Source organism: Streptomyces himalayensis subsp. himalayensis, from assembly GCF_013778455.1.
In the GTDB taxonomy this organism is placed as follows: domain Bacteria; phylum Actinomycetota; class Actinomycetes; order Streptomycetales; family Streptomycetaceae; genus Streptomyces; species Streptomyces himalayensis.
Map to the genome: position 1 here is coordinate 111525 of NZ_JACEHE010000007.1, position 111822 is coordinate 223346.

General features: G+C 70.7%; 104 protein-coding genes, 3 pseudogenes and 1 riboswitch (1 of these 108 cut by a window edge). Of the genes and pseudogenes, 45 read left to right on the plus strand and 62 right to left on the minus strand.

What is annotated here, in order from left to right:
• The 4 genes from H1D24_RS13945 to H1D24_RS13960 form a co-directional block, all read right to left on the minus strand.
• Nucleotides 1–268, minus strand: partial view of a Gfo/Idh/MocA family protein gene (locus H1D24_RS13945; protein WP_181657842.1) — the 5' portion only. 929 nt of this gene lie to the left of the window's left edge; the window shows 268 of its 1197 coding nt (coding positions 1–268); it begins with the start codon at nt 266–268; its stop codon lies beyond the left edge, outside the window.
• Between the two features lie 199 nt (nt 269–467).
• Complete coding sequence (locus tag H1D24_RS13950; protein ID WP_181657843.1) at nt 468–1325, minus strand: sugar phosphate isomerase/epimerase family protein; 858 nt, start codon at nt 1323–1325, stop codon at nt 468–470.
• Between the two features lie 83 nt (nt 1326–1408).
• Entirely contained in the window at nt 1409–1678 is a 270-nt protein-coding gene (locus tag H1D24_RS42345; protein ID WP_258564084.1) for a hypothetical protein, read from the minus strand.
• A 5-nt stretch (nt 1679–1683) separates the two neighbouring features.
• Nucleotides 1684–2703: a sugar ABC transporter substrate-binding protein gene (locus H1D24_RS13960; RefSeq protein WP_181657844.1), complete on the minus strand. Its 1020-nt coding sequence runs from the start codon at nt 2701–2703 to the stop codon at nt 1684–1686.
• A gap of 471 nt (nt 2704–3174) precedes the next feature.
• Between H1D24_RS13960 and H1D24_RS13965 the strand changes: the two genes are divergently transcribed.
• Nucleotides 3175–4206 (plus strand): LacI family DNA-binding transcriptional regulator, encoded by a 1032-nt coding sequence (locus tag H1D24_RS13965; protein WP_181658030.1) that lies wholly within the window; start codon nt 3175–3177, stop codon nt 4204–4206.
• Nucleotides 4207–4223: 17 nt separating this feature from the next.
• Nucleotides 4224–4313, plus strand: a pseudogene (locus tag H1D24_RS13970) (transposase); the annotation flags it as partial.
• A gap of 67 nt (nt 4314–4380) precedes the next feature.
• Here the strand turns inward: H1D24_RS13970 and H1D24_RS13975 are convergent.
• The 7 genes from H1D24_RS13975 to H1D24_RS14005 all read right to left on the minus strand — a co-directional run bounded on the left by H1D24_RS13975 (nt 4381) and on the right by H1D24_RS14005 (nt 11365).
• On the minus strand, nt 4381–5118 hold the full coding sequence (locus H1D24_RS13975) for an HAD family hydrolase (protein ID WP_181657845.1): 738 nt from the start codon (nt 5116–5118) through the stop codon (nt 4381–4383).
• The gene (locus H1D24_RS13980; RefSeq protein ID WP_309484305.1) at nt 5115–5921 is read right to left on the minus strand and encodes a DeoR/GlpR family DNA-binding transcription regulator; all 807 of its coding nucleotides are present in this window, start codon (nt 5919–5921) and stop codon (nt 5115–5117) included. The genes H1D24_RS13975 and H1D24_RS13980 overlap by 4 nt, the downstream gene beginning before the upstream one ends.
• 203 nt (nt 5922–6124) lie before the next feature.
• A complete protein-coding gene (locus H1D24_RS13985; RefSeq protein WP_181657846.1) occupies nt 6125–7159 on the minus strand; it encodes a zinc-dependent alcohol dehydrogenase in 1035 nt (344 codons plus the stop codon).
• Nucleotides 7160–7239: 80 nt separating this feature from the next.
• Nucleotides 7240–8058 (minus strand): zinc-binding dehydrogenase, encoded by an 819-nt coding sequence (locus H1D24_RS13990; protein WP_181657847.1) that lies wholly within the window; start codon nt 8056–8058, stop codon nt 7240–7242.
• Nucleotides 8055–8942, minus strand: coding sequence for a carbohydrate ABC transporter permease (locus H1D24_RS13995; RefSeq protein ID WP_181657848.1), 888 nt, complete (start codon nt 8940–8942; stop codon nt 8055–8057). Before H1D24_RS13995 ends, H1D24_RS13990 begins: the two co-directional genes overlap by 4 nt.
• Nucleotides 8939–9898 (minus strand): carbohydrate ABC transporter permease, encoded by a 960-nt coding sequence (locus tag H1D24_RS14000; protein WP_181657849.1) that lies wholly within the window; start codon nt 9896–9898, stop codon nt 8939–8941. Before H1D24_RS14000 ends, H1D24_RS13995 begins: the two co-directional genes overlap by 4 nt.
• Nucleotides 9899–10015: 117 nt before the next feature.
• Entirely contained in the window at nt 10016–11365 is a 1350-nt protein-coding gene (locus tag H1D24_RS14005; protein WP_181657850.1) for an ABC transporter substrate-binding protein, read from the minus strand.
• A 316-nt stretch (nt 11366–11681) separates the two neighbouring features.
• Between H1D24_RS14005 and H1D24_RS14010 the strand changes: the two genes are divergently transcribed.
• From H1D24_RS14010 to H1D24_RS14020, 3 genes are all read left to right on the plus strand, one after another.
• A complete protein-coding gene (locus tag H1D24_RS14010) occupies nt 11682–12677 on the plus strand; it encodes a carbohydrate kinase family protein (protein WP_181657851.1) in 996 nt (331 codons plus the stop codon).
• 420 nt (nt 12678–13097) lie between these two features.
• Nucleotides 13098–14315 carry an exonuclease SbcCD subunit D gene (locus H1D24_RS14015; RefSeq protein ID WP_181657852.1) on the plus strand — a complete coding sequence of 406 codons (1218 nt, stop codon included), beginning with the start codon at nt 13098–13100 and terminating at the stop codon, nt 14313–14315.
• Nucleotides 14312–17326 carry an AAA family ATPase gene (locus H1D24_RS14020; protein ID WP_181657853.1) on the plus strand — a complete coding sequence of 1005 codons (3015 nt, stop codon included), beginning with the start codon at nt 14312–14314 and terminating at the stop codon, nt 17324–17326. Before H1D24_RS14015 ends, H1D24_RS14020 begins: the two co-directional genes overlap by 4 nt.
• Nucleotides 17327–17432: 106 nt before the next feature.
• On the opposite strand, the gene H1D24_RS14025 is transcribed toward H1D24_RS14020, so the two are convergent.
• Nucleotides 17433–17879 carry an Lrp/AsnC family transcriptional regulator gene (locus H1D24_RS14025; protein WP_181657854.1) on the minus strand — a complete coding sequence of 149 codons (447 nt, stop codon included), beginning with the start codon at nt 17877–17879 and terminating at the stop codon, nt 17433–17435.
• Nucleotides 17880–18066: 187 nt separating this feature from the next.
• Here H1D24_RS14025 and H1D24_RS14030 point away from each other — a divergent pair.
• Both H1D24_RS14030 and H1D24_RS14035 read left to right on the plus strand, forming a co-directional pair.
• A pseudogene (locus tag H1D24_RS14030) lies at nt 18067–18515 on the plus strand (rhodanese-like domain-containing protein).
• Between the two features lie 296 nt (nt 18516–18811).
• Nucleotides 18812–19657, plus strand: coding sequence for an SDR family oxidoreductase (locus tag H1D24_RS14035; protein ID WP_181657855.1), 846 nt, complete (start codon nt 18812–18814; stop codon nt 19655–19657).
• 328 nt (nt 19658–19985) lie between these two features.
• On the opposite strand, the gene H1D24_RS14040 is transcribed toward H1D24_RS14035, so the two are convergent.
• Nucleotides 19986–21704, minus strand: a complete 1719-nt coding sequence (locus H1D24_RS14040; RefSeq protein ID WP_181657856.1) for a DUF885 domain-containing protein — start codon at nt 21702–21704, stop codon at nt 19986–19988.
• An 81-nt stretch (nt 21705–21785) separates the two neighbouring features.
• Nucleotides 21786–22265 (minus strand): Lrp/AsnC family transcriptional regulator, encoded by a 480-nt coding sequence (locus H1D24_RS14045; RefSeq protein ID WP_181657857.1) that lies wholly within the window; start codon nt 22263–22265, stop codon nt 21786–21788.
• A gap of 60 nt (nt 22266–22325) precedes the next feature.
• On the opposite strand from H1D24_RS14045, the gene H1D24_RS14050 reads away from it, so the two are divergent.
• Nucleotides 22326–23513 carry a trans-sulfuration enzyme family protein gene (locus H1D24_RS14050; protein ID WP_220136711.1) on the plus strand — a complete coding sequence of 396 codons (1188 nt, stop codon included), beginning with the start codon at nt 22326–22328 and terminating at the stop codon, nt 23511–23513.
• 73 nt (nt 23514–23586) lie between these two features.
• Here H1D24_RS14050 and H1D24_RS14055 read toward each other — a convergent pair whose 3' ends face one another.
• The 3 genes from H1D24_RS14055 to H1D24_RS14065 all read right to left on the minus strand — a co-directional run bounded on the left by H1D24_RS14055 (nt 23587) and on the right by H1D24_RS14065 (nt 27840).
• The gene (locus tag H1D24_RS14055; protein WP_258564058.1) at nt 23587–25053 is read right to left on the minus strand and encodes a GNAT family N-acetyltransferase; all 1467 of its coding nucleotides are present in this window, start codon (nt 25051–25053) and stop codon (nt 23587–23589) included.
• Between the two features lie 43 nt (nt 25054–25096).
• Nucleotides 25097–26791, minus strand: a complete 1695-nt coding sequence (locus H1D24_RS14060) for an alkaline phosphatase D family protein (RefSeq protein WP_181657859.1) — start codon at nt 26789–26791, stop codon at nt 25097–25099.
• Nucleotides 26792–27009: 218 nt separating this feature from the next.
• Nucleotides 27010–27840, minus strand: coding sequence for an alpha/beta fold hydrolase (locus H1D24_RS14065; protein ID WP_181657860.1), 831 nt, complete (start codon nt 27838–27840; stop codon nt 27010–27012).
• Between the two features lie 209 nt (nt 27841–28049).
• On the opposite strand from H1D24_RS14065, the gene sigJ reads away from it, so the two are divergent.
• A complete protein-coding gene (sigJ, locus tag H1D24_RS14070) occupies nt 28050–28934 on the plus strand; it encodes an RNA polymerase sigma factor SigJ (RefSeq protein WP_181657861.1) in 885 nt (294 codons plus the stop codon).
• 305 nt (nt 28935–29239) lie between these two features.
• The gene (locus H1D24_RS14075) at nt 29240–30001 is read left to right on the plus strand and encodes a GntR family transcriptional regulator (protein ID WP_181657862.1); all 762 of its coding nucleotides are present in this window, start codon (nt 29240–29242) and stop codon (nt 29999–30001) included.
• Between the two features lie 281 nt (nt 30002–30282).
• Here the strand turns inward: H1D24_RS14075 and H1D24_RS14080 are convergent, their stop codons facing one another.
• The 4 genes from H1D24_RS14080 to H1D24_RS14095 all read right to left on the minus strand — a co-directional run bounded on the left by H1D24_RS14080 (nt 30283) and on the right by H1D24_RS14095 (nt 34088).
• Nucleotides 30283–31440 carry an ROK family transcriptional regulator gene (locus tag H1D24_RS14080; protein WP_181657863.1) on the minus strand — a complete coding sequence of 386 codons (1158 nt, stop codon included), beginning with the start codon at nt 31438–31440 and terminating at the stop codon, nt 30283–30285.
• A gap of 161 nt (nt 31441–31601) precedes the next feature.
• Nucleotides 31602–32057 carry an excalibur calcium-binding domain-containing protein gene (locus tag H1D24_RS14085; protein WP_181657864.1) on the minus strand — a complete coding sequence of 152 codons (456 nt, stop codon included), beginning with the start codon at nt 32055–32057 and terminating at the stop codon, nt 31602–31604.
• 133 nt (nt 32058–32190) lie between these two features.
• Nucleotides 32191–32853 (minus strand): response regulator transcription factor, encoded by a 663-nt coding sequence (locus H1D24_RS14090; RefSeq protein WP_181657865.1) that lies wholly within the window; start codon nt 32851–32853, stop codon nt 32191–32193.
• Between the two features lie 14 nt (nt 32854–32867).
• Complete coding sequence (locus H1D24_RS14095; RefSeq protein ID WP_181658033.1) at nt 32868–34088, minus strand: sensor histidine kinase; 1221 nt, start codon at nt 34086–34088, stop codon at nt 32868–32870.
• A gap of 116 nt (nt 34089–34204) precedes the next feature.
• Here H1D24_RS14095 and H1D24_RS14100 point away from each other — a divergent pair, with 116 nt between their 5' ends.
• The 4 genes from H1D24_RS14100 to H1D24_RS14115 all read left to right on the plus strand — a co-directional run bounded on the left by H1D24_RS14100 (nt 34205) and on the right by H1D24_RS14115 (nt 37356).
• Nucleotides 34205–35137 carry an ABC transporter ATP-binding protein gene (locus H1D24_RS14100; RefSeq protein ID WP_181657867.1) on the plus strand — a complete coding sequence of 311 codons (933 nt, stop codon included), beginning with the start codon at nt 34205–34207 and terminating at the stop codon, nt 35135–35137.
• Between the two features lie 4 nt (nt 35138–35141).
• Nucleotides 35142–35879 carry an ABC-2 transporter permease family protein gene (locus H1D24_RS14105; protein WP_181657868.1) on the plus strand — a complete coding sequence of 246 codons (738 nt, stop codon included), beginning with the start codon at nt 35142–35144 and terminating at the stop codon, nt 35877–35879.
• A gap of 75 nt (nt 35880–35954) precedes the next feature.
• Nucleotides 35955–36395, plus strand: coding sequence for a hypothetical protein (locus H1D24_RS14110; RefSeq protein ID WP_181657870.1), 441 nt, complete (start codon nt 35955–35957; stop codon nt 36393–36395).
• A gap of 151 nt (nt 36396–36546) precedes the next feature.
• The gene (locus H1D24_RS14115; RefSeq protein WP_309484306.1) at nt 36547–37356 is read left to right on the plus strand and encodes an SAM-dependent methyltransferase; all 810 of its coding nucleotides are present in this window, start codon (nt 36547–36549) and stop codon (nt 37354–37356) included.
• A gap of 48 nt (nt 37357–37404) precedes the next feature.
• On the opposite strand, the gene mug is transcribed toward H1D24_RS14115, so the two are convergent.
• The 6 genes from mug to H1D24_RS14145 all read right to left on the minus strand — a co-directional run bounded on the left by mug (nt 37405) and on the right by H1D24_RS14145 (nt 43588).
• Nucleotides 37405–37923 (minus strand): G/U mismatch-specific DNA glycosylase, encoded by a 519-nt coding sequence (gene mug / locus H1D24_RS14120; RefSeq protein ID WP_374064234.1) that lies wholly within the window; start codon nt 37921–37923, stop codon nt 37405–37407.
• A 65-nt stretch (nt 37924–37988) separates the two neighbouring features.
• A complete protein-coding gene (gene purB / locus H1D24_RS14125; protein ID WP_181657872.1) occupies nt 37989–39428 on the minus strand; it encodes an adenylosuccinate lyase in 1440 nt (479 codons plus the stop codon).
• 143 nt (nt 39429–39571) lie between these two features.
• Nucleotides 39572–40351, minus strand: a complete 780-nt coding sequence (locus H1D24_RS14130; protein WP_181657873.1) for an SGNH/GDSL hydrolase family protein — start codon at nt 40349–40351, stop codon at nt 39572–39574.
• A 166-nt stretch (nt 40352–40517) separates the two neighbouring features.
• Nucleotides 40518–41549, minus strand: a complete 1032-nt coding sequence (locus tag H1D24_RS14135; RefSeq protein WP_181657875.1) for a hemolysin family protein — start codon at nt 41547–41549, stop codon at nt 40518–40520.
• A complete protein-coding gene (locus tag H1D24_RS14140; RefSeq protein ID WP_181657876.1) occupies nt 41546–42877 on the minus strand; it encodes a hemolysin family protein in 1332 nt (443 codons plus the stop codon). Before H1D24_RS14140 ends, H1D24_RS14135 begins: the two co-directional genes overlap by 4 nt.
• 288 nt (nt 42878–43165) lie before the next feature.
• Entirely contained in the window at nt 43166–43588 is a 423-nt protein-coding gene (locus H1D24_RS14145) for a GNAT family N-acetyltransferase (RefSeq protein WP_181657877.1), read from the minus strand.
• A 987-nt stretch (nt 43589–44575) separates the two neighbouring features.
• On the opposite strand from H1D24_RS14145, the pseudogene H1D24_RS42350 reads away from it, so the two are divergent.
• A pseudogene (locus H1D24_RS42350) lies at nt 44576–44857 on the plus strand (pectate lyase family protein); the annotation flags it as partial.
• Between the two features lie 32 nt (nt 44858–44889).
• The gene (locus H1D24_RS14155; protein ID WP_181657878.1) at nt 44890–45672 is read left to right on the plus strand and encodes a pectate lyase; all 783 of its coding nucleotides are present in this window, start codon (nt 44890–44892) and stop codon (nt 45670–45672) included.
• 65 nt (nt 45673–45737) lie between these two features.
• Here H1D24_RS14155 and H1D24_RS14160 read toward each other — a convergent pair whose 3' ends face one another.
• Entirely contained in the window at nt 45738–48305 is a 2568-nt protein-coding gene (locus tag H1D24_RS14160; RefSeq protein ID WP_181657879.1) for an ABC transporter permease, read from the minus strand.
• Nucleotides 48306–48316: 11 nt separating this feature from the next.
• Complete coding sequence (locus H1D24_RS14165; RefSeq protein ID WP_246460344.1) at nt 48317–49186, minus strand: ABC transporter ATP-binding protein; 870 nt, start codon at nt 49184–49186, stop codon at nt 48317–48319.
• 162 nt (nt 49187–49348) lie between these two features.
• Here H1D24_RS14165 and H1D24_RS14170 point away from each other — a divergent pair, with 162 nt between their 5' ends.
• Together H1D24_RS14170 and H1D24_RS14175 are read left to right on the plus strand one after the other, a co-directional pair.
• A complete protein-coding gene (locus H1D24_RS14170) occupies nt 49349–49576 on the plus strand; it encodes an antitoxin (RefSeq protein WP_181657880.1) in 228 nt (75 codons plus the stop codon).
• 37 nt (nt 49577–49613) lie between these two features.
• Entirely contained in the window at nt 49614–49952 is a 339-nt protein-coding gene (locus tag H1D24_RS14175; RefSeq protein WP_181658035.1) for a fic family toxin-antitoxin system, toxin component, read from the plus strand.
• Nucleotides 49953–50317: 365 nt separating this feature from the next.
• On the opposite strand, the gene H1D24_RS14180 is transcribed toward H1D24_RS14175, so the two are convergent.
• From H1D24_RS14180 to bioB, 4 genes are all read right to left on the minus strand, one after another.
• Nucleotides 50318–50995: a class I SAM-dependent methyltransferase gene (locus H1D24_RS14180; RefSeq protein WP_181657881.1), complete on the minus strand. Its 678-nt coding sequence runs from the start codon at nt 50993–50995 to the stop codon at nt 50318–50320.
• 357 nt (nt 50996–51352) lie between these two features.
• Nucleotides 51353–52102: a dethiobiotin synthase gene (gene bioD, locus H1D24_RS14185; RefSeq protein ID WP_181657882.1), complete on the minus strand. Its 750-nt coding sequence runs from the start codon at nt 52100–52102 to the stop codon at nt 51353–51355.
• Between the two features lie 168 nt (nt 52103–52270).
• Nucleotides 52271–53551 (minus strand): adenosylmethionine--8-amino-7-oxononanoate transaminase, encoded by a 1281-nt coding sequence (locus H1D24_RS14190; RefSeq protein ID WP_181657883.1) that lies wholly within the window; start codon nt 53549–53551, stop codon nt 52271–52273.
• A gap of 28 nt (nt 53552–53579) precedes the next feature.
• Nucleotides 53580–54764, minus strand: coding sequence for a biotin synthase BioB (bioB, locus tag H1D24_RS14195; RefSeq protein WP_181657885.1), 1185 nt, complete (start codon nt 54762–54764; stop codon nt 53580–53582).
• A 154-nt stretch (nt 54765–54918) separates the two neighbouring features.
• Here bioB and H1D24_RS14200 point away from each other — a divergent pair, with 154 nt between their 5' ends.
• Nucleotides 54919–56070: an 8-amino-7-oxononanoate synthase gene (locus tag H1D24_RS14200; RefSeq protein WP_181657887.1), complete on the plus strand. Its 1152-nt coding sequence runs from the start codon at nt 54919–54921 to the stop codon at nt 56068–56070.
• 76 nt (nt 56071–56146) lie between these two features.
• On the opposite strand, the gene H1D24_RS14205 is transcribed toward H1D24_RS14200, so the two are convergent.
• Nucleotides 56147–56383 carry a DUF397 domain-containing protein gene (locus tag H1D24_RS14205; RefSeq protein WP_181657888.1) on the minus strand — a complete coding sequence of 79 codons (237 nt, stop codon included), beginning with the start codon at nt 56381–56383 and terminating at the stop codon, nt 56147–56149.
• A gap of 9 nt (nt 56384–56392) precedes the next feature.
• Nucleotides 56393–57253 carry a helix-turn-helix domain-containing protein gene (locus tag H1D24_RS14210; protein WP_181657889.1) on the minus strand — a complete coding sequence of 287 codons (861 nt, stop codon included), beginning with the start codon at nt 57251–57253 and terminating at the stop codon, nt 56393–56395.
• Between the two features lie 253 nt (nt 57254–57506).
• Between H1D24_RS14210 and H1D24_RS14215 the strand changes: the two genes are divergently transcribed.
• Entirely contained in the window at nt 57507–57938 is a 432-nt protein-coding gene (locus tag H1D24_RS14215) for an ATP-binding protein (RefSeq protein WP_181657891.1), read from the plus strand.
• A gap of 195 nt (nt 57939–58133) precedes the next feature.
• Here the strand turns inward: H1D24_RS14215 and H1D24_RS14220 are convergent, their stop codons facing one another.
• On the minus strand, nt 58134–59045 hold the full coding sequence (locus H1D24_RS14220; RefSeq protein WP_181657893.1) for a LysR family transcriptional regulator: 912 nt from the start codon (nt 59043–59045) through the stop codon (nt 58134–58136).
• A 149-nt stretch (nt 59046–59194) separates the two neighbouring features.
• On the opposite strand from H1D24_RS14220, the gene H1D24_RS14225 reads away from it, so the two are divergent.
• Nucleotides 59195–59818, plus strand: a complete 624-nt coding sequence (locus H1D24_RS14225; protein WP_181657895.1) for a LysE family translocator — start codon at nt 59195–59197, stop codon at nt 59816–59818.
• Here the strand turns inward: H1D24_RS14225 and H1D24_RS14230 are convergent.
• From H1D24_RS14230 to H1D24_RS14245, 4 genes are all read right to left on the minus strand, one after another.
• Nucleotides 59787–60473, minus strand: a complete 687-nt coding sequence (locus tag H1D24_RS14230; RefSeq protein ID WP_258564059.1) for a DUF6328 family protein — start codon at nt 60471–60473, stop codon at nt 59787–59789. The genes H1D24_RS14225 and H1D24_RS14230 overlap by 32 nt on opposite strands.
• Nucleotides 60474–60582: 109 nt before the next feature.
• On the minus strand, nt 60583–61056 hold the full coding sequence (locus H1D24_RS14235; protein WP_181657896.1) for a C40 family peptidase: 474 nt from the start codon (nt 61054–61056) through the stop codon (nt 60583–60585).
• Between the two features lie 3 nt (nt 61057–61059).
• Nucleotides 61060–61220: riboswitch (cyclic di-AMP (ydaO/yuaA leader) on the minus strand.
• Nucleotides 61221–61804: 584 nt separating this feature from the next.
• The gene (locus H1D24_RS14240; RefSeq protein ID WP_181657897.1) at nt 61805–62113 is read right to left on the minus strand and encodes a hypothetical protein; all 309 of its coding nucleotides are present in this window, start codon (nt 62111–62113) and stop codon (nt 61805–61807) included.
• A gap of 7 nt (nt 62114–62120) precedes the next feature.
• Complete coding sequence (locus H1D24_RS14245; RefSeq protein WP_181657898.1) at nt 62121–62771, minus strand: ATP-dependent Clp protease proteolytic subunit; 651 nt, start codon at nt 62769–62771, stop codon at nt 62121–62123.
• A 157-nt stretch (nt 62772–62928) separates the two neighbouring features.
• On the opposite strand from H1D24_RS14245, the gene H1D24_RS14250 reads away from it, so the two are divergent.
• Entirely contained in the window at nt 62929–63207 is a 279-nt protein-coding gene (locus H1D24_RS14250; RefSeq protein ID WP_181657899.1) for a type II toxin-antitoxin system Phd/YefM family antitoxin, read from the plus strand.
• 165 nt (nt 63208–63372) lie between these two features.
• Here H1D24_RS14250 and H1D24_RS14255 read toward each other — a convergent pair whose 3' ends face one another.
• The gene (locus tag H1D24_RS14255; RefSeq protein WP_181658036.1) at nt 63373–64380 is read right to left on the minus strand and encodes an ABC transporter permease; all 1008 of its coding nucleotides are present in this window, start codon (nt 64378–64380) and stop codon (nt 63373–63375) included.
• A 195-nt stretch (nt 64381–64575) separates the two neighbouring features.
• On the opposite strand from H1D24_RS14255, the gene H1D24_RS14260 reads away from it, so the two are divergent.
• From H1D24_RS14260 to H1D24_RS14290, 7 genes are all read left to right on the plus strand, one after another.
• Nucleotides 64576–65199 carry a TetR/AcrR family transcriptional regulator gene (locus tag H1D24_RS14260; RefSeq protein WP_181657900.1) on the plus strand — a complete coding sequence of 208 codons (624 nt, stop codon included), beginning with the start codon at nt 64576–64578 and terminating at the stop codon, nt 65197–65199.
• A gap of 247 nt (nt 65200–65446) precedes the next feature.
• Nucleotides 65447–65749, plus strand: a complete 303-nt coding sequence (locus H1D24_RS14265) for an urease subunit gamma (protein ID WP_010988499.1) — start codon at nt 65447–65449, stop codon at nt 65747–65749.
• A gap of 10 nt (nt 65750–65759) precedes the next feature.
• A complete protein-coding gene (locus tag H1D24_RS14270) occupies nt 65760–66071 on the plus strand; it encodes an urease subunit beta (protein WP_181657901.1) in 312 nt (103 codons plus the stop codon).
• Nucleotides 66064–67785: an urease subunit alpha gene (locus tag H1D24_RS14275; RefSeq protein WP_181657902.1), complete on the plus strand. Its 1722-nt coding sequence runs from the start codon at nt 66064–66066 to the stop codon at nt 67783–67785. The genes H1D24_RS14270 and H1D24_RS14275 overlap by 8 nt, the downstream gene beginning before the upstream one ends.
• Nucleotides 67786–67793: 8 nt before the next feature.
• Nucleotides 67794–68468 carry an urease accessory protein UreF gene (locus tag H1D24_RS14280; protein WP_181657903.1) on the plus strand — a complete coding sequence of 225 codons (675 nt, stop codon included), beginning with the start codon at nt 67794–67796 and terminating at the stop codon, nt 68466–68468.
• A 154-nt stretch (nt 68469–68622) separates the two neighbouring features.
• Nucleotides 68623–69321, plus strand: coding sequence for an urease accessory protein UreG (gene ureG, locus H1D24_RS14285; RefSeq protein ID WP_181657904.1), 699 nt, complete (start codon nt 68623–68625; stop codon nt 69319–69321).
• On the plus strand, nt 69321–70079 hold the full coding sequence (locus H1D24_RS14290; RefSeq protein WP_181658037.1) for an urease accessory protein UreD: 759 nt from the start codon (nt 69321–69323) through the stop codon (nt 70077–70079). Before ureG ends, H1D24_RS14290 begins: the two co-directional genes overlap by 1 nt.
• A gap of 41 nt (nt 70080–70120) precedes the next feature.
• Here H1D24_RS14290 and H1D24_RS14295 read toward each other — a convergent pair whose 3' ends face one another.
• Nucleotides 70121–70879 carry a lysophospholipid acyltransferase family protein gene (locus tag H1D24_RS14295; RefSeq protein ID WP_181657905.1) on the minus strand — a complete coding sequence of 253 codons (759 nt, stop codon included), beginning with the start codon at nt 70877–70879 and terminating at the stop codon, nt 70121–70123.
• A 388-nt stretch (nt 70880–71267) separates the two neighbouring features.
• Between H1D24_RS14295 and H1D24_RS14300 the strand changes: the two genes are divergently transcribed.
• Nucleotides 71268–71675 (plus strand): SSI family serine proteinase inhibitor, encoded by a 408-nt coding sequence (locus H1D24_RS14300; RefSeq protein WP_181657906.1) that lies wholly within the window; start codon nt 71268–71270, stop codon nt 71673–71675.
• Nucleotides 71676–71802: 127 nt separating this feature from the next.
• Here the strand turns inward: H1D24_RS14300 and H1D24_RS14305 are convergent, their stop codons facing one another.
• The 5 genes from H1D24_RS14305 to H1D24_RS14325 all read right to left on the minus strand — a co-directional run bounded on the left by H1D24_RS14305 (nt 71803) and on the right by H1D24_RS14325 (nt 76476).
• The gene (locus H1D24_RS14305) at nt 71803–71961 is read right to left on the minus strand and encodes a hypothetical protein (RefSeq protein ID WP_181657907.1); all 159 of its coding nucleotides are present in this window, start codon (nt 71959–71961) and stop codon (nt 71803–71805) included.
• A 179-nt stretch (nt 71962–72140) separates the two neighbouring features.
• The gene (locus tag H1D24_RS14310) at nt 72141–73091 is read right to left on the minus strand and encodes a cytochrome c oxidase assembly protein (RefSeq protein WP_181657908.1); all 951 of its coding nucleotides are present in this window, start codon (nt 73089–73091) and stop codon (nt 72141–72143) included.
• A gap of 166 nt (nt 73092–73257) precedes the next feature.
• On the minus strand, nt 73258–74283 hold the full coding sequence (locus H1D24_RS14315; protein WP_181657909.1) for a 6-phosphofructokinase: 1026 nt from the start codon (nt 74281–74283) through the stop codon (nt 73258–73260).
• A gap of 202 nt (nt 74284–74485) precedes the next feature.
• Nucleotides 74486–75214 (minus strand): type 1 glutamine amidotransferase, encoded by a 729-nt coding sequence (locus tag H1D24_RS14320; RefSeq protein ID WP_181657910.1) that lies wholly within the window; start codon nt 75212–75214, stop codon nt 74486–74488.
• Between the two features lie 23 nt (nt 75215–75237).
• A complete protein-coding gene (locus H1D24_RS14325) occupies nt 75238–76476 on the minus strand; it encodes a Mur ligase family protein (protein WP_181657911.1) in 1239 nt (412 codons plus the stop codon).
• A 233-nt stretch (nt 76477–76709) separates the two neighbouring features.
• Between H1D24_RS14325 and def the strand changes: the two genes are divergently transcribed.
• Nucleotides 76710–77249 carry a peptide deformylase gene (gene def / locus H1D24_RS14330; RefSeq protein WP_181657912.1) on the plus strand — a complete coding sequence of 180 codons (540 nt, stop codon included), beginning with the start codon at nt 76710–76712 and terminating at the stop codon, nt 77247–77249.
• A 267-nt stretch (nt 77250–77516) separates the two neighbouring features.
• On the opposite strand, the gene H1D24_RS14335 is transcribed toward def, so the two are convergent.
• Entirely contained in the window at nt 77517–78158 is a 642-nt protein-coding gene (locus H1D24_RS14335; RefSeq protein ID WP_181657913.1) for a TetR/AcrR family transcriptional regulator, read from the minus strand.
• 161 nt (nt 78159–78319) lie between these two features.
• On the opposite strand from H1D24_RS14335, the gene H1D24_RS14340 reads away from it, so the two are divergent.
• Complete coding sequence (locus H1D24_RS14340; protein WP_181657914.1) at nt 78320–79546, plus strand: acyl-CoA dehydrogenase family protein; 1227 nt, start codon at nt 78320–78322, stop codon at nt 79544–79546.
• Nucleotides 79547–79626: 80 nt separating this feature from the next.
• Here H1D24_RS14340 and H1D24_RS14345 read toward each other — a convergent pair whose 3' ends face one another.
• The 5 genes from H1D24_RS14345 to H1D24_RS14365 all read right to left on the minus strand — a co-directional run bounded on the left by H1D24_RS14345 (nt 79627) and on the right by H1D24_RS14365 (nt 84368).
• Entirely contained in the window at nt 79627–80229 is a 603-nt protein-coding gene (locus tag H1D24_RS14345; RefSeq protein ID WP_181657915.1) for a cupin domain-containing protein, read from the minus strand.
• Between the two features lie 87 nt (nt 80230–80316).
• Nucleotides 80317–81411, minus strand: coding sequence for a type III polyketide synthase (locus tag H1D24_RS14350; RefSeq protein ID WP_181657916.1), 1095 nt, complete (start codon nt 81409–81411; stop codon nt 80317–80319).
• A gap of 234 nt (nt 81412–81645) precedes the next feature.
• Nucleotides 81646–81909 (minus strand): DUF6213 family protein, encoded by a 264-nt coding sequence (locus tag H1D24_RS14355; RefSeq protein WP_181657917.1) that lies wholly within the window; start codon nt 81907–81909, stop codon nt 81646–81648.
• A gap of 177 nt (nt 81910–82086) precedes the next feature.
• On the minus strand, nt 82087–83481 hold the full coding sequence (locus H1D24_RS14360; RefSeq protein ID WP_181657918.1) for an NADP-dependent succinic semialdehyde dehydrogenase: 1395 nt from the start codon (nt 83479–83481) through the stop codon (nt 82087–82089).
• A gap of 410 nt (nt 83482–83891) precedes the next feature.
• Nucleotides 83892–84368 (minus strand): NUDIX hydrolase, encoded by a 477-nt coding sequence (locus tag H1D24_RS14365; protein WP_181657919.1) that lies wholly within the window; start codon nt 84366–84368, stop codon nt 83892–83894.
• 247 nt (nt 84369–84615) lie between these two features.
• Here H1D24_RS14365 and H1D24_RS14370 point away from each other — a divergent pair, with 247 nt between their 5' ends.
• Both H1D24_RS14370 and H1D24_RS14375 read left to right on the plus strand, forming a co-directional pair.
• Entirely contained in the window at nt 84616–84771 is a 156-nt protein-coding gene (locus H1D24_RS14370) for a hypothetical protein (RefSeq protein ID WP_181657920.1), read from the plus strand.
• A gap of 33 nt (nt 84772–84804) precedes the next feature.
• Nucleotides 84805–86181: a glycosyltransferase gene (locus H1D24_RS14375; protein ID WP_181657921.1), complete on the plus strand. Its 1377-nt coding sequence runs from the start codon at nt 84805–84807 to the stop codon at nt 86179–86181.
• Between the two features lie 32 nt (nt 86182–86213).
• Here the strand turns inward: H1D24_RS14375 and H1D24_RS14380 are convergent, their stop codons facing one another.
• On the minus strand, nt 86214–87752 hold the full coding sequence (locus H1D24_RS14380; RefSeq protein ID WP_181657922.1) for an ATP-dependent DNA ligase: 1539 nt from the start codon (nt 87750–87752) through the stop codon (nt 86214–86216).
• A 298-nt stretch (nt 87753–88050) separates the two neighbouring features.
• Between H1D24_RS14380 and H1D24_RS41730 the strand changes: the two genes are divergently transcribed.
• Nucleotides 88051–90087: a serine/threonine-protein kinase gene (locus tag H1D24_RS41730; RefSeq protein ID WP_220136713.1), complete on the plus strand. Its 2037-nt coding sequence runs from the start codon at nt 88051–88053 to the stop codon at nt 90085–90087.
• A gap of 126 nt (nt 90088–90213) precedes the next feature.
• Here the strand turns inward: H1D24_RS41730 and H1D24_RS14390 are convergent, their stop codons facing one another.
• Nucleotides 90214–91263: a LacI family DNA-binding transcriptional regulator gene (locus H1D24_RS14390; RefSeq protein ID WP_181657923.1), complete on the minus strand. Its 1050-nt coding sequence runs from the start codon at nt 91261–91263 to the stop codon at nt 90214–90216.
• A gap of 397 nt (nt 91264–91660) precedes the next feature.
• Nucleotides 91661–91954, minus strand: a complete 294-nt coding sequence (locus H1D24_RS14395; RefSeq protein ID WP_181657924.1) for a hypothetical protein — start codon at nt 91952–91954, stop codon at nt 91661–91663.
• Nucleotides 91955–92120: 166 nt separating this feature from the next.
• Here H1D24_RS14395 and H1D24_RS14400 point away from each other — a divergent pair, with 166 nt between their 5' ends.
• Entirely contained in the window at nt 92121–94142 is a 2022-nt protein-coding gene (locus tag H1D24_RS14400; protein ID WP_181657925.1) for an NADPH-dependent 2,4-dienoyl-CoA reductase, read from the plus strand.
• Between the two features lie 44 nt (nt 94143–94186).
• On the plus strand, nt 94187–94771 hold the full coding sequence (locus H1D24_RS14405) for a PadR family transcriptional regulator (protein ID WP_181657926.1): 585 nt from the start codon (nt 94187–94189) through the stop codon (nt 94769–94771).
• 160 nt (nt 94772–94931) lie between these two features.
• Here the strand turns inward: H1D24_RS14405 and H1D24_RS14410 are convergent, their stop codons facing one another.
• The 5 genes from H1D24_RS14410 to dhaK all read right to left on the minus strand — a co-directional run bounded on the left by H1D24_RS14410 (nt 94932) and on the right by dhaK (nt 98946).
• On the minus strand, nt 94932–95450 hold the full coding sequence (locus tag H1D24_RS14410; RefSeq protein WP_181657927.1) for a hypothetical protein: 519 nt from the start codon (nt 95448–95450) through the stop codon (nt 94932–94934).
• A 241-nt stretch (nt 95451–95691) separates the two neighbouring features.
• The gene (locus tag H1D24_RS14415; RefSeq protein ID WP_374064235.1) at nt 95692–96690 is read right to left on the minus strand and encodes a fibronectin type III domain-containing protein; all 999 of its coding nucleotides are present in this window, start codon (nt 96688–96690) and stop codon (nt 95692–95694) included.
• Between the two features lie 127 nt (nt 96691–96817).
• The gene (locus H1D24_RS14420) at nt 96818–97270 is read right to left on the minus strand and encodes a PTS-dependent dihydroxyacetone kinase phosphotransferase subunit DhaM (protein ID WP_181658038.1); all 453 of its coding nucleotides are present in this window, start codon (nt 97268–97270) and stop codon (nt 96818–96820) included.
• 25 nt (nt 97271–97295) lie between these two features.
• Complete coding sequence (gene dhaL, locus H1D24_RS14425) at nt 97296–97895, minus strand: dihydroxyacetone kinase subunit DhaL (protein WP_181657929.1); 600 nt, start codon at nt 97893–97895, stop codon at nt 97296–97298.
• A gap of 58 nt (nt 97896–97953) precedes the next feature.
• Nucleotides 97954–98946, minus strand: a complete 993-nt coding sequence (gene dhaK / locus H1D24_RS14430; protein ID WP_181657930.1) for a dihydroxyacetone kinase subunit DhaK — start codon at nt 98944–98946, stop codon at nt 97954–97956.
• A gap of 625 nt (nt 98947–99571) precedes the next feature.
• Between dhaK and H1D24_RS44030 the strand changes: the two genes are divergently transcribed.
• Nucleotides 99572–100549, plus strand: coding sequence for a hypothetical protein (locus H1D24_RS44030; protein ID WP_374064236.1), 978 nt, complete (start codon nt 99572–99574; stop codon nt 100547–100549).
• A 36-nt stretch (nt 100550–100585) separates the two neighbouring features.
• Here H1D24_RS44030 and H1D24_RS14440 read toward each other — a convergent pair whose 3' ends face one another.
• The gene (locus tag H1D24_RS14440) at nt 100586–101614 is read right to left on the minus strand and encodes an LLM class F420-dependent oxidoreductase (protein ID WP_181657931.1); all 1029 of its coding nucleotides are present in this window, start codon (nt 101612–101614) and stop codon (nt 100586–100588) included.
• Nucleotides 101615–102322: 708 nt separating this feature from the next.
• Between H1D24_RS14440 and H1D24_RS14445 the strand changes: the two genes are divergently transcribed.
• The 7 genes from H1D24_RS14445 (at nt 102323) to H1D24_RS14475 (ending at nt 111801) form a co-directional block, all read left to right on the plus strand.
• The gene (locus tag H1D24_RS14445) at nt 102323–102961 is read left to right on the plus strand and encodes a (2Fe-2S)-binding protein (RefSeq protein ID WP_181657932.1); all 639 of its coding nucleotides are present in this window, start codon (nt 102323–102325) and stop codon (nt 102959–102961) included.
• Nucleotides 102962–102973: 12 nt separating this feature from the next.
• Complete coding sequence (locus tag H1D24_RS14450) at nt 102974–103954, plus strand: FAD binding domain-containing protein (RefSeq protein WP_181657933.1); 981 nt, start codon at nt 102974–102976, stop codon at nt 103952–103954.
• A complete protein-coding gene (locus H1D24_RS14455; RefSeq protein WP_181657934.1) occupies nt 103951–106146 on the plus strand; it encodes a xanthine dehydrogenase family protein molybdopterin-binding subunit in 2196 nt (731 codons plus the stop codon). Before H1D24_RS14450 ends, H1D24_RS14455 begins: the two co-directional genes overlap by 4 nt.
• 148 nt (nt 106147–106294) lie before the next feature.
• Nucleotides 106295–107461 (plus strand): XdhC family protein, encoded by a 1167-nt coding sequence (locus H1D24_RS14460; protein ID WP_181657935.1) that lies wholly within the window; start codon nt 106295–106297, stop codon nt 107459–107461.
• Nucleotides 107455–108444 (plus strand): GTP 3',8-cyclase MoaA, encoded by a 990-nt coding sequence (gene moaA / locus H1D24_RS14465; RefSeq protein WP_181657936.1) that lies wholly within the window; start codon nt 107455–107457, stop codon nt 108442–108444. Before H1D24_RS14460 ends, moaA begins: the two co-directional genes overlap by 7 nt.
• 535 nt (nt 108445–108979) lie before the next feature.
• On the plus strand, nt 108980–109798 hold the full coding sequence (locus tag H1D24_RS14470) for a hypothetical protein (protein ID WP_181657937.1): 819 nt from the start codon (nt 108980–108982) through the stop codon (nt 109796–109798).
• Between the two features lie 758 nt (nt 109799–110556).
• A complete protein-coding gene (locus H1D24_RS14475; protein ID WP_181657938.1) occupies nt 110557–111801 on the plus strand; it encodes an MFS transporter in 1245 nt (414 codons plus the stop codon).
• The last annotated feature ends 21 nt before the right edge of the window (nt 111802–111822 follow it).

The window sequence follows — 111822 nt, forward strand, 5'->3', positions numbered from 1 at the left end:
GCAACGCGTTGCCTACGACGATGCTGACGGCGTCGATCGTCGGGTCCTCGACGACGGCCTCCCAGCTCGGGAGTGCCTTCTCGTAGCCGTAGCGGCGGGCGGCGTCCTCGCCGAGTTCGACGTTGGCGTCGGCTATCGCGGCCAGGCGGACCGGCGGCAGGCCGGCACCGAAGACCGTGTTCACGTTGCGGTAGCCGGCGGCGTGGCTGCGGCCGGCCATACCGGCTCCGATCACCGCGACGGAGATGGGCTGGCTTGAGGTGGTCATGGGTGTGCCCTTCGGGGAGCGGACGGCAATGTCAGCTGGGGTGGGGAAGTTGAAGCGGGCGGTCGTCTGGTGGGGTGGGCTGGGCAAGCGTGTGGTGACGACCTTGGGGCGGGTGTTGCCAATGGGTTGTCAGTACTGGATGTCGCGGGCCGGTGAACGGCCACGCCGGCGAGGTACGTGCAGGGGTGGCCGCGCCCCGTCAAGACCAGCTGGCCAGGCACTCGTTGATCTTCTCGCGCATGAACACCGAGGACTCCTTGGCCAGTTCCTCCCACGCGAAGACGCAGGCGGTCAGCGTGCCGTCGAAGCCGTTCGCGCGCAGTTCGCGGAAGAGCTCGTCGAAGTCGACCTCGCCCTGGCCGATGTCGAGGTGCTGGTGGATGCGGGCCTGGGTACCGGGCGGGTTGAGGATGTAACGGTTGCCGGAGGACGCTGTGTGGTCGAACGCGTCGGCCAGGTGGACGTGGGTCAGCAGGTCGCCCGCGTACTTGATGATGCCGGGGGCGTCGTTGCCGATGTGGAAGGTGTGCGGGGCGCAGTACAGGAAGCTGACGTTGGGGTGGTTGATGCCCCGGATGAGGTTGACCGCGTCGTAGCCGTTCTCGATGAAGTCGTCCGGGTGCGGTTCCAGGGCGAGGCGGATGCCCTCGCGCTCGAACAGCGGCAGCAGTTCGTCCAGGGACTTCCAGAACTGGGCCTCGCTGCGGTCGGGCTCCTCCGGCCGGCCGTTGAACTCGGAGATCATGCTGTCCACCCCGAGGTCGGCAGCTATCTGGATGGCGCGCTTCCAGTACCGTACGGCGGCCTGCCGGGCGTCCTCGTCGGGGCCGGACCAGCGGAACAGAGGCAGGAGTGAGGAGATGCCGACGCCCGCCGCTTCCAGGGCCTTGCGGAACTTCCGTACGGTGGCGTCGTCGACGCGCGGGTGCCGGAAGAACGGGATGAAGTCCTCCCGGGGTGACAGTTCGATCCACTCGTAGCCCAACTCCGAGACCACCGCGGGCAGTTCGAGCAACGGAACATTGCGGATCATGTACGGGTCGAGGGCGATCTTCACGAGGGGGTGCCTTCCGGTGTGTCCAGGGGATGCGGGTGGCTGATGTGTTCGCCGGTGTCAGGAGGCGCCTTCCGAGGGCGCCGCTACGGGGCCGTGGGGTCTTCCTCCTCGGGGAGCCCCTCGACGTCGACGCCGCGGACCTGTGCCAGCTCGTGTTTGAGGGCGGCGGTGGGCTCGTCGAGGATGAGGACGCAGGCGCCGAAGTAGACGGAGCGGGCGATGGCGACGCACTGGCGCCGGCCGCGGGCCGGCAGCCTGCGCCCCAGGGACCGCTGGGCGGTGCGGCTGTCCTTGGGGGCGGCCGGCGAGGCCGGCGACGAGGGACTCGTCGCCGGTGCCGTTGCTTGGGTCATCGTCATCACCGGGTGCCCTTCGCGGCGAACTCGGCGACGGTGTCGACGTTGCTCTTGTCGACGAACGCCGGACCGGTGAAGACGGGGGCCTCGCCGCCGCCCACGTAGTTGCCGTTGTTCTTGTAGAGCCACAGCGAGTCGACCGCCAGGTAGCCCTGCAGATAGGGCTGCTGGTCCACGGCGAACTCGATGTCGCCGTCCTTGATGGCGCTCACCAGGTCCTTGTTGAGGTCGAAGGTGGAGACCTTCGCCTTGCTGCTGGCGTCCGACACCGACTCGACGGCCGTCAGTGCGAAGGGCGCGCCCAGCGTGACCACCTGGTCGATGGAGGAGTCCTGCTTGAGCTTGGCGGTGATGGTGGACTTGGTGGCCGGCATGTCGTTGCCGTTGACGTAGAGGTTCTCCACCTTGCCCTTGAAGGTCTTCTTCACACCGGCGCAGCGCGCCTCCAGGCCGACGTGCCCCTGGACCTGGACGACACAGATCGCGTTCTTCGCCCCGGTCTCGTTGAGCTTCTCGCCGAAGGCCTCGCCGGCGACGGACTCGTCCTGCCCGAAGAACTCCAGCAGCCCCTGGTCCTTCCACTGGTCCATACCGGAGTTGAAGCCCACGACGGGGATGCCCGCCTTGTGCGCCTTGGCGATGGCGTCCTTCAGGGCGTCCGGCTTGGCGAGGGTGACCGCGATGCCGTCGACCTTCTGGTCGATGGCGTTCTGGATCAGGTTGGCCTGGCCGCCCGCGCTCTCGTCGTTGGAGTAGATCAGCTTGACGTTGTCCTTGGCCGCGGCGGCCTGGGCGCCCTTGCGGATGATGTCCCAGAAGGTGTCGCCGGAGGGCGCGTGCGTGACCATCGCGATCGTCATGCGCGGGGTGTCGGCCTTGCCGGCGGAGACGTTGTCCGCGGCCTCCTCGGCCTTCTTGCCGCCGGAGTCGCTGGAGCAGCCCGCGAGGGTCAGGGCGGCCGCCGCGGTCACGGCCACGACGGGGGCGATTCTGCGGGAACGGGGACTGGGTGTGTGCTTCATGGCTTTGTGCACCTCACTGTGCGACTGGGAGGGGGAAGTGGATCGGCACTGTGCGACTGGGAGGGGGAAGTGGGTCGGCGGCCGCTGGGTCGGGGACGGAGCGGTCGCGACGGCTGCGGTCAGGGTCGCGGCACGTTCCTGAGCAGGCTGAATGCGGTTCTGCCAGTCTCAGAAGCGGATGGCGGCGCAGGTAGGCAGGGTGGCTCGGCAGCCGCTCGGGCGTGCGCGGCCGGACATGCCGACGCCGATGACGCCGACCCCGATCGACTGCGTCCCCACTGAGGCTCCTCTCCGGCGCACAAGGCGCTCTGGCAGGGGAGTCGGAGAGCGCGAGCCGTAAGGTGTCGCACTCCCCGAGCTGGCTTCGTTGGAACAACAGGACAATTTAAAGCGCTTTAAGTTCTGGTACTATCGGCTCGTTTCGTGAGCGTGTCAAGGGTGTTGCGCGAGGAGATCTGCCGGGAGGTGTACGTGGACGACGACGGTTCCGAGCGTCGCCGGAACGGCACCAACAAACGCCCGCGGCTCGAGGACGTGGCCGCCCGCGTGGGCGTGTCCACCGCGTCCGTCTCCCTGGTGCTGCGCGGTGTTCCCGGTCCCAGCGAGCGCACCCGGCAGAGTGTCCTGAAAGCCGCCGCCGAGCTCGGCTACCGGGTCGACCGTACCGCCAGCATGCTGGCCAGCAGGCGCACCCGGCTGCTCGGCGTCATGGTGGACATCCACAGCCCCTTCCACGCCGAACTCGTCGAGCATCTGCACACGGCCGCCGAGCAGGTCGGCTACGACCTCGTACTCAGCACCCAGACCCGCACCCGCGACGAGCACAGCGCCGTCGAGACACTGCTGGCCTTCCGTAGCGAGGCGCTGATCCTGCTGGGCCCGACCGCCCCCGCCGACACGCTCGCCGCCCTGGACCGCAAGGCCCCCGTGATCACCGTCGGCCGCCGGATCGCCGACACCGGCCTGGACGTCGTCCGCACCGCGGACGATGACGGCGTGGGCCAGATCGTCGACCACCTGGTCGGCCTCGGTCACCGCGAGATCGTCTACGTCGACGGAGGCAAGGGCGTCATCGCCACCGACCGGCGTCGCGGCTACCGCACGGCCATGCGCCGCCACGGCCTGGACGAGTACATCCGGGTCCTGCATGGCGACAACACGGAAGCGGCCGGCGAACGCGCCGCCCGCCACCTCCTCGATGGCCAGGGCCTGCCCACCGCCGTCGTCGCGTTCAACGACCAGTGCGCTATCGGGGTCCTGGCCGCCCTTTCCCGTGCCGACATCGCCGTCCCAGGCCGGGTGTCCGTGGTCGGCTACGACGACGACACCCTCTCCCGGCTCAGCTGCTTCAACCTGACCACCGTCAGCCAGGGCGCCCGGGAGCAGGCCCGACATGCGGTGGCCGCCGCCGTCGAACGCCTCGACCAAGGCCGCAGCGAACCCCGCGAGGTCGTCCTCACCCCGCACCTTGTCGTACGCGGCACCACAGCCGAGCCCGCCTGAGCCCATGACATCTACCGCGGGAGATCGTGAATGCGATCCTGTACGTCAGCACCGGGATCCCGTGGGAGTACCTGCCGCACGACTTTCCGCCGTACGAGACCGTCTGGCGAGGCGACCACCCTCTAGCTCGCCCCGGCGTTGCGCCCTCGCCTTCGGCCGTGGCCGGGTGGTGTGTCAGGTCACGAGCCGGAGGACTTCGGCCAGGCCCCGCTCACCGGTGCGCTGTTCGGCCGGGAGGATATAGGCGCGCAGGCCGCAGGCGGTGGCGCCGCCGTCCCGTACCGGGTTGTCCCCGACCATGAGCGTGGCACGGGGATCGGTGCCGAGGTCCGCGCACGCCTTGAGGAACAGTTGGGGGTCGGGCTTCTCCCGGCCCACCTCACAGGAGATCACGCACGCGTCGACCAGGTCCTCCAGCCGGGAGTGGGCCAGGTGGACCCGCAGGTCCCAGGCGAAGTCGCTCACGATCCCGATGCGCAGGCCGCGGGCGCGCAATGCGCGCAGCGTGGGTTCGGTATCGGGGTAGGGCAGCCAGGCGTCGGGTGCGGTGAGTTCCCGGTAGGCCATCTCCTCGACGCCTCGCAGGAAGTCCACGTGCCCCCACCATCCCCGCATGGCGAGGCGATGCCGTTCGGGAGACAGGTCGCGGCCCTCCTGCAGCGCGGCGACGGCGGGCAGCCGGAAGGCGTCTAGCAACTGCCGCGAGATCTCGGCCACGGCGCCGGCCTCCTCCAACATGGCCCCACGGTCGCAGGCGCCGCCGACCCGCCGCAGCCACGTCTCCAGGTCGATCATTTGGAAGATCGTGTTGCTGAAGTCGAACAGTACGGCTTCGACCCGCGGTACCGGAGCGGCCATCTCCGCGGCGGTGGGGCGGTAGGCGCTGGGGGTTTCGAACAGGGCATGTATCACGGGGAGTGGTCTCCGGGGTCGACTGCTTCCACGGGTATACCGAAACCGCGGATGGCCGCGATCTCCGCGTCGGGGGTGCTGGTGTCGGTGATGACCGCGTCGTAGTCGGCCACGGTGCCGTACGCGTGGGTGGCGGTCTTGCCGAATTTCGAGTGGTCCACGAGGAGCAGGGCCTGGTCGGCGGAGGCAAGCATGGCCAGCTTGACCTCGACGTACTCGCTCAAGGGATGGAAGAGCTGGCCCGAAAGGACAGCCGTGGCGGACATGAGCGCGAGATCGGCGCGGATGCGGGAGAGGGTGCGGGTGACCTGGGGGCCCGTGCAGGAGTTGAAGTCGCCGTGGTAACGCCCGCCGAGCAGGGTGACGTCCACGCCCTGGGCCGACCCCAGACGCTGCGCCAGGCCGACCGAGTTGGTGATGACGGTGATCTGGTCGAGCTGTGCGAGGGCGGGGGCCAGGGGGAAGAGGGTGGTGGAGTCGTCCATGAGTACCGTGCTGCCGGGCCTGATGCGGCCGATCGCCGCGTGACACACAGCGGCCTTCGCAGAGATGGCGGTGCTCTCACGGAAGCGGGTCGCTGTTTCCATGGTGACCGCGGGGAAGGCGACTGCCCGGCCGCGTTCCTTGCGGAGCAGGGAACGCTGGGCGAGGTCGTCGAGGTCGCGGTGCATCGTCATGAGGCTGACGCCGAAGAGGTCGGCGAGATCGTCGATGCGGGTCTCGCCGTGTTCGACGACATGTCGCATGACGGCCTGACGCCGTTCCTCCACAGCGGCCTGCGACGACCGTGTCCTGGCGGGCACTGCGGCTCTCCCTTGTCTCCGTGTCCTCTGTGTCGCGCGGCTGGGGGCGGGCCGTGCTGTGACAACCTCTCGGTCCGGGGTTGACGGCCGAGGCTTCGACCTCGAAGTCTCGCATACGGGCCGGGAGGCGTCGGGAGTCGTCCGTCCATGGCGACCGGCCTTCGCCCGGCCCGGCAGACTACGCCACTCCCCGTCGGGGGGCGCTATGGCGCTTCCACCGTGACCAGGACCTTGACGTGGTCCGGGGCGATCGATGCGGCGAAGGCCTTGGCCGCCTCCTCCAGGGGGAAGGTGGCGGTGACGATCTCGTCGGTGTCGACGGCGCCGGAGGCGAGCAGGGCGATGGCGGTGCGGTAGTCGTCGGCCGTGTACATCAGCGTGCCCTCGATACGGATCTCGCGGTCCTGGACGAGGTCGAGGCGGATCGGGGTGGTTCCGGCGGCGCCCACGCCGACGACGATGATCGTGCCGCCCTTGGTGACCAACTCGGTGGCCTGCGCCATCGACTGCTCGCGTGCCACGCAGTCGAAGACCACGTCGGCCGGTCCGCCGAGCGCCTCCCGGGCACGGTCGGCGAGGTCGGGGGCGTCGGCGGGCAGGGCGGCGTCGGCGCCGAGGCGCAGGGCGCGGTCCCGCTTGCCCGGCAGCAGGTCTGTGAGGGCGATCTTCGCGGCGCCCGCATGTCTGGCGGCGGCGAGGACGAGCAGGCCGATGGGTCCGGCGCCGAGGACGACCACCCTGCGCCCGGTGAGGTCGCCGGCCTTGGCCACGGCGTGCACCGGGGTGGCCAGCGGCTCGACGAGAGCGGCCTCGATGTCGGTCATGCCCTCGGGGATGCGGTGGACGCGGTCGGCGGAAATGCTGAACAGGTCCGTCATGGCGCCGGGGGTCTGGCAGCCGAACACCTTCAGCTCCTGGCAGATGTTGTAGCGGCCGGAGCGGCACTGGGGGCACTGCCCGCAGTAGAGGTTCGGCTCGATGATCACCCTGTCGCCCGGGGCGAACCCATCGGCGTTCGGGCCCGCGGCGGCGACGACGCCTACCGCCTCGTGCCCGGGACGGTAGGGCAGGGGCATGAAGGGATGGTGGCCGAGGGCGGCGTGCGTGTCGGAGCCGCAGACACCCACCACGGTGGTGCGGACGAGGAGTTCGCCGTCGCCGGCCACTGGCGCGGGTATCTGCTCGACGGTGATGTCGTCGATGGACCGGACGAGTACGCGCCGGATCTGCTGGGACATGGGGTGGTGCTCCGTTCGGGTGTGGTCGGGCGAGGCGGGGCGGGGCCGGAAGCCGCGTACGGGGAGGCGTACCGCGGTGCCTATGAGTCCAGAAGGCCGGGCTGGATCTGGAGCTTGCGTCCGACACCTGCCTGGAAGCGGGTGATCGCGTCGGGGAACGACGCCAGCGGGAGGCGGTCACTGATGAAGACGTCCGGGTCGATGAGGCCGGTGGCGAAGAGATCGGCGGCGCGCTCGAAGCTGTGCAGGACGGCCATGGAGCCGGTGATCGTGATCTCCTGGTTGTAGATCCTGTACGGCTCGACGGTGGCCTGGGTGGCGTAGTCGGCCACGCCGAACTGCAGGTACATGCTGCCCTTGCCGACCCGGCCGAGGGCGTCTTGGATGGCCTTGGCGTTCCCGGTTGAGTCGATGACCAGATCCCATCCGTACGTCGGCCGGTCGAGCTCGTCGGCGGACGCTGCACTGGAGGAACAGCCCAACTGTCGTGCCGTCGCCAGGCGTTCGGCGTTGATATCGACGACGTCGACGCTTGCGGCGCCGGTGGCCTTGGCGAGCTGGAGCATCATCAGACCCATGGTCCCGGCGCCGTAGATGAGGACGCGGGAGGCGAGGCGGGTCCGCAGGATGTCGTAGCCGTGTACGGCGCAGGACAGCGGTTCGATCAGGGCCGCGTCCTCAGTCCGTACACCATCGGGCAGGACCGTGCAGTTGGCGACCGGGGTGGCCACGAACTTGATGGGCAGCTTCGGCGTGAACTCCCCTTCAAGAATGTGCAGATCGGTGCCGCACAGTCCGCAGGCCGCGACCGCGACGACGACCTCCCGCGGGCCGGGGGCCGGATCGTCGATGGTGGTGATCTCGATGGCGCCGGGCTGGGTGATGACGGCCGCTTTCACTTCACGGCTCCCAGGGAGAGGCCGCGGACCAGCTTGTCCTGGGCGGCGAAACCGGCGATGAGGACGGGCAGGGACACCAGCGTGGCCGCCGCGCACAGCCGGGCCAGGAACAGGCCTTCGTTGGTGATGAAGCCGACGAGGAACACGGGCGCGGTGGACGCCTGCGTCGCGGTGAGGTTGACGGCGAACATGAACTCGTTCCAGCTGAAGATGAAGCAGATCAGTGAGGTGGCGGCGAGTCCGGGCATGGCGACCGGTGCGACGACCCGCCACAGTACGGTGAGCAGATTGGCGCCGTCGACCTCGGCCGCCTCCAGGATCTCCTTGGGGACCTCGGCGAGGAACGAGCGCATCATCCACACCGCGATCGGGAGGTTCATGGCGGTGTAGAGGACGACCAGCGTCCACACGTTGTCCAGCATCCCGACCTGCTTGACGATCATGTACACCGGCAGCAGAGCCGCGATGGCCGGGAGGAACTTGGTGGACAGGAAGAAGAACATCACGTCGGTCCACTTCTCGACCGGCTTGATGGACAGCGCGTAGGCCGTCGGTACCGCCAGGGCGAGCACCAGCAGCGTCGAAAGGACGCTGGCCATGGCCGAGTTGAGGAGGAAGGGGGTGATGTCCCGGCTGAACAGTGTTTCGTACTGCTCGAAGGTGAACGGGGCGAAGGGGGTCGGCGGGTTGGTCGCCGCGTCCGCCTCCTGGTGGAAGGAGGTGAGCACCATCCATGCCACCGGCGCGAAGAAAGCCAGAGTGGCAAGCCAGGCGACAAAGGTCCACAGCGGTGACAGTCGTGGCGCACCGCCTTGGTCGTCCTGACGGCGCAGGAGCTTCTTGAGCCTTCCCCCGGGGGCGTCGACTGCTGCGTGAGCGGTCATCGGGATACCTCCTCGCGGAACAGTGACGCGATGGTGCGCAGCGCGAAGGTCGCGATCACGATCGAGCCGAGCACGACGACGACACCGGCGGCGGCCGCCTCGCCGTACTCGTACTTGCGGAACATGGTCAGGTAGATCTCGTAGGGCAGGTTGGTCGTTTCCGAGCCGGGGCCGCCCTGGGTGATGGTGTAGACCGCGTCGAAGGTCTGCACGACGTAGATCGTGCCGAGCAGGATGCCCAGCTCGAGGTACTGCCGCAGGTGCGGCAGGGTGATGAAGCGGAAGGTCGCCAGTGGCGATGCCCCGTCGACCTTTGCCGCCTCCAGAACGTCACCGGGCTGCGCCTGCAGGCCGGCCAGGAGGATCAGCATCATGAACGGGGTCCACTGCCAGACCAGCGAGATCACTACGGCCGGCATGGGGTAGGAGGACACCCAGTCGACGGTGGGGCCGTGGGCGGCTCCGAAGAACTGGTAGACGGCGTTGAGTGTGCCGTTGAGCAGTCCGTAGTCGGGGTTGTAGATGGCGTGCTTCCACAACAGCGCCGATGCGACCGGCATGACGAGGAACGGGGCTATGAGCAGGGTGCGCGCCAGCCCTCGGCCGGCGAACCGGCGGTCGAGCAGCATTGCCAGACCGAGTCCGAGAACCACGCTGATGAGCACCACCGACGCGGTGAGCACGACGGTGTTGAGCACCGCAGTGCGCAGCCGCTCGTCGGTGAAGACGAACGAGTAGTTGGACAGACCGGTGAAGTGCCGGTCTCCCGGCTCGAGGATGTTCCACTGGAAGGTGGAGATGACGAGCGTGGCCACGAACGGCAGCTGCGTGACGACGACGGTGAAGATCAGCGCCGGCAGCAGCGGTATGCGCCGCTTCCACTTGGCTGTGCCGGTGCGCGTCCGCGGGCGGACGGGCGGCGGTGCCGTCTTGGGTTCAACGGTGAGCGTGGTCATGAACTTTCCTCTGCCGGATGGGGGTACCTCCCAGGCCCGCCCTTAAGGCACTGGGGGAGGCCGGGGGTCGGTGGAGCGGTGCCCGGTCGGCTGCCGAGGCCGGCCGGGCATGGAAGGTCACTTGTGCTTCTTGGCGACTTCCTCGGCGAGCTTCTGGCCGTCGTTGAGCGCCTTGTCCACGCTGGTCTTGCCGGCGATGGCCGCGGATATCTCCTGGGTCACCTTGGTTCCCAGGTCCTGGAATTCGGGGATGGCCACGAACTGGATGCCGACGGTCGGCCTGGGCTGGACGCCCGGGTTGGTCGGGTCGGCCTGCTCGATGGACTTCAGGGTGATGTCACCGAATGCCGAGGCGGCCTTTTTGTACTCGGGGATCTCGTAGGTGCTGGCCCGCTTGCCGGCGGGAACGCGCGCCCAGCCGAGCTCCTCGCCGACCAACTTCTCGTACTTCTTGCTGGAGGCCCAGAGCATGAACTTCGAGGCGGCGTCGGCCTTCTTCGTGGTCTTCGGCATCGCCCACGCCCAGGCCCACAGCCAGCCGCTGCTCTTCGTCTCCGCCACAGGCGCGTACGCGTAACCGACCTTGCCGGCCACCTTGCTGGACTTGGCGTCCTCCAATGACCCGGCCGCACTGGTCGCGTCGTACCACATCGCGACCTTGCCCTGGCTCATGGCGTTCAGGCACTCGGTGAACCCGGCCTGGGGGGCACCCGCCTCACCATGCTTCTTGACCAGGTCGACATAGAAGTTCGTCGCCTTCTTGAACTCAGGGCTGTTGACCTGAGCCTTCCAGTCCTTGGTGAACCAGGTGCCGCCGAAGGTGTTGACCACGGACGTCAGCGGTGCGCCGAGCTCACCCCAACCGGGCAGGCCGCGCAGGCAGATGCCCTTCATCCCGGGGCGGGCGCCGTCGACCTTGGCGGCGATGTCGGCGACCTGCTGCCACGTCGGCCTTTCGGGCACCGTGATGCCCTTCTCCTTCATGACGTCCTTGTTGTACATGAGGAAGGAGGACTCACCGTAGAACGGCAGCGCGTAGAGCTTGCCGTCTTCGCCGGACAGGGACTGCACCATCGGCTTGAGCAGGTCGTTCTTGTCGAAGCTGGAGTCCTTGTCGGCGTAGGACCCCAGCTCGTGCAGCCAGCCGTTCTTGTTCCAGATGGGCACTTCGTAGGCACCGATGGTGGCGACGTCGTACTGGCCGGCCTGGGTGGCGATGTCCTGGGTGACTTTGTCGCGCAGCTCGTTCTCGGGAAGGATCGTGAAGTTCACCTTGATGCCGGTGTCCTTGGTGAACGTGTCCTTCGTCAGCTTCGCGATGTCCTCCATCTGCGGATTGCCGACCATCAGCACGTTGATGCTCTCGCCCGTGCCGCTGCCACCTCCGCCCCCTGCCCCGGCGCAACCGGTGGCCAGGACGCCGACAACTGCTATGCCCGCGATGAGGGTCTGTCTGGTCGATGGCATGGCGAGGTCCTCTTTCTCTGAGCGGTACCGATGGGTACGGGGAGACGAGCGGTACGGAGCGGTGGGGCGAGATAGTCCGAGATAGTCACAGGACGCATGCCGCACGCCGCGTGCACGGCGGCCGTACGGACATGCGGCGCCAGTCCTCGGGAGAGGCAGGCGCGAAGCCGACGGGGAGAATTGTTAGCAGAAGCAGTCCGCTCTGTTAACACTTCTTGCGAGATATTTCTCGGGAACCTATGGTGAGCCGACCCCACGGAGGGCGCCGAACCGCAGTCGGCCCCGCCCGTGTCTGCACCCCTGCCACGGAGAACAGATGATCACTGTTGTCGGAGAGAGCCTCGTCGATCTGGTACGCCCCGCCGGGGCCACCCGGGACCCCAGCGCACACCCAGGCGGCTCCCCGGCCAATGTCTCCGTCGGCCTCGCCCGGCTGGGCACACCGGTCACCCTGGTCACCCACTTCGGTGAGGACGACCACGGCCAACTACTCCACGAGCATCTGACCGACTCCGGAGTGTCGGTGCGACGGGTGCCCGGCAGCCCCCGCACCAGCACGGCGACCGCTGCCCTCGACGAGCATGGCGCTGCACACTACGCCTTCCGGCTCACCTGGGACCTGCCGGAGCCACCCGAACCGGCGGCCGGGACCAGATGTCTGCATACAGGGTCGCTCGCCACCTCACTGGACCCGGGCGCCGGAGTCGTCGAGAAACTGCTGGCCCGGCAGCGGTCCGAGGGAGCCGTCACTATCAGTCTCGATCCCAATGTCCGCCCTGTACTGCTGCCCTCGCGGGAACAGGCACGCTCCCGCACCGAGTTCCAGGTCGGCCTCGCCGACATCGTCAAGGTCAGCGAAGAGGATCTCGCGTGGCTGTACCCCGGGCGCGCACCGGAGGAGATCGCCACATCCTGGCAGCGCACCGGTCCCGCCCTGGTCGTGGTGACCCTCGGTGCCGCCGGCAGCCTGGCCGTCACCCGTGACGGCATCATCCGCCGCCCCGCCCCCGCCGTCAGCGTCGCGGACACCGTCGGGGCGGGCGACTCCTTCACCGCCGCCATGTTGCACCGGCTGTACGACGCCGGGCTCCTCGGCGGCGATCGCCGCGCCGCTCTGCACGGCATCGGCCGCGAGGACGTAACCCGGCTCCTCGACCTGGCGGCGACCGCGGCCGCCATCACGTGCACGCGCTTCGGCGCTGAGCCGCCGACGCTGCCGGAGCTGCGCGCCGCGACCGACGGCGATGACGCGGCCTGCCCGACGCCATCGCCATCCCAGGCGTCTGCCGCCCCGCCCGGGACGCCCTCTTGATGGACAGCAGGATGCCGCGGTGCATTGCCCGCGCGCACAACGGCACCCTCTGCGTCCACGTAAGCCACCGGGACCGCTGACTTCACCGGCATCTGGGCCCTGCCGCCCGGCGGCACGCCGCACCGTATCGCCGTCTCCCCGCTGACGGCCTGCCCAACGGACTCACCCGGGCCGGCTCGCCGGTGGCGCGTCCCTGTGGAGGTCTCCCGCCGGCTGGGGCACTCGACGATCCATATCACCGCTGACCTCTACGGCCACTTGAACGGTCATCCGACTCCCCACGCGGGTGGCAAACTAAGGTCCGTGGTGGACGCGGTGTCCGCCGGCACCGGCGTGGTGGGTGTCGACAAGGGTGCCCCCTGCTGGTTCGTGCCGATTACGGGGCTGAGGAGCGGTGAACATGCAGGTCGGAGCGGTGCTGTGAGAATCCTGCACACCTCCGACTGGCACCTCGGCCGGGCGTTCCACCGCGTGAGCATGCTCGGTGCCCAGGCCGAGTTCATAGGCCACCTCGTCGCCACTGTCCGTGAGCGCGACGTGGACGCGGTGGTCGTGTCGGGAGATGTGTACGACCGGGCGGTGCCGCCGCTTGCCGCCGTCGAGCTGTTCGACGACGCACTGCACCGGCTCGCGGAGCTGGGCGTGCCCACCGTGATGATCTCCGGCAACCACGACTCCGCGCGCCGCCTCGGTGTCGGTGCCGGGCTCATAGGCCGTGCCGGTATCCATCTGCGCACCGAGCCCGCCGCCGTCGGGACTCCCGTGGTCCTCGGCGACGACCACGGGGACGTGGCGTTCTACGGACTGCCGTATCTTGAACCTGCCCTGGTCAAGGACGAGTTCGGGGTGGAGAAGCCCGGTCATGAAGCGGTGCTGGCGGCCGCCATGGACCGGGTGCGCGCCGATTTCGCCAGCCGCGCGCACGGCACGCGGTCCGTCGTCCTCGCACACGCCTTCGTCACCGGCGGCGCGGCCAGCGACAGCGAGCGCGACATCACCGTCGGGGGTGTAGCCGCCGTGCCGTCCGGGGTCTTCGACGGCGTCGACTATGTGGCGCTCGGGCATCTGCACGGAAGCCAGACCATCACCGAGCGCGTGCGCTACTCGGGATCCCCCCTTCCGTACTCCTTCTCGGAGGCCGACCACCGCAAGAGCATGTGGCTCGTCGACCTCGGGCCGGACGGCGAGCTGGACGCCGAGCGCATCGACTGCCCGGTGCCGCGGGCGCTCGCCCGCATCCGGGGGCCGCTGGAGGAGTTGCTCGAGGACCCGCGGCTCGCCCGCTACGAGGGGGCGTGGGTCGAGGCCACCCTCACCGACGCCGTGCGCCCGGCCGAGCCCATGGCCCGGCTCACCGAACGCTTCCCCCACACCCTCAGCCTGGTCTTCGAGCCCGACCGGGCCCCCGAGGACCGGGACGTGTCGTACGGGCAGCGCCTCAAGGGGCGCGGCGACCAGCAGATCGCGGAGGACTTCGTGGCCCATGTGCGCGGCGCGGGACCGGACGAGCGGGAACGCGAGGTGCTGCAGGACGCGTTCGACGCCGTGCGCGCCGAGGACGCGAGCCTGCAGGAGGGCGTGCGCGGGCGCCAGGACGACCACGGCAGGGGCAAGAACCTGCGTGAGGTCGCCCGGTGAGGCTGCATCGGCTGCGAATGACGGCCTTCGGGCCCTTCGGTACCACTCAGCAGGTCGACTTCGACGACCTGTCGACCGCCGGGCTGTTCCTGCTGCACGGACCGACCGGCGCGGGGAAGACGTCCGTTCTGGACGCCGTGTGCTATGGGCTGTACGGCTCGGTACCGGGCGCCCGGCAGAGCGCCGGCCAGGGGACGAACCTGCGCAGCGACCATGCGGCGCCCGCCACCCGCACCGAGGTGTGCCTCGAACTCACCGTCGCCGGGCGCCGGCTGGAGATCACCCGGCAGCCCCCGTGGGAGCGCCCGAAGAAGCGCGGCACCGGCACCACCACCGAGAAGGCCCAGAGCTGGCTGCGCGAGTACGACGCCGTGGCGGGGTCCTGGAAGGACCTGAGTCGCTCCCACCAGGAGATCGGCGAGGAGATCAGCCAGCTCCTCGGTATGAGCAAGGAGCAGTTCTGCCAGGTCGTGCTGTTGCCGCAGGGTGACTTCGCGCGCTTTCTGAGGGCCGACGCGGAGGCGCGCGGCAAGCTGCTCGGGCGGCTCTTCGACACCGGCAGGTTCGCCGCGGTCGAGCAGCGCCTGGCCGAGCGGCGGCGTGGTGCTGAGGCCGAAGTACGCGAGGGTGACACGCAGTTGCTGGCCGACGCCCATCGTATGCAGCAGGCCGCGGGAGACACCGTGGAGCTGCCGCTGCCCGACCTCACGCCCGGAGATCCGGGTCTTGCCGAGGCCGTACTGGCCTGGGCCGCCGTCGCTCGCGCCGACGCCCGTGAGCGGCTCACCATCGCGCATACCGCCCTGTCGGCCTCCGAGTCGGCGGGGGCCGTGGCGCAGCGGCAGCTCGCCGACGCCCGGGAAGTGGCCCGGCTGCAGCGTCGGCTCGCCGAGGCGCGCGAACGCTCCGAGCGACTCGACGCGCGTGCCGACGAGTACCGCATGCACCGGGCCCGGATGGAGCGTGCCCGCAAGGCCGAGTCCGTGGCTCCCGCCCTGGACCTGCGCGAGGCCGCCGAGCGCGAGCACCGTCGGGCCGCTGCGGAAGAGGCACGCGCGCGTGGCGCACTGCCCGAGATGTTCGCGGACGCCAGTGCGTCGGGGCTCGCGGCCGCCGCCCGCAAGGCCGCGGAGGAGCTGGGCGGCCTCGAATCGGCACGTCGAGCCGAGCGCCGACTCGCCGAACTGGCCAGCGAGCGCGCCGAACTGGACCGCCAGGAGCGCGCCGACGAGGACTTCCTCCAGGACGCGGCAGGCTGGCTCGCCGCATGGGAGGAGACACGCGCCGCCCTCCAGGCGCGTATCGACTCCGCCCAGGAGGCGGCAACGCGCGCCGAGCACTTCGCCGGGCGGCTCGAGCCGGCTCGGGACAGGCTGGCCGCCGCCCGGCGCCGCGACCAGCTCTCCGCCGAGGCCACCGAGGCATACGAGCAGTCGATGACCGCACGCGAGCGTGCCACGGCCGCCCATGAGAACTGGCTGACGCTCAAGGAACAGCGCCTCCAGAACATCGCAGCCGAGCTCGCCGCGAACCTCACCGAGGGTGCGCCGTGCGCCGTCTGCGGCGCCACCGAACACCCGGCGCCCGCCCCGAAGGCCGCCGGCCACGTCGACCAGCAGGCCGAGGACGCCGCGCTGGCCGCCCACCGCGACGCCGACGATGCCCGCGCCGAAGCCGAGCAGCGGCTGAGTGTCGTACGGGCACAGCTCGCCGCCGCCACGGAGGCCGCCGGCGAGGCGCCCACAGCCCAACTCGCCGAGGTCTACGGGGACTTGCAGCGGCAACAGGCCGAGGCGCGTGATGTCGCGTCCGGGCTGCACGCGGCCCGCGAGGCACTCGACCAGGCCGAGCGCGAGCACGAGCGCAGGCTCGGGGCCGGCCAGGAGGCCGGGCAGCGTGCCGCGTCGCGTGCCTCCCGGCGTGAGCTCCTCGATCGTGAAAGGGCCTCGCTGGAGGACGAGTTGGCGCAGGCGCGGGGTGCCGCGGTCAGCGTCGCGGCCCGGGCCGCCCAGCTGGAACGGCAGGCGGCGATGCTGACCCAGGCCGCCGAAGCCGCCAGGATCGCCGAGGACACCGCCCAGCGACGCAAGGACGCCGACGCGCGACTCGCCGACGCTGCCTTCCGGGCCGGGTTCGACACGCCGGAAGCCGCGGCGGCCGCCCTGCTCGACGACGCGGGGCACCGCGAGCTCCAGCACCGGATCGACGCCTGGCAGCAGGAGGATGCGGCGGTACGTGCGGTCCTCGCGGAGCGCGACACGGCCGCGGCCGCGCAGCTGCCGCCTGCGGACGTCCGGGCCGCCGAACAGGCCGCCGACCTCGCCGACCGGCGGGTGCGCGACGCCGCGTCCGCGCGGGACGCGGCCGCGCGGCGGTGCGCCGAACTCGACCGGTTGTCGGCGAGATGCGCGGGCTCGGTCCGCCGATTGGCCCCGCTGCGCGAGGAGTACGACCGCGTGGCCCGCCTGGCCGGGCTCGCGGCGGGCACCTCCGCGGACAACGAGCGCAAGATGCGCCTGGAGTCCTATGTGCTCGCCGCACGCCTCGAACAGGTCGCGGCCGCCGCGACCGTGCGGCTGCAGCGCATGTCGTCCGGCCGGTACACGCTGGTGCACTCCGACGACCGTACGGGGCGCGGCCGTTCGGGTCTCGGCCTGCACGTCGTCGACGCATGGACGGGGCGCGAGCGCGACACCACGACGCTCTCCGGCGGCGAGACGTTCTTCGCGTCGCTCGCGCTCGCGCTGGGCCTCGCCGACGTCGTGACCGACGAGGCGGGCGGGGTCCGGCTCGACACGCTCTTCATCGACGAGGGCTTCGGCAGCCTCGACGACCAGACGCTCGACGAGGTCCTGGACGTCCTCGACTCCCTCCGGGAGCGCGACCGCAGCGTCGGCATCGTCAGCCATGTCGCGGACCTGCGCCGCCGTGTCCATGCGCAGCTGGAGGTCGTCAAGGGCAGGTCCGGGTCGGTGGTGCGGCAGCGCGGGACGAGCCGGGGCGGCGAGTAGGGGGGCGGCTCGGGGCTACCCGGGTCGGCGAGTCAGGGGACGACCGAGTCAGCGATCAGGGGGCGACCGGGTCGGCGAATCAGGGGGCGGCGCGGGACGATCCTGGTCAGCGAGTAAGCGGGCGGCGCGGCAACGGCGAGGAGTAGACGACGCTCGTGGTGACCGACCCCAGGGTGCCGATCTTGCCCGAGATCTCCTCGAGATGGCGCATCGAGCGTGCGGCGACCTTGATCACGAAGCAGTCGTCGCCCGTGACGTGGTGGGCCTCGAGGATCTCGGGTGTCGTGTCGACCAGGTCGTGGAACGGCTTGTAGTTGCCGTTCGGGTAGCGCAGCCGGACGAACGCGAGGATGGGCAGCCCGAGCCGATCCGGGTCGACCACGGCCGCGTAGCCCTGGATGACGCCCGCCTCCTCGAGCCGGCGCACCCGTTCGGTGACGGCGCTCGCGGACATGGAGACGGCCCGCGCCAGCTCCGCGTAACTGGCGCGCCCGTCGCGCTGCAGGGCCTCGAGGATGCGCCAGTCGGTGGCGTCCGTGGAATAACCGGTCATGGCCGAGAGATACCAGGGGAATCCCCGGCTGATCAAGGTGGATGCCGGGGATCGTGCCTTCAGCGCGACGATCATGGGCCGTAGATTTTCTGACACCAACCCCAGCGTCCGACCTTGCGAGGACCGAGACCATGACCGTGACCAGCCGCCCTGACCCCGGCATCAGCCCGGCCGTCGCCAACCCGTCCTGCGGGTCCCTCCGGCATCGCCCGCCGCTGCCGCCGCGTACTTCGGCGCGAGCCTCGCCTTCCACGCCGACGTGTCCGACGTGGCCGCCGCGCTCGCCGGCGACGGCGATCCCGGCTTCGTCGTCGTCGACTCCCGGTCCACCGAGGCCTGGGACCAGGGTCATGTGCCAGGCGCCGTCCACCTGCCGACCGCCCTCATACCGCAGCAGGCAGAGCAACTGCTCGACAGGTCCGTGCCGGTCGTCACCTACTGCTGGGGCCCCGGCTGCAACGGCGCGACGCGCGCCGCCCTGGCCCTCGCCGAACTCGGCTTCCAGGTCAAGGAGATGCTCGGCGGCTTCGAGTACTGGGTGCGCGAGGGCTTCGCGTACGAGACCTGGGAGGGCCCGACCAGCGCCCGGCCGACCCGCTGACGGCCCCGGTGGACGGGGACGACTGCGGGTGCTGAGGGCGGGGCCCGCATTGGTCCTGCCGTCCTGCCGCCCTGCCGCTCGGCCGATCCGTCGGCCCGCCGGCGCGGCCGATGCCGCGGCCTGCCCTGGCCCGCCGCACGGCTGATCCGGCCGCGACCGCTCGGCCGATCGGCGGACGGTCCCTGCCCGGCCACCGACTGCGACCCCGGCGCGCGTGCCCCAGCGGCGTGCGTGCCCCCAGCGGCGCGCGTGCCCACGTCGGCCGTCGCAGAGCGGTGGCAGGCGAAAATCGCGTGCCCGACGGCGGTACCGGAGCGCATCATGATCTGTCATGCCCCGACTTCCGCACCCCACCGCCGCACAGCTGCGCCGTGACCCGCTTCCGTTGCGCGGGCGTACCGCGCTCGTCACCGGTGCCAGCCGCCGCGGCGGCATCGGTTACGCCGTGGCCCGCCGCCTCGTCGCGTACGGAGCGAGCGTGTATCTGCACCACCACGTGCCGCACGACGCCGCCCATCCCTGGGGCGCCGACCGGCCGGAGGACGTCGTCGCCGGGGTGCGGGAGGCTCGCGCCGACCCCGGCGCACGGGTTCTCGACGGGCCTGGCGATCTGTCCGACCCCGCGGCCCCGGCGGAGCTCGTCCGTACCGCCGCGGAGGCGCTGGGCGGCCGGCTCGACATCCTCGTCGCCAACCACGCGCTCAGCGGTGACGACGGCACCCTCGACACCATCGACGCCCGGATGCTGGACGCACACTGGGCGATCGACACGCGCTCCGTGATCCTGCTCGTCCAGGCCTTCGCCCGGCTGCGCGCCGAGCTACCGCCCCGTACGCCCGGCGGGCGGGTGGTGATGATGACCTCGGGACAGGACATCGCCGGCGGTATGCCGGGCGAGATCGCGTACGGGCTGCAGAAGGGCGCCCTGGCGTCCGTTACACGTTCCCTCGCGACGACGCTCGCCGAGCACGCGATCACCGTGAACACCGTCAACCCCGGCCCGGTGGACACGGATTACCTGTCAGGCGAGGCTTACGAGAGCATCGCCGCCATGTTCCCTGCGGGCCGGTGGGGCATGCCCGACGACCCGGCCCGCCTCATCGCCTGGCTGGCGACGGACGAGGCCGAGTGGATCACGGGACAGGTCATCAACTCGGAGGGCGGCTTCCGCCGTTGAGTCCGGTGCCGGTGCCGGTGCCGGTGCCGGTGCCGGTGTTGGTTCCTGGCCGAGCCACACCGCGCTTCCCGCGCGGGCCTGTACCGCGCATCCCGCGGAGCCTGTACCGCGCATCCCGCGGGGCACGCACCGCGCCTCCTGCGCGGCATGCACCGTGCCTCCCGCGCACGACCTGCACCGCGCCTCGCGCGCGCGGAACTGCACCGCGGCTCCCGCGCGTTCGCCCCCCGAGCGCGGCGCGTGGCGCCCCTGCACCCGGCGGCGGCGGCCGCCGCGTCCGCGTCCGCGTCCGCGGACCGCGCCCGGCCGCCGCCGAAGAGCAACCGGCTCAGAGCTTCGACAGCTCGTCCACCAGGTCGTCGAGCCCCAGCGACCCCTGCGAGAGCGCCGCCATGTGCCAGGCCTTCGCGTCGAAGGCGTCACCGTGCCGCTTCTGCGCGTTCTCGCGGCCGAGCAGCCAGGCGCGCTCGCCGAGTTTGTAGCCGATGGCCTGGCCCGGGATGGACAGATAGCGGGTCAGCTCGCTCTCGACGAAGTCCGGGGGCCGGCTGCTGTGCGCCGCGAAGAACTCCTGTGCCAGCTCCGGGGTCCAGCGCTCACCGGGATGGAACGGCGAGTCCGCCGGAATCTCCAGCTCCAGGTGCATGCCGATGTCGACGATGACGCGCGCGGCACGCATCATCTGCGCGTCGAGGTAGCCGAGCCGCCGCTCCGCGTCCGTGAGGAACCCGAGTTCGTCCATGAGCCGCTCCGCGTACAGCGCCCAGCCCTCGAGGTTGGCGCTCACACCGCCGATGCTCGCCTGGTAGCGGGACAGGTCTTCCCGGACGTGCGTCCACTGCGCCAGCTGGAGGTGGTGGCCGGGAACGCCCTCGTGGTACCAGGTCGACACCAGGTCGTAGACCGGGAAGCGCGTCTGCCCCATGGTCGGCAGCCACGTGCAGCCGGGGCGCGAGAAGTCCTCCGACGGGGGCGTGTAGTACGGAGCCGCGGCACTCCCGGGCGGCGCGATACGGGACTCGACCCTCCGCACCCGCTCGGCGAGGTCGAAGTGCGTGCCGTCCAGCGCCTCGATCGCCTCGTCCATGAGGCCCTGGAGCCAGCGCTGCACCTCGTCGACGCCCTCGATGTGCGTGCCGTGCTCGTCGAGATGGGCCAGCGCCACCCACGGCGTGGCCGCACCGGGCAGGATCTTCTCGGCCTCGGCCTTCATCTCGCCCAGGAGGCGGTGGTACTCGGACCAGCCGTACGCGTACGCCTCGTCCAGATCGAGGTCCGTGCCGTTGTAGTAGCGGGACCAGCGGGCGTACCGCTCGCGGCCCACCGTGTTCGGCGTTCCTTCGATCGTCGGCGCGTACACGTCGCGCATCCAGTCGCGCAGGGCGGCGACGGCTGCGGTGGCCTGGCCCGCGGCCTCGTCCAACTCGGTCCGCAGGGCGTCCGGGCCGGCGGATGCGAAGTCCTCGAACCAGCCCTGACCGTTGCCGGTGTCCGCCCACTCGGACAACTGCTCGGCGAAGGTCGCGGTGGGGCGCGGACCCGCGTACAACTTCCGTTCCAGACCCAGCGCGAGCGACTCGCGATAGCCCTCCAGCGCGGCCGGTACGGCACGCAGCCGCTCCGCGATGGCGGCCCAGTCCTCCTCCGTCGCCGCGGGCGTCACGGTGAACACCGTACGGACCGAGTGTGCGGGCGAGCTGAGATTGCTGACGGCGCGCAGGCCCTCGTCGGCGTCGTGCACGGCCAGCTCGGCGGTGAGCCGCTCGCGCAGCAGCTTCCCGCAGCGGCGCTCGATGCCGCTGTCCGCGCCAGGACGGCGCTCCGCTTCGTCGAGCCGGGCGAGGGTGCGCCGGGCGAGCTCCGCGAGCGCCTCTTGGCCCGCGGGGGAGAAGTCGGGCAGCTTGCCGGCACTCTCCTTCACACCGAGATACGTACCGGTCACGGGGTCGAGGGCGATGAGCTCGTCGACGTAGGCGTCGGCGACTTCGCGGGGCAGCGGGCTCTGGCTCTGGCTCTGGCTCTGGCTCTGGCTCGTGGTCTCTGACATACGGCCATCCTGGTACGGGGAAGCGGGCCGCGTCACGGGGATTCAGGGCTCACGGCGTCCGGGGGTGACGATGGTTCGTGGTCACGCGGCTTCCGGAGGCAGCAGCGGGCCGCACTCCCACTGCTGGAAGATCAACCGCGTCTCGACCCGCGCGACTTCGCGGCGCGCCGTGAACTCGTCCAGCACCAGCCGCTGCAGGTCGGCCGCGTCGGCCACGGCGACATGGACGAGGTAGTCGTCCGGGCCCGTGAGATGGAAGACGGTGCGCGCCTCCGGCAGCGACCGGATCCGCTCCACGAACGGCCCGACGAGCTCCCGCCGGTGCGGGCGCACCTGCACCGAGAGCAGTGCCTCAAGCCCGCGCCCCAGTTTCGCCGGGTCCAGACGGAGGCGGTGGCCCAGGATCACCCCGGAGCGGCGCAGCCGCGCCACCCGGTCCAGGCATGTCGAGGGCGCGACGCCGACCTGCGCGGCGAGGTCGCGGTACGTGGTGCGTGCGTCGTTCTGCAGAAGCCGCAGAATGTGCAGGTCAACCGGATCAAGTACGACAGATTCGGGCATCTGCCGAACGTAGCACGGACTGCGGCGTCATCACTCCGGCCTTTGTTCACGCTGTCGCCCATGGACACCGACATCGACGACGACACCGTACGAAGGGCCCCGGCGACCGGGCCCAGGGCCTACCGAGCGCTGGCCACCGAAGCCGTCCACGCCGGCCGCGACGACCTCGCCGGGCTCGGCCTGCACGCGCCCCCGATCGATCTGTCCACCACCTACCCGTCGTACGACAGCCGTGGCGAGGCCGCCCGCATCGACGCGTTCGCCGCCGACGGCACCGAGCCGTCCGGTACGCCGGTCTACGGGCGTCTCGGCAATCCGACCGTCGCCCGCTTCGAGACGGCACTCGCACGGCTGGAGGGCACCGAGAGCGCGGTCGCCTTCGCCAGCGGCATGGCCGCCCTCACCGCGGTGCTGCTCGTACGCAACTCCGTCGGCCTTCGCCATGTGGTCGCCGTGCGCCCGCTGTACGGCTGCAGCGACCACCTGCTGTCGGCCGGGCTGCTGGGCTCGGAGGTCACCTGGACCGACCCGGCCGGAATCGCGGACGCCCTGCGGCCGGACACCGGGCTCGTACTCGTCGAGTCACCCGCGAACCCGACGCTGGCCGAGATCGACCTGCGTGCCGTCGCGCACGACTGCGGCTCCGTGCCGCTGCTCGCCGACAACACGTTCGCCACACCGGTGCTGCAACGGCCCGCCGAGTCCGGGGCCCGGCTGGTGCTGCACAGCGCCACCAAGTATCTGGGCGGGCACGGGGACGTGCTCGGCGGAGTGGTGGCCTGCGACGAGGAGTTCGGGCGCCGCCTGCGGCAGGTGCGGTTCGCCACGGGCGGCGTACTGCATCCGCTGGCCGGCTATCTGCTGCTGCGGGGGCTCGCGACGCTGCCGGTACGCGTGCGTGCGGCATCGGCGACGGCGGCAGAACTGGCATGCAGGCTCGCCGCCGACCCGCGCGTCGCGCGTGTCCACTACCCGCGCCTTGGCGGTGCCATGGTCGCCTTCGAGGTACGGGACGACCCGCATGAGGTGATCGCCGGGGTACGGCTGATCACCCCTGCCGTCAGCCTGGGCAGCGTCGACACGCTCATCCAGCACCCCGCGTCCATCAGCCATCGGATCGTGGCTGCCGAAGACCGCCGGTCGTGCGGAGTCAGCGACCGGCTGCTGCGCCTGTCGGTCGGCCTCGAGGACGTCGACGACCTGTGGCACGACCTGGATCATGCGCTGGATGGGGCCCGGGGCGCGTGAACGGCTGGGCGGGGCGGCCTCGTCCGGCCGCCCCGCCCAGGTCCAGCGGTCGCTCCTGGTCGCGCCGGTCCCGTCAGTCCTGCCGGTCCCGTGCGAACTGGCGGTCCTGGCCGACACCGCTCCGGTGGTCGTACGGCAGACGCGAACGCACCGGCGTCGCGTCGAGGCGGGCCGTGATCACCAGCGTGCCCTCCTCGATCTGGTAGTCGAGGGGCAGACCGAGGCCGCGCATGGCGGCGACCATCCCCGTGTTGGAGGCCTGCGTCACCGCGTACACGCTCTCGGCACCCGCCTCGACGGCCATCGTGATCAGACGGCCGAGGAGTTCGCTGCCGATGCCGTGGCGCTGCCACTCGTCCTCGACGAGCAGTGCGACCTCGGTCTCGTCGCCGTCCCACAGGAGATGGCCGAGGGCGACGATGCGGCCGGTGTCGGACTGGACGGCGAGGGTGCGGCCGAAGCGGGGGCTGAGCAGGTGGCCCAGGTAGCGGTCGGCGTCGGGGACAGGGCCGTGGTACCGCATGCTCAGGGTGCGCTTGGAGCACCGCTCGTGCATGTCCTTGGCGGCCTCCAGATCGGCGGTGTCGGCCCTGCGTACCGTTATGGCGCTGCCCTGCGGCAGCGTCAGCACGTCCTTGCTGCGCGGCATGCGCGGGCCCAGCCGGGTGTCCAGCTCGACGAGCGCACGGGCGCGCGCGAACTCGGCCGGCGTGAAGGGCAGATACGGCCGCTCAACCGTGATCACACCGCCTTCGGGCGCCCGCAGCCGCATCACCGTGTCCTCGAGAGCGCCCTCGACAGGAGCGCTGTTCTCGCCGCCGCGGTCGTCCGGGGCCGCGGGCAGTGAGCGGATCGTGCACCGGCCGAGCAACTGGCGGAGTGCCAGCGGCAGTTCGGCGCCGTCCAGTGCGGTGCGCGTGGCCAGGCTCAGGACGCGTGTCGGCGCGTCCACCAGGTCGTGGGCGTCCGCCCGTTCGATCCAGATGCCGGTGCCGCCCGCGTGGGAGATGGCGCGGGTAACCTCGCCGGCGGGCAGCTCGGCGGGGGCGCGCAGCAGGAACTCGTCGACGGTGCCCTCGGCCAGCGGATGCGTCTGCAGGCTCAGGATGTCGACCTGGTGGTGGGCGAGCGCGGTGCACAGCGCGGCCAGCGAACCGGGCTCGTCACGGACGGTGGTCCGCATCCGCCACAGCGTCGTCGCGTCGGCGGACGGTGCCGCGGCGGTGGACAGCCCCGTGGCGGCCGCCGCTCCGGTTGCTGACGGCCCGGCCTGCTCGGCGGCGACGAGCGGCGGGGCGCCGGTATCGGTCCTGGGCGGAGCGTGACCGTGGCGTCGTGACCACCATGTGTGGAACGCGGCCGTGGCGATCAGCGCCACGGCCGAGACCGCGAGCAGGGCGGGGCCGTCGGGCCCGTGCCCGACCAGGTTCGCCACGGCGTCGGCCACCGCGACGGCCGTGAACAGTGCCGCCAGTTCGACCACGTCCCGCCGCCAGTGGTGTACGGGACGACCGTGCTTGGCACGGGTTACGTCAGACATCTCTCGCTTCATGCATCCACTGTGAAGGAAGGGTGTTGCGTGATCACGAACGAACTGTGACCGACGGGTAAAGCGAGAACTGTCCTTTTTGCAGTGATTTCACATTCAATGGTTGTCTGCAGCGAAGCCCCAGGTCAGGACAGTGTGCGGCGGTGCGGGCGTCGAGGACGGGCCCCGGCTGCAGCACCTTGGTGAACAGCACCGAACCACCCGTGGCCCTCAGCCGGACCGTCAACTCGCCGCTCTCACCGTCGATGTCGACCTCGCCGAAGTACTGCGGCGACTCCATCGGCGACACGTTCGCCTTTGTGGGCGCCTGCACGAAGACCCGGTCGGGCCCGAAGGTGTTGTCCAGCGCGTTCGCGGGGAAGCCGCCCGCCGCCAGCGGACCGGAGACGAACTCCCAGAACGGCTCGAAGTCCTGGAAGGCCGCACGCGACGGGTCGTAGTGCTGCGCGGACGTGTAGTGCACGTCCGCGGTCAGCCACACCGTGCCGGTGATCCGGCGGTACTTGATGAACCGCAGCAGTTCGGCGATCTGCAGCTCACGGCCGAGCGGCGCGCCCGGGTCGCCCTGTGCGACGGCCTCGATGTCCGTCGCACCGTCGGGCACGACCAGGCCGAGCGGCATGTCGGCGGCGATCACCTTCCACACCGCGCGGGAACGCGACAGCTCCTGCTTCAGCCAGGCCAGCTGCTCCGCGCCCAGGATGCCGGTGGTGTCGTCGGTCTGGCGGCCGGGCGAGTTGGCGTTGCGGTAGGTACGCATGTCCAGTACGAAGACGTCCAGCAGCGGACCGTGGTGGACGACCCGGTGGACCCGGCCGTCCTCGCCCGTCGAGGGCAGCGTGGAGATCGGGAAGTACTCGCTGAAGGCCTGGCGGGCGCGGGTGGCCAGCGTGTCGACGTCCTTCACCGTGTAGCGGCTGTCGGTCAGGATCTCGCCCGGGTACCAGTTGTTGACGACCTCGTGGTCGTCCCACTGGGCGATCGTCGGCACCTGCGCATTGAACCGGCGCACGTTCTCGTCGAGAAGCGGGTAGCGGAAGTTGCCCCGGTACTCGGCGAGCGTCTCCGCGACCTTGGACTTCTCCTCGGTGGTGACGTTCCGCCAGGTGCGGCCGTCGGGCAGCGTCACCGTCGACGACAGCGGCCCGTCCGCGTAGATGGAGTCACCGCTGCACAGGAAGAAGTCCGGGTTCAGCCGGCGCATCTCCTCGTACGCGTAGAGGCCGCCGATGTCCGGGTTGATGCCCCAGCCCTGCCCCACGATGTCGCCGGACCACAGGAACCGCACTCCCTCGCGCCGCTTGGCGGGCGCGGTGCGGAAGGTGCCGAGGACCGGCTCACCGGTGCGGCGGTAGTCCTCGGGGTCGGCCAGCGTCACGCGGTAGTGGATCTGCTCGCCGGGCGGCAGGCCGCGCAGCGGGACCGTGCCCGTGAAGTCCGTGTCCGGGCCGAGGAGAGGGCCCTGCCATCTGCGCGGATTGCGGAAGGACTCCGTGGCGGCGGTCTCCACGATCATCCGCGCGGGCCGGTCGGAACGCACCCACACCAGGCCCGAGGAGGTGGTCACATCGCCCGCCTGCACGCCCCATGCGGCACGCGGTCGGCCCGACAGCGCCTGGGCGGGGACCGCGGCCGCCAGGGCGCCCGCGGTGGGCAGGGCCAGCGCGGCGGACGCCGCGAGGGAGCCGCGCAGTACGGAGCGCCGGCCGGGGGACGGGTTGTGGGACATGGATGGCCTCCAGTGACGGGTCGGACCAAGATGCGATGCCACAACTACTCGTGCGCCGCAGCGCACACACAAACCCCAAGTGAACAACTGGCCGTAGGCACAGGGGAACCGGACACGCGGAGATCGACGCGCGCCGGTCAAACACCGGACGGGCTGGAAAATCCAGCCCGTTCGGTGGGATTTCGCAGTTTTGCGGGGGCGAGACGAGCCGGAAGGGCTCAGCGGCTCGTGTCGAGGACGATCCGGGCCACGAGCGCGGGGTCGTCGTTCATCGGGACGTGTCCGCATCCGGGCAGCCGCACCAGCCGCGCGCCGGGGATGACGCGCTTGGCGCGGACTCCCTGGCGGTGCAGCAGCAGGCGGTCCCGGGTACCCCAGGCGACGGTGACCGGGACTCCTGGAACGTCGTCCTTGAAGAGCACCTGCCGCCCCGCCGTGAGCGTCGGGGCGAACCCGGTCGCATTGCGCAGCGCCAGGGTCTCGGCGACCACGGCCTCGGCCGAACGGCGGCCCGGGCGCGCGTAGATGGTGCTGGTCAGGGCGGCACGCCCGGCCGCCGTGCGCGAGAGCCGTTCGATCAGCGGCACCGGCAGCAGCCGTGCCCCCTGCCGCATGGCGAGCAGCGTGCTGAAGGCGTACCGGCGCTCGGCCTCCGTCCAGAACCCCGCGGGCGCCAGCGCCGTGACGGACCGTACGAGCTTCTCGCGGCCCAACTCGAGGGCCAGCAGCCCGCCCAGCGAATTGCCTGCGACATGCGGGCGCTCGATCTCCAGCGCCTCGCAGAGCGAGCCGAGTGCGGGCACCACCGTCGACAGGTCGTAGGCCAGCCCGTCGGGCAGCGCGGGGGACTCGCCGAAGCCGGGCAGGTCGACCGCTATGACGTCGCGCTCGGTCGCCAGGATGTCGATCACCGGGTCCCACGCCTGGCGGTGGTGGCCGATGCCGTGCAGGAGGAGGAGCGGCTCACCCGCGCCCACGCGTGTGTAGGCGAGGGACACCGTTTGGGGGCCGTGGGGGGATTCGACCGGGAAGGAGACCGTTTCGGCCATATTGCTGACTCCTCGTCTGGGGACGCACCGGGATCTCGTGTGCCCAGGCGTCATCGGCCCGTTGGGGACCGCGTGAAGCGCCGACGCGTAGACAGCTTGTCAGCAAAGGCTACTGGCGGGTAGTCCTCGTTCGAGGTTTTGTGGCGGGATGCCGCTGTGGGGAGGACGCGTTCCTGGACAGGACCGGACCGGTCCGCTGGGATGGGGGCGTGGCAACCGACACCGCGACCGATGCCTTCGTAGAACACAGGCCCGTGCTGATGGGAGTCGCCTACCGCATGCTCGGCCGCGTGGCCGACGCGGAGGACGTCGTCCAGGAGGCATGGCTGCGCTGGTCCTCCGACGATCGGGCGGACGTGCGCGAGCCACGCAGTTATCTGGTGCGGATCACCACGCGCCTGGCCCTCGACCGGCTGCGCCATGTCCGGTCCCGGCGCGAGACGTACGTGGGGCCTTGGCTGCCCGAGCCCCTGGTGACGGACTTCGGCCCGACCGTCGCGGACACCGCGGAACGGGCCGTGCTCGCCGACTCCGTGTCGTTCGCCGTCCTCGTCGTCCTGGAGTCCCTGTCACCTCTGGAGCGCGCGGTGTTCGTCCTGCGGGAGGCCTTCGGATTCCCGTTCGCCGAGATCGCCGCCACGCTCGACCGCAGCGAGTCCGCGGTGCGGCAGCTGGCGGCCCGGGCGCGCAGGCACGTCGACGAGCGCAGGCCGCGCTACGACGTGGACCCCGCCGAGCGGCGCGACCTCACCGAGCGGTTCCTGGCCGCGGCGGCGGGCGGCGACCTGGAGGGGCTGATGTCCCTGCTGGCACCCGGCGTACAGCTGGTGGGCGACAGCGGCGGCAAGTCCAAGGCGCCCCTGCGCGTCATCGAGTCGGCCGACAAGGTGGGCCGCTTCCTCGCCGCGGTGGGCCGCGAGGGGATCCCGGATCTGGAGATCCGCTTCCTGGAGATCAACGGCGGCCCGGCGGCGCTTGTCCTGTCGGGCGGCAAGCCCGACACGGTCTTCCAGCTCGAGGTGGCCGACGGGCGGATCCAGCGTGTCTACGTGGTGCGCAACCCGGACAAGCTCGTCTCCCTCGCCTCGCAATGATCGTCCGCCTCGCCTCGCGCTGATCGTCTGCCTGCCTCGACTCGCGCCTGATCAGTGCCCCGTGGCGTGTCCATGTCCTCTTGGCGTCGCCGTTCCGTGCTCCCGCAACCCCGCTCCACGCGCGCGTGCCGATCACGAACAGTCCGTGAACTCTCCCGTCGATCGGTCGTGCATGCCTGATGCGGATCGAGGATTGGTCTTGACCAAGGGTGGGGCCCGGCTTATCGTCGCAGGCATAGTGCAAGGACCTTTAATAAACAAGGCGCTGAAACGCCGCCGGGGACACGGCGATTGCGGAGGACAGGGTGGGGACCACTCAGCTGGAAACAGTGCCGGAGCCGAAGTACTGGCACCTCAAGACCGTGCTCAGTGAGGCACTCGACGCCGAGTTCTCGGTGGGGGAGATCCTTCCGAACGAGCGCGATCTTGCCGCCCGGTTCGGGGTCGCCCGCGCCACGCTCCGGCAGGCACTCGAGCAGCTCGAGCTGGAGGGACGCCTGCAGCGCCGTCGCGGAGTCGGTACCACCGTCGCGCCGCCGCGCATGGGTGTGGCCGTGGGGGCCGCCGAGCACGTGTGGCCGGGCGCCGTCGGTGACGTCTGGCAGCCGGCGGACTGCACCCGGTCGGTTCCGCCCGCGGCCGTGGCCCGCATCCTGGAGACCGGGGCTGACGAGACGGTGCACACGGTGCGCCGTATGCGCGTGACGCACGGCCAGCCGGTCGCCGTCGAGCTGCTCTACATCCCCGCCTCGTCGGTGCCCGACCTCTCCGCGATCGCGGCGCCCTCCGGTCCGGCACGTGCGCGTGCCGTGCTGCGCGAGCTGCAGCGGCTCGCGCTCGAAAGCCAGGACAGTGCCGTCGAACTGGGCTCGGCCCGCGCGGACGACGCCAAGGTGCTCGACCGGCTGCCCGGCGCCCCGGTGCTCGTCGTCACGACCCGTTTCCTTGCCGAGGGCCGTACCGCCGCGGTGTCCGTGGCCACGTACCGCGCCGACACGTGCCGTCTCACCTTCGGTGACTCCGGCGGCGTCGAGATCCACCACGATCCGGAGCGCCGCGCCTCCTGACGGGGACCCCGGACGCGACGGGCACGTGGCGCCTCGCTGCCGTGCCCCTTGCATTCCCGCGAGCCCCGCACCCTTGCTCCGCGGGCCGGGCTCGTAGGAGAGTCCCGCAGGCCGTGCTCCTTGGAGTCCCGCAAGGAGTACGGCACTTGTGGCCCCACAGGCCGACGGAGTCTCGCGTGGCAGGCCGCCCTGCACCGTCGGCAACGGCCTCTCGCGTTGCCGGCGGACCGCCACCGCCGCGCCGTGACCGGAGGCAGCGCCGTGCCATGACCGGAGGTCCCTCAGCGCCGCGCCGTGACCGTCCCCTCCACCGCGAAGAGCTGTTCCTCGACATGGTCGAGGGCAAGCCGTAGTGCGCCCGTCGCCACGGCCGCCTCGCCGAGCATCGACAGAGCGACCCGCGGTGGCCGCAGGCAGTAACGCGACAGCTCGCGGCGCAGTGGCTCCAGCACGCCGTCCAGACCGGCCGCCCAGCCGCCGACCACGACAAGCTCGGGATCGAGCGCCAGCACCAGCGCCGCGACGTCGTGCACGAGTCGCTGGATGAAGCGGTCGACGGCTGCCAGGGCCCGTTCGTCGCCTCCGCGGGCCTGCGCGAAGACCTCCGCGACCGCCTGCTCGTCCAGCGGATGCAGCGGCTCGTCCGTCGTCGACAGGAGCGCCTCGGGGGTGGCCTCACGGCCCAGCAGGTGCAGTGCGCCGATCTCCCCGGCCGCCCCGCCGTACCCCCGGTGCAGCCGTCCGCCGATCAGTGAACCGGCGCCGGGACTCAGCCCCGCCATCACGAACACCATGTCGTCGGACTCGGTCGCCGCGCCCTTCCAGTGCTCGGCGACGGCGGCTGTGTTGGCGTCGTTCTCCACGAGCACCGGGCATCTGAAGGAGCGCCGGAGCCGCTCGCCCAGCTGCAGTCCCGTCCATTCGGGCAGGGCCGTGCCCAGGCGTATGGTGCCGTCGGCCTCCACGATGCCCGGGGTGCCCACGCCGACGGCCCGCAGGGAGCTGCGTGCGACGCCGGCCTTGCGCAGCAGGTCGGCGACCGCGGTACGCAACCGCTCCAGCCGCTCGTCGGCCGGCGCGGTCTCGTCGACGTCCTTCGACGCCGTGCCGAGCATCCGGCCTTCCAGATCGCCCAGGACGGCGGCCACGCGGTGCGGCCCGATCTCCAGGCCGAGCAGATGACCGGCCTCCGCCCGGAACCGGAACCGCCGGGCGGGCCGCCCCTGCTTCCTGGTCGCACCCTCGTCGACGGCCGTCTCGACCACGAGGCCGGCCTCGACGAGCCCCTCGACGACGCCCTCGACGGTAGGCCGGGACAGCCCGGTCACCCTGGTGATCTCGGTGAGCGTGGCAGGATCCGCTGCGCGCAGCGCATGCAGCACCACGGCGGAATTGATACGCCGCAGCAGAGAGGGATCCCCGCCGGTCAGCAGCCCCAACGTCCGTCCTTCCAGCTTGTGCGCGTGTGGGGCGGATGGTACCCGCCGCTGTGGAACAGCTGCGGGTCAGGGCGGCCTGGTCGGCGGCGGGGCCGCACCGGTGGGGCTGAAGGAACCCGTGGGACTCGCTGTCGCTCCCTCGCCCCTGGTCGACCCGGCTTTCAGATGTCGCAGCCGACACCGTCCCCGTCACGGTCGAGGTGGCTGCCGTAGCCGGGCTCGCCGCGGTGCACCGGGGCGGCCCCGGCGGCGCGGGCTTCGCTGCAGTTGCCGTAGTACACCGACTCGTCGCCCGCACTGCTGCCGCCCGAGCCGCCGTCGGCGGGCTGTGCGGTGACCGTCGCCTTCACGGTCCTGGTGGCACGGACGGTCACCGTGGCGGCCGGCTCCGGCTCGGCGGTCTCCGTGGCGGTCGCGGTGGTCGTGACGGTGGCGGTGGCGGTGGGTTGCGGCTGGTCGGCTGCCGACTGCGCGTCGCCGCCGGTGTCGCCGCCTCCTGCGGCGCCGAGGCCGATGAAGAACGCGACTGCGAGGGCCGGAAGCACAAAGCGCTTACGGGCCCACTTCGGCGCGACGCGCGGTGGAATGCCGGATTGTGGCGTGTACGGGTTGGTCATGCCGTCCCCCCTGGGATGGTGCGAGTGGGGATGACGGTAGGGCTGCGACCACAAGTGTGAAGAAGAAATGGAGAATTAGTGACTGACACGTGATCCGGTGGTGGGTGGGGGGCGAGTGGCTCCGCCCGGTCGTTCACCCTGGTGAGACGAACCCCGACTCGTACGCCGCGATGACGGCCTGCGTGCGGTCCCGTGCCCCCAGCTTCGCCAGTACGGCGCTGACGTGGGACTTGACCGTTTCCGTGCCGATCAGGAGGCCCTCGGCGATCTCCGCGTTGTTCAGGCCGCGGGCCATCAGGCGGAGAACGTCGGCCTCGCGGTCGGTCAGCGCGGCGCGCTCCATCGCCGCGCGGGCTGCCGCGTTGCCGTTGTCCTTGCCGTACTCGGCCGCCAACTGCCGTACCGCCGCCGGGAACAGCAGGGAGTCGCCCTCGGCGACCAGTCGCACGGCGTGCACGATCTCGGCGGGCCGCGCGCGCTTCAGCAGAAATCCGTCCGCGCCTGCGCGCAGCGCCCCGTACACGTACTCGTCGTTCTCGAACGTCGTGACCACAAGGATCTTCGGCGGCTCCGGAACGGAGCGCAGCACCGCGCGTGTGGCCTCGATCCCGTCCATCAGCGGCATCCGTACGTCCATGGCGACGACGTCCGGCCGCAGCCGGCGCACCAGGGGGATCACGGCCGCTCCGTCCGCGGCCTCACCGACCACCTCGATGTCCGGCTGCGCCTCGAGGACGGCGCGCAGACCCGCGCGTACGAGGGGTTCGTCGTCGACCAGCAGCACGGTGAGCGGCACGTGGTCAGCCTAGATCAGTTCAGCGGCAGTTCGACGTGCACCTGCCACTCACCGTCGGTCTGGCCCGCCCGTGCCTGGCCTCCGAGCAGCGCGGCGCGCTCGCGCATCCCACGCAGACCGCTCCCGCTGCCACCGCCCGTGACAGGCCCGGCCGTGGTGGGCAGGGGATTGCGTATGTCCATCCGCAGGCATGCCTGATCCACGGTGATGCGGACGTGGACCGGCACCGCTCCCGCATGCCGCAGCACATTGGTGAGGCCCTCCTGAAGCATCCGGTACCCCTCCCGGGACACCGGCCCCGGCACCCGGTCCAGGGGGCCGGTCACCTCGGCGTCGACCTTCGCACCGGAGGCGCGCGCCGAGTCGAACAGGCGGTCCGCCTCGCTGAGTCCGGGCCGGCTGCTCGCGGGCCGCTCCGCCTCACGCAGCACGAGCAGGACACGCTCCAGGTCCTCCAGGGCCGTCCGTCCCGTCTCCTCGATGGCGTCCAGCGCCCGGTCGGTGAACTCGGGGTCGGCTGCGGCGCGTGCGGCTCCCGCCTGGACGACGGCGACGGTCAGCGCATGGCCGATCGAGTCGTGCAACTCCCGGGCGATCCGGTTGCGTTCAAGGAGCTGCTCGGTGCGCTCCTCCAGCGCGGCCAGCCGCTCCTTCGGAGACGGCCCGAGCAGGCGGCGGGCGGCCGCGGCCACTACGGGCCCGACCGCGGCCACCACCAGCACCAGGACCAGAGGTGGAAGGGGGACGAGTAGCGCGTACGCCCAGTGCTGCCCGGTGACCGGAATCAGGGTGTTCGCGTCGTCGCTGATGCCCGCGGCCGCGCCGACCAGTGAGAGGGACAGGGCCATGAACTGGCCTGACAGAAACGCGATGGCACAGCCGACCTCCAGTCGCAGCACCATCCACACCGCGGTCCTGCCCCTGTCGCTCCACGAGGTGGACGGCGCCGCGGAGATACCGGGATCCTCGCTGCCGTCCTTCACGCGCGCGTGCGGCCCGGGAAACAGCATCAGCTGTGCCTGCAGCCCCTCGGCCCGCCGCATCGCGGGCACCATGGCCGCCGCCACGAGCAGAGGGACGGGAATGAGGGGAACCAGCGCCCACTCCGCCAACGACAGATCGACGAACCCCGGATAGACCAGGCCGCAGACGAACGCGATGAACGCGCCCACGAGCATGTGCAGCCAGCGGGTGTACGTGACGGCACGGGTCAGCGGTCGCAGGAGACGGGGCAGCCGGGGCATGCCGTCATCGTGCCAGGGGGCGTCACGCGACGGCTCCCCCGCCAGGGGGAGACGGAAGCCACCCACGGGGGAGGCCCGGCCCCCGCCCCGGCCGCGACGCTGATTCCATGACCAGCATCGACGTCAAAGACCTGACCAAGGAGTACGGAACCACCCGGGCCGTGGACCGGCTGACCTTCACCGTCGAACCGGGCCGGGTCACGGGATTCCTCGGCCCCAACGGCGCCGGCAAGTCCACCACCATGCGCCTCGTCCTCGCCCTCGACAGGCCCACATCCGGCACCGCCACCATCGGCGGACGGCCCTACGCCACGATCGACGAACCACTGCGCCACGTCGGGGCACTCCTCGACGCCCAGGCAGCGCACGGCTCCCGCACCGCCCGGAACCATCTGCGCGCCCTCGCCGTCAGCAATCGCATCCCGGCACGTCGCGTCGACGCGGTGCTGGAAGAAGCCGGACTCGCCTCCGTGGCCGGCCGCCGCATCAAGACCTTCTCGCTCGGCATGCGCCAGCGCCTCGGCATCGCGGCAGCCCTCCTCGGCGATCCGCAGGTCGTCCTGCTGGACGAGCCGTCCAACGGCCTCGACCCCGAAGGCATCATCTGGATCCGCGAGTTGCTGCGCCGCCTCGCCCGCGAAGGCCGCACGGTGCTCGTCTCGAGCCATCTGATGAGCGAGACCGCGAGCTTCGCCGACCACCTCGTCGTCCTCGGACGGGGCAGGCTGCTCGCGGACACCTCGATGCAGGACTTCCTCGACGCACACAGCCACGCGCGCGTGCGGGTGCGTACGACTGATCCGGCACGGCTGCGCGCAACGCTCGTACGCAAGGGGTACGAGGTCGCGCAGAGCGACGACGGCCGGTGGCTCGTCGACGGCGCCAAGGCCGAGGAGATCGGCGCGCTGGCCGCCGGCGAAGGCATCCCCATTCTCGAACTTGCCGATGAGCAGGCCTCGTTGGAGCAGGCCTACCTCGCCCTCACCGCTGACGACACGGAGTTCACAGCCGTGTCCCCGACGACCCCTCAGGAGGTCTGAAACCATGGCGACGACGGCAGTTCTCCACTCCGAATGGATCAAGATCAGGTCGGTGCGGGCCAGTTTCGGGTCGCTCATCGCGATCTTCGCGGTCACTCTCGCCATCACCTTGATGGTCTTCCCCACCGTCGGCCAGGCCGAGGCCGACAACCCGGGCGCCGAGCCGCTCTTCAACGCGTTCTACGCGCTGAACTTCGCCCAGATCGCGGCCATCAGCTTCGGAGCGACCGCCGTTTCGTCCGAGTACCTGAACGGTGCGCTGCGCATCTCCCTCGCCGCCGTGCCGCACCGAGGCCTGTTCTACGCCGCTAAGACGGCGATCGTGGGCGCCGCCGCACTCATCGCCGGCCTCGTCACCAGCCATGCAACGTTCCTCGTGGGCCAGGCGTTCATGGGCGAGTACACCATCGGACTGAGCCATCCAGGGGCCCTGCGCGCCTGCATCGGGGGTGGGATCTATCTCGCCCTCATGGCACTCTTCGCCGCCGGGCTGACCGTCCTGCTGCGCAGCGCCGTCGCCGTGCTGAGCATTCTCATCCCCTTCATCCTGATCGTCTCGTTCGTGGTCGGTGACGTGGCGAACGGTGCCGCCGAGTATCTGCCGGACCGGGCCGGTCAACAGGTGCTCCACCAGGACCCGGTGGGCAGCCTCGGCCCCTGGGGCGGCCTCGCCGTCACGGCGGTCTGGGCGGGGGCGGCGCTGCTGGCGGGTTGGTGGGCCGTACGCCGGAGGGACGCCTGACGTCAGGCCGGTTGGGGTGGAAGAGATCCACTGCTCCTCGACCAATTGTCGGTGCGTGCCGGTTTACTGGACACCATGAGCACCGCACAGCACCTGGACACCGTCCTCCTGCTGTGCTCCCGGGAGTTCCCGGCCGAGCACGGCAGGTGGCACGGTGGCTTCTGCGGTCCCGGGTATCACATAGCCGAATTAGTCGTTGTGGACGGATTCCGGGGCGGCGGCTGCTCTCAGCTGCTCGAGGCACGGGAGCAGTACGAGGCCGAGTGCGTGGCGCTGTCCGAGCGGTTGTCACATCGCTGGGGGCCGCCCGTTCCGGTCAGCCTCTACAGCGTGCTGCATCGTGCCATGGCCGACGGGGAGGACATACCGGAGCCGTGGCACATGCTCAGCACACGCGTGCAGGACGTGCAGGTGTGGCGGAGCGACGAGCGCTGGGTTGTGCTCGGTGGCTCCCCATGGGGTGAGGAGTCGCCCTTTCATCTTCTTGCCGCCGTGACCGAGGTCGACCCTCCGTGACCTGGGCGGCCCGTGGTTCAACTCCCATGCCACCATGGGTCCTTGGACGAGTCGAGCAGCCAGTACGGCGGCGGGCCGACAGGCCAGTACGCAACGACCGTCAAGCCGGTACGGAAGCGGCCTTCAGGGCCCGTACGGAGGAGCAGCGAACGTGAGCGACAGCACCGGACAGGCCCCGGAGGAGCGCATCACCAGCCACATCGCGCACAACGCCCGTGTGTGGAACTACTGGCTGGGCGGCAAGGACCACTATCCGGTGGACGAACAGGTCGGCGACCAGGTGACGTCGATGTACCCCAGCATCGGCGAGGTGGCGCGTGCCGACCGGGCCTTCCTGGGGAGGGTGGTGAGCCTCCTGGCAGGGGAGGCTGAGATCCGCCAGTTCCTCGACATCGGTACCGGACTGCCCACCGTGGAGAACACGCACGAGGTGGCCCAGCGCATCGCCCCCGACGCCCGCATCGTCTACGTCGACAACGACCCCATCGTGCTGACGCACGCCCGCGCGCTGCTCACCAGCTCGCCCGAGGGAGCCACCAGCTACGTCGACGCGGACGCCCACGACCCCGACGCGATCCTGCGGGCCGCGGCCGCGACCGTCGATTTCGGCCGTCCCGTCGCGGTCATGATGCTGGGCATCCTGAACTTCATCCTGGACACCGAGGAGGCCCGCGCCATCGTCCGGCGCCTCATGGACGCCGTGCCCTCCGGCAGCTATCTCGTGATCACCCACCCCACACTGGAGCTGGGCGGCGAGGGCAATGCCGAGGCGATGAAGTTCTGGAACGAGAACGCCACGCCGCCGATCACCGCCCGCAGCAAGGCCGAGGTCGAGAGCTTCCTCGAAGGCCTGGAGCTCCTGGAACCGGGCATCGTCTCGTGCGCCCGCTGGCGCCCGGACGCCGCGGCTGAGGAGGCGCCGGTGGTCGCTCAGTTCGGGGTGGTCGCGCGGAAGCCCTGAGTGTTGGCGGGAGCCTGGGTGTCTGCGGAAGCGCGGAAGCCCTGATCGTCAGCTGAGGCCCTGAGGGGTGTCCGTCTGGGAGGCGGCGCGCAGGCGGCCGAACTCCTCCGCCATCGTCGTCGCCGTCCAGTGCGCGTTGAGCCCGCTCGGGTTGGGCAGCACCCATATCCGGCTGCCGCCGATCGTCCGTTCCTGCGGTCCGATCCCGGCCCGGCGCTCACCGAACGCCGCACGATAGGCGGTCACGCCCACCACGGCGAGCCACCGCGGCCGCAGCCGCTCCACCTTGCCGGCAAGGATGCGGCCGCCCTCGTGGTACTCCTCCGCGGTCAGTTCGTCGGCGCGGGCAGTGGCACGGGCCACCACGTTCGTGATGCCGAGGCCGTAGGTGAGGAGTTCCTCCTGCTCGGCCGGCTTCAGCAGCCGGGGCGTGAACCCCGACAGATGCAGCACGGGCCAGAAGCGGTTGCCAGGGCGGGCGAAGTGATGGCCGGTCGCGGCCGTCATCAGGCCGGGGTTGATGCCGCAGAAGAGAACGCGCAGGCCGCCCGTGACCACATCGGGCACGATGCGGTCACGGGCGGCCTCGAGATCCGCGGCAGTCAGCCGCGTCTGCCCATTACTCCTCCGCGTCAGAGGATCGCCCCCGGCGTGTAACCCGCCGCCTCCGGGCGCGCCTTCACGATCTCCTCGACACGCGCGGCCACAGCCGCCACCTGGTCGCCCGCGGCGCCGGTGAAGGACAGCTTGTCGGCCATCAGTGCGTCGAGCTGGGCCCGGTCCAGCGGGATGCGCGCGTCCGCGGCGAGCTTGTCCAGCAGTTCGTTGCGCTCGGCGCCCTGCTCACGCATCGCGAGCGCCGAAGCCACCGCGTTCTCCTTGATCGCCTCGTGTGCGAGCTCCCGGCCGACGCCCGCACGCACCGCGCCCATCAGCACCTTCGTCGTCGCGAGGAAGGGCAGGTAACGGTCCAGCTCACGCGCGACGACCGCGGGGAACGCACCGAACTCGTCGAGCACCGTCAGGAACGTCTCCAGCAGACCGTCGAGCGCGAAGAACGCGTCGGGCAGCGCGACCCGGCGTACCACCGAGCAGGAGACATCGCCCTCGTTCCACTGGTCGCCGGCGAGCTCGCCCGTCATCGAGGCGTAGCCGCGCAGGATGACCATGAGGCCGTTGACGCGCTCGCACGAGCGGGTGTTCATCTTGTGCGGCATCGCCGACGAGCCGACCTGGCCCGGCTTGAAGCCCTCGGTCACCAGCTCGTGCCCGGCCATCAGCCGGATCGTCTTGGCGAGCGACGACGGGGCCGCGGCCAGCTGGACCAGCGCCGTCACGACCTCGTAGTCGAGGGAGCGCGGGTAGACCTGGCCGACCGAGGTGAAGGCGTGCGAGAAGCCGAGGTGGTGCGCGATGCGCTGCTCCAGCTCGGCGAGCTTCCCGGCGTCGCCGCCCAGCAGGTCGAGCATGTCCTGTGCGGTGCCGACGGGGCCCTTGATACCGCGCAGCGGGTAGCGGGTCAGCAGCTCCTCGACCCGGCCGTACGCCACCAGCAGCTCGTCGGCGGCCGTCGCGAAGCGCTTGCCGAGGGTGGTCGCCTGCGCGGCGACGTTGTGCGAGCGGCCCGCCATGACCAGCTCGCCGTACTCGCCGGCGAGCTTGCCGAGACGCGCAAGCACGGCGACCGTACGGTCGCGCATGAGCTCCAGGGAGAGCCGGACCTGCAGCTGCTCGACGTTCTCCGTCAGGTCGCGCGAGGTCATGCCCTTGTGCACGTGCTCGTGGCCGGCGAGGGCGTTGAACTCCTCGATCCGCGCCTTCACGTCATGCCGCGTGACCTTCTCGCGCTCCGCGATCGAGCCCAGGTCGACCTGGTCGAGCACCAGCTCGTAGTCGGCGATGATGCCGTCCGGCACCTCGATCCCGAGGTCCTTCTGGGCACGCAGCACGGCGAGCCAGAGCTGGCGCTCCAGCTTCACCTTCTGCTCGGGGGACCACAGAGTGGCGAGCTCGGCCGAGGCATAGCGGCCAGCCAGGACGTTCGGGATGCGGGGCTTCGCAGACGCAGTCACGTGGACGAATTCTACTGGCGATTCCTGCAGGCCAGTGCCGGGGCCCGATTCGTCGGAAGCTACGAGAGGGGTGCGGGGCGTCCGCTGCGCCGACTGAAGAGGCATCGCCTCCGGGGCGCCCGTCCGTACGAGCGCCCCTGGGCCTACGCGATCGGACCCTCGTACGGCAGCAGCTCCGGCCGCTTCGGGGGGCGTCCGTCGCCGGAGGAGCGGCCCGTGAGGCGGCGGCCGATCCACGGCAGGAGGTGCTGACGGGCGAACCGGGCGTCGGCGATCCGCTGCGTCGCCCAGTTCGGCGGCACGGGGGCCGGCAGCGGCGCCCGCCAGTCGTCCTCGGGCTCGTACCCGAGCGCCTGCCAGACCGCCTCGGCCACCCTGCGGTGTCCTTCGGGCGTCAGATGAAGGCGGTCCACGTCCCACATCCGCTGATCGGAGAGGGCGGCCACGCCGAACAGATCGACCACGACCGCGCCGTGTCGCGCCGCGAGCGTGTCGACGCAGTCGAACAGCTCTTCCATGCGGGGGCGGAACCGCTCCAGCACCGGGCCCGTCCGGCCCGGGCTGCGCATCAGCACCAGCTGCTTGCAGTTCGGGGCGAGGCGCTCCACCGCCTCCTCCAGCAGCCCGCGCACCATGCCCATGTCGCACTTGGGGCGCAGCGTGTCGTTGAGCCCGCCCACCAGGGTGACGACGTCCGCCTGCATCGCGGCGGCCGCGTCCACCTGCTCGTCGACGATCTGGCCGATGAGCTTGCCGCGCACCGCGAGATTGGCGTACCGGAAGCCTGGCGTCCGCGCCGCCATCCTTCCCGCTAGGAGATCGGCCCAGCCGCGGTACGAGCCGTCGGGCAGGAGGTCCGACATGCCCTCGGTGAAGCTGTCGCCTATCGCGACGAGACTGGTGTAGTTTGCATTGATCTCCATGGCGGAGCGATGTTATCGCGCTGCGGGCGGGTGCCCGGCGCCCAGGTGCGCCCCTCCCGGACCTGTGCACAGGCTGTACGCGAGTGCACAGGCTGTACGCGAGGCGACGTACGTCCTCCCACGCCACCGGCAGGCGGCGAAGCCACCCGCCGGCAGAGGGAGCGCGTCAGACCGGCTGGCCGAACAGCTCCCGCAGGACGTCCTCCATGGTCACCAGGCCCGCGAGGCGGCCGTCCGAGCCGATGACCGCCGCGAGGTGCGTGCGGCTGCCGCGCAAGGCGGTCAGTACGTCGTCCAGCGGCGTCGTCTCGCGTACCCGGGCGATGGCACGCATGTCGCTGATCTGGAAGGGCAGATCGCGCGGCGTCACATCGAGGGCGTCCTTGACGTGCAGATAGCCGACGATCCGGCGGCCGGCGTCGACCACGGGGAACCGGGAGAACCCCGACTCCGCCGCGAGCCGCTCCAGCTGCTCGGGGGTGACGCCCACGTGCACATAGACCAGCCGCTCGAGCGGCAGGACGACGTCGCGTACGGGACGTCGGCCCAGCTCCAGCGCGTCGTGCAGCCGCTCCCGGGCACGCTCGTCGATCAGCCCCGCCTCACCGGAGTCCCGGACCAGGCGGGCGAGCTCGTCGTCCGAGAACGTCGCCGCCACCTCGTCCTTCGTCTCCACACGCAGCAGCTTCAGCAGGGCGTTCGCGAAGGCGTTGACCGTGAAGATCACCGGGCGCAGCGCGCGGGCCAGCGTCACCAGGGGCGGGCCGAGCAGCAGCGCGGTGCGCACCGGCTCGGCCAGCGCGACGTTCTTCGGGATCATCTCGCCGAGCAGCATGTGCAGATACGTGGCGACGACCAGCGCGATCACGAACGAGATCGGGTGGACCAGGCCGTGCGGCACGCCGACCGCGTCGAACACCGGCTCCAGCAGATGCGCGATCGCGGGCTCCGCGACCACACCCAGCACCAGCGTGCACAGCGTGATGCCGAGCTGCGCGGCCGCCATCAGCGCCGACACATGCTCCAGTCCCCACAGCACGCTGCGCGCGCGCAGACTGTGCTGCTCGCGCCGTGCGCCCCGCTCCGCGTACTCCTCGATCTGGCTGCGGCGGACCGAGATCAGCGCGAACTCGGCGCCCACGAAGAAGGCGTTGACGACCAGTGTCGCCAGGGCGATCAGCAGCTGGATGGCGGTCATCGCCGCTCCTCCGTGTCATCGATGGTCGTCGGTGCGTGCAGCAGGACGCGGGCGGCCCGTCGGCCCGAGGCGTCGACCACGTCGAGGCGCCAGCCGTCGACGTCGACGCGGTCCCCGACCTGCGGGATACGGCCGAGTTCGGTGGCGACCAGCCCGGCGAGTGTCTCGTACGGCCCCTCGGGCGCGTGCAGCCCGACGCGTACGAGCTGGTCGGTACGGGCGGCTCCGTCGGCCGAGTACAGCGGCCTGCCGTCTTCGTCCGTCCCGGCCGAGGCCAGGTCGGGCGTCTCGTGCGGGTCGTGCTCGTCGCGCACCTCGCCGACGACCTCCTCGACGATGTCCTCCAGCGTGGCGACGCCTGCCGTGCCGCCGTACTCGTCGATGACCACGGCCATCGTGCGCTTGCCCGACAACCGGTCCATCAACCGGTCCACGGTCAGCGACTCGGGGACGAACAGGGGCTCGCGCATCACTTCGGTGACGCGAGTACGTGCGCGGCGCTCGGCCGGCACGGACAGCACGTCCTTGATGTGGACGATCCCGATGACGGAGTCGAGGCTGCCGCGGTAGACCGGGAAGCGGGACAGGCCGGTCGCGCGGGTCGCATTGGCGACGTCCTCGCAGGTCGCCTGCGCCTCGAGCGCGATGACCTGCACACGCGGCGTCATCACGTTCTCCGCGGTCAGATCGGCGAGGTTGAGCGTGCGTACGAAGAGCTCCGCGGTGTCGGCCTCCAGCGCGCCCTCCTTGGCGGAGTGCCGGGCGAGGGCCACCAGCTCCTGGGGGCCACGGGCGGAGGCGAGTTCCTCGGCGGGCTCGATGCCGAGGCGGCGCACCGCATGGTTCGCGGTGTTGTTCAGATGCGCGATGAACGGGCGGAACGCGGCGCTGAACCAGCGCTGCGGATTGGCCACGACCTTGGCGACCGCGAGCGGCTTGGAGATCGCCCAGTTCTTGGGCACCAGCTCGCCGACGACCATCAGGAAGACAGTCGACAGGGCAGTGCCGATGACCAGGGCCGTCGACGAGGCGACGCTCCGGGAGATGCCGAGGGACTGCAGCGGGCCGGAGATCAGCTTGGCGATGGACGGCTCGGCGAGCATGCCGACGATCAGGTTGGTGACGGTGATGCCGAGCTGTGCGCCGGACAGCTGGAAGGTGAGGTTCCGTGCGGCCTTCAGGGCACCGGCGGCGCCGCGCTCGCCTCGCTCCACGGCGCGCTCGAGTTCGCCGCGCTCCACGGTGGTGAGCGAGAACTCCGCTGCGACGAACGCACCGCAGGCCAGCGAGAGCAGGACGGCCACGGCGAGCAGGAGCAGTTCGGTCATCGGGTCACCTCCGTCCCATGGTCAGGCCGGGCCGGGGGCAGTGCACGATGTCTGGTACTGGGAGGCTCGCCCATGGGCGGACGCTCACACCTTTCCTGAGGTTCGAATGTTGCACCCATGGTAAAGGATCAGCAAAGTGATGCGCGTGTCCCCTTGGAGGGGCTTACCGGAATGGTCCGGCCGGTGCTCGCGAGAACCGGCGGTGCGGCGGCCCGGAGTGTGACCGGCACGGCGGCCCGGGGTGCGGCCGGCACGGCGGCCCGGGGTTGCGGCTGGTGCCGGGCCGGCTCAGGCGAGCGGCTTGACCCAGCGCCGCCAGTGGTCCTCGCGGTGGTAGCCAGCCGCAGCCCACGTGTGGTGTGCGCGTTCGTTGGCTTCCAGGACCATGGCGTCGACCCGTCGACCGCCCAGGGCGATGAATCGTTGTTCTGCCGCTTCCAGCAGGGCGGTGGCGATGCCTTGCCGGCGGCAGTCCGGGTGTACGGCCAGTCGGTAGGCGGAGCATCGCCATCCGTCGAAGCCGGCTATCACGGTCCCTGTGAGGACGCCGTCGCGCTCTGCGAGGAGCAGGGCTTCGGGGTCTCTTGTGATGAGTCGGGCCACTCCGTCGTAGTCGTCACTGATGCTCGTTCCTTCCGCGGCTTCGCGCCAGAACTGCAACACGGTGTCGATGTCGGAGAGGGTGGCGCAGCGGATGTGAAGATCGCTCATGGGTCGAGCCAAGCAGAGCGCCGGCCTGTCTGGCGAACGGTTTCCGGTGCCGACGAATCGAGGCAGCAGATCAACTGAACGCCACGTCCTCGTACGTCGTGGCCGTCTTCAGGCTGTCGATCCGGTTGACGATGTTCGGTGGAACCGTGGTCGCGGTCGTAGACGCCCCACTTGGGTTCGTTGGCGCTGTCCCAGGTGCGGCCGGGCGTACCGGGTCGTGTCACCCGTGAGGGTTTGCCGGTGGCCGTTGAAGTAGAGCTCCACCCAGCCGGCGGATGCCGTGCTCGAGGGGGTGGAGTCGCTGGAGAAGGGGGCTGTTCACCGCCGCATGACTCACCGCCACATGAACCAGTCCGACATCGGCCACGCCGAGGCCGAGCGTTCCGGCGTTCCCGCTCCCTGCGCGGCCCAGAGTCCAGACCACGGATGGACGGCCGTCTCGATCGTCACAGCCATGAGACGAAGCCGGCTGCGTCCTCGGGGAAATATGGGGTTCCACCACGGCGGCCGTCCGCGACAGCGCGCTGTCATCAGGCGTCCTTGAAGGCCGGCCGAATGCGGCCGAATGTCGTCTGCGCAAAGCGTTGACTAGAAAGCGCTTGCCTTCTACGGTCCGTTCAGCAGTGTGAACCAACCGGCCATGGCGCACAGGGCATGGCGGCACCGGAGCCTTCGCTATCTGGGGAAATGTGCGGAAACGCACGTCCTGGGCGTACACAGGCCTCCGACTCGGGTCATGCTGCCCGCGCACAACGATCAGCAAGGCGTACGTCATTCACATAGATGGCCCATCAGTGCTGCTGAAGGGACACACCCGCATGCGTACCGACCCCCCACGTACACAAGCGCAAAGACCAGCCCTGGCCCGCACCGGCCGCCCTCGCGGCAGCCGCCGCCTCGCCGTGCCGCGGTCGGCCGGGGCAGCCGACACCACGCCGGTCGGATTCGGCGCCGGGACGACCGGCGGCGGATACGCCACGGCGCCGCAACGACTACGTGGACGGCGCCGACACCGCCGGCCACGCGCGCGTGGCTGCCCAGACGCTCGTCGAGAACAACGTCTTCCGCTCGACGAATACCGAGGTCACCACGGACCGCAGCGGTGACCTCGACGGACACGCCAACCCGCGCGGAAACGATCTCGGTGGAGCCGCCACCGGGATCTCGCGGGTCGGCACCGTCATCAATCCGCCCGCAGCAGTACGGCGGGAGCCGGCCTCGTCCGTCGTCGCCTCGGTGACGTCCGGCGCGGGCGCCGGAAAGCTCTGACACCCCCACACCACGACAGAAGGAATCGGGACATGACTTCTGCAACGCCACAGCGCGCCCGCAGGCGCGCACTGACCGGCGCGGTGGCCGCCCTTGGGCTTGGCATGATCATGACTACACATGCCTCCTCGGCGAGCGCTGCCACCTGGCCGACCCCCAACGGCAGCGAGGCCGTCTCCTCCACCATCCCGGTCTCCGGCACCAAGGACTACGGGATGAAGCGGCTCTACGGCACCGGGGACCTGGCCGGTGACGGCCAGGAGGAGGGCCAGGACCCGATCCTCCGGCTCTCGGACGGCGCGGTGCTCAGGAACGTCATCCTCGGCGCCCCGGCTGCCGACGGCATCCACTGCATGGGCAGCTGCACCCTGCAGAACGTCTGGTGGGAGGACGTCGGCGAGGACGCCGCCACCTTCCGGGGCGGCACCGGTGCCACGTACCACGTGATCGGCGGAGGTGCGAAGAAGGCCGCGGACAAGGTCTTCCAGCACAACGGCGGCGGGACGGTCAACATCTCGAACTTCGCGGTGCAGGAGTTCAAGACGCTCTACCGCTCCTGCGGTGACTGCTCCACGCAGTACACGCGCAAGGTCAACCTCAACACCATCGAGGTGACTGGGACGGGCACCACCGCGCGGATCGTCGGCATCAACGTCAACCGCAACGACGTGGCGACGCTCCGCAACATCACGATCCTCAACGACGCGAGCCGCAAGGTCATCCCCTGCCAGAAGTACAACAACAACACCGCAGTCGGGACGGGCCCCGACAGCACGAACTGCCTCTACTCCGGCTCGGACATCGTCTACCGCTGAGTCCGCTCCCGGCGGCCGGACGGGGCTCCCGCACGGGGCTTCGTCCGGCCGCTGGTGGTGTCCCCTCACTCGTGTGCGATGGCCGCCAGCACATTCATGCGCGAGGCACGCAGCGCCGGCAGGAGGGCCGCCACGATGCCGACCACCGCCGAACCCACCACGACCGCGACGATCGTGCCCCAGGGGATCGCGAACGCCGTCATGCCTTCGAGGGCCAGCACCTGCTGAATGGCGACACCCCACACCAGCCCGAGCCCAAGCCCCAGCACAGCGCCGAACACCGCGATCACCACCGACTCCAGCCGGATCATCCGGCGCAGCTGGCGGCGGCCAAGGCCGATGGCGCGCAGCAGTCCGATCTCGCGGGTGCGCTCGACGACCGACAGCGCAAGGGTGTTGACCACCCCGAGCACCGCGATGATGATCGCCAGACCGAGCAGCGCGTACACGAGGTAGAGCATCACCGCGATCTGGTCGCGGACCAGGTCCTTGTAGTCGGCCTGGTCGCGGACCTGCACCTGCGGATACGGGTCGAGGGTCTGGTCGAGCCGGTCGCGCAGGGTGCCGGGGTCCGTGCCCGGAGCGGCGTTCACGTAGAGCGCGGATTCCTGGCCGCCGGGGACGTACTCCTCGAGCGTGCCGAGGCCGAAGAAGAGCCCGCCCTGCATACCGAGGCTGTCCGAGCCGCCCTGGTCGGTGAGCGCGGCCACCTTCAGATCGGCCGTACGCCCGGCTGGGAACTCCACGGGCAGCGTGGCCCCGACGCGCACTCCGTGCTCCTCGGCGAAGCCCCGGTCCATGGCGATGCTCCCGGGCGCGAGCGCGGCGGCCGTGTCCCCTTCGGCGTACGTGACGTGCGCGACGTCGTCGAGCTGCGGATCGTAGCCCGCGGCCGTGGACTCGACGCGCTTGCCGTCCGGGAGACGTACCGCGAGGGGTGTGAAGCGCTGGCGGACGACCAGGCCCGCACCATCCGTGGCCCGGACCTTGTCGGTGATCTCCTGCGGGAACGGCGTGAAGTTGCTGTTCTGCACGATGAAGTCGGCGCCCAGTGTCCTGTCGATCTGCTGGTCGAAGGACTTGGTCATGGAGGCGCTCGCCACGGACATGCCGCCCACCAGGGCGAGCCCCACCATCAGCGCAGCCGCCGTGGCCCCCGTGCGGCGCGGGTTGCGCAGCGCGTTGCGCTGGCTCATGCGGCCGACCGGCCCGAAGAGCGCCGGAAACGCGCCACCGAGCACACGGATCAGCGGACGCACGAGCAGCGGGCCGGCGATCACGGTGGCGATGAGCGTGAGCACGACGCCGAGCCCGAGCAGCGGCGCGGCCTGCCCGGTCTCCTCGGCCAGCGCACACCCCACGAGTGCGGCGGCGCCGGCCGCGGCGAACACCGAACCGAGCACGGCACGCATCCTGAGGGGCCGCCCCAGATCGGCGATTTTTTCGGCGTCGGCCAGTGCCGCCATCGGCGACACCCGCGCGGCCCGGCGCGCCGGAAGGTACGCCGCGACGAAGGTGACGCCGACCCCGACGACGTATGCGGCAACAGGGGTGCCCCAGCCGATGACCATCTCGGTGGACTTCAGGTTCATGCCGAGCGCGCCCATCAGCTGGATCAGGGCAAGCGAGAGCCCGATCCCGGCAGCCAGGCCCAGCGTCGAACTGACCAGCCCCAGCAGCAGCGCCTCGGTGAGTACGGACCGCCGCACCTGCCGCCGGTCGGCGCCCAGCGCACGCAGCAGCCCCAGCTCACGAGTGCGCTGGGCGATCAGCATCGAGAAGGTGTTGACGATCAGGAACACACCTACGAGCACGGCGATCCCGGCGAATCCGAGCATCACCCATTTGATGACATCGAGGAAGCCGCCCAGCTGGGCCGCGGAGGACTCGGCCTCCTCGTCCGAGGTCTTCAGCTCGTACGCCGAGCCCAGTTCCGCGGCGATGCGCGCCTTGAGCTGCCCGTCGCTCACGCCGGGGGCCGCGTCCACGGAGATGCTCGTGGCCGCGTCCTCGCTGCCCAGGAGCTTCTTCTGCGCGGTCGGGGTGTCGAGGAAGACCAGGGCGGCGCCCGGGTTGGTGGTGGTGAACGTGGCGATGCCGACGACCTCGACCCTGAACGAGCCGGGCCCGGCCAGCACCGCCAGGGTGTCCCCGATCCGCACGTCCTTCTTGTCGGCGGTGTCCGCGTCGAGCAGCGCTTCACCCGGGCCCCGCGGCGCATGACCCGAGGTCAGCTCGACAGGACTGCGCTCGGTCACGTACCAGTTGGTGGCGATGGTGGGGGCGCCCGTGGTCGGGCCGACGGGTTCGTTCTTGTCGTCGACGACCGTGATGTTCTCGACGGCCGCGTCGACATGGGCGGCGGCTACACCGTCGATCTTGGCCACCCGCCCCACGAGATCCGCCGGCACCGTCGGGATGTTCCCCGAGGGCACGGCCTCGTCCAGGGCCTCCTTCGGGCCTACCTTCACATCCGCCGCGGTGGAGGCGAAGAGCCGGTCGAACGTGCGGGTCACCGTGTCCGAGAAGATCAGGCTGCCCGCGACGAACGCCACCGACAGCACGATGGCCAGCGCCGACAGCACCAGCCGCCCCTTGTGCGCGAGGAAACTCCTGAGCGTCGCCTTCAGCACGGCTGTCCGCCTCAGTCCTTGCGCAGCGGATCGAGTACGTCGCTCGAGCCGCCCTCACGCGGGGCAGCGGCCCGGATCGCGTCCGCGTCCGACCCCGACGGCTGAGGGCTCCCCCCGGAAAAGAGGCGCATGCGCTCCAGCACGGCCTCCGCAGTGGGCTCGGGCATCTCGTCGACGATCCTGCCGTCGCCGAGGAACAGCACCAGATCGGAGTGGGCGGCCGCGCCGGGATCGTGGGTCACCATCACCACTGTCTGCCCGAGTTCGTCGACCGCCTTGCGCAGAAAGCCCAGCACCTCCTGGCTCGCCCGTGAGTCGAGGTTGCCCGTCGGCTCGTCCGCGAAGATCAACTCGGGACGTGAGGCGAGCGCCCGCGCGCACGCCACACGCTGCTGCTGTCCGCCGGACAGCTGTGCGGGCCGGTGCTTGAGGCGGTCGCGCAGGCCCAGCGTGTCGATGACCTGGTCGAGCCACGCGCCGTCGGGGGTGCGGCCCGCGATGTCCATCGGCAGCGTGATGTTCTCGGCTGCGCTGAGCGTGGGGATGAGGTTGAACGACTGGAAGACGAAGCCGATCCGGTCACGACGCAGCCGCGTCAGCTCGCGCTCCCTGAGGCCGGTGATCTCAGTGTCGCCGAGCCATACCTGGCCGGCCGAGACCGTGTCGAGCCCCGCCAGGCAGTGCATCAGCGTCGACTTTCCCGAGCCGGAGGGACCCATGACCGCCGTGTAGCGCCCGCGCGCGATGTCGACGTCGACCGAGTCGAGGGCGAGCACCGTCGTCTCGCCGGAGCCGTATGCCTTGGTCAGGCCGCGGGCGCGGGCCGCGACTCCGTTGGCCTCCGCGCGGTCCGGGGCCGTGTCTGCAACCGGTGTGGACAAGGCCGCCTCCTGTCGTGACCGTCCGTTTCCGTATGTCCGCCGAGCGTAGTGGGATGCGGTGAACGCCCGGTATCCATCCGAGGTCGGTGTCCCCGAGGCGCATGTAAGGGGCACCTTTATGCGTCCTTGCGGGTGCTAGCGCACACGCGCTAGCTTCGGGGTATGGCCAAGACGCAGTTGAACGTACGCGTGGACGAGGGCACCGCACGGGCCGCGCGCGAACGCGCACTGGCGCGCGGGATGAGCGTGAACCGCTACATCGAAGAACTGGTGAAACAGGACACCGGCGAGGTCGGGCACACCTTCGTCGAAGCCGCGGCCGACTTCATGAAGCAGTACGAGTCCGTCTTCGCGGAGGAGTTCGGCTCGGAGCGTGAAGGTCGTCGCTGAGCCGTTGAACGTGAAGATCGACCTTGCCTGGCTGCTCATGATCGCCGAACAGAAGACCCCCGGAGACCCCCAGGTCACCGACTGGGGCGCCCTCGTCGCCGCCGTAAGCCGGCACGAGGCGGAGATCTTCGGCATTCCCGTCTACGACGACCCGCACTCCCGGGCCGCCTCGCTGCTCCAGCTCCTGCTGCACGTCCCGGCGCTCGAACGCTCCAACGCGATGTTCGCGTCGGCCGTCGCGTACGCCTATCTCGTCGCCAGCGGCCTCAAGGTCGTCACCTCGCCCGAGCAGGTCCGCGAACTGGCCCAGCTGGTGAAGAACGGTGACGCGACCGTGCACGACATCGCGGCCGAACTGCGGCAGTGGAGCCTCTAGGGCCTGTGTCGGAAGTGGCGCCTGCCGGGCGACGCCTGGCACGCTCCCCCACTGCCTCAAGGGCGTGGGAGGTACCCCCACTCGCCGCACCGGGCGAAAGCCCAAGTACGTCCAGTACGAGGGCTTCCACCCGGCACGCCGAGAGCACGCACCAGACGCCGCCCAGCCCGCCCTCCGGGCGGACGGCGCCACTTCCGACACAGGCCCTAGCGCTCCGCTGGAAGCACGGTGATCAACCCGCGGGCCGGTGGGGGCTGGTCGCGCAGTTCCCCGCGCCCCTCACGGGGCGCGGTACCGCACCGGACATCACCAAGGCCGCTTGGCGCCGGTGCTCGGGCGCATTCGCCGCCGACGGAAGGCGCCGCCTAATCCTCGTCGTCGAGGACCGGGCGGCGTGCGCTCCCCAGGACGCAGTACGAGCTGGGCAGCCGCGGGCCCTTGGCCGGCACCAGAACCCGGCGGTACGGCCCGAGTTCGAAGCCCGCCGCCCGCAGTGAGCCGATCGGGTCCCGGCCGACATGGCAGCCGCCGAACAGCGCCGGCCACACGGCGCGGTCCAGGGTGCGCTGGGTGGCCGCCATCACCCTGCCGCCGCCCCGCCCGTGCTCGAAGAACCTCAGTTCACCGCCGGGCCGCAGCACCCTGCGGATCTCGGCGAGCGCCCGCGGCACGTCCCGCACGCTGCACAGCACGAGCGAGACGACGGCCGCGTCGTACGCCTCGCTCTTGACGGGCAGAGCCTCCGCCGCGCCGGGCACCACGTCCACCGGTACGTCGGCGCGCCGGGCCGCGGTCATCGCCAACTGCCGCAGAACACGCTCCGGTTCGATGGCCACGACCTCGGACACGGTGTGCGGATACCGCGCGAAATTGAGGCCGTTGCCCGCGCCGATCTCGATGACCCGGCCGCTCAGCCCGGCGAGCAGCTCGTCCCGGTGTGGCCCGACCGAGGCCTCGGCCGCCACGCTGATCTTGGCGTAGAAACGGGCGAAGAGGGGATGGTGCACGGCATCCTTCGACGCCCTGGCGGAACGCTGCGGCATGGAGACCTCCTCGCGCGGACGGGCCGTTACGCCGATTGTGCCCCTTGGTTGAGCGCTTGGCGCCGTGCTGTGGCGGTCTCTGGCGGACGGATTGGTCGCCGGAGGTCGCACCCTGGGTGGGCGTGCTGCACGGCCTGATGGGATTCCGGCTCGCGCCGCGGTCCGGCGGTGCTGGTTGGCGGTGCCGATGCACGGCATCCCGGTGGGCTGTTCGGCGGTGCCAGTGCGCGGCAGTCCGGCGGTGGAGGCCGACCGCTCGATCGTCGCGTTCTCCCTGCCCGCTTGGCGGCCGGTCCTGGCGGGGCCGCGGCCCGGCGGCCGGCCCGTGTTGCCAGGCGGTGGCGCGGGTAGGGTCGGCTATCGCGTCGATGCGCCCGACAGCGTGGGCCGCCCCGGTGCTTCCTGCGCCGTGAAGGCCCGCGCATCCCATGTGCCGCCCAGCCGTGGCGCCAGCCACGTCCGCGCCGCCGCGCGGAACTCGGCGGGCGGACGGGCCGCTGCCCCGGTCGGTACCGCACCCAGCAGCGGGGACTCCGCCACGGCGGGGAGATCCGCGAGGTTGCACCGCGCGGCGAGGTCAGGGCGGCGCGGCCAGGAGCCGACGACCACCCCAGCACACGTCAGGTCCCGCGCGCGCAGCGCCTCGGCCGTCAGCGCTGTCGTGTTGAGCGTGCCGAGTCCCGCGGCCGCGACCACCAGCACCGGCGCGTCCAGCAGCCGTGCCGCATCCGCCAGCGTCGAGCCCGAGTCGTCAAGGCGTACGAGCAGCCCGCCCGCCCCCTCGACCAGCACCAGGTCGTGTTCGGCCGCCAGCTTCTCCGCGGCCTCGGCGATGTCGGCAACCCGTACCGGCGGCAGCCGGGACCGCCGTGCCGCGGTGTCCGGGGCCAACGGCTCGGGATACCGGGCGAGTTCGGCCGCCGTGACGTCGCCCGCCAGGCGCACCACCTCGTCGACATCGCCCGGCTCACCCGGCGCCACGCCCGTCTGCGCGGGCTTGAGCACGGCGACGGACCGCCCGGCGGCCAGCGCGGCAGCCGCCAGCGCGGCCGTCGTCACGGTCTTGCCGACCTCGGTGCCCGTCCCGGTCACCACCAGAACCGCCATGTCGTTCCTACGCACCTTTCTTCGCTCGTACGAGCCCTGCCCCCGCTCGCCCGCCACTGCCCTCGGGTATGCACCCGCAGGCGGCCCTCAGCGCCGCCTTGTCGTGCCGACCCGCGTCGGCGGGCGGGGATGACGGGCCCAAGGGGCCAAGGCGGGGCCGAAGGACCCTCACCCCGCCCCCGCGGCCGCGCACACCCCCCGCCCGATCCGCGCGAGATCATCGTCGCCCGTGATGTACGGCGGCATCGTGTAGACGAGATCCCGGAACGGCCGCAGCCACACGCCCTCCGCCACGGCCGCACGGGTCGCGGCTGCCATGTCCACCTCGTGGTCGAGCTGTACGACGCCGATCGCGCCCAGGACACGTACGTCCCGTACGCCCGGCAGGTCCGCGGCCGCCGACAGGCCTTCACGCAGGCCCGTCTCGATGCGTTTCACCTTGGTCGCCCAGTCCTGCCCGAGGAGCAGGTCGATCGAGGCGCAGGCCACCGCGGACGCGAGCGGGTTGCCCATGAACGTCGGACCGTGGGCGAGCACCGGCACCTCACCGCGTGAAATGCCGTCCGCCACACGGGAGGTGCAGAGCGTGGCCGCCATTGTCATGTAGCCGCCGGTCAGCGCCTTGCCCACGCACATCACGTCCGGGGTGACCCCGGCCTGGTCCGCAGCGAACAGCGTGCCCGTCCGCCCGAAGCCGGTCGCGATCTCGTCGAACACCAGCAGCACACCGTGGGCGTCGCACGCCTCGCGCAGCACGGGCAGATACGCGGGGGAGTGGAACCGCATCCCGCCCGCGCCCTGCACCACCGGCTCCACGATCACCGCGGCGAGCTCGTCGGCGTGCCGCTCGATCAGTTCGCGGAGGTGATCGGCGTACGACTCCTCGTACGCGACCGGCGGCGCGTCAGCGAAGACCTGGCGCGGCAGTACGCCCGACCACAGCTCGTGCATCCCGCCCTCGGGGTCGCACACCGACATCGGCTGCCACGTGTCGCCGTGGTACCCGCCGCGCCACGTCAGCAGCCGCCGCTTGGCAGGCCGACCCAGCGAACGCCAGTACTGCAGGCACATCTTGACGGCGACCTCGACCGACACGGAGCCGGAGTCGGCGAGGAAGACATGCTCGAGGCCGTCCGGTGACATGTCGACAAGTCGCTTGGCCAAGCGCACGGCGGGCTCGTGGGTCAGGCCGCCGAACATGACATGGCTCATCCGCTCCAGCTGATCGCGCACGGCCTCGTTCAGTACGGGGTGGTTGTAGCCGTGGATAGCGGACCACCAGGACGACATGCCGTCCACCAGCTCACCCGAACCGTCCGCCATCCTGAGCCGTACCCCGCTCGCCGACTCCACGACGAGCGGTTCCGCGCGGCCCGGCATTGGCCCGTACGGGTGCCAGACGTGCCGCCGGTCGAGTTCCAGCAGATCGCGCACAGGCAGCTCAGGCATGGGGCGACGCTCAGGCATGGGGCGACGCTCAGGCATTGGGTGCGAGATCCGTTCCGGCGCCCCGGCGGCGTACCGCCACCAAATCCGTACGCGCCTCGGGAACCGACGCCTCGGGAGCCGACGCCTCGGGAGCCGACGCCTCCTCGGGAGTCGGCCCGCCGGGCGCCGCGCACCCGCCGCCCTCGTGGGAGCCGCAGCCGGCGGCCGCGGCCCGGTGCTCCGGCAGCGTCACCGTGTCCGTGCCCTCGACCTCGAAACCGGCGTCCTCGATCATCTCCAGGTCCGCCCTGCCGGCCTGGCCCTCGCTCGTCAGATAGTCGCCGAGGAAGATGGAGTTGGCCAGGTGCAGCGCGAGCGGCTGCATCGTGCGCAGATGGACCTCACGGCCGCCCGCGATGCGCACCTCCACATCCGGGCAGACGAACCGGACCATGGCGAGGATGCGCAGACAGCGCTGGGGCGTGAGATTCCACTCCTTCGCGAGCGGCGTGCCCTCGAAGGGGATCAGGAAGTTCACGGGGACCGAGTCGGCGTCGAGCTGGCGGAGCGAGAAGACCACGTCCACCAGGTCCTCGTCCGACTCGCCCATGCCCGCGATCAGCCCCGAGCAGGCCGAGAGCCCGGCCGCCCGGGCCTGCTGCACCGTGTCCACCCGGTCGGCGTAGGTGTGCGTCGTGGTGATCTCGCCGTACGTCCCCTCGGACGTGTTCAGGTTGTGGTTGTAGGCGTCGGCTCCCGCCGCGCGCAGCCGCTCCGCCTGCCCCTGGGAGAGCAGCCCGAGGCAGGCGCACACCTCGACGGCCTCGTTCTGTTCCTTGATCGTCTCGATGGTCTTCGACACGCGGTCGACGTCCCGGTCCGTCGGCCCCCGGCCGCTCGCCACCAGACACACGCGCTTGGCGCCGCCCGCGACTCCGGCGGCCGCCGCCTGTGACGCCTCGTCGGGCTTCAGCCAGGTGTACTTGAGGATGTCCGCCTTGGAGCCGAGCCGCTGCGAGCAGTACGAGCAGTCCTCAGGGCAGAGGCCCGACTTGAGGTTGACCAGATAGTTGAGTTTCACCCGCCGCCCGAACCAGTGCCGGCGCACCTTGCCGGCCGCGGCCACTACGTCGAGGAGTTCGTCGTCGGAGGTGGCCAGCACGGCCAGCGCCTCGTCGCGGGTCGGCAGCTCGCGCCGAAGCCCCTTGTCCACCAGCGTGTTCAGCAGGTCCATGGCGCTGATCCTGACGTAAGCCGCCGCTCCGGCCAAGGAGGTTCCGTACAACAGAGACCGTTCGAGGTGTGGGTATTGCCACACCCTGACCTCGTGGTCGCACCGCTAGTGTCTGTCCACTGCCTACAAAACGACATGGTGCCGGAGGCCCTCCATGGCGAGAACGCCGTTCGACTGGCTGGACGAGCAAGCCGATGTCCGCCGGCGGGCCGGACTCGTACGCACCCTGCGTCCACGCCCGGCCGACTCGCCGCTCCTCGACCTGGCGAGCAACGACTATCTGGGCCTTGCCCGGCACCCTGAGATCACCGGGGCAGCGGCCGCCGCCGCCCGCCGCTGGGGCGGGGGCGCCACCGGCTCCCGGCTGGTCACCGGCTCCACCGAGCTGCATGCCGAACTCGAGCGGGAGCTCGCCGACTTCTGCGGGTTCGAGTCCGCGCTCGTGCTGTCGTCCGGATACGCCGCCAACCTCGCCGCGGTCACCGCGCTCGCCCCGCATGGCTCGCTGATCGTGTCGGACGCGGGCAACCACGCCTCACTGATCGACGGCTGCCGGCTCGCTCGCGGGACGGTACAGGTTGTGCCGCACGGGGACACCGAGGCCGTACGCAAGGCGCTGGACGCCCACCAGGGTCCCGCGGTCGCCGTGTCCGACTCGGTGTTCTCCGTGGACGGCGACGCGGCGCCGCTGGCCCAACTCGCCGAAGCATGCCGGGAGTTCGGGTCCGGGCTGATCGTCGACGACGCGCACGGAATGGGCGTACTGGGCGACGGCGGACGGGGTGCGCCGCATGCGGCCGGCCTCGCGGGCGCGGCGGACGTCGTCGTGACCGTCACCCTCTCCAAGTCCCTCGGCAGCCAGGGCGGCGCCGTCCTCGGCCCCGCCAAGGTCATCGACCACCTCGTCAACGCCGCCCGTACCTTCATCTTCGACACCGGCCTGGCCCCCGCCGCTGCCGGAGCCGCGCTCGCCGCGCTGCGTCTCCTGCGCCGGGAACCGGAGCGCGGCGCGCGCGCCCACGCGGTCGCGACCACCCTGCACGACCGGCTCACCGTCGAAGGCCTGCAGGCGGTACGCCCGGACGCGGCCGTCGTCTCCGTATGTGCCCCGTCGCCGGAACTGGCCGTGCAGTGGGCCGCGGACTGCCGCGGCGCAGGTCTCGCGGTGGGGTGCTTCCGGCCCCCGTCCGTGCCGGACGGCATCTCGCGTCTGAGGCTGACCGCCCGCGCGGACCTGACCGAGGAGCAGATCGTCGAAGCGGTACGGGTGATCAGCCGCACCGCACCCCCGGCCGCGGGGGAGTGACGCAGAGGCCGCGTGCCCCTGGCGCATTGGGCGGGTGTTCGGCACCGCGGTCAGGTGGGTGACCGCTCCGCTCAGGTCAGGTGTCGGTGGGCTGAAGCGTGTCCAGGAAGTTGCTCCAGGCGGCTGCGGAGAACAGCAGAGCGGGTCCGGCCGACCGCTTGGAGTCGCGCACGGCGAGCAGCCCGGCCAGCGGGCCGGCGCCGATCTCGGCGGTCTCCACGCAGTTGTTCATTCCCGTGCTGAAGCTGCTGCGCCGCCATGGGCCGCTGTGCAGCGAGGTGCTGGAAGGTATGTACCGAGGCAGAGCAGACATGGTGCCCTCCTAGGCGCCGTCACATGTCCCGGCGATGAATTCCAATGAGTCCTCGGGCGAAAGGGCCACTCTCTGAAGCGAGTTGAAGGCGCTGGCGTACGCCTTCAGGTCCTCTGTCCCTTCGAGGTAGAGGCTACTCGTCAAGTGGTCGAGAACTACAACATCGAGATCAGAAATGTTCGAAAATGACAAGATAACGAAAGGGCCGGTGACCCCTATGTGCTCACCGGCGGCGAACGGCAGCACTTGAACGCGCACATGGGGCAGCCGGGCAGCCTCCAGTAACCGGTAGAGCTGCCGCTCCATCACGCCCGGCCCGCCCACGGCCCGCCGCAGCACCGCCTCGTCCAGTACGGCGCTCACCTGCAGCGGCGGATCCCTGCGCAGGACCTCCTGCCGGGCCAGCCGCACCTCGACGAGCGCGTCCACCTGGGCATCCGGCAGGCCGACCAGCGCCGCCCGTGTCACGGCCCGCGCGTAATCCGGCGTTTGGAACAGCCCCGGCACCACGGTGGTCTCCAGGGTGCGCATGCGATCGGCCTGCGACTCCAGGCGGATGAAGTCCCGATATTCGGGCGGCAGCAGATCCCGGTAGGCCTGCCACCAGTGCGTGCGTCCATCACCGCCTCCCGGGCCCGCCATTGCGACGAGCAGGTCCCGCAGCGCGGGATCCCGGACGCTGTACGCGTCGAGCAGCAGCGTCACGTCCGACGCCTTGACTCTGCTGCGGCCCGTCTCGATGCGGCTGACCTTCGACTGGTGCCAGCCGACGAGGCGGGCGGCCTCGCCGCTGGTGAGCCCCGCCCGGCTGCGCAGGGCGCGCAGTTCCGCGCCGAGTTTGCGGCGGCGGACCGCGGTACCGTATGGCATACCCGTCTCCTCCCGACCGGCGGTACCAGCCGATGCATGCGCCGACGGTAGAGGAGTGCCGCTCCGGCTCCAAATACGGTTGGCTCTAGCAGAGTTCACCGCTTCGAGCGACAGATATATGCATATCCAGGGGGATCGCCGCCTGTGACCCTCCAGGAGTGGCAGGCTGTCGCGCAGCACCGGACCGGGACCGTCCCCGAACCATCCGCGACGCGTCGGAGTCCGGTCCCGGTGGGAAAGGGACGACGCCGCCATGGCAGACCATCAGGAAGCATCCGTCACTCTGCCGAGCGATCCCGCCTCGGTCCCCGCGGCGCGCAAGTACGTCATCGAAGTCCTCGCGGAATGGGGACTGCCGGGCGATGCGGAGGTCGCCGATTCGGTCCGGCTCATCGTGTCCGAACTCGCCACCAACGCGGTGCAGCACACCTTCGGACAGTCACCCACGTTCACGGTCGACGTCGAGCTGGAGCGCGACGAGCAGCTGCGCATCGGCGTCACCGACAGCCATCCGCGCCTGCCGAGGCGGCTGCCCGCCGCCGTCCAGCAGGACAACGGCCGGGGCCTGGTCATCATCCGCTGGCTCACGGCAGAATGCGGCGGCCGGCTCTCGGTCAGCCGCACCGCGGAGGGCGGCAAGACCGTGTGGATCGAGCTGCCGTGGGAGGCCACGGTCCAGCAGTGAGGACTGCCGGTGGTGGTCACGGTCCAGCAGTGAGGACTGCCGGTGGTGGTCACGGTCCAGCAGTGAGGACTGCCGGTGGTGGTCACGGTCCAGCCGTGAAGACTGCCGGTGGGGGTCACGGTCCAGCAGGGGAGTGGTGCGGTCTTGCCGTGAAGCGCGGGGAGCCGGGCCGACGTGACAGGCCGCTGAGGCCGATCAGGCCGCTGAGCGGCCGAACGCGCCGCGCAGCAACGCCCGGAACGTGTCCGCCGCGGGCGCCGTCTCCCCCGTCCGGTACACGACCGAGATCGTACGCCGCAGACTCCCCGGTTCCAGCAGCCGCATCCCCACCGGCGTGGTCGCCGTGCGGGCCACCATCTCGGGCACCACGGCGACCCCGAGCCCCGCACTGACCAGTGCGCAGACCAGGGCGTAACCCGGATTCTCGACCAGCACCGCGGGCGTCGCGCCGGCCTGTGCCAGCGCGGCCTCGACCCCACGTCGCGGCGGAAGCGTCGGCGCCATGCTGATCAGCGGCTGCCCCGCCAGCTCGGCCAGCGGCAGGCGCGCCGAGCCGGCGGCCAGCGCGTGCCCGGGCGCGGTCACCAGCACCAGCTCCTCGACGAGCACCGGCTCCGCCGCCACGGTGGCGGGCAGCTGTACCGGCTCCGCCGGCTCGTAGGCGTGCGTCAGCGCCAGGTCGGCACGCCCGGCCGCGACCGCCGTGACGCCCTCCGGCGGCTCGTACTGCGAGACGGCCAGCTCGACGTCCGGATGGGCCCGGCGGAACGCGCTGAGTACCGGAGGCAGCAGATGGATGCCGGCCGTGGTGAAGGTGCCCACTCGCAGTCGGCCGCCGGACAGGCCCGACAGCTGCGCCAGTTCGTGGCGGGCCCGGTCCATTTCGTCCAGCACCCGCCGCGCCCGCGCCACCAGCAGCTCGCCCGCGCCGGTCAGTCGCGTCCCGCGGTGGTGGCGCACCAGCAGCGCGGCGCCCGCCTCGCGCTCCAGCTTGGCGAGCTGCTGGGACAGCGCCGGCACCGTGTATCCCAGCCGTTCCGCGGCCCGGGTGATGGAGCCGGCCTCCGAGACGGCCACGAGTGCCGCGAGCCGTGTGGGGTCGTACACGCTGCACCTCCCGAGGTGACGGGCCGCGCGGGACACGCGGCCGAGTCCGCGTGCCTGAGCGGCGTGGGTCCAGGCTAAAGGATTCCTTAAGGCTTGCTCAGGAAAGGGTGCATACCCACTGAAGGCTCGGGGGCGGCAGGCTGGTCCTCATGGATGCACAGCTGCTCGCCTTCACCGGTGTCGCCGCCGGCATGGTCGCCATGCCGGGGGCCGACTTCACCGTCGTGGTGCGCAATGCCCTGGTGTCACGCCGGATGGGAGTGGCGTGTGCACTGGGCATCGCGGGCGGACTGCTGTTCCACACCGCGCTCGCCGTCGCCGGAGTCGCGGCGGTCCTGGCGGCCGTGCCCGCGCTCTTCCGCGTGCTCCAGCTCATGGGCGGCGCCTATGTGCTGTACCTGGGCGTCCGTACCCTGCAGTCCGTTGCACGACCGCGCCCTGCGGAGGACGCCGGGGAGGAGAAGGCCACCGCGGGCGGCGGTCTGCGTCAGGGGTTCCTCACCAACGCGCTCAACCCGAAGGCGCCGATCACCTTCTTCAGCCTGCTGCCCCAGTTCGTGCCCGCGGGCAGCCCGGCGATGCCGCGGACTCTGCTGCTCGCGCTGATCGTCGTCGTCCTCGGCCTGCTCTGGTTCCCGATGGTCGCGCTCCTGGTGGACCGGCTCGGCCGATGGCTGCGCAGACCGCGTGCGGCCCGCGCCGTCGCGGCGGTCACGGGCACCGCGCTGACCGCCCTGGGGATCAGCCTTCTCGCCGCTCCGCTGATGACCTGACGCCCTCCGATGACCCGATGTCTGCCGACGGCCTTCGGCGCTCCGCCGGCCTGACGTCCTCTGATCGCCCGATGCCCTCGTCCTCGTCGTCGTCCTCGTCCTCGTCGTCGTCCATGCCCTCGTCGTCGTCCGCGTCCTCCGGCATGTTCACCGCCGACGCCGCCGCGCGCGCAGGGACCAGCTCGCGACGGACCACCCGCGGCAGTGCGCCCCACAGCCCCACGCACACCAGCAGTGTGCCCGCGCCCGCCAGGAAGCCGCCGACCCGGCCGAGCGTCACATCCACCACGAGCAGGACCGACCCGGTCAGCGCGAGAGCCAGCACCACCATGCCGGCCCGTGCGAGGTCCGAGGACCATCGCACGATCTGCGGTTTGGCATGCTGCTGGAAAAGCGACCGGTGCAGCGCGGCCGGCGCCGTGAACAGGGCGGCGGCCAGTACGGCCAGCAGCAGCGTGGTCACGTAGGTGACGCGCTGCAGCGTGTCGAGCGACGGGAAGCGGGGCGTGAACGCGAGTGTCAGCAGGAACGCGAAGAGGATCTGCACGCCCGTCTGCGTGACCCTCAGCTCCTGCAGCAGCTCGCTGAAGTTGCGGTCGGCGCGCTCGAAGCGGGTCTCGCGGCGCGCCGGCTGTCCGGAACGGTCCTCGGCCATACCTGACGAGTGACCTCCTCGGCGCTTCTCACGCACCCGGCGGGCGGCGGCCGAAGCCGGTCGGCCGCCGCCCGGCCGGGAGTACGCCATGAGCGCTCCGGCCGCGGGATCAGCGCACCCTGCCGTACCAGACGCTCTTCGTCCAGATCTTCTGCAGGCGCACCACGTCCCCGGACTTGGGTGAGTGCCAGATGCGTCCCTTACCGGCGTAGATGCCGACGTGGTACACGTACTTGCCGGAGTGGAAGAAGACCAGGTCTCCGGGGCGCGCCTGTTTCGCGGACAGGTGATGGGTCTTGTTGTACTGCTGGGCCGCGGTACGCGGCAGCTTCTTGCCCGCCTTCTTGAACGAGTAGAGCGTGAGTCCGGAGCAGTCGAACCGGCGCGGCCCGGCGGCTCCCCACCGGTACGGGGAGCCCTTCTTGGAAGCCGCGATCTTGAGTGCCTTGTTTGCGACCGTTGCGGCCTCCGCCTCGGAGGCGATGCCCGGAACCACGACGGTTCCGCCCAGTGCGGCGAGTGTGAGCGCCGATGCGGTGCCGGCCCGGGCCATCAGAGACGGAAAACGATTGAGCGCAGTCATGCGCAGCCCTTCGTCAGCCGCCTGTGAAGGATGACCTGTCGGGTTCGGACAGGCGAAGATGCCCGGCCGCGTGGTGCGGCTTCACCCCAAGGGCCTCCCGGAGCGTGTCCGGGCTGCCCGCCGTGCTGGGTCCTCCACTCCTGCCGATCCACCGATGTCGACCTGGCATCCGGACGGCGGCAGGACTCGGCGTCCGCCCGGACCGCCCCGCCGCGGCGGCGGGGGCTTGTCGTCGGAAGGGATCTTCACGCATACATGGCCCGAAATCCGAGCCGAACCGGCGATATGTGAAGCTCTTCACCACGCACCCGTTCGGGTGGACAGGCGAGTTTGCGAATGATCGGCGAAGGGCCCGACGAACGCCGGACCAGCACCGAAAGGCAACATTCCGATCGTCGCGTACGCATGTTGCGCAAGTTTGCCGACCGAAAATGTCTATCGCTTTCTACGCCGATCGAGGGTAGCCCGACTGGGCCGTTTCAAATCCGGTCCGGACGGTCCCGCGAAGCATCACGGCGCGGTCGATGGGATGGTGAGGGCGCGTCGGGGCCTCTGGGGTCCCCTGCCTGGCATCGTGCGGTCACCGGTGGGGTGTCCTGCCGGGCATCGTGCGGTCACTGGTCGGGATCCGCTGTGGGGCATCGTGCGGTCCCTGGTCGGGCTTGTTCGGTCCTCACGCGGTACGTGATCGGACTCTGACCGGTCGTCAAACCACCTCGAGTCGGCATGAACCGGTCCCGTGCCGGAATCAATCGCTCCTGGGCGGCGGCACGGTGACCCGCGCCGCGCGGCGTTCCCCGTCCAGCACCCGCAGGGCACGCGCAAGCGTCGGCGTATGGACCTCGGTCTCTCCCCGCTGATGCATCAGTGCCAACGCGTCCCGGAGCGCCGCCGCCGCGCCCACCAGGGCCTGAGCCGCACGCAGCCCGCCGTAGGTGTCGTGGGCGCGCGCCGGGTTGATCCGGCCCAGCAGGTCGACCACTTCGAGGTAACGGTCGATCAGTTCGCCCTCGGCACGGGTCAGCGCGGGCAAGGGCGGCAGTTCGGGTGGCAGCATCGGCGGCTCACCTCGCGCCGTGTGGCGCCAGCGACGCCTTGCGGCTGGGGATGATCCGGTCCACGAGCCCGTACTCAACGGCGTCCCGCGCGTCGAGGATCTTGTCCCGCTCGATGTCCGAGCGGATGCGCTCCAGGCTCTGCCCGGTGTGGCGCTGCAGCATCTCCTCCAGCAGCTCACGCGTGCGCATCATCTCGCGCGCCTGGATCGCCAGGTCGTCCGCCTGCCCCTGCACCGGCTCCGAGAGCGACGGCTGGTGGATCAGCACGCGCGCGCCGGGCAGCGCGAACCGCTTGCCGGGCGTGCCGGCGGCCAGCAGTACCGCGGCCGCGGATGCGGCCTGGCCCAGGCAGATGGTCTCCACGTCGCAGCTGACGAACTGCATCGTGTCGTAGAGCGCCGTCATCGCGCTGAACGAGCCGCCGGGCGAATTGATGTACAGCGAGATGTCGCGGTCCGGCGCCGTGTACTCGAGGTGCATGAACTGCGCCATCACGTCGTTCGCGGACGTGTCGTCGATCGGCGTCCCGAGGAAGACGATTCGCTCCTCCAGGAGCTTCGAGTACGGATCGAGGGTCCGATGGCCCGCCGTCGTGCGCTCGGTGAACTCGGGCAGGACATAGCGGGCCGTCGGGCCGGTACCGGTCGGTCGGTTCATGGCAGGCGCCTCCTCATGGCGGGGCCTCGGCGGAGGTCTCGCCGCGACGTTGATCACGACGTTCATGTGGTGGCCATGCGGTCCCGTACGCAGGCCTGTGCAGCAGAGCCAGCTCTGTAAAAAATGTACAGGACGTACATGACGTTATGATGGAACCATGGCCTATGAGATTCCGGTGACGCAAGCCCGGGCCGAGCTAGCCGACCTGATCAACCGCGTCGTGTACGGCGGAGAGCGCGTGGTCGTCACCCGCCACGGGAAGCCCCTCGTCGCCCTGGTCTCGGCCGCTGACCTGCAACGTCTCGAGGAGACGGAGGGTGCAGGAGAGGAGCAGGTGATCAGCTCGGTCTCCACCGTCCGCTCCATGCCGTCCGCTCCGGGCGAACGCCAGCGGTTCGGCATCGCCGCCGAGCACCGGGGGCCCAAACCGACGTAGCGCGGGGGTCGTTCAGGCGGACGCGCCTGGACGCGCCATGGAAGCTGCCCCGACGACCACGTAAAAGACCGTGCGCCCCGACAGATACTGCGGGGGCGCACGGTGGTTTTTCTGCGTGGCGTTCGGTATCCGCCCGGAGTCGTTGGCCTGTTGATCCCCGTGTGGTCAGTGCGCGAGGGCGCGTTCCCGCTCGGCCGGGGGCTCGGTGACCGTCGGGCGGCGCTTCAGTGCGGCCCCGAGGAGGACGGTGCCGAGCCCGAGTACGGCCCACCCGGTAAGCACGAGGGCGGGGCCCGTCGCGGCGGCGCCGTCGAAGAAGGAGACCGACCGCAGCAGAGATGCCCCGGCGCCCGGCGGCAGCCACTGGCCGATCATGCCCACCGGCTCGGGCAGCATCTGAGGGGCCGAACTCGCGCCCGAGAACGGATTGCCGAGCAGCACGACCACGAAGGCGCCGACCCCCATGCCCGCCGGTCCCAGCAGCGCGGCGAGACCGGCGACTGCGGCGCTCACTGCCAGGGTCGACAGGCCCAGCGCCCCGACCTCCGTCCACCAGTCGCCGGAGAGCACGCCCAGCCAGCTGTCCGCGATGGAGACCGCGGCGACGCCGACCAGTACGGCGGATCCGACCAGTGCGGCGACGGCGCGTATGCCGCGCAGACCGAGCACGGTGACCGCGCCCCCGGCGGCCACGCCTGCCAGCGCCATCGGCAGCACGCTCGCACCCAGTGCCGTGCCGCGCGGGTCCGCCGCCGGGGCCGCGACGACGTCGACGGTCTCGACCTCGACTCCCGGCGGGGCCTGCTCGGCCACCGCCTGCTGGAGGAGCTGGGCGACCAGTGGGCTCGCGGCCGAGGCGGTGAGCAGCTTGGGTCCCTGCTCCGTGGTGACGACCGCTCCGTATACGGTCCGGTCCTCGATGGCACCGCGGGCCGCCGCCTCGTCCGCGTAACGGTGGATCTCGAAGGCGCCGTCCCGCTGTTCGAGTTGGCGCTGCAGCGGGGCCGTGGCGGCCGCGGGCCCGGCGACGCCGAGGGGCAGGTCACGCGGTGCGGTGCGGGCGGCCGGCCAGGCGAAGGCCCACAGTGCGAGGGCCACCACGACGGGGATCAGAACGACGACGGCGGCGATACGGCGCCGGGGGATGGAAGCAGCCTCGGATGGGCGCTGCATCGGAGTCGGCGCCGCCGTTGCGGATGACGTGGACATCGTGCTCCTCCATTGGTTCGGCTGAGTCGGCCTGTCGGGAGGTCCCGCGCGAACACATCGGCGACCAAAGAGAATGATCGTTCGTTTTATTTTCTGGCCCTCACTGTCCTGCCGTGCCGGTCGATTGTCAAGAAGGAATGTTCGTTTTAGATTGGGCGCATGGCTCGCGTATCTCAGGAACACCTCGACGCTCGCCGACGTCAGATCCTCGACGGTGCGGCGCGATGCTTTGCCCGCAACGGCTTCCACGCCACGTCGATGCAGGACGTCCTCAAGGAGGTCGACCTCTCGGCCGGCGCCGTCTATCGGTACTTCACCGGCAAGGAGGACCTGATCCGGGCCATCGTCACCGAGGTGCTGGGCGAGATCCGTGGCGCCTTCGAAGCGGCCGCCGTGCAGAGCCCGCCACCACCGCCCGACGAGCTCGTGGGACATGTCATGAAGGAGGTCCTGGGCAGGCGGAAGGGACTGTCGTACGAGGACGAGTCGGGTTTTCCCCGGCTGCTGGTGCAGGTCTGGACGGAGACTCTGCGCAACGACGAGTTGTCGGCCCAGCTCAGGGAGGGCTACGACACCGTGCGTGCTGCATGGTGCAAGGTCGTCGAGGCGTACCAGACGGCCGGGATGATGCGCACAGACATCCCGCCCGAGCATGTCGCCCGGACCATGATCGGAGTGGCGCAGGGGTTCTGCGCTCAGCAGGCACTGTTCGGGGCGGTGCCGGTCGAGGTGCTTCAGAACGGGCTGCGGGGGCTGATGAGTATGGGGCAGCAGCCTCGTTGAGGTCCTTCCGCTCCCTGCGGTACGCCCGCTCCCGACGGGGTGCGATCGACGGGCATGAAGGACACGGAAGTCGGTTAACGTCCCTGAAACTCCGTCGAACTAGCCTGCACCACCATGTCACCAGGGGTTTCACGGTCGGAGGTGCGCAGGATCGCGTGTCTGGGCCGTGTACGACATCCAGCCCCGTCGTGGTGACCGCGGCAGCCGGACCCCGCACGGTCCGGCTCGAGACTGTGAGGTGGGACGCGTGCAACTGACGCCGCACGAGCAGGAGCGACTGCTCATCCATGTGGCCGCCGACGTGGCCGAGAAGCGCCGCGCCCGCGGGCTCAAGCTGAACCATCCCGAGGCGGTCGCCCTCATCACCTCGCACATCCTCGAAGGGGCGCGCGACGGCCGTACCGTCGCGGAACTGATGTCCTCCGGACGCAAACTGCTCACCCGCGACGACGTCATGGAGGGCATCCCCGAGATGATCCACGACGTCCAGGTCGAGGCCACCTTCCCGGACGGCACCAAGCTCGTCACCGTCCACGACCCGATCGTCTGAGGGGGACGTGATGATTCCTGGAGAGATCCTCTTCGCGGACGAGCCCGTCGTCGTCAACGAGGGCCGCGAGGTCACGCAGCTCACCGTCCTCAACGCCGCCGACAGGCCCGTGCAGGTCGGCTCCCACTACCACTTCGCCGAGGCCAACCCCGGTCTGGAGTTCGACCGCGCGGCCGCGCGCGGCAAGCGGCTCAACATCGCCGCCGGCACCGCCGTGCGCTTCGAGCCCGGAATCCCCGTCGACGTCGAACTCGTACCGCTCACCGGCGCCCGCGTGGTGCCCGGACTGCGCGGCGAGACCGGAGGTGCCCTCGATGCCTGAGATCTCTCGTGCCGCGTACGCCGATCTCTTCGGGCCTACTACCGGCGACCGTATTCGGCTCGCCGACACCGATCTGCTGATCGAGATCGAAGAGGATCGTTCCGGCGGACCCGGGCTCGCAGGTGACGAGGCCGTGTTCGGCGGCGGCAAGGTCATCCGCGAGTCGATGGGCCAGTCCCGCGCGACGCGCGCGGAGGGCACGCCCGACACCGTCATCACCGGCGCCGTGATCGTCGACCACTGGGGCATCGTCAAGGCGGACATCGGCATCCGCGACGGCCGTATCACCGGCATCGGCAAGGCGGGCAACCCGGACACGATGGACGGGGTGCACCCCGACCTGGTCATCGGCCCGGAGACCGAGATCATCGCAGGCAACGGCCGCATCGTGACCGCGGGCGCCATCGACGCCCACGTCCATCTGATCTGCCCGCAGATCGCCGACGAGGCGCTCGCCTCCGGCATCACCACCCTCGTCGGCGGCGGCACCGGCCCCGCCGAGGGCTCCAAGGCGACCACCGTCACGCCCGGCCCCTGGCACCTCGCCCGGATGCTGGAGGCGATGGAGGCGTACCCGCTCAACTTCGGTCTGCTCGGCAAGGGCAACACCGTCTCGCACGAGGCGATGCTGTCGCAGCTGCGCGGGGGCGCTCTCGGGCTGAAGCTCCACGAGGACTGGGGATCCACCCCTGCCGTCATCGACGCCGCGCTGACCGTCGCCGACCAGACCGGCGCTCAGATCGCCATCCACACCGACACCCTCAACGAGGCCGGTTTCGTGGGTGACACGCTCGCCGCGATCGCGGGGCGGACCATTCACGCGTACCACACCGAGGGCGCGGGCGGCGGGCACGCACCCGACATCATGACGGTCGTCTCCGAGCCGTACGTGCTGCCGAGCTCCACCAACCCGACCCGGCCCTACACCGTCAACACCGCCGAGGAACACCTCGACATGCTGATGGTCTGCCACCACCTCAACGCGGCCGTGCCGGAGGACCTGGCCTTCGCCGAGTCCCGGATCCGGCCCTCCACCATCGGGGCCGAGGACATCCTCCACGACCTGGGCGCGATCTCGATCATCTCCTCCGACGCCCAGGCGATGGGGCGTGTCGGCGAGGTGATCATGCGTACGTGGCAGACCGCGCATGTGATGAAGCGGCGGCGCGGTGCGCTGCCGGGGGACGGGCGCGCGGACAACCACCGGGTTCGTCGCTATGTCGCCAAATACACGATCAACCCGGCGGTTGCGCAGGGCCTGGCCCGCGAGGTCGGCTCCGTCGAGACCGGCAAGCTCGCCGACCTGGTCCTGTGGGAGCCGGCGTTCTTCGGCGTCAAGCCGCATCTCGTCGTCAAGGGCGGCCAGATCGCGTATGCGCAGATGGGCGACGCGAACGCATCCATTCCGACTCCGCAGCCGATCCTGCCGCGTCCGATGTACGGCGCGATCGGGCGCGCTCCGGCCTCCAACTCGCTGAACTTCGTTGCGCCCTGTGCCATCGAGGACGGGTTGCCCGAGCGGCTCGCTCTCGGCAAGAAGTTCGTGGCCATCGAGAGCACCCGGGGCGTGACCAAGGCGGACATGCGCGAGAACGACGCCCTGCCGCGCGTCCAGGTCGACCCCGACAGCTTCGCCGTCCACATCGACGGAGAGCTCGTCGAGGCCACCCCGGCCGCTGAACTGCCCATGGCTCAGCGCTACTTCCTGTTCTGAGCCGGGTCATGTCCAGAGCTGCACTTCTTGTCCTGGCCGACGGCCGCTTCCCCGCTGGTGGGCACGCCCACTCCGGCGGGGCCGAGGCGGCCGTCAAGGCCGGGCGCATCACCGGCGCCGCGAGCCTGGAGGAGTTCTGCCGTGGGCGGCTGCACACCTCCGGGCTCGTGTCCGCCTCTCTCGCCGCGGCCGCCGCGCTCGGTCTCGATCCGGTGGAGCTGGACGAGGCCGCGGATGCCCGTACGCCTTCGGCCGCACTCCGTACCGCTGCCCGGCGGCTGGGGCGGCAGATGATGCGGGCCGCGCGGGCGACGTGGCCGCATCCCGAGTTGGACGCGGTGGCGCGGTTGTTTCCCAAGGGCGCCCATCAGCCTGTTGTGCTGGGGGTGGCCGCTCGGGCTGCCGGGCTGGGGGCGGATGATGCCGCGTACTGCTCTCTGTACGAGAGTGTCAGTGGGGCGGCCACCGCGACGGTGCGGTTGCTGAGTCTTGATCCCTTTGATGCGACGGGGGTTCTGGCTCGGCTCGCGCCCGCGATGGACCTTGTCGCCCGGGATGCGGTCGATGCGGCGCGGCGGGCGGTCGAGGACGGGGTTGATGCGTTGCCTGCGGGATCCGCGCCGTTGCTGGAGATCAGTGCGGAGGCGCATGCTGCTTGGGCTGTGCGGCTCTTCGCTTCGTAGGGGGTGGGTTGCTGGTTTTCTTCCCCCACCCCGCCCCTTCCCGTAACCAGGGGCCCTGCCCCTCGACCCCGCTGGGGGCTTCGCCCCCCAGACCCCCTATCGCCCTGACGGGCTCGTCCTCAAACGCCGGACGGGCTGAAATCGGAGCCGCCCCATGCACCTTGACCACTCCCCCTCCCACTCCCACTCCCACGACGGACCCTCCGCCCTCAGCGCCGACGCGCACCGGCCCGACGGCTCGCGCCGCGCGATCCGCATCGGCCTAGGCGGGCCCGTCGGATCCGGGAAGACCGCCACGGTCGCCGCGCTGTGCCATGCCCTGCGCGACGAACTGTCCCTCGCCGTCGTCACCAACGACATCTACACGCGCGAGGACGCCGAGTTCCTGCTGCGGGAGGCCGTGCTGCCGCCCGAGCGGATCACCGCCGTGGAGACCGGGGCCTGCCCGCACACCGCGATCCGTGACGACATCTCCGCCAACCTCGAGGCCGTCGAGGATCTCGAGGACGAGGTCGGCCCGCTGGATCTCATCCTCGTCGAGTCCGGCGGGGACAATCTGACGGCCACGTTCTCCAAGGGGCTCGTCGACGCGCAGATCTTCGTCATCGACGTGGCGGGCGGCGACGACATCCCGCGCAAGGGCGGGCCGGGGGTCACCACGGCCGACCTGCTCGTCGTCAACAAGACGGACCTCGCGCCGTACGTCGGCTCCGACCTGGCCCGGATGGCAGCCGACGCCAAGGCACAGCGGGCCGAACTGCCTGTCGTCTTCCAGTCCTTGAGGGACGACAAGGGCGTCGCGGCCGTCGCCGACTGGGTGCGCGGGCAGCTCGCCGCCTGGACGGCGGCATGATGACCTCGGCCGGCGTCCGGGCCACCGCCCGGATCGCCGCCACCGCGGACGGCCGGGGCGGCACCGCCCTGCCCGTACTCGACGGCGAGGGCCCGCTCGCCCTGCGCCGCACCCGTGCCGCAGGGTCCGAGGCGCGCGTCATGCTCGTCGGTGCGATGAGCGGTCCGCTCGGTGGGGACCATTTCACCGTCGAGGCGAACGCACATGAGGGCGCGCGGCTCCACGTCGGTTCGGCCGCCGCAACCATCGCCCTGCCCGGGCAGGCGAAGGGCCCGGCGCGTTACGACGTCAGGCTCACCGTCGCCGATGACGCCGAACTGCACTGGCTGCCCGAGCAGCTGATCTCCGCGTGCGACAGCGAACTGCAGGTCAGAACGCGCGCCGAGCTGGCCGCGGGCGCGCGCCTCGTGCTGCGCGAGGAGCAGGTGCTCGGCCGTGCGGGAGAGGCCCCCGGCCGGCTCACCAGCCGGCTGACGGTGCGTCGCGCCGGGCGGTCGCTGCTCGACCAGGAGCTGGCGTGCGGCCCCGGTGCGCCCGGCGGCTGGGACGGTCCGGCCGTGCTCGGCGGGCATCGCGCCGTCGGGCAACTCGTCGTCGTACGGCCCGAGTTCGTGCACGAGATGCCTCGAGCGGCACTGCTCGGCGAGTTCGCCGCCCTTACTCCGCTTGCCGGACCCGCCGTCCTGGTCACGGCCGTCGCCCCCGACGCCCGGCACCTGCGCCGCGTACTCGACGAAGCGGTTCGGGCGCTCGGCTGAGGAGAGGCGGGTCGCCGCTCGTCCCCCGCGCACCGCCCGCGTCAGCTGAGCGGCATGCGCGGGAACTTCCTGCCCTCCGGACCCTTCTGCCCCTCGCGACCGTCCGCGGCCTGTTTCGCCTTCTCGGCCTCCTCGGCCTTGACCACGGCTGCGTACTTGTCGACGTACTCCTGACCGGACAGGCCGAGGATCGCGTACATGATCTCGTCCGTCACGGCACGCAGCACCGCCTTCTCGTCCTCCATGCCGCTGTAGCGGGAGAACTCCAGGGGCTTGCCGAAGCGGATCGTCACGGGCCTGAGGCTCGGGACCACCTGACCGGGCGGCTGGGCCTCGAACGTGCCGATCATCGCGCACGGGATCACCGGCACACGCGCCTTCAGCGCCATCGCGGCGACCCCGACCTTGCCCTTGTACAGCCGCCCGTCGTGCGAGCGGGTGCCCTCCGGGTAGATGCCGAGCAGTTCGCCCTTGCTCAGTACCCCGAGCCCCTCCCGGATCGCGGCCTGGCCGGCCTCCTTGCCGGAGCGGTCCACGGGGATCTGCCCGGCGCTGCGGAAGAACGCCGCGGTCAGCCGCCCCTTGATACCGGGCCCCGTGAAGTACTCTGCCTTCGCGAGGAAGGTGATGCGCCGTCTGAGGATCGCGGGCATCAGAAAGTGATCCGAGAACGACAGATGGTTTCCCGCGATGATCGCCGCGCCGGACTCCGGCACATGCTCGAGCCCCTCGATCCGCGGCCGGAACAGCAGCCGCAGCAGAGGCCCCAGAAGCACGTACTTGAGAACGTAATAGAACACGGCGCGGCTCCTCGCTCGGCGGGGTCGGCTCCAGGGACCACGAAGCGCCAGGTCCACCGGCATCTGGGGAGTGGTCGTCTCGCGAGCCAGTGTAGGGCGGTGCGACGCGTCTTTGATCGGAAAGATGCAGACCGGTTGAGCGAATATGTTCGCCGACGTGTACGGGGCCGCGGCCGTGCGAAGTGCCCCGGCTGACGGATGCACAGGAACCTCACGGAAGCCTGCCCCGGACACCGCCGGAGAGCCGTTCGGCGTCGACGAGGCCCCCTCCCGGGCGACACGCCCGGCGTGTTCCCTTGGCCTCGGCGGCGGCGGGCGGTGCTCTTGGCCTCCTGCACAAGCAGAAACCTGTGACGGCCACGTGCCCTCACCGCCCCAGGAGGTCCTCATGCGCCCCCTCGCCATCGCCGCCACGGCCCTGATCGCGCTCGCATCGGCCGCTCCTGCCACGGCCGCCCCCGTGCCCACCCCAGGCACACCGCCCAAAGCGCAGAGCCGCCTGTTCCTGACCGTCTCCGGGGACCAGGACACCTGGATCCGCGGAGTGCTGCTGCGCTGCGCCCCCAGAGTGGTGAGCGGTCATCACCCGCACGCGGCCGAGGCCTGTGCCGCCCTCGACGCCGCGCACGGCGATCTCGGCGCGCTGCCCGTCGAGAGGCGCATCTGCACCCACCGGTACTCGCCCGTCACCGTGTCGGCCACCGGCCTCTACCAGGGCCGCATCCTGACCTGGAAGAAGACGTTCGCCAACACGTGCGCGATGGAGGCCGCCACCGGGTACGTCTTCCGCTTCTGAGGCCCGCGGCCCGTACTTCCCAGGCCCGTGGGCCGTACTTCCCAGGCCCGCGGCCCGTACTTCCCAGGCCGGCGGGCCGTGCTTCCCAGGCCCGCGGCCCGTACAGTCGCGCAGCACCAGGTCTCCGTCAGGTGCTGCGCGACACCACCATCGCCAAGGTGATCAGACCGATCACGACCCAGCCGAACCACAGCCAGCCGCTGCTTCCCAAAGCCACCGTGTAGGCAGTCACGACGACCAGACCTCCGACGGTGAGCACCCCCATGACCTTCGTGGAACCGGGCATCGCAACACCCTCCTCGTGGCGGGCCCCGACGCGGGCCGGGGCCTTGGGCCATCCTCGCCCGGCCGGGCGCTGTCCGCCAGAGTCGGCCGGTCAACGGTTCTTGCGTCTCCATAGTGCCGTCGTTCCGGCGCCGGAGGGCGCATCACGGCACACGTGCCGCAAGCAGAAGGTTCCGGCCGTCAGCGGCCGCGCGCGCTGAGGGACGCCAGATAGGCGTTGTACTCCTCGAGCTCCTTGTCACCGTCACGGTCCGCAGCCCGGTCCTTGCGGCGCGCCTGCCGTGCCTCGGAGCGCTGCCACTGGAACAGCAGCGCGATCAGCACAAGCACGGACGGGATCTCGCTGAACGCCCATGCGATGCCGCCCGCCGCTGTCTGGTCGCCGAGCGCGTCGATCCCCAGCGAGGCGGGCGGGTTCGCGTACGTGCCGATCATCGGCGTGGACGCCATCATCAGGGCGATACCGAAGAACGCGTGGAACGGCATGCCCGCGAACAGCTCCAGCATGCGCATCACGTAGCCGGGACGGTGCGGCCCAGGGTCGACGCCCATGATCGGCCAGAAGAACACCAGGCCGACCATGAGGAAGTGGACCATCATCGCGATGTGCCCCGGCTTGGAGCCCATCAGGAAGTCGAAGACGGGCGTGAAGTACAGCGCGTACAGGCTCGCGATGAACAGCGGGATCGTGAACGCCGGGTGTGTGATGATCCGCATGTACCAGCTGTGCAGCAGCATCAGCAGCAGCTCGCGCGGTCCCTTGCGACCGCGTCCCGCGACCGGCAGCGCCCGCAGCGCCAGCGTGATCGGCGCACCGAGCAGCAGCAGGATGGGCGACAGCATGCTGATCACCATGTGCTGCACCATGTGCACGCTAAACATGACCATGCCGTAGTCATTGAGCTTGGTGCACATCATGAGCATCACGCTCAGCACACCCACGGTGAACGCCACGGTCCGGCCCACCGGCCAGCCGTCACCGCGCCGGACCAGCCGCGCCACACCCCAGCCGTACAGGGCGAGCGCCACGAGGCAGCCGATGAGGAAGAACGGGTCCGCGGACCACTCGAGGCCTCGGCCCAGCGTGAACGGCGGCAGATCCATCGTCGTGCCGTGCCCGCTGTGATCCATCCAACGGCTCCTGATTCGTGGAGGGCCTCCCCTTGCCCGTCAGGAACCGGGGGAGGGTTTTGCGCTGTCTGTCCGCACCAGAGTAGAACTGCCCCCGGCCGTCTCCGCGGCCGGGGGCAGTTCCCGGGATGTACGGGGGTCGCCGTCTGGACACGACCCGGGTGTGCTACAGCACGCACTCCGCCTCGTCGTACCGGTGCGCCGGTACGGTCTTCAGCGTCTCGACCGCCTCGGCGAGGGACACCATCGTGATGTCGGTCCCGCGCAGCGCCGTCATCATGCCGAACTCGCCGCGGTGCACCGCCTCCACCGCGTGCCAGCCGAAGCGGGTGGCCAGGACGCGGTCGTACGCGGTGGGGGTGCCGCCGCGCTGGACGTGGCCGAGGATCACCGGGCGGGCCTCCTTGCCGAGGCGCTCCTCGAGCTCGATGGAGAGCTGCCGGGCGATGCCCGCGAACCGCTCGTGGCCGTAGACGTCCTTGCCGCCCTCGTCGAACTCCATGCTGCCCGGGCGCGGCTTGGCACCCTCGGCGGCGACGACGATCGCGAACCGCTTGCCTGCGGAGAACCGCTCGCCGACCTTCTGCGCCAGCTCCTCGATGTCGAAGGGGCGCTCCGGTACGACGATGGCGTGCGCGCCCGCGGCCATGCCCGAGTTCAGGGCGATCCAGCCGGTGTGCCGGCCCATGACCTCGACGATCAGGACGCGCTGGTGGGACTCGGCGGTGGTCTTGAGCCGGTCGAGCGCCTCGGTGGCGACTCCCACGGCGGTGTCGAAGCCGAAGGTGACGTCCGTGGCGGCGATGTCGTTGTCGATGGTCTTCGGCACGCCGACGATGGGCAGGCCGTTGTCCGACAGGAGGCGGGCCGCCTTCAGCGTGCCCTCGCCGCCGATCGGGATGATCGCGTCAAGACCCAGCTCCGCGACATGGCCCTTCGCCCGCTCCACGCCGTCGCGCAGATGCTCGGGGCGCACGCGGGACGAGCCGAGGATCGTGCCGCCGCGCGCGAGGATGCCGCTGACCGCGTCCAGGTCCAGCTTGAGGTAGTCGCACTCGAGCAGGCCCTTCCAGCCGTCGCGGAAGCCGATGACCTCGTCGCCGTGGTCGACGACGGCACGGTGCACGACGGACCTGATGACGGCGTTCAGACCGGGGCAGTCGCCGCCGGAGGTGAGGACACCAATTCGCATTTGCCCGAAATACCTTTACTACGTGGGCCGAGGACCGGACCACGCTGTCCGGCTGTGTCTCTGCCACCCTACCGGCGGGAGTGGGTGCCGCCGAACCGTGCGTCCGACTGCTGGACGCCCCTGCACAAGTGAGCGGACAGCCCGTCAGTCGGGCTGTCCGCTCACTCGTGTGGCCTACTGTGCCGCCGCTGTGCCGGGCCGGTCAGGCGGGCTGCTGCGCGGCGGCGATGCGCTCGGCGCGAAGCGCCTCGTACCACCGGTCGTCGGTCGGCGGCAGTGCGTTCACATCCAGCGCGAGCTTCAGCAGCAGGTCGGCGATCTGCGGGTTACGGGCGAGCACCGGGCCGTGCATGTACGTGCCGAAGACCGTGTCGTTGTACGCGCCCTCGGAGCCGTCGCCCGTGCCGTTGCCATTACCGAGCCGGACCTGCGCCAACGGCCGTGCGTTCGGACCGAGATGGGTGATGCCCTGGTGGTTCTCGAACCCGGTCAGCTGCGGCAGACCGAGCCGCGGGTCGATGTCCGCCAGTACGTCACCGACGCAGCGCGCGCCCTCGCCACGGGTCGACACGACGTCGAGGAGGCCGAGACCGGGCTCGCGCTCCCCGAGGTCGTTGATGAACTCGTGGCCGAGGATCTGGTAGCCGGCGCACACCGAGAAGACGATCGCGCCGTTGCCCACCGCGCGGTGCAGACCGCCGTCACGGCGCAGCCGCTCGGCCGCGAGCCGCTGCGGCCGGTCCTCGCCGCCGCCGATGAGGTAGATGTCGCCGGAGGTGGGAATCGGCTGGTCGCTGCGCACGTCGATGCGGGTCACGTCCAGGCCGCGCTGCCGGGCCCGGCGCTCCACGACCAGCGCGTTGCCCTGGTCGCCGTAGGTGCTGAGCAGGTCCGGGTAGACCCACACGAGACGCAGGCTGTTGTCGCTCATGCTCAATTCGTCCTTACGCGGGGTCAGTTGCCGACGCGGCGGCGCAGGTCCTGGAAGGCGGTGTAGTTGGCGATCGTCTCGATCCGCCCGGCCGGTGCCAACTGCACTGCCTCGTCGAGGGACTGGCAGACCTGGAACGTCTGGCCGGCCACCTCGAGGCGTACGGCGAGGTCGAGCCTGCGGTCGCCGACGACGAAGAGCGGGTGCCCGGTGAGACGGGTGTAGTCGACGTCCCACAGCCAGGACGTGTCGGTGCCGTCGGCGGCGCGGGCGTTGACGGCCAGGATCACCGGGGTCGGGGGCTGCTCGATCAGCGAGAACGTCTCGAGCCAGCCGGCCGGGTTCTTCGCCAGCAGGAGCCTGAGCTCGCGGCCCATGAACTGCACGACGTCGTACCGGCCGGCCACCGCCTGCACCTGGTACATGCGCTCCAGCGCGACCTGCGGCGGCACGCCGAAGACCGCGCCGACCGCGGCCGACGTGGTGGCGTTCGCCTTGTTGGCACGGCCCGGCAGCTGGAGGTGGATGGGCCACGCGGAACCGTGCGGGTCCAGGACGTGGTCACCCGACAGGGCCCAGCTCGGCGTGGGACGGCGGAAACCGCACTGGCCGCAGAACCAGTCGTCGCCGGGGCGCTGCATCACGCCGCCGCACGCCGGGCAGGACCAGGCGTCGTCCTTCCACATCTGCCCGGCGGCCACCCACACCACGTTGGGCGAGGAGGACGCGGCCCACACGACCAGCGGGTCGTCGGCGTTGGCGATGACCACGGCCTTCGTACCGGCCAGGCTCTCGCGCCAGTGCTCGGCGAGCATGCGGGTCTCGGCGGCGCGGTCCAGCTGGTCGCGCGAGAGGTTCAGCAGTGCGATGGCCTTGGGCTCGACGTCGCGGGCGACCCCGGCGAGGTACTTCTCGTCGACCTCGATCACGCCGAAGCGGGACTCCGCCCCCTCGGCGAGGGCCGAGGTGATGCCGGCAGGCATGTTCGCGCCCAGGGCGTTCGACACCACGGGACCGGCGGCGCGCAGGGACTCCGCGATGAGCCGGGTGGTGGTCGTCTTGCCGTTGGTGCCCGACACCAGGACGACATCCAGGTGCTGGGCGAGCTCCCCGAGCAGGTCGGGGTCCAGTTTGAGCGCCACTCGGCCGCCGATCACCGAACCGCTGCCGCGCCCCGCGGCGCGCGATGCCGCCGCGACAGCCTTGCCCGCCGTCACGGCCAGCTTGGCCCGCGGTGACAGCGGGTCCGAGTTGCCTGCCATCGTTCTGGATCCTCCTTGCGTACTGCGCCGCGCGTTGCCCCGGGCAGAGTGTGGGCCTCAGCCTATCGACCTCGGCTCTCCGCCCCGAACGGCGGCACCTCCGAACCGCCGTTCACGGAGTGCATCCCCGCACAGCCGTTCACGCCGTGCACGGAACGTACCCGATCAGGGCCGGCGGACCGTTCGTTCTCCCCGTGGCGTTCACGCCGTGCACGGAACGTACCCTTGCGGCCATGCGACACGGCAAGATCCCCGGCGCCACCGGACGCGTACGGCCCGTCACCCTGTTCGGGGATCCCGTGCTGCACGCGCCGTGCCAGGAGGTCGCCGACTTCGGCCCCGCGCTGGAGCGGCTGATCGAGGACATGTACGCGACAATGTACGCTGCCCGGGGCGTCGGCCTTGCCGCGAACCAGGTCGGCGAGGCGCTGCGGGTCTTCGTGTACGACTGCCCGGACGACGAGGACCAGCGCCATCTGGGGCATGTGGTGAACCCGCGCCTGGTCGAGACGGACGGCGTCGTCGTACGCGGGTCCGAGGGGTGTCTGTCGCTGCCGGGGCTCGAAGCGGGGACGCCGCGCTTTGATCGCGCCGTGGTCGAGGGCTTCACGATGCGCGGGGAGCCGGTGCGGGTGCATGGCACCGGGTTCTTCGCCCGTTGTCTGCAACACGAGTGCGATCACCTTGACGGGCGTGTCTACACCGATCGCGTCACGGGGTGGCGTCGGCGGCGCGTGCTGCGGGCTGCGGCGCGGGCGCCCTGGGGGCGGTAGGCGCGTCGCACGGCTCAGGCCGTTGTGGGTTGTCTCCACCCAGCTACCGCTGAGAGGTGCCCCCAGCCCTGCGGAACGCCTGCCCGCAACGGTTCGTGCAGCTCAGAGGTGCTCACAAAATGGGAGTCCGATCAGCTCGAGGCGCCTGGTGCGTGCGATCGCAAGGCGCCGGAAGACCCTCGTAGCGGAGCTACTAGGGTGTTTCGGCAACGCGGCGAGCGTGCGTGCCAGGCGCCTCGAGCCGGGCGCCCATTTTGTGAGCACCTCTTAGAAACCCGGGCCGCCCACGCGGTCCGCGACCGCGGCCAGGCGGCCCCAGAGGAGGTCCGCCAGGCTGCGTACCAGCTCGACGCGGGTGCAGGGGTTTTCGCCGAGCCACCAGTCGCCTGCGGCGTGCATCATGCCGACGATCCCGTGGCCCCAGATGCGCGCCAGCTGCTGGCTCTCGGGGCCGATGTCGACCCGTTCGGCGATGACCGTGGCCAGCTCCTCGCCGAGCCGGCGCAGCAGGGGAGCGGAGTGGCGGCCCACGTCGAAGCCCTCGCCCGATGTGCCGCCCTCGGCGGGGTGCATCAGGAAGCGGTACACCTGGGGGCGCGCCTCGATCGCCGCGAGATAGGTGTCGAGCGTGGACTCCACGCGCTCCCGGCGCTCCGCGGGGGCGTCCAGCGCGGCACGCAGTGAGTCCAGAAGCGCGTCGGTGTGGCGCTTGGCGAGCGCCGCGTACAGGCCGCCCTTGTCGCCGAAGTGCCGGTACAGGATCGGCTTGGTGATGCCCGCCTCCGCCGCGATGGCGTTCATCGAGGCGCCGGGGCCGTCGCGGAGCACCACGCGGTCGGCCGCCTCCAACAGCTCGCGCCGCCGCTGGTCGGCAGAGCGCTGCTGCTCGGTCCGCTGTGTGGTCTCCATGTCGCCTCTCCCCGCCCGTGTGATCGGTCGCGCACGCGCAAAGTAACACTCGAAGTGCTGCCCGCATCGAACGGGCTGCCGGGAGTTGACATCCCCTACCAGCCGGTAACAGACTCGCGTTACCGTAAGTAACACATGCTGAGAACGCTGCTGGAGGGGTCATGGCCGAGTTCACCATGGAGCTCAACGACGAACAGAAGGAGGTCCGGGACTGGCTGCACGGCTTCGCCGCCGACGTGATCCGACCCGCGGCCGCCGAATGGGACGAGCGTGAAGAGACCCCGTGGCCGGTCATCCAGGAGGCCGCCAAGGTCGGCATCTACTCCCTCGACTTCTACGCCCAGCAGTATTTCGACCCCACGGGCCTCGGCATCCCGATGGCCATGGAGGAGCTCTTCTGGGGCGATGCCGGTATCGCCCTGTCCATCGTCGGTACCGGTCTGGCCGCCGTCGGCGTCCTCGCCAACGGCACCGATGAGCAGATAGGCACCTGGATCCCACAGATGTACGGCGATGCCGACGATGTGAAGGTCGCCGCCTTCTGTTCGTCCGAGCCGGACGCCGGCTCCGACGTCGCCTCGATGCGCACCCGTGCCGTCTACGACGAGGCCAAGGACGAGTGGGTCATCAACGGCACCAAGACCTGGGCGACCAACGGCGGCATCGCCAACGTCCATGTCGTGGTCGCGGTCGTCGACCCGGAGCTCGGGTCCAAGGGCCACGCGTCCTTCATCATCCCGCCGAACACGCCCGGCCTGTCCCAGGGCCAGAAGTTCAAGAAGCACGGCATCCGTGCCTCGCACACAGCCGAGGTCGTACTGGAGAACGTCCGCGTCCCCGGGTCCTGCCTGCTCGGCGGCAAGGAGAAGCTGGACGAGCGCCTGGCACGCGCGCGTGAGCGTGCGAAGGCGGGCGGCGAGCGTGTGAAGAACGCGGCCATGGCCACCTTCGAGGCGTCGCGGCCGGCAGTCGGCGCCATGGCGGTCGGCACGGCCCGCGCCGCGTACGAGGAGGCGCTGGAGTACGCCAAGACGCGTGAGCAGTTCGGCCGGCCGATCATCGACAACCAGGGCGTCGCCTTCCAGCTCGCCGACATGCGTACGCAGATCGACGCCGCCCGGCTGCTGGTGTGGCGGGCGTCCTGGATGGCGGTGAACGGCAAGCCGTTCACCGCGGCCGAGGGCTCGATGTCGAAGCTGTTCGCCAGCGAGACGGCCAAGAAGGTCACCGCTCAGGCCGTCCAGATCCTCGGCGGCAACGGCTTCACCCGCGAGTACCCGGTCGAGCGCATGCACCGCGACGCGGCGATCTACACGATCTTCGAGGGCACGAGCGAGATCCAGCGTCTGGTGATCGCGCGGACGCTGTCGGGCATGCCGATCCGATAGGCCGATCCAAAGAGGTCGGTGACCGCGCCGAGTCACTGAACTCGGTGTAGCCCGTCGGGCCGCTGCCTTGTGCTGTCCCTTCAGGGGCCGTGCCGCAGCGGTGTGAGCTGCTCGATGTCGTAGCGGGCACGCAGCTCGGTGATCGCGGCGCGGTCCGGTGGTCCGCCGGAGGCGAAGATCTCGAGCAGTTCCTCGAAGTACCGCTCGTGGTCAGGCGGCGGAGATGCCTGGAAGAACATCTTCGCCGGGGCGTCGGTGGGATTGGCGAAGGCGTGCGGGCAGCCGGGCGGGACGACGATCACCGTGCCCGGCGTGGCCCGCACCACCCGGTTGCCCGAAGCGGACTGCCAGCGCTGCCAGTTGTCGGGAGTCCGTACGAGCGGCTCGAAGGCGAGCACGTCCAGCTCGCCTTCCAGCACATAGAAGAGCTCCTCGCTGCGCGTGTGGACATGCGCGCCGACGTCGAAACCCGGAGGCACCACCACTTCGAAGCTGGAGGCCATGCGGGAGTGCGCCCCTGTCACCTTGAATGTCACATGGTGGGCGGGGGTGTGCACTGTGCGGCCGTGCCCTGGCGGCACCAGCAGGCCTTCGGCGCCGGGCGCCGGCAGGTCGTCGGAGGACGTGAGTTCCTCCCCGTCCTCGGCCGGAACGTGTCCTTCGTGCGGCGTGAGCGTGGACATGGGTCTCCTTGCGAGCGATGCCTCACCCGGCGACCGGCAGGGCTTCCCGGCCGCGGGTCGACGCGCTGCGGCGCCAGGGCCCTTGCGTCATACGGAGGAGGCCGCCTGCGCTGCCGCCTGCGCCGGTTCACGGTCGCCCACGGACCAGCGGCCGAGCGACATCTCGGCCGTGATACCCGGACCGAAGCCGGCGAGCAGTCCGCGGGCGCTGTGGTCCGCGCCGCCGTCGTCGAACAGCCTGCGCAGGGCGTCCAGGACGACCGCGCTGGCGATGTTCCCGTACTCCGTGAGCGTCGCGCGGCTGAACCGGAAGGCCTCCGGCGGGACCTGCAGGAACTTGCTCAGGTCGTCGAGGATCCTCGGACCGCCCGCGTGGATGATGTAGAAGTCCAGATCGGAGGCGTCCCAGTCGTGCGCTGTCGCGAGTGCCTTGAGGGCGGGGGCGAGCGGCTCCATGGTGGTGGGCACCCGCTTGTCCAGCAGGAAGTGGAAGCCGGTGGCGCGCACGTCGTAGGCGATCCACTCCTCCGTCTCCGGGATGAGGTACGAGCCGTTGCGCTCGAGCCGGACCCCGGTGCCGCCGCGGCCGCGCACCACGGCAGCGGCCAGGCCGTCGCCGAAGAGTCCGTTCGACAGCAGTGAGCCGACGCCGAGGTCGGTCGGCTGGTAGCACAGCGAGCAGAACTCGCAGGCGACGATGAGGGCGTTCGCCTCGGGGTACGCCGTGCAGAAGTCGTGCGCCCGGTTGATGGCCGCGCCGCCGGCGGCGCAGCCCAGCTGGGCTATGGGTATCTGCCGCGTGTTGCTGGGAAACCCCATGGTGTTGATCATCCACGCCGTCAGCGACGGCATCATGAAGCCGGTGCAGGACACGTAGATGATCACGTCGATGTCCGCCGGCTTCAACTCGGCGTCGTCCAGCGCCTGCCGTACGACCTCGGGCACCCGCGCCTTCGCCTCGGTCTGGTAGAGCTTGTTGCGCTCCTCGAACCCGGGATGCTTCAGCGTCTCCTCGATCGGCTGCACCAGGTGGCGGGTACGTACACCGGTGTTCTCGATGAGCCTGAGCGCCAGCGGAAGCTGAGGGTGGTCCGCGTGGCGGGATCGTGCCAGATCAAGCGTCTCCTCCATGGTGATGACATGTTCCGGAACGGACACAGCGGGCCTGCACAAAGTCGCCATGAGCCTGCGCCTTCTCTCGCCCCCCGGCTGAGGATTGGGCCACCCGGCTGAGGGCGGCTCATCCCACGATGGCCCGGACGGGCGTGGATCTCGCGCGGGATTACTCCAGACCGGGGACACGCAGGGCACGGTCGGATGGCCCAGAGCCGACGTCGACGGTCACGTTTCCGCAGGTCAGCGGCGTTCGTGCGGGTGCAGGCACGTAGTGCCACTCCCAGAGGGCGACGGGAGTCCTCAGGGGTGCGGGCGGCGGGCGCCCGGGGCCTCGGGGGCCGAACTGCTGTGCGCGATGCACGCCACGTCGATGCGGTCGGCGAGCTTGGCCAGTTCGATCGTGAGCGCCGCCACCGTGTCCTCGTCGAGCGTTTCGTGGCCGGCATGCACCATGCGCAGCCAGTGACCGCCCACCGTGCGCAGCAGTTTGCTCACGTCGGCGGCGGACACATGCAGTCCGCCCTGCCTGTCGACGATCAGAGGCAGTGTCACTTCACGACCCACTGGGGCTCCCACAGATAGGGCGTACGGCTGGACCAGGCAGTCGTCCGGCTGCCGGGAACACGGCCGGCCCGCCTCGGCGACCTTCTGTGGATCGTAACCGGAGCCCTGGCCGGACGGAGGGATCGTGGCCGCGGCGGCCTGCCGAAGGCCCCGTGTCACGCGTGTCGGACGCGGTGCTCAGGCGCCCTGCCACACCGTGGTGATGTTGCAGAACTCGCGGATGCCGTGCCCGGACAACTCGCGCCCGTAGCCGGAACGCTTGACTCCGCCGAACGGGAACGCCGGATGAGAGGCCGTCATGCCGTTCACGTACACACCGCCCGCCTCGATGTCCCGTACGAAACGGTCAACTTCCGCGTCGTCGCGCGTCCAGAGGTTCGAACTCAACCCGAACGGCGTGTCATTGGCGAGCTCCACGGCCGCCTCCAGATCGGGGACCCGGTAGAGCGCGGCGACGGGGCCGAACGTCTCCTCCCGGTGGATGCGCATCCCGGGCGTGATGTCGGCGATCACCGTGGGCGAGTAGTACCAGCCGCGCTCGGCGAGTCCCTCCGGGCGATGGCCGCCGCACAGCAGCGTCGCGCCGCGGCGCACCGCGTCGTCGACGAGCTCTTCGAGGTCCTTGCGCCCCTGCTCGCTGGAGAGCGGTCCCACCTCGGTGGACTCGTCCAGCGGATCGCCCACCTTCAGGGCGCGCATCCCCGCGGCGAAGCGGCCCGCGAACGCGTCGTACACATCCGCGTGGACGATGAACCGCTTGGCGGCGATGCAGGACTGCCCGGTGTTCTGCGCCCGCGCCCGCACCGCCGTCTTCGCGGCCTCCTCGATGTCCGCCGAGGGCATGACGACGAACGGATCGCTGCCGCCGAGCTCCAGCACCGTCTTCTTCACCTCGTCGCCGGCGATCGAGGCGACGGAGCGGCCCGCCGGTTCGCTGCCGGTGAGCGTCGCCGCGGTCACCCGGGGGTCGCGCAGGATGCCCTCGACAGCGCCGGATCCGATGAGCAGCGTCTGGAAGCAGCCCTCGGGGTAGCCCGCCCTGCGGAAGAGGTCCTCCAGGTACAGGGCGGTCCCCGGCACGTTCGACGCGTGCTTGAGGAGGCCCGCGTTGCCCGCCATGAGCGCGGGCGCGGCGAACCGGATCACCTGCCACAGCGGAAAGTTCCACGGCATCACCGCGAGGATCACGCCGAGCGGGCGGTAGCGGACCCGGGCGCGCACGGCGCCGGAGTCCTTCACGTCCATGCCTGCCGGATGCTCGTCGGCGAGCAGGCCCTCCGCGTGATCGGCGTACCAGCGCATCGCCTTCACGCACTTCGCGGCCTCCGCGCGCGCCTGCGTGATCGGCTTGCCCATCTCGGTCGTCATGGTGCGCGCGATGTCCTGCTGGTCCTCCTCGAGCAGGTCCGCGGCGCGGTGCAGCAGCCGCGCCCGATCGGCGAACGAGGTGGTGCGATACCTGTCGAAGGCCTCGGCGACCTTCGCGATCCGCCGCTCGATCTCCTCGGCGCTCAGGCCGTCGTACGTCTTGAGCGTCTCGCCGTCCGCCGGATTCACCGTCGCGATGGGCATGGCGGGCACCTCCTTGTGCTCGGTGCTTCGACCTTGGCCCGGCGCGTACAGCGCCGCAAGACGGCGGGAGCGCCGGGAAACGCCGCGTACCCGTGGGCGCGGCCGTCATGCCTCCTCGGCGGCGTCCTCGGCCCCCAGCGGCCCGATGCCGCGCGCCAGGGAGCAGCACGTCCAGCCCGCCGCGCGTCGCACGCAGCGAGGCCTCGGCGCTGTGGTTCCAGAGCCGGAGGCACCCAGCACCGCGGGGCCGGGTCCGCTGCGGGTTCGAGCACCGGGTGGCCCGGTGCGGCAGGGTTCCAGTGCCGGGAGCCCTCGGCTCTGCGAGGCCCCAGGCGCTGGGAGGCCCGAGGCGCCGGGAGGCCCTACCACCGGAAGCCCACCACTGGGAGGTCCCACAGTGCCGCGAGGCCTCAGTCGTGCACCGCGTCGAGGTGCTCGGCCAGCCGGTCCAGGAACGTCGTCTGCGCGGACACGACCACCTCGCGGGCCCGGTCGAGGGCGAGCCAGGCCACCCGGTCCAGCTCCGGGAAGGCGGTCATACGTCCCGATCCGCGGGGCCACTCCAGCGTGAAGGTCCCCGGCACCACGTCGGCCGGATCGAGGTCGCCCTCGACGGCCCACACCGTCACGGTCTTGCCGCCCCTCTGCCGGACCTCGCCCAGCGGTACGGCTTCGCCGTCCGGCGGCGGCAGCCCGAGCTCCTCCGTGAACTCGCGCCGTGCCGCGTCCCAGGCCGGCTCATCGGGGTCGTACTCGCCTTTCGGCACGGTCCACGCCCCGGCCTCGCGCCTCGCCCAGAAGGGGCCACCCATATGTCCCAGCAGGACCTCGACACCCTCGGGCACGCGTCGGTACAGGAGGAGCCCTGCGCTGCGGTTCACGGCCATGGAACCAGTGTGCCGAGCTGGGGGTGTCCGCACGGAGTGAGGCCGACCCGCGGGCAAGTAGTCGCACCCCAGAGTGAGGCCAGACATCCATCCGGAGGAAAATCCCATAGTCCGCTCAGAGGAACGGGCGTGTCCCTGCGATGACCGAGGCAGCCCTGCTCATCCTGTGACGGTTGCCGGGCCCGACGGCGAGCCGTCCGTGCGCCCGCAGCAACCCACGTCATCACGGACACCCTGAAGGAATCGCATGTACGGATCCGGACTCGCCCGCACTGGGCCGGCAGCTCTCGTCATCGGCGGGGTCACCTTCACACCGCTGTGGCAGATGGCGATCGGCGTCGGCGTCGTCCTTGTCGGCGCCATCGGCGTTCGTCTCTCCAGTCGCCTTCCGCGGAGCAGCTGAAGAAACGTTTCGCGCGCATCGATGAAGAATCGTTTGATTTGTGTCGCTCAGACCGGCCGTCGGCGCTGTCTGGCAGTCTCACTGGTCAGCGCCGCGGCCCTGACCGCGTACGCCCACCATCACCTCACCAGGATCGTGCACGAGCCGTCGCGTCTGGTCGCGATCGACGCTCTCGCTTTCTGCTGGCTGGCCTTCACCCTGATCGCGGCGCACACGCATCGCGACGTCAGGCTCACAGGCGGGCAGGCCCGGCGGCTGGACGACCGCCGGGTCACGGTGGTGGTACCGGTCTTCAACGAAGACCCGAAGACGTTCCGCGCGCTCCTGGAGAGCGTGGGCCGCCAGTCGCGGCTCCCGCAGCGCCTCCACGTCGTCGACAACGGCTCCACCGACAGCGACTGCCGGGTCGTGTTCGACGACTGGGTCCGGACCGCGCCCACGCGCCTGGAGGTGCGGTACGACGCCACCGGCCGGGTGGGCAAGCGCCGGGCGCAGGCGGTGGCGTTCGACGCCGATCCGGAGGCGGACATCTTCTGCACGGTGGACTCCGACACCGTCCTGGACCCGCACGCCATTCGCGAGGGCATCGCACCGTTCTCACGCGCCGACATCACCAGCGTCGCGGGACTGCTCTTGGGGCTCAACCACGCGCAGAACCTGCTGACACGGCTGGTGGACCTGTCGTATGTGATGTCGTTCCTCAACGGCCGCTCCTCCACGTCCCGCCTCGGCTCCGTGGTGGTGAACTGCGGCGGGCTGGCGTTCTACCGCGCCGACGTCGTGCGGAAGTATCAGCACGCCTACGTCACGCAGACCGTCTGGGGCCGGCCTGTCTCCTCGGGCGACGACCGCATGCTGACGGGCTACTCCCTGCTGGAGGGGCGGACGGTGATTCAGGAGAGGTCGGTCGCCTACACGCTGCTGCCGGACAACCTGTCCCATCTGACCCGGCAACGCCTCCGGTGGTGGCGGTCGTTCTTCTGGGGAGGCGGCTGGCTCATCCGGACGTGCCCGGTGTCCAAGCCCGGGTGGTGGCTGGTGCTGTGGCAGTTCGCCGGGTTCGTCCTGAACTCCTACGCGTTTCCCGTGGTGCTGATCGTCCACGTGTCCGAGGCCGGCCGACTCGCGCTGCCGTTCCTCGGATATGTGGCGTTGCTGTCCTACCTCCGCTCCATGCGGTACTTCACCCTCCGGCGCCCCGACCAGACCCGCCTGCAGCAGCTGATGATCTTCACGATGGCGCCGTTCTCCACGCTGTTGAACCTGTACGTCTGCACTGTGCTGCAGTACGCGGGTCTCGCCACATTCCTGAAGACCGGCTGGTCCACCCGTCAGACGGTGGAGGTGTCCCTCGGCGCTGTACCTGAGGTCGGTGCGAGGACCGTACCGGGTGCCGAGGTGCGAACCTGACAGCAACGCGTCGCCACCTGAAGCGGCGGTGGCTATCGGGCGTGGGCGGCAAGCACCGTCTCCACGGTGTCCGCATCCGCGGGCGACTTGTCCTCCCGGTACCGCACCACACGCGCGAACCGGAGCGTCACGCCCGCCGGATACCGCGTGGACTTCTGCAGCCCGTCGTACGCGATCTCCACGACGAGTTCGGGCCGCACCGTGACGACGTACCCGTTGTCGCTGACCGCGAGCTCCCGCAGGCGCTCGGTCTGCCAGGCGAGAATCTTGTCCGTCATGCCCTTGAACGTCTTGCCGAGCATGGCGAACGAGCCGTCGGGGCGGCGCGCGCCCAGATGGAGGTTGGACAGCTTTCCGGTACGCCGGCCGTGGCCCCACTCGGCCGCCAGCACCACCAGATCCAGGGTGTGCACGGGCTTCACCTTCAGCCAGGAGGCACCGCGCCGTCCCGCGCTGTAGGGCGCGGCGAGCCCCTTGACCACGACGCCCTCGTGGCCGCGGCGCAGCGTCGCGGTCAGGAACTCCTCGGCGGCGTTGCGGGCAGCGTCGTCCGCGGGATCGTCCACGACGGTGCGCCGTACCCGCATCGGCTCGGGCACCAGCCGCGCCAGCTCGGCGTGGCGCTCGGCGAACGGCAGGTCGAGCAGGTCGCGGTCGTCGACGGACAGCGCGTCGAAGAAGACGGGGGAGAGAGGCACTGCGGCCGCCGCGGTCGCCACGTCGACACGTGAGCCGACGCGTCCCGCGATCTCCTGGAACGACCGCGGCCGGCCCTCGGCGTCCAGTGCGATCACCTCGCCGTCGAGGATGAAGTGCTCGCCCATCAACTCCCTTGAGAGAGAAGTGAGTTCGGGAAGCCGATCAGTGATGTCGTCGAGTGTGCGGGTGTAGACGCGGATGTCGTCGCCGGTGCGGTGCACCTGTACGCGGATACCGTCGAGCTTCTCCTCGACCGCGCACGGCCCGAGCTTGTCGACGGCTTCCCCTACGGAGGACGCGGTGTGCGCGAGCATCGGCAGGACCGGCCGGCCGACGGTGAGTCGGAAATCGGCCAGCGCCTGCGGGCCGCGGGTGAGCAGGGCCTCGGCGACAGTCTGCAGCGATCCGGCCAGCATCACCGCGCGGCGTACGTCCGCCGCGGGCAGATCGGCCGCCTCGGCGAGCCCCTCGACCGCGAGCGCGTCCAGCGCCCCTTGGCGCACCTCGCCGGTGAGCAGCCCGAAGAGGAACCGCTGCTCGTCCGCCGTGGCCGCGCTCAGCAACTGTCCGACGAGCCGCTTGCGTTCGGCAGCCGAGCCCGCGCCGGATACCGCCCCCAGACCCGTCAGTGCCGCGTCGACCTCGCGCACGGTGAGCGTCGGCTCGGCGGCGGGCGCGACGGGCTCGCGCAGCACGCTCCAGCCGACGCCGAGCCGCCCCTGCGGGATGCGCCCCGCCAGATACGGGATGACGATCGGCACGTCCTCCGGTTCCGCGGCCCGGAACAGCTCGGCCAGCAGGGAGATCTTCCGCGATCGCGCCGAGGTGGCGGCGACTTCCTTGGACACACGTACGAGCCGGGCGAACAGCATGCAGCCATCCTGCAACGCGGCGGCCGCTCGTGCCCGGCGGTCGCAGCAGGTGCGGCAGCCGGGCCGTACTCCATGAGGACCCGGCGGCGGCACACGCTGAGGGACCCGGCGGTCGTACTCGCTGAGGGACCCGGCGGCCGTACTCCCTGAGGTAAGAGGGGGACCAGAGCGTGAAGGGGGACAAGAGCGCCTGCTGTGACGGTATTTGCCCGCTCGAGGGCTCTTTCGGGCGGCGGTCGCGCGGGTAACTGTCACAGGAAAGCTTTCAGCGCTGGGCGAGGGTCTCAGGGGGAAGGCCATGACGGGGGAGACGTCCGGCCACGGCCGGAGTCAGAACCAGGATCAGGACGGCAGGGGGCTCGTCGGGGGCCGGTACCGGCTGGTGCGGCGGCTCGGGACCGGCGGCATGGCGATGGTGTGGCTCGCCTACGACGAGGAGCTGGCCAGCGAGGTCGCCCTCAAGGAGATCGCCGTGCCGGAGCCGGGCCTTTCCTGGCACGCGGGCGGCGACGGCGGCCTGGACCGGGAGATGGCCGCACGGGTGGCGCGGGCCCGCGCGGAAGCCCGTAACGCGGCACGGCTGCGCAGCCATCCGCATGTGGCGACCGTCTATGACGTGGTCCGGCACGACGGGCTGCCGTGGATCGTCATGGAGTACGTGCCGGGGGCCACCGACGCGGACGCGCTGGTCCGGGCCGGCGGCACGATGTCCTCATCCGATACGGCCCGCATCGGCATCGCGATCCTTGACGCGCTCGTCGCGGGGCATCGGCTCGGCATCCTGCACCGGGACGTCAAACCGGCCAACATCCTTCTGGCGCCCCGCACTTCGGATGCGCCACGCACTGCGGATGCGCTCCGCACTTCCGATGCTCCACCCCGCACGTCCGATGCTCCGGCTGACGGTGCGGGGGCGGGGTTCGAGCGGGTGCTGCTCACGGACTACGGCATCTCGCTGCGCCCCTCCTCCGGCGATCCCCGGCTGACGGCTGCCGGCGGGGTCATCGGTACGCCTGGCTATCTTTCGCCGGAGCGGGCCAGGGGAGGGGAACCGACCGAGGCCGGCGATCTCTTCTCGCTCGGCGCGACGCTGTACCGCCTGGTGGAGGGCGAGGGCCCGTTCGCCCGTGACTCCGATCTCTCCACGCTCACGGCCCTGCTCTTCGAGGACCCGCCCCCGCCGCGGCGGGCCTCCGTGCCGCTGGCCACCGCGATGCTCGGCCTGCTGGAGAAGGACCCGGAGCGGCGTATGACGGTGCCGGAGGCCGAGCGTCTGCTGCGCGAGGCGGTCTCGGCGGGGTCGGCAGAGTTGTCGGGGTCCGCCGGGGCGGAAGGCGGCGGCTTCGGGCATCACGGCGGCTTCGGGCATCAGGGAACCCTTGACCTGTCCAACCGGCCGATGGCCGCCCCGACGGCTCCCTCTCCCCTCGTCCCGCCTCCGGCAGGAGCCACGCCCCACAGGAGGCGGCGGGCGCGGGCGTATCAGTTCGTCATAGCGGCGACCGCGGTGGTGACCGCCGTGGCGGGCGCCGTCTGGGGTGGGGCCGCGCTGGGCAACGGGATCGGAGACGATGACGGCCCGTCCGGTTCCGCGTCCGAGTCCTCCGACAGCCGGTCGTACCGCCCGTACCGGAACAACACCACCCTCGACCAGGAACTCGTCCCCGGCGAATGCGTCAGCGCCGTCTGGAAGAACCCGAAGAAGCCGTACACGGGCGAGGTGCAGATGTGGCCGGCGGACTGCCGCGTCTCCTCGCCGGCCGGCCAGGTGATCGCCGTGGAGCCGGTCGCCGATCCCGAGAGCCTGAGCGAGACGGAGGCCAGGCACACCTGCGAGGAACGCACCGCCGAACTCCGCAAGACCCTCGCCGCGCCCGTGGCCTATCCCATGCTGCCCTCCGCCGACGGCTCCACGCTCGCCTGCCTGGTCTTCCAGCGCGGCACCGACGAGATATACGGCCCACTCGGCGAGTTCCGCACAGCGGGCGAGCGTCTCGCTGTCACCAACGCCGGAACAGGCGACTGCTTCAACGTCGACGGCCGGAACCAGTGGTTCCTGACCACCTGCGACAAACCGCATGCCCAGCAGGCCATCGGCTGGGCGAAGGCGCCGGCGGGGATGTCGTACGACGAGTTCCTGGAGGAGAATCCACGGCTCTGCCAGCGGAAGTACGAGCAGGCGTGGGCGCGCGGCACGCCACGGGAGATCGTCGGCTGGTACACAGGGGACGCGGACAGATGGAACGGCGGCTTTCGGTTCCTCATGTGTGCGCTCAAGGACGCGAACGACTCCAAGAAGCTTCCTGGCGGTTCCGCCGAGCCCGTGGACGGCTAGGGACTTGGGGTGCCCGGCGCCCCGAGCCGGGGCGCCGTAGGGCAGATTCCGGAATCGGATCGAAAACTATCGGATCGGCTTGCCGGCAACTCACCGTGTAACTCGCAGTGCAATCGACAGTGCAACTCACAGTGCGGCGGCGCCCTCCACGGCAGCCGTGCTCGCCCGTACGACGAGTTCGGTGGCCAGTTCCACGCGCAGTGAGTCGATCTCCTCGCCGTGCGCCAGCCGCAGGACGGTCCTCGCCGCCGACTTGCCCATGTCGGCGAGAGGCTGGCGCACCGTGGTGAGCGGCGGAGCGGACCAGCGCACCTCGGGGAGATCGTCGAAACCCACGACGCTCATGTCCTCGGGCACCCGAAGTCCGCGGCGGCGCAGCGCCTCGATCGCGCCCAGCGCCATCTGGTCGCTGGAGGCGAAGAGCGCGGTGGGCGGCTCGGCGAGGTCGAGCAACGCGTTGCAGCCGCTGAACCCGGACGCGTGGTGGAAGTCGCCCGGCACGACGTACTTCTCGTCGTACGGAAGACCCGCCGCCTCCAGCGCCGCCCGGTAGCCGTCCAGCCGGGCCCTGCTGCACAGCAGTCGGGGAGGCCCCGCGATCAGGCCGATCCGGCGGTGGCCGAGGGAGATCAGATGCTCGGTCGCCGCCATGCCGCCGGCCCAGTTGGTGGCGCCGACAGTCGGCACCTCGAAGGCCGGGGAACCGGCCGGGTCGACGACAACCAGCGGTACGCCGAGGCGGTGCAACTCCTCGTGGAGGCCCGGCTCCAGGACGGACGTGACCAGGATGACCCCGTCCGAGGCGCGCGCCCGCAGGTTCTGCATCCACTGCCGGGCGGAGCCCGCGCGGTTGTGTATCGCCGACACCACGGTGCCGATGCCGGCCGCGTGCGCCACCTCCTCCACGCCGCGGATGATCTCCACGGCCCAGGGGCTGTCGATGTCGTTGAAGACAAGATCGAGGAGCGAGGCCCGCTCACCGGGGGCATGGGGCCGCCGCCGGTATCCGTGCCGGCGCAACAGCTCCTCGACACGGGCGCGGGTCGCGGCGGACACATCGGAACGTCCGTTCACGACGCGGGACACGGTCGGTACCGAGACCCCCGCCTCCTGCGCGATGGCCGTGATCGTCACCTTGCGCTTCGGGGTATCGCCCGGCGCGTCCTCGGTTGCCATGGTCTGCTCCTCGTTCCTCGACACTTTGCGGAAGTCTTCCGGAAAGTGGTGCTGACGGGAAGAGGCGACGGCGGTTGGTTCACCTACGACCGTGCCCGGCTGCCCGGGAGCCCCCAGCCGAGTCGTGGACGGCGTGCGAGTCGCGGACGCTCGCGGGCGCGAACCGCATGGCGGCCATGGACGGGGCGCCGAGCGCTGCAAGGGTATCGCGCCCGGTCAGCCCGGCCTACGTGCGGCCTTCGCTCCGCTCGCGGTGCTCAGGCCGGGCTTTCTCCGTGACTCCCCGCGGAGGTGAGGCTGCGGCGGGCGCGGAGGCGCCGGGCCCATGGGCAGGAGGCATGCATCCGCGCCGTGGACATGGGGCAGCGACGGCCCCCTGAAACAGATGAGGCTCTGTTCAGTCGAACCGGTCGCGGCCTGGGTGGCCCGGGTGGCCGACTTCGACGACCTGGGCCACCCAGCCGTACGGGAGTTCCCGTCCGTCGACCGTGATGGCCTCCACGTGATGTGTCGCGGGGTCGATGTCGGCTTGCAGGCCGTGGCCGACGTAGCGCGGGTAGCCGCTGGCGCCCGTGTCCCCGGTGGCCTCCACGACCGCGGTGCGTATCGGGGCGCCGTGTACGGGATGCCCCTCCTCGTCGGCGAGCTGGGGCTTGAGGGCGACGGTGTAGCGGGTCGGGGCTGGCCTCATGTCACGACGCTAGGCCCGCCGGGCGCTGCCTGCCTCCCGAGGCGGGTGCGTCGGGCACCGGCAGTGGTTGTGCAACTAGTTGCATAACCTCGCTCGGTCGTCTACAACAGTCGGGACGACACCGCGTACACCGCACGAGCACCGCGACTCGCGCACGGAGGCCCGCATGACCCGCTACCCGCATCTCCTCAGCCCTCTCGACCTGGGCTTCACCACGCTGCCCAACCGGGTGCTGATGGGATCCATGCACGTGGGGCTCGAGGAGGCCGAGCGCGGCTTCGAACGCATGGCGGAGTTCTACGCCGCACGCGCGCGTGGCGGCGTCGGGCTGATGGTCACCGGCGGCATCGCGCCCAACGACGCGGGCCGCCCCGGCGAGGGCGGCGCCAAGCTGACCACCGAGGCGGAGGCCGAGCAGCACGCGCGCGTGACGGAGGCGGTGCACCGCGCGGGCGGCCGGATCGCGATGCAGATCCTGCACTTCGGGCGGTACGCCTACCACCCGGACCTGGTCGCGCCGAGCGGCCTCCAGGCGCCGATCAGCCCGTTCGTGCCCCGCGCTCTCAGCGACGACGAGGTCGAGGAGACGATCGAGGACTTCGCGCGGGCGGCGGAGCTGGCGCAGCGCGCGGGTTATGACGGCGTCGAGATCATGGGCTCCGAGGGCTATCTGATCAACGAGTTCATCGCGGCCGCGACCAACCACCGCGACGACCGCTGGGGCGGTTCGTACGAGAACCGGACGCGCTTCCCCGTCGAGATCGTCCGCCGCGTACGCGAACGCGTCGGCACGGACTTCATCATCATCTACCGGCTCTCGATGCTGGACCTGGTGCCCGGCGGCTCCACCCTCGACGAGGTCATCACGCTGGCGAAGGCGGTCGAGGCGGCCGGCGCGACCATCATCAACACCGGTATCGGCTGGCACGAGGCGCGGATCCCCACCATCGCGACGTCGGTGCCGCGCGGCGCCTACGCCTGGGTGACCAAGAAGGTCATGGGCGCGGTGTCCGTCCCGCTGGTCACCACGAACCGCATCAACACCCCCGAACTGGGCGAGCAGTTGCTCGCCGACGGCTACGCGGACATGGTGTCGCTGGCCCGTCCGCTGCTCGCCGACCCCGACTTCGTCGCCAAGGCCGAGGCCGGCCGGCCCGAGGCCATCAACACCTGCATCGGCTGCAACCAGGCGTGCCTGGACCACACCTTCAGCGGGAAGATCACCTCCTGCCTGGTCAATCCGCGCGCCTGCCACGAGACCGAACTCGTGCTGGAGCCGACCCGGCTGCGCAAGCGCGTCGCGGTCGTCGGCGCCGGGCCGGCGGGGCTCGCCTGCTCCGTCTCCGCCGCCGAACGCGGGCACCAGGTGACGCTGTTCGACGCCGCCCACGAGATCGGCGGCCAGCTGAACGTAGCCCGCCGGGTACCCGGCAAGCAGGAGTTCGACGAGACGCTGCGTTACTACCGCACCCAGCTCGAGCAGCACGGCGTGGACGTCCGGCTGAACACCCGCGTCACCGCCGACCAGCTCGACGACGGGGAGTACGACGAGATCGTCGTCGCCACCGGCGTCACGCCCCGGGCGCCGGAGATCCCCGGCATCGACCACCCGAGCGTCCTCGGCTACCTCGACGTGCTGCGCGACGGCGCGCCCGTCGGCGACCGGGTCGCGATCATCGGGGCGGGCGGCATCGGCTTCGACGTCGCCGCGTATCTGACGGACTCCGGCGACAAGACGAGCGAGGACCCGGCCGCGTACTTCCGGCAGTGGGGCGTCGACATGGACTACCGCGCGGCGGGCGGCCTCGGCCGCCCCGAGCGGCCTGTGCCGCCCCGCACCGTCCACCTCCTGCAGCGCAAGGACTCCAAGGTCGGCGCCGGGCTGGGCAGGACCACCGGCTGGATCCACCGCACGGAGCTGCGCCACCGCGGCGTCACGATGGTCGCGGGCGCACGCTACGACAAGATCGACGACGCCGGGCTGCACCTCACCGTCGACGGGCGCAGCGAGACCCTCGCGGTCGACACGATCGTCCTGTGCACCGGCCAGGAGCCGCACCGCGCCCTGTACGAGGAGCTGCGCGCCGCGGGACGCAGCGTGCACCTGATCGGGGGCGCCGACGTCGCCGCCGAGCTGGACGCCAAACGGGCCGTCCGCCAGGGAACGGAGCTGGCGGCGGAGCTGTGACGGCGCGATCCTCGGCTGTCACACCCCGTCCCTAGGATGCCCCCATGTCACTCCCGCACGCGATCCTCACCGCCCTGCTCGAGAAGCCGTCGTCCGGGCTTGAGCTGACCCGGCGGTTCGACATGTCCATCGGCTACTTCTGGTCGGCCACGCACCAGCAGATCTATCGCGAGCTGGGAAAACTCGAGCACGAGGGCTACATCCGCGCCCTGCCGTCGGCTCAGCCCACCCGGGGCCAGAAGAAGGAGTACGAGGTCCTGCCGGCGGGCCGCGCGGAACTGGCACGCTGGACGGCCGAGTCCCAGGACCCGAAGCCCATCCGCGATCCGCTTCTGCTGCGGCTGCGTGCCGCCGGAGTCGTCGGTGCGGAGGGGATCGACGCGGAACTTCGTCGCCATCTCGACCTGCACCAGCGACAGTTGAGCGAGTATCTCGAGATCGAGAAGCGTGACTTCCCGCCAGACCGGGACACGGTCGAGGACCGGCTGCGCCATGCCGTCCTGCGCGCCGGCATCGACCTTGAGACGTTCTGGACGCGGTGGCTCAGCCGCACACTGGCAGAGCTGGAGCCGCCCACGGCGGCCGCAGCGGACGCTTCGACGCCGGCCGAAGGGAATGGCCCGAAGTAGCCCGTAGCGGATGGCCCCAAGCGGCCCGCAGCGGATGGCCCGACGCCGCCCGCAGGGGACACTTCGACGCGGACCACACCGTCCGCACCAGACGCCGGATGACCGTTGCCGTCCGCCCGAGGGGACACCGGGCGGACGGCGCGGGCGATCGTGGACCCGGTCAGGTCCTGTGATGCATGTTGCGCCGGCGGAGGTACCACGCTCCGCCGCCCAGGGCCGCGGCCACCAGGACCCCACCGCCGACCATCGTCAGGGTGCCGTAGTCCTTGATGCCGCCTCCGATGCCGCCCCTCACGCCGAGCGCCGGCGAGTTCGTCGTCGGCAGGGTGGGCGTCGTGGTGACGGTGACGGGCTGGCTGCCCACGTTCCGGCCGTCGTTGCAGTTCACGATCACGGTGTACGCGCCTGGGCTGACGTTCGACCAGGCGGCCGTCTGATTGGTGGCGCCCACCGCCAGCGCCGCCTGCCTGCCCTGGGTGAAGGTGGTCAGGCCGCTCGACAGGAGTGAGGCGTTGCCGCCGCCTGGGCAGGCGGCGGTGTTCACCGAGACGGTGGACCCGGTGCTGGTCACGGTGATCCCGTTGTCCGCGACGGCCGACGGAGCGGCCACCGTCAGAGGAAGCGCGGCGGCGGCTGCGATCAGGCCGGAGCGGACGAATATCTGAGTGTTGGTACGCATGTCTCTGCCCTCCGGCGGCACGGTTGGCGGTACATCCCATGCGCCGCCGAGGATTGGGAACGCCCGTGCTGCCTGACGTCGAGTCAAGAGCTCATGGGCCCCGGCCGCATGCGGACTGCATCCGGGCAGGTGAAGCGTCCTTCGTACGGCTGCCCGCCGGAAGGGGAGCCGGCGGTTCGGCGCTCCCCGGCCGACGCCCGGCAGGAGCGCCGCCCGCGGGGCTGTCCGTCCGCCCCCGTCGTCACCGTTCGCGGGGCTGTCCGTCCGCCCCCGTCGTCACCGTCCGCTCAGCGGAGAAGCCGCCCCACGTGCCGTCGGGGAGCCTGGCCCGGATGCGTACGCGATAGCTCACGCCGCTCTCGCGCGTCACGAAGAAGCTGTGCTCGGCCTTGTCCTGCGGTGCCGCGCCACCCCAGACGAGGGTGGTGGCGAGCCGTCCGTCGAGATGGATCCGGTACTCCGTCACCGCACCGCCCGTACGCGGCGGCGTCCAGGACAGGTCGATGTAGTACGCACCGTCCTCGCGGTGCGTCGTCGCGCGGAAGCCGGTGGGCGCCGTGCCGCGCCCGTCGTCACCGCCCGCCGCGGTGGTGAGCCGGACGGTGCGACTCGCGGGGGACGTGTTGTCCGCCGCGTCCCGCGCCCGAACGGTGAACGCGTACGTCGTGCCGGGACGCAGCCCGGTGATCAGCGCCGACATCTCGCCGCCACGGGTGCTGTGGATCTTCGAGGTGCCCTGGTAGATGTCGTACGACGCCACGCCCCGGTCGTCCGTCGCGCGGCTCCAGTACAGCGAGACGGCCCGGCCTCCGGCGACCTGCCCGCGCACCTGCCGCGGACGGGTCGGCGGCTCGCGGTCCTCCTCGACGGCGGCCGGCGTGGTGACGGGCACCTTCTTGCTGAGCGGCCCGGTGTTCCCGTCGGCGTCCCGGGCCCGGACGGCGAACGCATAGCCGACCGAGGGCTTCAGCCCGGTGATGTCCACCATGTGCTGCTCACCCGGTACCTCCTTGACCTTGGTGGTGCCGCGATACACCTCGTAGGCGATGACGCCGGAGTCGTCGTTCGCCTGGTTCCACATGACGTGGACCGAGGTGGCGCTGCCCGCCTGTGCGGTGACACCCGTCGGAGCCGAAGGGGGCCGGCCGCCCCGAGCAGGCCCGCCGCAGGAGACCGTCGTCATGAGGGCGGCAGTGCAGGCGGCTGCGGTCAGCAGAGCAGGCCCGGGAGTGCGTCGCACGGTGAAGCCTTCCCCTCGAGGGCATTGGTCCAGACCTGTATGCCATGAGTGACGGGAACACATCAAGAGTGCAGGCTCATTGAGAGCGGCTCTCTGAGAGTTCTGAGAACGGCTCTCTTGAGAGAGGTCACACCTTCCGGTACGTGTACGCCTCCACGGCCGCCGCCTCCACCGCATCGAGGTCCGCGCCCGCGGACGCCGTGACGACCGCCGCCACGGCGCCCTCGACGAACGGTGCGTCCACGAGACGGGCGCCGTCGGGCAGTTCGTCGCCCTCGGCGAGCAGGGCCTTCACAGTCAGTACCGCGCTGCCCAGGTCGGCCAGCAACGCCACGCCGGCGCCCCGGTCGACGCCGGCGGCCGCCGCGGCGATCAGCTCCGAGCTCGTACCAAGGCCGCCGTCCTCGGTGCCGCCCGCGGCCGCCACAGGAGCGGTCGCGCCGCCGCCGGCGAGCCCGGCCGCCAGCTCGGCGACGGAGGCCGCGACCGCGGCGCTGTGCGATACCAGCACGACGCCCACGAGCTTGTGCTGACCGCCGGCATCACCCTGGCCGCCGTCGGCGGGCCCACTGCCGCTCACCGTGCCCTCAGTCACCGGAGTCTCCTCACTCACCCGCCGCCTCCGCGAGCGTCGCGAACAGCAGAGCCGACGACGTGGCTCCGGGATCCTGGTGCCCGATGCTGCGCTCGCCCAGATAGCTCGCCCGGCCCTTGCGGGCAAGTAGCGGCGTCGTCGCGACCGCACCCTTCTCGGCGGCGTCGCGTGCCGCGGCGAAGGACTCGGCCAGCGCGTCGACCGCCGGGAACAGCGCGTCCAGCATGGTCTTGTCGCCGGGCGCGGCCCCGCCCAGCGTGGCCACGGCCTCCACTCCCGTACGCAGCGCGGCGGCCAGCTCCGCCGCGCTGACCTCGGCCGCGTCGCCGAGCGCCTTGCCCGTACGGCGGAGCAGCGTGCCGTAGAGCGGCCCGGAAGCGCCGCCGACCGTGGAGATCAACTGCCGTCCCGAGAGCGTGAGCACGGCACCCGGAGTGTCCGGGGCCTCTTTCTCCAGGGTCGCGACCACCGCCCTGAACCCGCGCTGCATGTTGGTGCCGTGGTCGGCGTCGCCGATCGGCGAGTCCAGCGCGGTGAGCCGATCCGCCTCCCGGTCGACGGCTACGGCGGCCGCCGTCATCCAGCGGCGGAAGAAGTCGGCGTCGAGCACAGAATCTCCTTGGGTGGTCGATACGTTGACGCGTGCGAGCGGCTCCTCGGACGACCCCTCAGATGCCCCAGCGCAGCCCGGGCGTACGGACGGGGGCGTCCCACAACCGCAGCATCTCCTCGTCGATCTGACATAGCGTCACGGACGCTCCCGCCATGTCCAGAGAGGTGACGTAGTTGCCCACCAGTGTGCGGGCCACGGCCACGTTCCGCTCGGCCAGCACCCGGTGCACCTCGGCGTTGAAGCCGTACAGCTCCAGCAGCGGGGTCGCGCCCATGCCGTTGACGAGGAGCAGGACCGGATTCTTCGGCGGCATGTCCTGCAGGATCGCGTCCACCGCGAAGTCGGCGATCTCCCGCGATGTCATCATGGCGCGCCGCTCACGGCCGGGCTCGCCGTGGATGCCGATGCCGAGCTCGAGCTCTCCCGTGGGCAGGTCGAAGGTGGGGCTGCCCTTGGCGGGTGTGGTGCAGGCGCTCAACGCGACGCCGAAGCTGCGCGCGCTCTCGTTGACCTGGCGGGCGATCGACTGGACCCGCTCCAGCGGCTGGCCCTCCTCGGCCGCCGCGCCCGCGATCTTCTCGACGAACAGGGTTGCGCCCGTGCCGCGGCGTCCCGCCGTGTACAGGCTGTCGGTGACCGCCACGTCATCGTTGACCAGCACCTTCGCGACCTGAATGCCCTCGTCCTCGGCGAGCTCGGCCGCCATCTCGAAGTTCAGCACGTCACCGGTGTAGTTCTTCACGATGAACAGCACGCCCGCGCCGCTGTCCACCGCGGCCGCGGCCCGCACCATCTGATCGGGTACGGGCGAGGTGAACACCTCGCCGGGACAGGCGGCCGACAGCATGCCGAGTCCCACGAACCCGCCGTGCAGCGGCTCGTGCCCCGACCCGCCGCCGGAGACCAGGCCGACCTTCCCCTCCACCGGCGCGTCCCGCCGTACGATCACGCGGTTCTCGACGTCGACCGTCAGCTCGGGGTGCGCGACCGCCAGACCCCGCAGCGCGTCCGCGACCACCGTCTCGGCCACGTTGATCAGCATCTTCATCGGTACCTCCTACAGACATTAGCAGCAGTGGCTGTCACCTGGGTTTTCCCAGGTCAGAGCTGGTATGGAGAGTTGTTGATGTTGGCGCTTCATGGCGGCCTGGCGCGGCTCCTGGCGGTACTGATGCTGACCTGTTGCTGACTTTCCTGACGTCCTGTCAGGCATCGGTCGGCGGCTCTTGGCGTGGACTGAAGATCTTCCCGGTGCATCCAGTATCAGCCGAATGCCAACGTGAGTCACGGATTCGGTCGCGACGGATGGATGTCGCGCCTCGGCATGGCAACGCGCTGCAAAACGGCGCGCTGGGGGAAATGGTTGAGTCAGTGTCTCTGGTGTCTACGGAGACTCTGGTCGGCCTGATGTTCGTCGGTTATGGGCTTCAGCATCATTCGCCAGTGCTAGTACACCTGGCTCCGCCAGTACGAGCCGAAGAACTCGACGGATGGGGAGACTGCTCCTCCAGGAAACGGCCGGTCAGCCATGCCGTTTTCTGCTCATGCCGTTCGCCTCCTGCGGCGTACCGTCGTCCGGATCGAGGTACCTGCGGTAGGCCAGCCATCACAGCCTGATTCAGTGCAATCTGCCTACGGCCAGCGAGATCAGCCAATAACTCTCCGCCCATCCCTTGGGTATCGCCGCGCCTCCATGGGAAACGGAGGGCATCGACGACTTCCTCCCCGCGGCTATGGGCGAGGGTGGTGGGGAGAACGCCACCGAGCCGCTCGAGCCACAGGTCGTCGGACCGCTCCTGGTCTGGGCGATCCGCGTGGTGGAGGACTTCGCCGAGGACATCCTGGCCGCCTCGCAGGAAAACCGCCGTCTGAGCGCGCTGGCCGACGCCACCGCCGTGAACCCAGCGGGCCGAGCCGCCCTGGAGGCGTACCTCCTGCCCCTCATCGACAGTGGTGCGCCCCTGCCCGCTGCCGAGCACCGAGGCGCGCCGGCCGTGGCACGCATCTTCGTCGCCGCCACCACCAGCGCTAGCCTCACGCAGGTCGACCGGTTCCCTAAACGGCACGGACTCACGTCGCTCGTGGTCCAGCGGCCGGGGCCGTGTCCGCTGCAGGTGCCGATCACCGGACGGATCGAGGGGCGGCCCTGGCGCGACCACGTGGACTTCAACGAGGCCGCCGCCCTGATGCGGCACCTCGGCACCGCTGCGGCCATCATCTGTCTCTACCTCACCGGTATGCGTCCACAGGAGGTACAGGGACTGCGGTCCGGCTGCTGCCCCGATCCCGAGCCCCGCCGCGACGGCACCCCCGGACGGCACCTGATCCGCAGCCGTCATTACAAGAACGTCACCAACGACGACGGCCACCGCATGGCGCTCATCAAGCGTCACGCCGATCTGAAGAACGAGTTCTACGAACGAGTCCGCAGGGAGGCAAAGCAGGTTCCGGAACCCGAGAGACGGCTCCGGGAGACGGTCAGTAAGCTGAAGAAGACCGTCTCTGAACAGCGAGCCGAAATCGAGCAACTCCGACGCCAGGTCACCAACCTCACCCTTGCCAGCGCCGTCTTGACTCACCAGACCGGCCTACGGGGGAATCTCACGTCCACTGCACATAACGTCTTCCCGTTCACCCCGCCCCGTTCCTGATGGCCGTGCATTGCGACATGCCCTCTGAGCAGCTCGTCAGAGCCAGCCCTTGACCTTCTCCACGAGGCGGGCGGGGTCGGGATCGACCACCCGGACGTTCAATTGGGTGACACCGGCGGCGCGGAACGCCTCGATGCGCTCGCGTACGTAACTTTCTGGGCCGCACAACGACACAAGTTCGGTCAGCTCGTCGGGAACAGCCGCCTCCGCCTCCCTCTTCTTCCCGGACAGGTAGAGGTCCTGGATCTTCTCGGCGGCTTCGTCGTAACCGTACGCGCGGGCCAGGTCGTTGTAGAAGTTCTTGCCCTTGGCGCCCATGCCGCCGAGGTAGAGGGCGATCATGGGGCGGAGCAGGTCGCGGGCGGCTGCCGCGTCCTCGCTGACGGCGAGGAGACTGCCCGCGACCATCTGGAGGTTCCCGCGTTCCGCGGGCCGACGTGCCTGTCCCTCGGTGAGTGCGCTTCCCCAGATCTGTCCGGCCTTCTCGGGGATGAAGAGGTGCGGCAGCCAGCCGTCGGCGATCTCCGCGGTCATGCGGACGTTGGCCGGACCGAGGGCTGCGATGTGGATCGGTATCTCGCTGCGCACCGGGTGGTTGAGGAACTTCAGGGGTTTGCCGAGCTTGCCGCCCTTCTCGGGCGGCAGGGGCATGTCGACGATGCCGTGGTGGTCGATCACCTCGCGTCGCCAGATCCGGCGGCACTGCTCGACGGTCTCGCGGGTGCGGCCGAGCGGCTTGTCGTACGGCCGGCCGTGCCAGCCCTCGACGACCTGCGGGCCGGACGCGCCGAGCCCGAGCAGGACACGGCCCCCGGACAGCGCGTCGAGTCCGGCGGCGGTCTGGGCGATCAGCGCAGGCGTGCGCGAGTACACGTTGATGATGTACGAGCCGATCTTCACGCGCTCGGTGCGGGCGGCGAGGTAGCCCATGGTGGTCGGCGAGTCGAAGCCGTATGCCTCGGCCACCCAGACGGCGTCGAGTCCGGCCTTCTCCAGCCGCACGATCTCCTCGACGGCCTTGCGGGGGTCATTCTCGGCGTACTCAAGGGTGGTGGCCAGTTCCATGGGCTTTCCTCTCCGCGTCCGTTCCCGGGAACACCGGCATGCGCGAGGCGGAAGCTGGTCCGGTACGGCTGGTCATCGCTCCCCGGCCAGTGCGGTGCGAGCGTGGCAGCCAAGAAAACAAAAATCAAGCACGCCTGCTTTTTAAGCCCTGGATCATCACCGGCATCTGGCGGGGATGTTCCCTACGGCCCCGGCCACCGACGCCGCTCAGCCACCGGATCTCGACCTCCCGCTGGTTCCACAACCTGCGGGGCGTCGAGGCCGCCTGTGCACGCGGCCGCAGCGCCGGGCTTCGTCAGCGGTGGACACGCAGAACGTGAAGACCTCAAGCGACGCCACGGCGGCCGGCCGAGACGCCGACGCCCTATGAGATCAGTACGCGCCCTCTCACCCGGAACAGGCGCTCTCGCCGACCTGCTGTTGTTACCTCTGCGGTGAACTCGAGGGACGGCGACTTGCCGCGCCTTCGACGGCTCTTCCTCCTTCACCTAGGGCTCACTTGCGGGCGAAAAAACCAAGGGAAGGCCAGGAAAGCAAGGGGGGACAAAACTCTCCCTGCCATGGGTCAGCCTGTGGTGCGAGACTTTCGCGTGATCAGCCGCTCTGTCGAGGCGAGCGGTCACCCAGTTTCCCGCGGTGGCGTCGATCTCGTGCCTGGTCTCCCGCTGGTGTACACGACTGATCCGTCCGTGATGCAAAGGCGAATGTATGTCCTCTGAACTCCCTGATTCTGCTGTTTCTCCGCCCTCCGGAGCCGGCGAGTCCACCTCGGGGCCCAGCCGGCGCGCCGTCATCGCCACCGGTGTCGCGGTGGGCGGTGTCGTGGTGGCCGGAGGAACGTTCCTGGCCGGGGCCGAGGAAGCGCCCGCTACGGGGACGGCCCCTTCCAGCCGTGTGTCCCTGACGGTGAACGGCACCCGGCGGACGGTCACGGTCGACAACCGCACCTCACTGCTGGATCTGCTGCGCGAGCACTTCGACCTGACCGGCTCCAAGAAGGGCTGCAACGCCGGGGCCTGCGGGGCGTGCACGGTCCTGGTCGACGGGCAGCGCGTGAACTCCTGCCTGACGCTCGCGGTACGCCTGGAGGGCGCCGAAGTCACCACGATCGAGGGCCTGGCCGACGGTGATCAACTGCACCCGCTGCAGCAGGCGTTCGTCGACCAGGACGCCTTCCAGTGCGGCTACTGCACCCCCGGCCAGATCATGTCCGGGGTGGGCTGCATCAAGGAGGGGCACACCGGTTCGCCGGAGGAGATCCGGGAGTGGATGAGCGGCAACATCTGCCGCTGCGGCTGCTACGTGAAAATCGTGCGCGCGGTCGAGCAGACCGCCGGCCGGAAGTAAGGAGCCGCTGACATGCATCCCTTCTCCTTCACGAAGGCCGCAAACACCCGTGAGGCCCTCGACGCGGGCCGACATGGCGGCCGTTACATCGCCGGCGGCACCACCCTCGTCGACCTGATGCGCGAGACCGTCGAGCGTCCCGAGACCCTGGTCGACATCAGTGACCTGCCGATGCGCGACGTCAAGGTCACCGAGCGCGGTGGCTTGCGCATCGGCGCGCTGGTGACCATGTCCGAGGCCGCCGCCCATCCCAAGGTGCGCTCGCTGTACCCCGTCATCTCCCAGGCGCTGGAACTGAGCGCTTCCGCCCAGCTGCGGAACATGGCCACCATCGGCGGCAACATCATGCAGCGCACCCGCTGCACCTACTTCCGCGACGTCACCGCCGACTGCAACAAGCGCGAGCCCGGCTCGGGTTGCGCCGCGCTGGAGGGCTTCAACCGTACGCACGCCATCCTCGGAACCTCCGATGCCTGCGTGGCCACCCACCCCTCCGACGCGGCCGTGGCGTTCGCCGCGCTGGAGGCACGGGTGCATCTGCTGGGCTCGGACGGGGAGCGCCAGGTGTCCTTCGCCGACTTTCTGCTGCGCCCGGGCAGAACCCCGAATCGTGAACAGGCCCTGCGGCGGGGTGAGTTGATCACCGGAGTGGAGATTCCGGCGCTTCCGCGCCCGCTGAAGTCCGGCTATCTGAAGGTGCGCGACCGCCAGTCTTACGAGTTCGCCCTGACGTCGGCGGCCGTGGCGCTGCACGTGCGGGGCGGGGTGATCCGTGAGGCGAAGGTCGCCGCCGGTGGAGTGGGCACCGTGCCGTGGAAGCTGCCCGCCGTGGAACGGCACCTCGTCGGTGAGCGTCCCTCGGAATCGTTGTGGACGGCCGCTGCCGCCAAGGCGGCGGAAGGCGCTCGTCCCCTGCAGCACAACCGGTTCAAGGTCGAGTTGCTGAAGCGGACCGTGGAACGTCAGCTGCGTGTCGTAGGAGGTAGCAAGTGAGTCCCCAGCCGCAGGCAGCCGTGGGCGCGCCGCTGTCCCGGGTGGACGGCCGGCTCAAGGTCACGGGCAAGGCGCTGTACGCCGCCGAGTTCGATGTCGACGGCGCGGTGCACGCGGTCATGGTCGATGCGGGTATCGGCCGCGGCCGCATCACCTCCATCGACACCCGTGACGCCGAAAAGCACCCGGGCGTGCTGCGGGTGATCAGCCACCGCAACGCGCCGAAGCTGCCATACCGCGACAACTCCGGCTCGAACAACCCGCCCGGGCGCAGGCTGCGGGTGTTCCAGGACGACCGGGTGCTCTTCCACGGCCAGCCGGTCGCCGTCGTCGTGGCCACCACGCTGGAGGCCGCCCAGCACGGCGCGAGCCTGGTCGAGGTCGAGTACGACGCCGAACAGCCCTCGACCGACCTTAACGAGGGGAAGCCGGGGGAGCCGACGGCCTACGCGCGCGGCGACGCGGATGCCGGGCTGCGCGACGCGGCCGTACGCCTTGACCTGACGTACCAGTTGGCGCGCAACCATCACAACCCTATGGAGCCGCATGCCACGATCGCCCGCTGGGACGGCAACAAGCTCACCGTCTGGGACAAGAGCCAGTGGGTGATGGGCACCCACGACGAGATCGCCGCGGTGTTCGACCTGCCCGCGGATGCGGTGCGGGTCATCAACCCGTTCGTCGGCGGCGGCTTCGGCAGCGGGCTGCGCTGCTGGCCGCACACGATCGTCGCCGCTCTGGCCGCGCGGGAGACGAAGCGCCCGGTCAAGCTGGTGCTCAGCCGTCGGCAGATGTACTTCGGCACCGGTTTCCGGCCCTCGTACGAGTACCGGCTGCGGTTGGGCAGCGACCGGCGTGGTCGGCTGTCCGCCGCGATCCACGAGATCGACGCGGAGACCTCGTCGTACGAGACGTTCACCGAGGGGGTCATGGCGCCCGGGCAGATGCTCTACAGCATGGCCAACGTCAGCCAGGCGTACCGGCAGGTGCCGCTGGATGTGAATACGCCGATCTGGATGCGCGGCCCCGGCTTCGCATCGGCGTCGTTCGTCATCGAGTCGGCGATGGACGAGCTCGCCCACAAGCTCGGCCTCGACCCCATCGAGCTGCGTCGGCGCAACGAGCCGTCCGAGGACGAGGCGAAGAACCTGCCGTTCTCCACCCGGCGGCTGCGTGAGTGCTACACGGTCGGCGCCCGTGAGTTCGGCTGGGATCGCCGTAACCCCAGGCCCCGTTCGACCCGTGACGGGAACTGGCTGGTCGGCCTGGGGATGGCGGCCGGCGTCTACGATCCCGGGCGTTTCCCCGCGGAGGCCCGGGCCCGCCTCGATGCCGACGGCACCGCTGTGGTCGAGGCGGCCACCAGTGACATGGGGCCGGGCACCTACACCTCCCAAACCCAGGTGGCCGCCGACGCGCTCGGGCTGACCATGCGCACGGTAACCTTCAGGCTCGGCGACTCCCTGTACCCGCAGACCGGCCCGCACGGCGGCTCGTCGACCATGGCCAGCGTCGGCTCCTCCGTCGTCGACGCCTGCAACCAGGTGCGGCAACAGGCGATCAAACTGGCCGTCGAGGACGAAGCGTCGCCGCTGCACGGAGTGCCGGCCGGCGACATCGTCGTGCGCAATGGACGGCTGCACGGGAAGGGCAACCCGGCGCGCGGCGAGACCTACCGCAGCCTCCTGGCCCGCCACAACCGCTCCCACCTGGAAGCACGCGGCAACTACACCGGGCCGCCGACTCCCGAACGGGAGTCCTACTACGCCTACAACGCCACCTTCGCCGAGGTCGCGGTGGACGCGACGCTGGGTCTGGTGCGAGTGCGGCGGATGCTCGGTGTGTACGACGCTGGCCGGATCATCAGCCCCAAGCTCGCCGAGAGCCAGGCGTTCGGCGGCATCGTGGGCGGCATCGGCACGGCTCTGCTGGAGCACACGGTCACCGACCACCGTGACGGGCGGATCGTCAACGCCAACCTCGCCGACTACCTGGTGCCGGTCAACGCCGACGTCCCCGAGGTCCGGGCGATCTACCTGGACGGCGAGGACAACGCCGGCAACCTGCTGGGCGTCAAGGGACTCGGCGAGGTCGTCCAGGTGGGTGTGGCTGCGGCGATCGGCAACGCGGTCTTCAACGCCACCGGCCGCCGGATCCGCCAACTGCCCATCACCGCCGAGGCGTTGCTCTGACACCACCGCCTCCCTAGACGGATCCGGCAGCCGAACCCCCCGTACGGCTGCCGGACCCTCCCCGGGCCGCCGCCGCCCATTCGCCCCCGTCGGCGCGGTGGCGGCCCGCTCACCTTCTGCGACAGCGACCGTCTGCTCTGGAGCCCCCATGCTGAACATCGCGGACACACTGCACCGCTGGTGCCGCGAGGAACGCCCCTTCGCCCTGGCCACCGTCGTCGACGTCACCGGCAGCGCACCCCTGCCCATCGGTACATCGGTCGCGGTCGACGAGGACGGCAACGCCATCGGCAGCATCTCCGGCGGCTGCGTCGAGGGCGCGGTGTACGAACTGTGCCGACAAATTCTCCAGGAGCAAGGCGCCCCACAGCGTGCCCGGTTCGGCTACTCCGACGACGACGCCTTCGCCGTCGGACTGACCTGCGGTGGCGAACTCGACGTGCTCATCCAGCGCATCGACCGGGCCGCCCAGCCGCATCTCGGAGCAGCGCTCGCCGAGGCGGTCGACGGCCGGCCCGCCGCCGTCGCCCAGGTCGTCGACGGACCTGAGGGACTGCTCGGCGCCACTGTGAGCGTCCTCGGCGATAGTTGGATCGCCGACAGCGCGCTCGGCGACGGGCCGACCGGCCGGGTGGTGGCGGACCGTGCCACCGCCCAACTGCGCACCGGGCGCACCGCACTCCTCGCGCTCGGCGGAGACGCCGGCACCTGCCCCGAGAAGCTCTCCGTCCTCGTCCACACGGCCGCCACGCGCCCCCGTATGCTGATCTTCGGCGCCGTCGACTTCACCGCCGCCCTCGCCCAGGCCGGCCGGTTCCTGGGCTACCGGGTCACCGTGTGCGACGCCCGCCCCGTCTTCGCCACGCAGGCACGCTTCCCGCACGCCGACGAGGTGGTCGTCGACTGGCCCCACCGCTATCTGGCACAGACGGCCGTGGACGCCCGTACCGCGATCTGTGTGCTCACCCACGACGCCAAGTTCGACATCCCCCTGCTGCAGCGGGCACTCGACCTGCCCGTCGGCTACGTCGGCGCGATGGGCTCCCGCCGCACCCACGAGGAACGTCTTCTCCGTCTGCGCGAAGTGGGCGTCACCGCGGAGCAGTTGGCCCGGCTTCGGTCCCCGATCGGCCTCGACCTCGGTGCCCGCACCCCCGAGGAGACGGCCATCTCCATCACCGCCGAGATCATCGCCCACGCCGGCCGAGCGAGCGGCTTGCCTCTGGCCCGCGTCAGCGGCCCGATCCACCGCGTTGCCGGCGCGGTGCCGGAGACAGCGCGGCACCGGGCAGGAACGGCCTCGGGAACATGCTGATCGACACCTACGGCCGGCAGGCAACCGACCTGAGGGTCTCGCTGACCGACCGGTGCAATCTGCGGTGCACGTACTGCATGCCGGAAGAGGGCCTGCTGTGGCTGGCCAAGCCCGATCTGCTCACGGACGACGAGATCGTCCGCCTGATCGACATCGCCGTCACCTCCCTCGGTATCGAGGAGGTCCGCTTCACCGGCGGCGAGCCGCTGCTGCGCCCCGGTCTGGTCGGCATCGTGGAACGGGTCGCCGCCCTGGCCCCGCGCCCGCAGATGTCCCTCACCACCAACGGCATCGGCCTCAAGCGCACCGCGACCGCCCTGAAGGCTGCGGGCCTGGACCGGGTCAACGTCTCCTTGGACACGCTGCGCCCGGACGTCTTCAAGACCCTCACCCGCCGGGACCGCCACAAGGACGTCATCGAGGGCCTGCACGCCGCCCGTGAGGCGGGCCTGACCCCGGTGAAGGTCAACTCGGTCCTGATGCCGGGCCTGAACGAGGACGAGGCCCCGGACCTCCTGGCCTGGGCCGTGGAACACGACTACGAACTGCGCTTCATCGAGCAGATGCCCCTGGACGCCCAGCACGGCTGGAAGCGCGACGGCATGATCACCGCCGAGGACATCCTCACGTCCCTGCGCACTCGCTTCGAGCTGACGGAAGAGGGCTCCCGGGCCCGGGGTTCGGCGCCGGCCGAACGCTGGCTCGTGGACAGCGGCCCGCACCGCGTGGGCGTCATCGCCTCCGTGACCCGCCCGTTCTGCGCGGCCTGCGACCGCACCCGCCTCACCGCCGACGGCCAGATACGCACCTGCCTGTTCGCCCGAGAGGAGAGCGACCTGCGCGCGGCCCTGCGCTCGGGAGCCCCGGACGAGGAGATCGCGCGGATCTGGCGCGAGGCGATGTGGGGCAAGAAGGCGGGAGCGGGCCTGGACGACTCGACCTTCGTCCAGCCGGACCGCCCCATGTCAGCCATCGGAGGCTAGGCCTGGATCCGCGGGCGGCCACGGCGGCGACCCGGATGGACGTCACCGGCCTGGACATCGACGACGAGTCCACGGTAACCCGGGTCGTCTACCAGCTCCGCGCCGCCCTTCGGCCCGGCAACTCAGGCGGACCGCTGCCGACCACCGGTGGGCAGGTGTACGGGATGGTCTTCGCCCGCTCGGTCACCCACCCGGACACGGGGTACGCCTTGGCCGCCGATGAACTGCGCACTCTCGCCGCCCCAGGGCGCCCGGGCCGACGCACTGATCCAGACGCGGGCCGTGTCCGCGTAGCAGTCGCATCGCGCCCAGTAAGGGGGAGAGTTTCATCCCCGGTTGTTCTTCTTCCCGGATGATTTTCTCCTCTTTTCGTGCTAGCGCCCGCGTGTGAGGGTCGGAATCGAGTATTTCTCGCCGATGGATCACGCCTTGGTCATTCCTGTGCGTGGTCATTGAAACCGTTGACGGAACGCAAGGAAACGATGAGCAAGGTCATCTCCATCACCGGCGCCGACCGGGACTCCGAGAGGCGCCCATGACGGCGCAAACGCTGGACCGGCCCGCTCCCACGGTTGCCCCGGAGAGCCGGCCGGTCGTCCCAGAGGGACAGGCACCCGCCATGCGGCCGGGGAACCGGAGAGCCCGCAGGGCGTTGTGGTGGGCGGCGTGCCTGGTCTGTGGCGGCCTCGTAGGCCTTGTCCTCGCCATCCTCGGCACGCTGCGCGGGCCGGCGCCGTCCCGGCTGCGGCGCGGGGCGGTCGCGGCCGGGGCAGCGGTGCAGCTGGCGTCTGGCGGTTCCTTCGCGGTAGCCGGAGCCGACGGTGACGGAGGTCTGTGGGAGACCACCCGTATGGTGGTCAACGCGCCGGTCTCCGGGGCGGCCCTGCTCTACGGCGTCGGCAAGGGCGGCGAGGTGCATCAGGGCGACAACGGGACGACCGCTGTGGTCCTGGACGACGGGGTCGTCCGCGCCGGCACCATGTTCGGCACGGTCTTCCTGACCGACCAGCACATGGAGGGGGACTCGCCGCGCACGCAGCGCCTGGCGGAACACGAGGCCCGGCACGCCGACCAGTGGGCGGCCTTCTCGCTCACCGGCGGGCCTGCCGCCTTCCCTGCACTGTATGCCTTCGACGAGGCCTTCTTCCCCGGTGCGTTCAACCACTTCGAACGTCAGGCCGGGCTCGATGACGGCGGCTACGACACGCCGTCCGACTGCCCGTCCATCGCCGGCCGGCTCACCCTTGTCTCCCTCGGGCTGGTCGCAGGCTCGACCCTGGTCGCCCGGCGCAGGCTCCGCGGCCTGTCTCCGGCTGCGACCGGACGTAAGGACCTCCCCCGCTCGGCGTCCTGACAGCTGGTGAGTGTGCGACCCTTGATGTCGGAGGCAGTCTGAAGCCGACGCAGGACCGGTCGTCGATCCGGCGCTCGTCTCGCAGGCGGCCTCGGCGGTGCCCAACTCCAGCAACCGCCGTCGTGCCAGATCGGTGTTGCCCCCTCGTACGGGCGCACGATGCGCATCCGGTCGCCCGGCGGCGCGCAAGGCGAAGACGGTCCGCCGCAGTCCGGGAAGGACCACTGTGGTGCCCGGCACTCCGGTGTAGGCGGCGGCATGTCGTAAGCCCTGCACCAGACCAGCGTGATGACGGCAGCCCGGTGAGCCCTCAACGGCATAGGAGCCTTGTCCGTTGCGGAAGGTCCGCTGACCGCAGTCGTGCCATACCGCTCAACCGCTGGGTGGGTGTACGGCCCGGGTAGTGGGGGTGAGAGCCACAAGCGGCCGTTTCGGCCGGTTGGCCACCACCGGTCGCACCCCGCTAGCGACCAACGCGGCTCCAGTACCTGCGGGTTGAGACTTCGAATACCCGCCCCAACGGGACGGGGGGGGCCTTGTGCATTGCGGGCGTCGATCCCGTCACTCAATCAGGGGCGACGTCGCTCAAAGGACTCCCTCGCCGTAAAGCGGCGGCCGCCGAAAGGAAGGTCACTCGCCGCTCCGCCACGAAGCAGGGAGAAAATCCTCCCCCTCACAGAACGCCCGTGCGGTGCGATGCTCTACGGCGTCCCCGCCCCGCTGCGGTCGTACGTCGCCCTGAAAAGGAATGCAACCGAATGTCACCCACACCCGACGGCCGACCCGGCAAGCTGCCCTTCGTCGTCTGGGTGCTGTCTGCCGGAACATTCCTCATGGGCACCACCGAATTCGTCATTGCGGGCCTGCTGCCCGAGATCGCCGACGATCTGAATGTCAGCGTCTCTCACGCGGGCCTGCTGATCACCGCCTTCCCAGCAGGCATGATCGTCGGGGCGCCGGCGATGGCGATCGCGACGCTGCGCCTGCCCCGGCGCTCCACGCTGATCCTCGCGCTCGTCGTCTTCGCCCTCGGCCACCTGGTCGCCGCGCTCAGCTCGTCCTTCGCTCTCGTGCTCGCGGCCCGCGTGGTGACCGCACTGGCCACCGGGACCTTCTGGTGCGTCGGCGCCCTCGTGGCCACGACCGCGGCAGGGCCGGCAGCGACCTCACGGGCCCTGGGCATGCTCCTGGGCGGTCTGACCGTGGCCACCGTGGCCGGCGTACCACTGGGCGCGTTGCTGGGGCAGCTGTCGGGTTGGCGCGGGCCGTTCTGGGTGTTGGCCGCGCTATCGGCCGGCGCGGCAGCGGTCATCGGCCGGTTCATCCCTGCCGACGAGCGAGGCGAAGCGCCTTCCGTCCGGGCCGAGTTCGCCGCGCTGCGCGATGTCCGGGTGTGGCTGACGCTGAGTTCCATGACGCTGCTGATGGGTGGTGTCCTGGCGACGTACACCTATATCTCGCCCCTGCTCACCGAGCGGGCCGGCATCCCCGCCGGAGCCGTGCCCATGGTCCTGACCGGCTACGGTCTGGGCGCCCTGCTGGGCACCACGGTCGGCGGGCGCCTGGGCGACCGTCGACCACTCGCCACGCTCATCGCCTCCGCCGCCATGACCACGCTGGTGCTGCTGTTGTTGACCCTGCTCTCCTCGAACCCCGTAGCGGCCGTGGTCCTGGTGACACTCCTCGGGATGACCGGCTTCGCCCCGACCCCGGTGCTCGGCGCGCTGGCCCTGCGCTTCTCCAGTTCCGCGCCCACCCTCGTCTCCGGCCTCAGCGGCTCGGCGCCCAACCTGGGCATCGCCATCGGCTCCTGGACGGCGGGCATCGCCCTGACCTCACCGCTGGGGCAAGCAGGACCCCCGCTGGTCGGTACCGTGGCGGCCGCCCTCACCCTCCTACCGCTGACCGCACTCGCGCTGATGCACGCCACCCGCTCCGAAACGCCCCCGTCCCGAGCGGCCGCAGACCAGTCGATCGGGTGCGGGCTTCAGGACATCGGCTGACGGGGCGCTTGGCTCTCCCGC

Excerpts from the sequence above, each read along its gene's own strand:
- H1D24_RS14250 (WP_181657899.1), top strand. The coding sequence starts at position 62,929 with ATGGCCTATGAGATTCCGGTGACGCAAGCCCGGGCCGAGCTAGCCGAC.
- H1D24_RS14110 (WP_181657870.1), top strand. The coding sequence starts at position 35,955 with ATGAGCACCGCACAGCACCTGGACACCGTCCTCCTGCTGTGCTCCCGG.
- def (WP_181657912.1), top strand. The coding sequence starts at position 76,710 with ATGCGACACGGCAAGATCCCCGGCGCCACCGGACGCGTACGGCCCGTC.
- H1D24_RS14270 (WP_181657901.1), top strand. The coding sequence starts at position 65,760 with ATGATTCCTGGAGAGATCCTCTTCGCGGACGAGCCCGTCGTCGTCAAC.
- H1D24_RS14210 (WP_181657889.1), bottom strand. The coding sequence starts at position 57,253 with ATGCCATACGGTACCGCGGTCCGCCGCCGCAAACTCGGCGCGGAACTG.
- H1D24_RS14190 (WP_181657883.1), bottom strand. The coding sequence starts at position 53,551 with ATGCCTGAGCTGCCTGTGCGCGATCTGCTGGAACTCGACCGGCGGCAC.
- H1D24_RS14145 (WP_181657877.1), bottom strand. The coding sequence starts at position 43,588 with ATGAGCGATCTTCACATCCGCTGCGCCACCCTCTCCGACATCGACACC.
- H1D24_RS14335 (WP_181657913.1), bottom strand. The coding sequence starts at position 78,158 with ATGGAGACCACACAGCGGACCGAGCAGCAGCGCTCTGCCGACCAGCGG.
- H1D24_RS14140 (WP_181657876.1), bottom strand. The coding sequence starts at position 42,877 with ATGACCGAACTGCTCCTGCTCGCCGTGGCCGTCCTGCTCTCGCTGGCC.
- bioB (WP_181657885.1), bottom strand. The coding sequence starts at position 54,764 with ATGGACCTGCTGAACACGCTGGTGGACAAGGGGCTTCGGCGCGAGCTG.
- moaA (WP_181657936.1), top strand. The coding sequence starts at position 107,455 with ATGCTGATCGACACCTACGGCCGGCAGGCAACCGACCTGAGGGTCTCG.
- H1D24_RS14395 (WP_181657924.1), bottom strand. The coding sequence starts at position 91,954 with ATGAGGCCAGCCCCGACCCGCTACACCGTCGCCCTCAAGCCCCAGCTC.
- H1D24_RS14205 (WP_181657888.1), bottom strand. The coding sequence starts at position 56,383 with ATGTCTGCTCTGCCTCGGTACATACCTTCCAGCACCTCGCTGCACAGC.
- H1D24_RS14345 (WP_181657915.1), bottom strand. The coding sequence starts at position 80,229 with ATGTCCACGCTCACGCCGCACGAAGGACACGTTCCGGCCGAGGACGGG.
- H1D24_RS14230 (WP_258564059.1), bottom strand. The coding sequence starts at position 60,473 with ATGGCCGAGGACCGTTCCGGACAGCCGGCGCGCCGCGAGACCCGCTTC.
- H1D24_RS14235 (WP_181657896.1), bottom strand. The coding sequence starts at position 61,056 with ATGACTGCGCTCAATCGTTTTCCGTCTCTGATGGCCCGGGCCGGCACC.
- H1D24_RS14045 (WP_181657857.1), bottom strand. The coding sequence starts at position 22,265 with ATGCCCGAATCTGTCGTACTTGATCCGGTTGACCTGCACATTCTGCGG.
- H1D24_RS14245 (WP_181657898.1), bottom strand. The coding sequence starts at position 62,771 with ATGAACCGACCGACCGGTACCGGCCCGACGGCCCGCTATGTCCTGCCC.
- H1D24_RS14180 (WP_181657881.1), bottom strand. The coding sequence starts at position 50,995 with ATGCCGCAGCGTTCCGCCAGGGCGTCGAAGGATGCCGTGCACCATCCC.
- H1D24_RS14105 (WP_181657868.1), top strand. The coding sequence starts at position 35,142 with ATGGCGACGACGGCAGTTCTCCACTCCGAATGGATCAAGATCAGGTCG.
- H1D24_RS14305 (WP_181657907.1), bottom strand. The coding sequence starts at position 71,961 with ATGCCCGGTTCCACGAAGGTCATGGGGGTGCTCACCGTCGGAGGTCTG.
- H1D24_RS14040 (WP_181657856.1), bottom strand. The coding sequence starts at position 21,704 with ATGTCAGAGACCACGAGCCAGAGCCAGAGCCAGAGCCAGAGCCAGAGC.
- H1D24_RS14280 (WP_181657903.1), top strand. The coding sequence starts at position 67,794 with ATGTCCAGAGCTGCACTTCTTGTCCTGGCCGACGGCCGCTTCCCCGCT.
- H1D24_RS14255 (WP_181658036.1), bottom strand. The coding sequence starts at position 64,380 with ATGCAGCGCCCATCCGAGGCTGCTTCCATCCCCCGGCGCCGTATCGCC.
- H1D24_RS14005 (WP_181657850.1), bottom strand. The coding sequence starts at position 11,365 with ATGCCATCGACCAGACAGACCCTCATCGCGGGCATAGCAGTTGTCGGC.
- H1D24_RS14100 (WP_181657867.1), top strand. The coding sequence starts at position 34,205 with ATGACCAGCATCGACGTCAAAGACCTGACCAAGGAGTACGGAACCACC.
- H1D24_RS14240 (WP_181657897.1), bottom strand. The coding sequence starts at position 62,113 with ATGCTGCCACCCGAACTGCCGCCCTTGCCCGCGCTGACCCGTGCCGAG.
- H1D24_RS14135 (WP_181657875.1), bottom strand. The coding sequence starts at position 41,549 with ATGACCGCCATCCAGCTGCTGATCGCCCTGGCGACACTGGTCGTCAAC.
- ureG (WP_181657904.1), top strand. The coding sequence starts at position 68,623 with ATGCACCTTGACCACTCCCCCTCCCACTCCCACTCCCACGACGGACCC.
- H1D24_RS14445 (WP_181657932.1), top strand. The coding sequence starts at position 102,323 with ATGTCCTCTGAACTCCCTGATTCTGCTGTTTCTCCGCCCTCCGGAGCC.
- H1D24_RS14440 (WP_181657931.1), bottom strand. The coding sequence starts at position 101,614 with ATGGAACTGGCCACCACCCTTGAGTACGCCGAGAATGACCCCCGCAAG.
- H1D24_RS14450 (WP_181657933.1), top strand. The coding sequence starts at position 102,974 with ATGCATCCCTTCTCCTTCACGAAGGCCGCAAACACCCGTGAGGCCCTC.
- H1D24_RS42345 (WP_258564084.1), bottom strand. The coding sequence starts at position 1,678 with ATGACCCAAGCAACGGCACCGGCGACGAGTCCCTCGTCGCCGGCCTCG.
- H1D24_RS14055 (WP_258564058.1), bottom strand. The coding sequence starts at position 25,053 with ATGTCTGACGTAACCCGTGCCAAGCACGGTCGTCCCGTACACCACTGG.
- H1D24_RS14370 (WP_181657920.1), top strand. The coding sequence starts at position 84,616 with ATGTACGGATCCGGACTCGCCCGCACTGGGCCGGCAGCTCTCGTCATC.
- H1D24_RS14010 (WP_181657851.1), top strand. The coding sequence starts at position 11,682 with ATGATCACTGTTGTCGGAGAGAGCCTCGTCGATCTGGTACGCCCCGCC.
- H1D24_RS14060 (WP_181657859.1), bottom strand. The coding sequence starts at position 26,791 with ATGTCCCACAACCCGTCCCCCGGCCGGCGCTCCGTACTGCGCGGCTCC.
- H1D24_RS14365 (WP_181657919.1), bottom strand. The coding sequence starts at position 84,368 with ATGGCCGTGAACCGCAGCGCAGGGCTCCTCCTGTACCGACGCGTGCCC.
- H1D24_RS14025 (WP_181657854.1), bottom strand. The coding sequence starts at position 17,879 with ATGACCGGTTATTCCACGGACGCCACCGACTGGCGCATCCTCGAGGCC.
- H1D24_RS14360 (WP_181657918.1), bottom strand. The coding sequence starts at position 83,481 with ATGCCCATCGCGACGGTGAATCCGGCGGACGGCGAGACGCTCAAGACG.
- H1D24_RS14325 (WP_181657911.1), bottom strand. The coding sequence starts at position 76,476 with ATGGCAGGCAACTCGGACCCGCTGTCACCGCGGGCCAAGCTGGCCGTG.
- H1D24_RS14350 (WP_181657916.1), bottom strand. The coding sequence starts at position 81,411 with ATGGCGACTTTGTGCAGGCCCGCTGTGTCCGTTCCGGAACATGTCATC.
- H1D24_RS14260 (WP_181657900.1), top strand. The coding sequence starts at position 64,576 with ATGGCTCGCGTATCTCAGGAACACCTCGACGCTCGCCGACGTCAGATC.
- H1D24_RS14130 (WP_181657873.1), bottom strand. The coding sequence starts at position 40,351 with ATGGAGATCAATGCAAACTACACCAGTCTCGTCGCGATAGGCGACAGC.
- H1D24_RS14275 (WP_181657902.1), top strand. The coding sequence starts at position 66,064 with ATGCCTGAGATCTCTCGTGCCGCGTACGCCGATCTCTTCGGGCCTACT.
- H1D24_RS14065 (WP_181657860.1), bottom strand. The coding sequence starts at position 27,840 with ATGGCCGAAACGGTCTCCTTCCCGGTCGAATCCCCCCACGGCCCCCAA.
- H1D24_RS14215 (WP_181657891.1), top strand. The coding sequence starts at position 57,507 with ATGGCAGACCATCAGGAAGCATCCGTCACTCTGCCGAGCGATCCCGCC.
- H1D24_RS14400 (WP_181657925.1), top strand. The coding sequence starts at position 92,121 with ATGACCCGCTACCCGCATCTCCTCAGCCCTCTCGACCTGGGCTTCACC.
- H1D24_RS14310 (WP_181657908.1), bottom strand. The coding sequence starts at position 73,091 with ATGGATCACAGCGGGCACGGCACGACGATGGATCTGCCGCCGTTCACG.
- H1D24_RS14175 (WP_181658035.1), top strand. The coding sequence starts at position 49,614 with ATGATCGCCGAACAGAAGACCCCCGGAGACCCCCAGGTCACCGACTGG.
- H1D24_RS41730 (WP_220136713.1), top strand. The coding sequence starts at position 88,051 with ATGACGGGGGAGACGTCCGGCCACGGCCGGAGTCAGAACCAGGATCAG.
- H1D24_RS14410 (WP_181657927.1), bottom strand. The coding sequence starts at position 95,450 with ATGCGTACCAACACTCAGATATTCGTCCGCTCCGGCCTGATCGCAGCC.
- H1D24_RS14290 (WP_181658037.1), top strand. The coding sequence starts at position 69,321 with ATGACCTCGGCCGGCGTCCGGGCCACCGCCCGGATCGCCGCCACCGCG.
- H1D24_RS14050 (WP_220136711.1), top strand. The coding sequence starts at position 22,326 with ATGGACACCGACATCGACGACGACACCGTACGAAGGGCCCCGGCGACC.
- bioD (WP_181657882.1), bottom strand. The coding sequence starts at position 52,102 with ATGGCGGTTCTGGTGGTGACCGGGACGGGCACCGAGGTCGGCAAGACC.
- H1D24_RS14155 (WP_181657878.1), top strand. The coding sequence starts at position 44,890 with ATGACTTCTGCAACGCCACAGCGCGCCCGCAGGCGCGCACTGACCGGC.
- H1D24_RS14200 (WP_181657887.1), top strand. The coding sequence starts at position 54,919 with ATGGCGAGAACGCCGTTCGACTGGCTGGACGAGCAAGCCGATGTCCGC.
- H1D24_RS14470 (WP_181657937.1), top strand. The coding sequence starts at position 108,980 with ATGACGGCGCAAACGCTGGACCGGCCCGCTCCCACGGTTGCCCCGGAG.
- dhaK (WP_181657930.1), bottom strand. The coding sequence starts at position 98,946 with ATGAAGATGCTGATCAACGTGGCCGAGACGGTGGTCGCGGACGCGCTG.
- H1D24_RS14390 (WP_181657923.1), bottom strand. The coding sequence starts at position 91,263 with ATGGCAACCGAGGACGCGCCGGGCGATACCCCGAAGCGCAAGGTGACG.
- H1D24_RS13985 (WP_181657846.1), bottom strand. The coding sequence starts at position 7,159 with ATGTCCCAGCAGATCCGGCGCGTACTCGTCCGGTCCATCGACGACATC.
- H1D24_RS14300 (WP_181657906.1), top strand. The coding sequence starts at position 71,268 with ATGCGCCCCCTCGCCATCGCCGCCACGGCCCTGATCGCGCTCGCATCG.
- H1D24_RS14405 (WP_181657926.1), top strand. The coding sequence starts at position 94,187 with ATGTCACTCCCGCACGCGATCCTCACCGCCCTGCTCGAGAAGCCGTCG.
- H1D24_RS14460 (WP_181657935.1), top strand. The coding sequence starts at position 106,295 with ATGCTGAACATCGCGGACACACTGCACCGCTGGTGCCGCGAGGAACGC.
- H1D24_RS14315 (WP_181657909.1), bottom strand. The coding sequence starts at position 74,283 with ATGCGAATTGGTGTCCTCACCTCCGGCGGCGACTGCCCCGGTCTGAAC.
- H1D24_RS14085 (WP_181657864.1), bottom strand. The coding sequence starts at position 32,057 with ATGACCAACCCGTACACGCCACAATCCGGCATTCCACCGCGCGTCGCG.
- H1D24_RS14475 (WP_181657938.1), top strand. The coding sequence starts at position 110,557 with ATGTCACCCACACCCGACGGCCGACCCGGCAAGCTGCCCTTCGTCGTC.
- H1D24_RS14340 (WP_181657914.1), top strand. The coding sequence starts at position 78,320 with ATGGCCGAGTTCACCATGGAGCTCAACGACGAACAGAAGGAGGTCCGG.
- H1D24_RS14170 (WP_181657880.1), top strand. The coding sequence starts at position 49,349 with ATGGCCAAGACGCAGTTGAACGTACGCGTGGACGAGGGCACCGCACGG.
- H1D24_RS13960 (WP_181657844.1), bottom strand. The coding sequence starts at position 2,703 with ATGAAGCACACACCCAGTCCCCGTTCCCGCAGAATCGCCCCCGTCGTG.
- H1D24_RS13995 (WP_181657848.1), bottom strand. The coding sequence starts at position 8,942 with ATGACCGCTCACGCAGCAGTCGACGCCCCCGGGGGAAGGCTCAAGAAG.
- H1D24_RS14035 (WP_181657855.1), top strand. The coding sequence starts at position 18,812 with ATGCCCCGACTTCCGCACCCCACCGCCGCACAGCTGCGCCGTGACCCG.
- H1D24_RS14225 (WP_181657895.1), top strand. The coding sequence starts at position 59,195 with ATGGATGCACAGCTGCTCGCCTTCACCGGTGTCGCCGCCGGCATGGTC.
- H1D24_RS14000 (WP_181657849.1), bottom strand. The coding sequence starts at position 9,898 with ATGACCACGCTCACCGTTGAACCCAAGACGGCACCGCCGCCCGTCCGC.
- H1D24_RS14380 (WP_181657922.1), bottom strand. The coding sequence starts at position 87,752 with ATGCTGTTCGCCCGGCTCGTACGTGTGTCCAAGGAAGTCGCCGCCACC.
- H1D24_RS14320 (WP_181657910.1), bottom strand. The coding sequence starts at position 75,214 with ATGAGCGACAACAGCCTGCGTCTCGTGTGGGTCTACCCGGACCTGCTC.